Raw genomic sequence first — 115,343 nt, forward strand, 5'->3', positions numbered from 1 at the left:
GGCCGGGGGCTGGCCTGCGCGCACCTCCCTTTGTGATGGTGATTAGATCGTAGTTGCAATTAAAATTTTAGTCGACAAGAAAAATACATTGTGTATATTTGTTTTCATACAAGGCTTGCAGAAGCCGGTTGTAGATACTGGTTGATTGAAAAACGCGTTGAAGAGATTCAAGGACAGGACCATGACTTCTGATATTTTTTCCGGCTGCATCCCCGCACTCATGACGCCGTGCAAGCCAGACCGTACGCCGGATTTCGACGCGCTGGTGCGCAAGGGCAAGGAACTGATCGCTGCTGGCATGTCTGCCGTCGTCTATTGCGGCTCGATGGGTGACTGGCCGCTTCTGACCGACGAACAGCGTATGGCGGGTGTCGAAGCGCTGACCAAGGCTGGCGTGCCCGTCGTCGTCGGCACCGGCGCGGTCAATACCGCTTCGGCTGTCGCGCACGCCGCCCATGCCCAGAAAGTCGGCGCGAAGGGCCTGATGGTCATCCCGCGCGTTCTGTCGCGTGGCTCGTCGATCTCTGCCCAAAAGGCGCATTTCAAGGCCATTCTGGCAGCTGCACCCGATCTTCCGGCTGTGATCTACAACAGCCCTTATTATGGCTTTGCCACCCGCGCCGATCTCTTCTTCGCGCTGCGTGCCGAGCATCCGAACCTGATCGGCTTCAAGGAATTCGGCGGCGCGGAAGCCATGCGCTATGCCGCTGAAAACATCACCAGCGCTGATGATGATGTGACCCTGATGGTTGGCGTCGACACCGGCGTGTTCCACGGCTTCGTCAATTGCGGTGCAAAGGGTGCAATCACCGGCATCGGCAATGTGCTGCCGAAGGAAGTTCAGCATCTGGTTTCGCTGTCGAAGGCCGCTGCTGCTGGCGATGTCGAAGCTCGCGTTGCCGCGCTTGAACTGGAAGCTGCACTCGGCGTGCTGTCATCCTTCGATGAAGGCCCGGACCTCGTTCTGTTCTACAAGCATATGATGGTTGTGACCGGCAACCCGGAATACGAACTGCATTTCAATGAAACGGACAAGCTTTCCGATGCCCAGCGCGGTTATTGCGAAGCACAGCTGAAGCTGTTCCAGACTTGGTATGCAGCTTGGATCAAGCAGGGCGGCGTGGTCGCGAAATACGCAGCCTGAATGTTATAAAATTTACAAATAAAAACCCCGCCATTTGGCGGGGTTTTTATTTGGCTGAAATTCGAAATTACGCGATGGCGTCGAGGCCCTTTTGGCGCAGCATTTCGAGATGATCCATTTCCGACTGGGTGAGCGAAATGCCCTTTGACAGCGATTCACGGCGGGCCGCGAAACGGCGCTGCGAAGGCAGGCGCGCACCCTGACCGGCAATGGCTTCCAGCAGGATTTCGCCGTGCTGGATCGGATTGAGGCGTCCGCCAGCCATGCGTGTCGGGTCGAAAGCGAGGATCAGTTCGCCGTGGCGCGGCGCAATCGTCGTGGTGCCTAGATAGGCGAGAGCCTCCGGGCTGCTGAAATCGCCGATCATGGAACCCGCCAGAAGCTCGATCATGGTCGAAATGGCAGAACCCTTGTGCTGGCCGAAAGGTAGCATCGCGCCTGCAAGGGCGGCTTCCGGATCGGTGGTCGGCTTGCCGTCGGCATCGACCGCCCAGCCTTCCGGCAATTGCTTGCCAGCACGGCGATAAAGCTCCAGCTCGCCACGCGCTGCGACGCTGGTCGCAAAATCGAACACATAGGGGTTTTCGCCCGGGCGCGGCCAGCCGAAGGCAAACGGGTTGGTGCCAAGCAGCGGCTTGCTGCCACCCGCAGGCGCAACGGTCGCATAGCTTGGGCACATGGCCATGGCCGCAAGGCCTTCGTCGGCCAGCGCTTCCACTTCCGGCCAGAGGGCTGCGAAATGGGTGCAGTCATTGATGACGAGGGCGGCGAGGCCGAGCTTGCGCGCGCGTTCGATCAGCGCCGGTTTGCCGGTTTCGAAAGCGAGATTGGCAAAGCCGCCATGGGCTTCGACGCGCACCACGGCGCTGTCATCGACGCTCAACACCGGCACGGCATTGGTCACCACCTTGCCACTCTTGACGGTGCGCAGGCAGCCTTCGATACGGTAAATGCCGTGCGATTTGCAGCCATCGCGCTCCGCTGCGACAATGGTGCGGGCAATTGCGGCTGCATGGTCGTCGCTGAATTTGGCGTTGCGGAGTGTGTCCTTCACGCGTTCGAACAGTTCATCGACCGTAATCAGGATGGCGTCGCTCATCGTGATGTCCTTTCATGCAGCAAAACCAGCAAAAATCGTTCTTCTGTGCATAGGGGCTACACACAAAGAAGTCATCCGAAATTGTGGTTTGGTATCTCATGAAAGAGAACGACATTATGCAGACGCGGCATCACCCGTCGGAGACGGATGATGCCTTAAAAGATCATTTGCGACCGACTTCGAGATAGGTAATGCCGAACACGACAACTGGCATGGCGGCAATCATTCCAAGCGCAATCCAATGGAGCCACTGCATAGGGTGGTCCTCCGTTGTTGTGATAATGGGTAAAGTGAGCGGTAAAGGCTTCCGACTCACATCAACCAGAGTGTGATTGCCGCAGCGATCACGAATGCGGCGGCAAAACTGCTTTCCAGTCTGTAGTACCAGAGCATGACAGCCTCCGTTATGGTTAACGAATACTTAATAAACGCGGCTCTGGCGATTTGGTTCAATCGGTCCTGTAACAAAATTGAGAGCGGCCTCGTGATCGCGGGGGCGCTCTGTGGCGTGCTTACCAGTGAACGCGAAGGCCGACATTGCCTCTCAGCGTGTAGCTGTCGCCGAAATTGTTCAGGCTGGTATTGATCAGTCCTTCGCCGAACAGGGAATAGCGCTGATTGTCGAAATCATAGCTGCCGCCGACGCCAAGACCGCCCCACAGACGGTCCTGACGGCTTGCCAGACTGACGCCTGCGAGATCGGCACGGGTTCCGTCGCGGAACTCGTAATAAAGATTGGCGATGCCATAGAGATTGGCGCGGTCAGTGGTTCCCTTAGCGTTCTGCCAGAATGATGCGTAATCGAGATTAAGACCGAGACGGCCTTGCAGGCTCTCGCCGCGATCAAAGCGGACGGCGCTCCCGAAGCCGTCGATGAAGTTATCGGCATCCACTGACGAATAGACCAGTTGCCCTTGCGGCGTGACGGACCAGCGGTCGTTGATAGAAAGCTGCTGGCCGCTTTCCAGCGAGACCGCATAGCCAAAAGCCCGGTTACCAGTGGCGAGTGCCGATGCGCCTTCGGCTGATGTGGTCAGGTCGCTGTCGTACCAGGTGGCCTGCGTCAGTGCGTCGGCATAAAAGCCGTTCTCGCCATACCAGGTCAACGTTCCGCCGAGCCCGTAACCATCGGTCGAAATGTCGCCGGATACAAAGTCGCGCGATGATGTTCTGGTCTTGCCATGCATATACTGGCCAAAGATGCTGCCGATCAGGCTTCCTTGTTCATTTTCCAGAAATGCGCCATCGATACCGGCCTGCATCTTGAAGATGTCCTGACGGGTTTGGGTGCCGGTCGTCGTTTGGTCGGGCTCAAGGCGATTATGTGCACCTTCGATGCGGCCCCAGACACCGTTGCCCTTTGAGGCTGCCTTGTCAGGTGATGCCGTCTGTCCCACCCATAAACGATTGCCGGTGCGCTGGCGCAGCGAAGAGACTTCGTTCATGCCAAGCAGATGCTGTGAATAGGCCTCATAGACAGGTGCGCCAGCTTGCAGTTTGGCTTCCGGCGTTGGTTCAAGATCTGTACTCGGACTCGGTTTGGGAGCGGATTTGGGGTCTTCGGGCGTTTTCTTAGAGATCAGATACCAGTCATTGGTGTTCTGACCCTGGGCATTGCCTTTATAGAGGCTATACTCATAGGCGCCGATCACGATGGCTGGTTTACCGCCCGTGCGGTATTGCCCATCCAGTATGAAGTCGCCGTCAGAACTGCCGCCGACTGTGATGACCTCAATGCCGGACGTGGTCGCGTTACCTGTTCCACCGCGATTGTTGACATGAAGGAGAGTGGTGCCCGACGTGTCGCCATCAATAATGATCTTGTTGGCTTTCGATGTATCGTCTCCGAGAACCGCATTGATCGTCAGCATGCCGTTGTTGCCGGTATAATCGCCGGCGATGTGGAGAATAGTGTCAGTCGTGGTGCCGAAGTTGACATTGCCTCCATTGGAAAGCGAAGCCAGCGTTTGGTCCATGCCATTGAGGTCAAGCGTTGCGCCTGACGAGACTGCGAATGCGGATGATGTGCTGAACACATTTGCCGCACCGGCCTTCAGGGTTCCAGCATAGATATTGGTGTTTCCGGCATAGGTATTGATGCCTGACAGGGTTGTTGTGCCCGTGCCGCTCTGGAACACAGCGCCGTTTCCAGAAATGTCCGCACTGAAGTCAAACGCATCACTGCGATTGAGTGTCAGCTCACCGTCGTTGACGATCTGCTGGCTCGCCAGACTGCCCGTTGCGCCACCCGCGCCGATCTGAAGCCGGGCGCCTGCAGCAATCGTTGTAACGCCACTATAGTTGTTGGCACCTGATAGCGCGAGAGTTCCGCTACTGATGGTAATGCCGCCTGTGCCGTTGATATTGCCGGCAAACGTTGTGCTTGCGTTGGAGAAGTCGAGGGTCTTGGCGCCAAGCTCAACTTTGCCTGTGCCGGTCAAAGTTTGGATCGACGTGAAAGCCGCCGTTATAGCGCTGACGTCAAACACGCCATCCACATTAATGAGACTGGATGTCTTCAAGCTCCCTGAGGAAAAAAGTCCCATCGTTCCCGACTGGATATCCGTAATGCCGGTATAAGTGTGGGTGCCTACGCCCGTCTGTAGCGATCCGTCGCCAGTTTTTATGATGCCGCCCGTTCCAGAAAATGCTCCGCCCATAAGCACCGTATTGTTTGCATTGACCGTGTTGATGGTCAATGTTTTATCAGCCAAATTAGCTTTGCTTAGATATGCGATGCTGATAGTGCTGCCGTTCGGGTTGTCGACAATGAACGCAAGGTCATTGGCGAGCTGAAAATTTCTAGGGCCAGAGACTGCGCTTGCTGCACTGGCGGCATAATGGAACCCAATGCCATTTATACCGTAGATTACCAGTGTGCTGCTTGAAGCCGTGCCTCCAATACCGTTGGCGGTCAAAGTGGAGCCATCCTGAACGTCGATTCTGCCAACAGCGTAAGTTTGCCCAGAGCTAGTCGTTATGTTTGAAGTGCCTGGCAGAATAATTACGGTGTCAGCCGCCGTTGGCAGTACACCGCCGCTCCAGTTGGAAGCTGTCCCCCAGTTACCATTTACTGATGGGCCTATATATTGGATATCAGCTGCATTTGCGGTATGAAGACATACAAAAAGCGCCGTGCTTGCAGAAAGAAGAGCCGCCAGTCTTTGCAATGGGTATGTGCGCATCAAATTATCCTGCTGATTTTAGGGAGCAACCAATGCTGGTTGTGTTGGAGGGCGCATCTCCGACGATGGAGCGCTGTCCCATTATCTGCTTTGTGATTGGGCTGGGCTCACACGACGTGCGTCGTTTGCTGAGGCGTATTGCTCAATAGCTCCGGCGAAACAGGAGCTTTGCTTAAGATACGGTCAACAAGCATATTGAGGGTTGGTTATCCTGAGTGCGCAAGGCAAACTGGCACCTGAGAGTCTGCGGGCATAGTCGCTCTTTTCATATGAGTAGAATCACTTAATAAGATTATTCATATAGATTATATTTGTAATAATAGAAACAAATTCCAACAATAATTGATTTAATTAAGTAATACGAAATTTAATTGTTGCTAATATTATTCTATAAAAGACGCCCTGAAGCGCTCGTGCCATGAAATGTTTCATGAAACTGGCTTTTGATTCAGCTTGAAACCGGCAGGCTGTTCACAGTGAGAGTATCAGATATGATAGGCTAAAAGTGTTCTATCATTTGTTCACATAAAGCGGAACCGATAGCGTAAGAAACGCGGAAGTACCCTCGACGCGGTTTTCGGTATGGAATTCTCGCAGCAGCTTCACGCGTGCCTGTATTGGTGTCTTGTCCAGTTCAAAATTGTAGCTTGCAGTTACACCCAGCGCCGCAACACGTCCGCGATAACCGCCGAGTATTGCACCGCTGCCGCTATCATCGCTGATCTGTTGGTAATAGTAACCGATGGCGCCAAGGGAAAACTGTTTCGTGAGATATTGCGAGATAGCACCCTCAACATGGAACTCGGTCCCAGTGCGATAGTCTGTTTCCGGATTTTCTCCATTGAAGGTGAAGCCCACAACGCCCGATATGTCGAGACCGCGCTTTGGATCAAACCATGTTCCCGCAGCGGAAAGATCTGCACCCCAACGATGGAAGGCAATATTGGCGAGCGAGTTTTTCTGATAGTCTCCAATGGGCACATTGATCATTCCATTGAGGCTCCAATGGAAGTCGCCGCTGCTCCAGCCGACTGTCGTGGTGACGACGGGGTCGCCGATCTTGGTTACACTGTTGTCGATATCGCCGGAATATGGGCCATAGACTAGATCGGCGTCTACATTCTGATAGCCGAAAGGCGTGGTCAGGCCGAAGGCCAGTCGCCCGCCCATAACTTCATAGGGTGTGGACCATATGAAGGTGGGCAGATCGACCACGGCTCTGGCTTCGACGCCGAAGCCGACGACGCCGCCCAGCGGTAGCGGTGCGGAAGCACCGGCGCTCGCGCGGTAAAAGTAGGTGTCGTTCTGCAGGTAGAGACCCGGTGCCGGCAAGATAGCGGCCATTGGCCCCTTGGACCCCAGCAGGTAGAAGCCGAGACCGTTTTCGGCGGCCTGCGCGCCAAAGCAGAGCAGGGTCGCCGGGATGGACCAGAGAAAAGGCTTTAGGGTTCGGTGCGCTAGTTTCATAAGCCTGCTCTGATCCAGATGTTCAGTGACAATGGTTTTGGAACGGCGGTTAGTTGGTGTTGTAGCCATTGATGGCGACAAAGGGGTTCTGCCCGTTAATCTGTGCCCTGGAAACTTCCGCGGTGATTTCGCGCGTCTCGCGGGGATAGATGGTGACGTAGTTGTCGTCATAGGTGATGGGCAGAATTTCACCGGAACTGCTGTCTTTCTGCAATTGGGCGCGCACAAAGAATGCAACGTGATCGGTGGGATTGATAAGCGAGATTTTGAATCGGCGCATGTCTTCTTGCGGCTCGATCTCTGTGAGTGCTGTTTTGAGTTCCACCTTTGGCATGGTGCTAAGCGGTTTGAAATCCGCCCATTGTTTCTGCTTCAGGATCATGGCGTCCATCATGTTGTCGGGATCCATGTCCTCGGGAATGTCGTCCTTGGCCGACTGCCAGTAAGTGTTTTCTGCAAGCACTTCATCCTTGGCACTTTGGAGCTGCAAGCGGACGAAATAGACCGTGCCCATGTCGTCGTAACGTGGAAGAGTCAGAGCAACTGTCGAGGTCGTTGGGCTGGTGGATTTGATGGTCGCGTTCTTCTCGTGCTTGAGCTTGCCGTTTATGTCGTAGAGACGCGCTGTGACCGTCAGATCTTTGAAGCCTTCCAGTGTCTGATTGACGAGATAAATCTGGGCTTTGGAATGGTCGCCAGTTGCATAGCCGTCAAAAACCACGCTCAGCGGCTGTAGGGCTTTCTTGGCACCGAAATACCCGCCGCCCTGTTTCATATAATAGTCGAAGAGATGGCCGAAAAACGATGGCCAGTGGCTGTTGAGCATCCAGAAGATCGTCATCTTGTGGGTCTCCCAGCCAAGCGCACCATAGGCTTCGTTCTGCGCACGGACATTTTCATAGGCAATGAGCTGGGCCTTGCGCGCAAAATCCTCAACGCTGTTCGCGGGGCCATAACGTTTTTCAATAGCGGCCTTGGCACTCTCGAGCGTGCTGTTGCCCGGTGCGGAGCCGGCGCGCATATACCAGAAATCATTCATCGGCCAGAGCTTGTCCGCCGGCAGGAATTTCTTCAGACTATCCAGAGGCAGTACGGTCTCGTCATTGCCTGCTTCGGCGACGGAACCCATCGCGCCGGTGATACCGCCCTTGAACCAGAAAGCGGGCGAGCGCCAGGAATAAGGCGCTGCCATATGAATGCCACTCCAGTTGCTGTTGCGTGCCGAAACGGTATCGACAACAGCGTTCTGCCAATGGAGTTCGTTTAAGATGTTATGGTAATTACCAAGAACATCTGCAGGCGGAAGTCCGTCGCTACCATTGGCCCAGATGAACGCCGATGCATGCGAACGGAAATCCGCGATCATATCCCGGACTGTGGCAGAAGCGACGACGTGATCTTCTGCATCCCAATGGCTCCACAGTTCCCATGCCCCACAACACATGAGGCCGCGCATAACCGGAATGCCTTCTCTGTCGGCCAGATCCAATACGTCGTCATCGGCGAACTTGCCTTCCCAGCGCAGCATGTTGACCCCAAGGTCTTTTGCATAACGAATGATGTCGCGATCGCGCTGCGGATTGTTGTCGAACAAGAGATCGGGCGTGTAGGCTGCGCCACGGATCAGATAATCCCGACCGTTGACTTTAATGTAGAAACTGCCCGGATTTGTGAAATTTTGAAAAAGGGCCGTGTCGTCTGTGTGTTGGGTGATTTTACGTATGCCGAAGTCGGTTGTTGCGGTATCGGAAACCTTGTCGCCGATGCTGAATGTCAGTTTCAGATTGTATAGGTTCGGTTTGCCCCAGATATAGGGCCACCACACATCAGGCTTGTTTACCGTTAGGGCCTTCAGGTGGTCCGGGGTGAAGCTTTCCTCCCGAGTTTCGTTGCCTTTCAGCGTAACAGTCTTTTCAAGGTGAATGCTTGGCTTGCCCTCCCGGGTGATCTCGCCGCTCAGCACCCCCGTGACGGGTTCGGATGAGTGATTGACCAGATTGGCATATACATCGAGCTTCGCCGTCTTAAGGTCCGGTACGGTCAGCTCGGCTTTGACATAAGGATTGCGCAAGGCAACGTTGCCGCCATAGGTGAGATAGACCTTGCGCCAGATGCCTGCGCCCTTATCAGGAATAAAGGAGGTCTTTGTCGCGTAGTCGCCCAAATATTTCAGATTGATCCAGTCCATCCAGGTGTCGGTCAAATCGACACCCTCGCCTTGTCCCGGTTTAAGGCTGTCACCCAAAGTCAGGCTGGGGGTGCGCTGCTCTGGGGTGATTTTAACGGCCAGTAGATTATCCGTGCCGGGGTGGACCAGCTTTGTGACATCGAACTCATATTTGCGGCTCATGCCGACGACTGCATCGGGGCCTGCAATCTGTTGGCCATTCAGCCAGATTTCACCGCGATAGTTGAGCCCATTGAAGATAAGCGTGTAACGGTCATGACCTGCCGGAACATTGAGTCTGGTCTGATACCACCATTGATGCGTCCATAGATTTTTATCAACATTGGCGAGGTTATCACCATAGTAGATGTCCTTGTAGACATTTGCCTTGCTGAGCGCATTCAGAACGGTGGAGGGCATGTTCTGAATAGCGTAGCCCTTGTCGCCAAGAGGCGTATTGAACACGGTGATCTTCGCAGCTTCAGCGTCGTCATCACGGATGAGACGCCAACCATGCTGCAACTCAATTTTGCCACTGGTATCCTCGGCGCGTGCTTCGAAGGCCAAAGACGAAGCCAGAATTACTCCGGCAACCAAAAAATACCACCCGCGAGCCATTTGCCCTCCAATGTGTACAGGTCGGAACGCTAACGCTTATGCCCTCGGATCGATTCGTCGTCTCTATTTCGTCAAGCTGACAGCGTTATGCTGGATGAAAACGCAACAATATTCTTTCAAAGAATGCCGGCAATTTGATCCCGACATTCGCTGTTTAATGACATTGGTATGGGCGAGTGTCGGGATCGTTCTCAATGGTGAAAATGCTTATGCAATGGCATTGGTTTTACAGCATTTTCCGAGATACTCGAGGCTGCGCTTTGGTGTTCTTATCTGCGTTTTAGGATCAACCTTGATCAAACCGAAGTTCTTTGCGAACCCTTCGTTCCATTCCCAATTGTCCGTGGAAGACCAGTAAACCAGCCCCTTCAGGTTTACACCCTTTTGCATCGCCTTATAGGCTTCCTCAATGTAGCCTTTGATGAACTCAACCCGCGTTGTGTCCTCGACAAAACCATTGTCGACGGTGTTAGGTTCGTCAACGGGGAAGCCAAATTCGGTGACGTAAATGTCGGGAGCACCATAACCGTTGTGGACACGGAGCAGCGTTTCCGAAAACCCATCCGGTTCATAGGGCAAATATTTGGTGAGCTTGAGGTTATCTGGAGGCGTGTCCTGCACGAAACCAAGAGGCGTGTGGGGCTCGGCCTTGACGTAAAATCGTGAGTAGTAATTCACGCCGAGAAAGTCAGGTTTCGCGGCGATGATTTCCATATCACCGGGCTGGATGACGGGAGCAACTAATGCGCGCACTTCTGCTGGGTATTCCTGGCCGAACAGCGGATCGAGATAGGCCGTGTTCCAGTAGGCATCCATAGTTCGGATGATTTTTTCATCCTCCGGGAAGTTGGACTTGGAACGGACAGTCTGGAGATTAAGGGTGGTGCCCACTTTGGCGTCTTTCGGCAGGTTTGCCCGCGCCGTGGCGATGATAAGTCCTTGAGCGACATTTTGATGATGGATTGCATCGCCCATCGCTCTCAGGGATATGTATCCGGGTGCAAAACGTCCCGAGCCATAGCCGAAGGTGGAAACGGTTCCAGGCTCGTTCATGGCGATCCAGAGCTTGATGCGGTCGCCAAACTTTCGGGTAACAATCTCCGCATAGTCGGCGGCATATTGTATGATTTCACGATTGCGAAAATTTCCAGCCCATACCGGGTTCTCGAAATGCACGATGGTTGCCATGGGGTCGAGCCCAAGGCGCAACATTTCGTCGATCATGCGGTCATAGAGGTCCAATGCGGCAATGCTTGGCGCCCCCGGCCCTTCGGGCTGGATGCGTGACCAGTAGAAAGAAAAGCGAAAGCTATTCAAACCGGCTTTTGACAATAGGGCGAATTCTTCGCCGTAGCGCGTTTCGAATTGCGTGTTCGTTTCGTTGGTTGAGCCGTCGTGGATCCTGCCCGAAATATCTGCGAAAACATCCCAGTTGCTACGTCCGCGCCCGGCGCGGCTCTCTGCTTGGGCGGCGGCTGAAGCCACCCCCCACTTGAAACCAGCTGGAAAAGCCTTCTCCTCAGCAAAGGCAAACTCGGGAACAACGGCGGAAGCCGCAGAAGCCCCTGCCACCTTTAGAAACGAACGTCGTGAGAAGCTAAGCCGGCTTGCCAGTTCGTGGTCCATCGCAAGATCCTGTGTTTGAAAGGATTGATTGGCCAATTTTTAAAAGGCAATAATCGGACATTTGAAATGTATGAACTTTTCAATTGCACTGAGAACTAGCCTTGGAAAAACTTGATCGTCACTGTTGGGCTCATGTGTTTCATAATGAAACACATGTATTTATTTTCTTCAAACATGAGCTATATGCAAAAATTGAAGAGGGGCAATACGCTTTTGTCCCATATTGGATATAATATTATCCCTATCTAATAAATATCGAAAGATATTAGATTCTATTTGGAAATAAAATTCGGTCGGTTTATATATATATCGAGAAAAATAAAAGCGAGTTTCCTGCGTCAAGTAATTATTGCTTGATCAAGAGTGGCTATCTTTGTCTGCATTTCATGAATATCACAGAGGGTTTGCCGTGCAGGAAGAAATCCTGTCGATATTCTGTGATCAACGAAAATAATAAATGCTCGCAATATTTGTGCGCGGCTCGAAGAAAGGCTGGTAAATCGTGCCGGAATTTTTTCTCTCAACCGATATGGTGGATGAAAAACATCGCAATGCCTTCTGGAAGGAAGTATCGAAGCTTATATACGAAGTCTCCCCCGTGGACGAAAATGGTCAGGCTGAACTGATTGGCACCATTCGCTCACGGATTTTTGACAGTATGGTTCTGGGCGACACGACATTCAACGAGCAGATTTGTCGGCGCACGCCGGAGATTATTGCGCGTTCGAATCTGGATATCTGCCTACTACAACTTGTCCTGTCGGGTGAATATACCGGCGACTTCGACGGCAGGCAGGTTCAGGTACAGCCGGGCGACATGTTTTTTGTGGACCTGGCGAAAGTGCTGGACAGCCGCAAGGAAGCCGGTGCGCGTGTGACCTTGGCGATCCCCCGATTTGAGATGAACAAGTGGTTCCCCTCGAAGGATCTGCACGGACTGGTTTTGCCTCGGAATGTAAACATCAATCAGGTGCTGTTCGATTTCATTTTGAGTCTGGATGGTGCGCTGGATTTCATTCAGGAAAATGAAATACCGGGAATCAAGGAAGCGCTTGTTTTGCTGCTGGTCGCAGCCGTAAACGGCGTTGCGCTCTCTCCGGCGCAATCGAGTGCCATTGACCACTCAATGCGACAAAGAGTGATAGACTATATCGATCTGAATATCCGCGACCGGCGCTTGAGTCCCAAGACGATCATGGCGCATTTCAAACTCTCCCACTCGCATCTGTACCGACAATTCGAGCAGGATGATGGCATCACCAAATTGATCCGGCAAAAACGTCTGGATCTGGCGTACCGCTATCTGATTCATAGCAAAGGCAAGGCGGAAACCCTCAAAGAGATTGCATATAAATGCGGCTTCTCGGATCGCGCGCAGTTTACGCGATTGTTCAAGGATCGGTACGATGTTTCGCCACAAGATCTGCGCGAACTGAAACAAGTGCCAGGGCATGATCCGATGTCGGCGTCCAATTTGCACCAGCATATCCAGGATCACCTGACGCGTATACAGCCAGCCAAATCTTGAAGATTCAGACCGCAGCCTTTTCAAGGACGCGGTCTTGTTCAGCAATCAACGTGGCAATGATGCCAGCGACGAGAACGGCGTGCTCGCTAACTTGCGGCAGTCCCATCAGCTCGCCGAAGGTCCCGCGCGCCAGCGGTCCGGCAATCAGCAAGGTCTCGTCGGCGAAGCCCGATGTGGAGATTGCGTGAGTTTGCCGGTCGCAAAGAAGGCCAAGTCCGGTCGGGCAAAGAGCCAGATGTCCGGCTTCGGCAAGCGCTGACAGCAAGGGCTGCGATCTGAGAATGCTGCCATGACCGGGTCCGGTGGTGACGATGATCTTGTCCACGTCAAGGATAGCGAGTTCGTCTCTCCGGCGATCTTTCAGGCCGATGCGTAAAATGTCGCCGGAGCTAGCCGCGCTGCGGATGGAAGCGGCGCGGACAGACAGGCTGCCATCGGCGACAGCGCGGTCCAGCGCGTTTTCAACCTGGGGCGCTATGCGAAACCGATGCACATCCCAGAAAGGACGCACATGGCGTGCGATACGTCTGCGTTCAGAAACGGGCATAGCCTGCCAGATATCCTGCCCTTGAAGGCGGACCGCGTCGAGAACCGGATGCCAGCTCAACCCCTCGGCGACTGCGGCTTTGATGGTTTCACGGACCCGTTGCAGCAATTGTGAAGCGCTGAGTAATGGTTGGGTTGTGAAGTCGCCATAAGGGTCATGGGCGGTGCGGGGATGCCCGCGTGAGCGAAGACCACGGCGGGAAATCGAAACGATCTGCCCCCTATGGCCATGCGCTTTCAGCGTGGCGATCACATCGGCTGCCGTCAGCCCGTTGCCGACCACCAGCACGCGGTCATCCGGCTGGACATTCTCCAGCGCGCCGGGACGCGTCGCGTCGGCGATCAGCCCCGGATGCTCGCTGATCGGCGCAAGCACACCAGGCAGGGATGGAGCGGGATGGCTGACGGCCAATACAACGATATCAGCAACAACAGGTTCGCCATCTTCGGTGTTGATTGTCCAGAAGCTGTTATCCTTGGTTGCTTTCATGGCGCGGGTGCGGCGGTGTTCCACACGTCCGGCTTCAATCATCGGTGACAGTCTTGAGGACGCATAAAGCCCGAATACCGTGCGGGCAGGGAAGGGCGCACCCTCGTTGCTGAAAGCATCCGGGTCGCCTTCCAGTATCCCGGTTTCCAAAAGCCAGTTGCTGAAATCCTGTGGCTCGTCGGGCAGGATGGACATCCGGTCGGCGGGCACGTTGATGCGGTGCACGGGTTCCAGCGTATCATAGGCCAGACCGCGCCCCAGATTTTCGCGCGGTTCAATCACCACGATCCGCCAGTTGGCGTCATGCCCTTGTTGGGACAGCTGGCGCGCCAGATGCAGCGCAACAGCCGCGCCTGTAAAACCGCCGCCGATAATGGCGACGGTGCCGGTTTGGGCATTGATCGGCATTTCAAATCTCACGAGCCGGAAGCGACCTTTACATTACCCCCATGTCCGCCCCCGCCAAAGACCTGTTTTTTGCCAAAGGACGAACGGAGCTGGTTGCGCGGTCCTTCCAGTCCCAATTCGGGGAAGAGGAGTTCGGAAACGCGATAGGCTTCTTCCAGATGCGGATAGCCAGAGGCGATCACCGTATCGATGCCCAGTTCCTGATATTCACGCAGTCGGGCAGCAACGGTCTGGGGCGACCCGACTAAGGCGGTCCCGGCTCCGGATCGCACAAGACCGATGCCAGCCCAGAGATTGGGCGAGACTTCCAGCTTGTCGCGGCGACCATTGTGCAAGGCGACCATGCGGGCCTGACCGACAGAATCGGAATTCTTCAGGAAAACCTGCTGGGCGGCGGCGATGGTTTCATCATCGAGATGCGCAATCAGACGGTCGGCGGCTTCCCAGGCTTCCGCGTCGGTTTCGCGCACGATGAAATGCAGGCGGATACCGAACGAAATCTGGTCGTCGCGGCCTTTGGCCTTGGCCGCTTTGCGAACAGCGGCGATCTTTTCGCCGACTTGTGCTGGAGGTTCGCCCCAGGTCAGGTATTTGTCGACAAGACCGACAGAAAAATCGATGCCAGCCTGCGACGAACCACCGAAATAGATCGGCGGGCGTGCCTGCACGGGCGGCAGGCCGAGAGCAGCGTCGTGGGCCTTGATGTATTTGCCGTCGAGATTGCCATGACCTGTTTCGATCAGATCGTTGAACACCTGGAAAAATTCATCGGCATGGTCGTAGCGTTCGTCATGCGGGAGGAAAATGCCGTCGCCAGCCAGTTCCTGCTGGCTGCCACCGACGACGATATTGAGAAGCAGCCTGCCGTGAGACACGCGGTCGAGCGTCGAAGCGAGGCGGGCATAATAAGCGGGAGAGGCGACGCCGGGCCGGATCGCGACAAGGAATTTCAGCTTTTCTGTGTAAGCGGCAAGATTGGCGGCCAGAACGAAAGGCTCTTCGCAGGCAGCCCCTGTAGGGATGAGAACCCCCGAATAGCCGAGGCGGTCGGCGGCCTGTGCGATTTCCCGAAAATAGGTGGGATCGGAAGGGCGGCTCAGCGCATCTGTTCCCAGATAGGTGCCGTCGCCCGAAGACGGGATGAACCAGAGAAAATCGAGCGGCTTTCCATTGGCGGACATGAGAGACCTTTCTTCCAGTGTTCCATATGCCCGCGCATTGCCCGATGGATACCATCGGGGCCTGCAGCAGCGCAGTGTGTTTGGGGAATATTGTACCTGAGCAGATCGCGCACTTAAGGAATGCGATGCTAAAAACTGCGCCTTAGGTGAAGTTTATCGGTGCGCTTGACCGCTTTATTGCGAAACTTGATTGCTGTTGTCTCAGGGGCGGGGCGGGATAAGCAGCAAAGCGTCAACTCTGTGGGTCTTGCATCGATAATCGGAGAAACTTATTCCGATTTCCACTCCTGAGCGCTATTTCTATACAGTGAAAAGAGGAGCCAGAATGCGCCGCGACAAGAAGAAGGCGACGATATATGACCTTTCCGTTCTGTCGGGCAGCTCGCCTTCCACGGTCAGCGCCGTGCTCAATGGTACGTGGCGCAAGCGCAGGATCAGTCAGGCGACGGCGGAGTCCATTCTGGGTCTTGCCGAGCAGCATCAATATACTGCCAACCGTCAGGCACAGGGGTTGCGTCATTCCCGCTCGGGCCTTGTCGGGTTGCTTTTGCCTTTGCATGACAACCGCTTTTTCTCGTCCATGGCACAGACATTCGAAGCGCATGTCCGCGCACGTGGTCTTTGCCCGGTCGTGGTCAGCGCGGGGCGCGATCCGGCTGAGGAGCGCGAAACGGCGGAAACGCTGATTTCCTATTCCATTGATGAGTTATTCATCTGCGGTGCGACAGACCCGGACAGTCTGCATGAACTCTGCGAAAAGGCAGCGATCCCGCATGTGAATATCGATTTGCCGGGGGCGAAGGCTCCATCGGTAACCACCGACAACTTCGCCGGTGGCCGCATGTTGACGGAAGCGATCATCGAACATTTTGCCGATCGTAAGCCCTTACGACCGATGGAGCTTTGTCTGTTCGGCGGACGTAACGACGAATCCACGCGCCAGCGTATTCGCGGTTTCCACCACGCCAAGCAGGTGGTTCTCGGTTCCGATCCCGAAAACTGCGTATTCCACACCGGCTATTCGCCGTCGAATACATTGCGGGCGCTGGATGAATATCGCGAGCATCACGGCCGGTTGCCACGTGGTCTGTTCGTCAATTCCTCGATCAATCTTGAGGGCCTGCTGCGCTATATGGTCGAGCACCCACACGAGCAGCTCGATGATCTTGTGGTTGGCTGTTACGACTATGACCCTTTTGCCTCTTTCCTGTCGTTTCCGGTGATTTCAATCCAGCAGGATGTGGAAGGCATGATCGCCAAAGCTTTCGAACTGATGGAAAAGCACGTCACCGCCCCAGAGCTGCATCTTGTTATGCCCAGATTAATTGCGCCGCGTTCGGCCATCGCGCTGCCGGTGGATAGTCTGAAAGATATCAAATAAATACATGCTGCTGGCGCAGCTCTGGCCAGAACCGCGCTGCGTTTTTCCAAGCTCGTTTTGTTACAAGCACTCCGACATCGTCATCGCATACACCGCTGAATCGTGTTGACAGATTTGGGGGGCTGGCGCATTATCGAGTTGCACAATCGATTGTGCAAATTGTTGTGCAAAGTTACAGCATCTCCAACCGGGAAGAGGCCGGGGACGAGATGCCGCCGCCTGATGGGAGATGGCGGCGCTGGCAGGTGGAGGCAATGCGAAGCGCGTTTCTGAAAATGGCTGGTTGACGTGTGTTCCGATCTGTTTGAATCGGATCAACGCTCTAATTGGTCATGCGAGGGTATTTCATCCGAAAGGCGTTTCACGCTTTCGACATGTAACCTTAGAGGTGAGCCCTTGGCTCCAGCGCGTGTAAAGCCGTCAATTGCGGGCAAAATTCCCGGTCGAATGCCAGAAGAACAGACAATCAGGAGGAGAGTGTCATGAAGGTATCGAAGATGACAGGCGCGCTGGCTGGCGTGCTGATGATGGCCGCTACGACGGCGCATGCGGAAGTCAAGGACGCGGTGGTCGGCTTTTTGATGCCGGATCAGGCATCCACGCGCTATGAAGAGCGCGATTTCCCAGGTTTTGCAGCAGAAATGAAGAAGCTCTGCGAAAGCTGCAAGGTGCTTTATCTCAACGCCGATGGCGATGCGACCAAGCAGCAGCAGCAGTTTAATTCGGTCATTTCGCAGGGTGCCAAGGTGATCGTTCTCGATGCCGTGGATACTGCTGCGGCAGCCTCGCTGGTGAAGCTCGCCCAGTCGCAGGATATCAAGGTCATCGCCTATGACCGCCCGATCCCGGATGCGACGTCGGATTTCTATGTCTCGTTCGACAATGAAGCCATCGGCAAGTCGATTGCCGAATCGCTCGTCAAGCAGCTGAAGGCCAAGAACGTTCCAGCCGACAAGGGCGGCGTTCTCCAGATCAACGGTTCGCCGACCGATGCGGCTGCCGGTCTCATCAAGAACGGTATCCATGCCGGTCTGAAGGACAGCGGCTACAAGACGCTGGCTGAATATGACACGCCGGAATGGGCGCCAAGCAAGGCGCAGCAGTGGGCAAGCGGCCAGATCACCCGCTTCAACGATCAGATCGTCGGCATTGTGGCTGCCAATGACGGCACCGCAGGCGGTGCGATTGCGGCCATGAAGGCTGCGGGTATCGATCCGCTGCCGCCGATCACCGGCAATGACGCGACCATTGCGGCGCTTCAGCTCATCATTTCCGGCGATCAGTACAACACCATCAACAAGCCATCGGAAATCGTTGCTTCGGAAGCTGCGCGCGTTGCCGCTCAGCTGCTGAACGGCGAAACGCCGAAGGCTGAAACCACGCTCTACAACACGCCATCGAAGCTCTTCGTCCCGGCGGTCGTGACGGCAGAAAACCTCAAGGCTGAAATCATCGACAAGAATATCGTGCCCGCAGCAACGCTGTGCGTCGATCGTTATGCCGATGGCTGCAAGAAGCTCGGCATCACGCAGTAATTCAACGATGCGCCCGGCCGGTTTTCCGGTCGGGCGTCTTTTTTACGCACATCCCATCCGAAAGCCGTTTTACATTTTTCGGGATGTGCTGTGTTTCGTGCGCAAAGGCATATCGTGCGATATGTCGGGGAAAGTGAAAAATGTCCCAGGAAAACAAAGCGGTGACGTCATCGTCGCAGCCCGTGCTGCGCCTCAGCGGCATTTCCAAGAATTTCGGCGCGGTGTCCGCGCTGACCGATATCGATCTCGAAGTCTATCCGGGTGAAGTGGTGGCGCTGGTCGGCGACAATGGCGCCGGAAAATCCACGCTCATCAAGACGCTCGCCGGTGTGCACCAGCCGAGTTCAGGCACGATAGAATTCAATGGCGAGAAGGTTGTGCTGTCCTCGCCGGGCGATGCGCTCGACCTTGGTATAGCGACGGTCTTTCAGGATCTGGCGCTGTGCGAAAATCTCGATGTCGTGGCCAATATTTTCCTTGGCCGGGAGCTTAGCCCCTACCGCCTCGATGAAGTGTCGATGGAAATCAAGGCTTGGAAGCTTTTGAACGAGCTTTCCGCCCGTATCCCCAGCGTCCGCGAGCCGGTCGCCTCGCTTTCGGGTGGTCAGCGGCAGACCGTCGCGATCTCGCGCTCGCTGCTGCTTGATCCAAAGCTCATCATGCTCGATGAACCGACTGCCGCCCTTGGCGTCGCGCAGACGGCGGAAGTGCTCGACCTCATCGAGCGCGTGCGCGATCGCGGTCTGGGCGTGCTGATGATCAGCCATAATATGGAAGATGTACGCGCTGTCGCAGACCGCATCGTGGTGCTGCGTCTTGGTCGCAATAACGGTGTTTTCTATCCGGATTCATCGAACGAGGAACTGGTTGCCGCCATCACCGGCGCAACCAGCAATTCCGTTTCCCGCCGTGCCGAACGACGTCAGGCACAGCACGATGACGCCCATGACCGGGGAGAAGCATAATGAACCAGACAACCGGAAATACCCCCCTCGACCGGCAGGATGCCCGCGTGCGTCATGATGAAGGCATTTCGGGCGCGCTGCGCGGCTTCTTCGACCGGGTTCGCTCGGGCGATCTCGGCTCGCTGCCGGTTATTGTCGGCCTGGTCATCATCTGGACCGTGTTCCAGACGCTGAATCCGGTTTTCCTGTCGAGCAACAACCTCGTAAACCTGTTGTTCGATTGCTCGACCATCGGCGTCATTTCGCTTGGCATTGTCTGCATTTTGATGCTTGGGGAAATCGATCTGTCGGTCGGTTCCGTCAGCGGTCTTGCCTCGGCTATCGTCGGGGTACTGTGGGTCAACAATGGCTGGCCGGTGGCGCTGGCGATTGTCGCAGCCCTTTGCGCGGGCGCACTGATCGGCCTGCTCTATGCATTCCTTTATAACCGCTTCAGCATGCCAAGCTTCGTTTCGACGCTGGCAGGTCTGCTCGCGGCACTCGGTTTGCAGCTTTATCTCCTCGGCAATACCGGCTCGATCAACCTGCCTTACGGCTCCTGGCTTGTCAGCTTCGGCCAGCTCCTGGTGATGCCGCGTCCGCTCTCCTATGCGCTGGCGCTGATTGCCGGTCTCGCGATCTTCTTCACAGGCTTCCGCTCGGCGCAGCGTCGTCGCGAAGCCGGGCTTTCGGCTCCGTCCGTCGCAGGTATAGCGTTCAGGGCTATCGTCATCACACTCATTGTCGGTGGCGCGGTGTTCTATCTCAACCAGTCGCGTGGCGTACCGTGGATGTTCGGTCTGTTCGTGGCGCTGGTCGTTGCCATGAACTATGCGCTGACCCGCACCCGCTGGGGCCGCGCCATGCAGGCCGTCGGCGGTAACCGTGAAGCCGCACGCCGTGCCGGTATCAACGTGACCTTCATCTATATCTCTGCCTTCGTCACCTGTTCGGTATTGGCTGCAGCGGGCGGCATTCTGGCCGCCTCGCGTCTGGCATCATCCAGCCAGCAGGCCGGTACGGGCGACGTCAACCTCAACGCCATTGCGGCAGCGGTCATCGGAGGCACCAGCCTGTTCGGCGGTCGCGGCAGCGCCTGGTCGGCCCTGCTCGGCATCATCGTCATACAGTCGATTGCCAGCGGTCTGACCTTGCTCGATCTGTCGTCGTCGCTTCGCTATATGATCACCGGTGCCGTGCTGGCAATTGCTGTGATTGTCGATTCTCTTGCTCGCCGCTCGCGCCAGTCGCACGGCCGCGCCTAACACAAAAGGATTCTCCAAATGGCTCAGGATCTCAAAGGACAAGTTGCAGCGGTCACCGGCGCTGCCTCCGGCATCGGCTTCGAATGCGCAAAGCATATGATCGAAGCAGGCATGACCGTGTTTCTGGTTGATCGCGACGAGAAGGCGCTGGCCGAAAAATGCGCCGAGCTTGGCGATAAGGCAAAGCCGCTGGTTATCGATCTGCTCAACCCGGAATCGGTTGCCACTATGGTGCCGCAGATTCTCGAACAGGCCGGTCAGCTCGACGTGTTCCATGCCAATGCGGGCGCTTATATCGGCGGTCCGCTCTGGGAAGGTAACCCGGATGCCTGGGATCGCATGTTGAACCTCAACATCAATGCGGCGTTCCGCACGGTTCACGCTGTGTTGCCGCATATGATGGGGCGCAAGACCGGCGATATCATCATGACCAGCTCGGTGGCGGGGGTTGTGCCGGTGATTTGGGAGCCGATCTACACGGCCTCCAAACATGCCGTGCAGGCTTTTGTGCATACGGTTCGCCGTCAGGTTGCGCCGCATGGCATCCGCGTCGGCGGTGTTCTGCCCGGTCCGGTCGTGACCGCGCTGATCAGCGACTGGCCAAAAGCCAAGCTGGAAGAAGCGCTGGCCAATGGCAGCCTGATGGAGCCGAAGGAAGTGGCGGAATCGGTCATGTTCATGCTGACGCGCCCGCGCAACATTACCATTCGCGATCTGGTGATCGTTCCACAGAGCCTCGATCTGTAATTTTTTGTAGAGCGGTTCCGGTTGAAATGGAATCGTGGAACCGCTCTATCTGGTTGTTTTTACGCATTATCCGACGCAAAACCGCTATGCACTTTTGCTGGAAATGCTCTAGAACGGGTCGGAGACCATGGTTCATTATTATTTGGGCGTCGATGTCGGCACCGGAAGCGCACGCGCCGGTGTATTCGACACCAGAGGTTCGATGCTTTCTTCCGCCAAGCGCGACATTACAATATGGCGCGGGGCTGGCAGCATTGTTGAACAGTCGAGCGCCAATATCTGGCAGGCCGTCTGCGAAAGCGTGCGCGAGGCGGTGAAGACCGCCGGGATCAATCCGGCCAGCGTTGCCGGTATCGGCTATGACGCGACCTGCTCGCTCGTGGTGCTGGGCGAGGGCGGCAAGCCGCTCGCCGTCGGCCCGTCGAACGATCCGGCGCGCGATATTATCGTCTGGATGGATCATCGTGCGGTCGAACAGGCTGAGCGTATCAATGCGACCAAGGCCAAGGTGCTGGATTATGTCGGCGGCACCATTTCGCCGGAAATGGAAACGCCCAAGCTCCTCTGGCTGAAGGAAAACAAGCCGGAAACTTTTGCGTCCGCCTGGCAGTTTTTCGATCTTACCGATTTTCTCACCTGGAAGTCGTGCGGCAGTCTTGCGCGTTCGGCCTGCACGGTCACCTGCAAATGGACCTATCTCAGCCATGAAAATCGCTGGGACGATGCCTATTTCCGTCAGGTCGGCCTTGGCGAACTCGCCGATGAGGCCTTTGTGCGCATCGGCACAGAGGTTCGCGCGGGCGGCGAAAAGCTTGGCGTTCTCAGCGAACAGGCCGCAGCGGAACTTGGCCTCAAGCCGGGGATTGCAATTGCCGCCGGTCTGATCGACGCCCATGCGGGCGGCATCGGCACCGTGGGCGCGCGTGGCGAGGCTGGCAAGGTGTTGTCGCGCATGGCCTATGTGTTCGGCACCTCTGCCTGCACCATGACCACGACGGAACAGCCGGTTTTCGTGGATGGCGTATGGGGGCCGTATTATTCGGCCATGGTGCCGGGGTTGTGGCTCAATGAGGGCGGCCAGTCGGCGGCAGGTGCCGCCATCGATCATCTGATCCATATGCATCCCTTCGCCGGCGAAGCGGAAAAGCAGGCGGCGGCTGAAGGCAAGGGCCTCGCCGACCGCCTTGCGTTGGAAGTGGAAGCCCGCGGCGGCGCCGCAAAAACGGCTGAAATCATCGGCGACATTCATGTCGTGCCGGAGTTTCTCGGTAATCGTGCGCCATTCGCGGACCCGGATGCCCGGGCCGTCATCGCCGGGCTTGATCTTGATGCGGGCATCGACAGCCTGACAGCGCTTTATCTGGCGGGTCTTTGTGGGCTTGGCTATGGGGCGCGGCAGATCGTTGAAGCGCAGAAAGCCAAGGGCATCGCGACGGATACGATTGTCGTCAGCGGTGGTGCGGCCCGTTCGCATCTGGTGCGTCAGGTACTGGCCGATACGACGGGTCTCGTCATTGCGGCCTCGACCTCGCCGGAACCGGTTCTGCTTGGCTCGGCCATGCTCGGCGCGGTGGCCGGCGGTGCCTATCCAGATCTCGCAATGGCGATGGCTGCCATGTCGGAGCTTGGAGAGGTCAATCAGCCTGATCTCGACCGGGCAAAATGGCATGATCGCCGTTTCGAGGCCTTCACGCTGTTGCAGGACACGGCGCGCAAGCTGCGCGATTTCTGACCGCGATCAGCATGCTGAAATGAAAACAGCCCCGGCTCGTCATCGAACCGGGGCTGTTCTTATCGATTGCGATGGCCCTACATCACAGGCGCGTCAGGTTCTGGTTCGTATTCGCGGGCGCCGTCATCCTTGGCGAACAGCACGCAGGGGCCATGCGAGCCGCGTGGGTCGTAGGCAAAGCCTTTTTCGGCCAGCGCATGGGTGATGTCGCGAATGCCGGCCAGACCGTAAAGATGATCGTGCAGCTCCAGGAAAATGCGCTCCACACCCGGCAGTTCGGCCTGCTTGAGCAAATCGCGCTCCGCGCCTTCGATATCCATCACCAGCACATTGATGCCGTGGTTGGCGATGAACTGGTCGATATTGGTCGAGGTGATCAAGATAGTGCTTTCGTAAGGCCCCTGATTTTCGTCCATGGACGACATCCAAAGATCCTTGCGGACATAAAAACGGAAAGTGCCGGTTTCACCGGCGCTCAAAATGCCTTGCGACAAAACGACATTGTCATGGCCGTTGGCGTCGAGCACGCGCCGCGCCAGCGAGGCGGTTGCCGGATTGGCCTCAAAGGCCCAGACGGCCACATTGTCGATCCGAGCGATCAGCGAGGTAATAATGCCAATACCGGACCCCAGCTCCAGCACCCGGTCGCTGGCCTTCACGGCCTTCTTGATCGTGCGGGCTTCCTTGGCTTCATAGCTGCCGCTGCTCAGCGCCTGCCAGATGACGGGCGAAACCTCTCCCGGTTCAATGGGTACGACGACCCCATGCACATTCAACACTTCCACACCCAATTGATTGCTACCACGGGCGTATTCGTATCAGTTATCTCCCGCCCGAAACAATCCTTCCCCGTCCTTTTTTGGTATGCAGATAAGCGAGCTCTGTTGCAGGCATTGGCTTGCCGATCAGATAGCCTTGCACCTGATCGCAGCCCAGCCCCTTGAGGCATTCATATTGCTCTTCCGTCTCGATGCCCTCGGCGATGGTAATCATCCGCAGGCTGCGGCCAACACCGGTGACCAGCTCGACAATGGCAAGCGCATCGCTGCGCGTCGTGACATCGCGGACAAACGAGCGGTCGATCTTGATCTTGTCGAAGGGAAAGCCGCTGAGGCTGCCAAGCGACGAATAGCCCGTACCGAAATCATCCATGGCGATCTGGATGCCGAGCGCTTTCAGGCCGCGCAGGGTTTCCAGCGTCTGCTCGTTCTTGTCGAGCAGGACCGATTCGGTGATTTCAAGCTCCAGCCTGCGGGGATCAAGCCCGGTTTCTTGCAGCGCCGCCTTCACGGTCTGGACAAGATCCTTGTCGCGAAACTGCACCGGGGAAAGGTTGACGGCGATCTTCAAGGGCTTGTTCCAGCGCGTGGCTTCCCGACACGCTGTCTTCAGCACCCATTCGCCAAGCGGCATGATCGTGCCGATTTTCTCGGCCACCGGAATGAACTCCATCGGAGAGACCGAACCGCGCACGGGGTGCGTCCAGCGCAACAGCGCTTCGTAACCGCAGATTTCCCGTGTGTTCGTCGTTGCTTGCGGCTGGTAATAAACTTCCATTTCGTTGTTCTGAAGCGCGGTCTGCAGATCTGCTTCGAATGACTTCTTCTCGCGCAGCCGCGTCAGCATGTCCGATTTGAAGACGCTGACATGGCCATGTCCGACGGCCTTGGCTTCATAAAGTGCCAGATCGGCATGTTTGAACATTTCGTCCGTGTCCGGCTCACCTTCCGATATGGCGACGCCCACGCAGGTTCCGATCTTGATTTCCAGTTCACCCACCCGGTAGGGGCGGCTGATCTCATCCATCAGGCGAGCGGCAAATTCAAGCGACTCTTCCTCGGTCATTCCGGTCGACAATACGGCAAACTCGTCGCCGCCAAGGCGGCAGACAATATCCCCCTTGCGGCTTAACCGCGTCAGTCGCCGCGACACGGCTTGCAGCAAAATATCGCCGACATCGTGCCCAAGCGTGTCGTTCACATCCTTGAAACCGTCGAGGTCGAGCAAAAGGATAATGGCTGAGGGGCCGCCCGAAAGGGCTGCCGTCAGTCGCGTTTCCAGATCCTGCCTGAAGAGCACACGGTTCGGGAGACCGGTCAGCGCGTCGTGATGCGCGTCATGTTCGAGGCGGAAATTTTGCGATTGCAGTTCGGCCGTGGCCTCGCGCAGATCGGCGGTAAGGCGCTGCATGCGCCCATGGGCGCGATCCAAAAGATTGTTATGGCGAATAAGCAGGATGACGAGAATGACACCGCAAAGAATAAGGCCAGCGGCCAGCGCCGTATAGATGAAATGGAGCTGCTTGACATCGCTTTGGGCGGCATCGATCAGACCCACATCATGCTCCACCGACGTGGAGGCAAGTGTCGTTAACGGCGCATCCAGCGCGCTCATGGCAACGAGCACGGCTTTCATATCGTCCGTGCTCATCGTGTCGAATTTCACATCCAACTCGTGGATGATGTCGCTCAGCTTCACATAAAGCTGGCGGCGTCCCGGATCGTCCTGAATGAACGAGCGCAGATTGCCCTGCTGGAGCATTTCAAGACGGCCGACCATGAAATCAAGCCGAAGCCGCACTTCATCCCGATCGACATCGGGCAGGCCAAGCGCCAGCGCGCTCAGCCGGTGCTCAAGCCGCAGATATTCAGATACGGTCTGCCCAATGGACCAGGAATCATTGTACCGGGAAAATTTTTGCAAAGCCGTCTGACGCTCTGCGATGACATAGGCGATATAGCCCGTTGCCACCACAAAGCAGCAGATAATGACACCCAGTATGCGTCTCAAGCGCGCCTCTATTCAACGATCAGCTTGGCAACCTGCCAGGCGGAGCGCGTGTAATATGTTTGATTCTGGAGTTGAGGGTCGCTGTCGTACGGGTAGATAATAAACAACGGTCCTTTGTCCCGTACCGCCATGTAATTTCCGTCCCGCTTCAAAGCAAGAATTACGTTGAACTTCTTGAAATCATCGAGCGGGATGGTGGTTACATAGTCGTTCAGCGCCACCGCCGTGACGGTTTTGCCTTCGGCGCCGACCAGTTTCATCAGCTGATCGAGAGACACGCCTTCGAAGCGGACCTTTCCGTCATACCAAGGATTGGCGGTTTCCACGGTCTTGAGACCGAGGGCTTCCAGACCCGCGCGGTCGAACTGCGCGGTGTCCCCATTGTTCTTGTTTTGGATATTGCCCGATATTGTGAGAATGGGCTTGCCCTGCGGTTTGGGCAGCGAACCGGCAAATGCGCCGGAAACGGCTGTCACACAAACGACCAGACAGACAAAAAAACGACTAAGGTTCATTGCATTTCTCCCTGAGATAGCCGGTCAATAAAGCAAATTACCTAAATCGACGTGAATACTGCGAACATATACGGGTTTAATCGGATTCACGCCTGTGATCTTTCGTCTGCGTTTATAACAAATGAAAACAATAGCATAGTAGACGCTCGCCCATGGATTTCGTCAAGTGCTGACCGCCATGTCGCGTATTTTATTTTCATTTTTCTCAGTTTGCCCGCTTTCTTATACCATCTGTGCGGCGGAAAAGCGGCATTGTTAAGTAATGAACAATGTGAATTTCGCATAGTTTGGTAGATTGAACAATAAAACAACTTAAGATTGCCGAGCGACGGTATGGATGTGCAGTCGTGGCGTTTCAAGAACGTCGAATATCGTAGTATCGATGCCTACTGCCCAACGCAGGCGATAAAGGCCATTCCACCAGCAGCGACAACGCACACCTCGGCAGGTCAAGCCGGGCGTTGACCGGGCTTTGGCTGGATTTATCCGATGATTTCAGGAGATTGATCTCGCATCACGATATACGACATTTGCCGTATTGTTCCTGATCGGGCGCAAAGGATAATTATACTTATGACATTACGGTCATACTATTGATTGGCATGTTGGGGTGCCGACCAACTGGAGGATAAAATGAAGTTCATTCTCATCGCAGCGGCAGTATCGGTTGCTTTCGTAAGCGGTGCTGGGGCATCCGCGCCAGTGACGACCAAGGAACCTGTTCAGACGTCGGCCTCAAAGCCCGATACTAACGCGACTATCATCGCAGTCGGAGGCCAGCGCACTAATGGGCGTGTCCTTTTGGGCGGACGCAGCGCGTTCGGCGGATAACCACGCTTACCTTTGCGCGGGTTGCCAGTCGACGCGGGGGCGTGCGGCGAGTGAGGGAACGTGCTGTCTCTCTCACTCGCCGGCTTTATTGCAGCGCGTTGTTGGCGCGCTATTATGCGGAAGCGAGCGCTTCTGCGATTGTATCTTTAATAGCCAGACGCTGCTTGCGCAAAAGGGTCTCTTCTTCTTGGCTCAAGGGCGTAATCTTCGTTTCAGCCAGATGAATACGATCATTGACGGTGTCATATTCTTCGAGAATGCGCGCAAAGCGGGCATCCTTCGCCTTGAGGGCGTGAATAGCTTCGATCTGTCCTGGAAATTCTTCTCCAAGCGTGTGCGGCGTGTTCGACATGACGTCTCCTTCCTTTGCTTTAGCTGAGCTTCGCAGAGCCAGTCGGAACGGGCATTGATTGCGATCAAGTCCAAGCTATAGCTTAAACAATAATCGATGTTGGATGGTTCCGGGCGGTTGACTGGTCTTCCGCGCAGTTCGCGGAGGATCATTTTGTAAAGACTGTCGGCTTCCATCCGCGGGCAAAGCCCATCGACATTGCAAGGCTCGCATATTCGATTTCCTTTACCAGAAAATCACGATCCTTCAGCAAGGCTTCGATAGCTGCTCGCATATCGCCATTGTGGTAGGCGAGAACCAAGTCGATCTCGTTCTCGTAACCTTCTTTTTGCACAAGCGCGTTCATTTGCCGTGCTCCTCATAAGCAGACATCACATTTCCAATTGTGTTGGAATCCATTGGCTTTCGCCAGCATTGTTCCTATTTTGTTCTGTTGTCGTTTAGGAGTCAAGCATGTTGCAATCCATGTCGCATGGATTCGCCGGGGTTCTGTGTAACTAGTTGTAATTTAACGGAATCTATTTGTACGCAAGCGTGATACGAAAATTGCTGCGGAAACTCACAGCCCGTTGCGCAACCTACTGATTTTCTTGAAGAAAATATTGGCTGGGGAACCTGGATTCGAACCAAGACTAACGGAGTCAGAGTCCGTTGTTCTACCCTTAAACTATTCCCCAGCAAGGATTGCAAATTATGCTCTTATCGAGCGTTTGCAATTGCGACAGAAGCATGAAGCTCGTTCGCGACGGCTTCCATCTAGCGAACTCAAACCGCGAACGCAACCCCTTTCTTTGAAAAAAAGAATAGCAAATTTGGCCGTCCCCAATTTGTCGTGCGGCAATCGTCGCAAACAACCGCAAGGCTTGGCCTTTTTGCCGGACAGGCGGTTCGCAGGGCGTCAGAATAAAAAGGCCCGGCCAGCGGAGGAGCGGGCCGGGCAAAGGGCAGGCTGGCCGAGAGGGGACCCGGCTTGTGAAGGTGGCGCCTGCCAGATGTTCCATCAGCAGTTCGGTGAAGGGGGGCTCGAACTGCCTGAGATGCAGGGTGCTGAGGCCATAGCCTCAGCAGATATGGCGGGTAGCCTCGATACGGCGCTGCACGTCGGCCAGCGAGCGCAGAACACGCGTCGGATTTTCGCGACCGCGATAATGCGTCGCCGTATAGACATCACCGCGATGCAGACCAATGTCGTGCAGCAAATAATCGTCAAGCTCGTTCAGTCGCATCACATGCTGGCGATGGCGGAAAATCATCCAGCGACGCAGAGCCGACGTAAACACAGCTTTCACCGTTTGCGCGAGCGTGGAGGTCTCTGCGCGCGTTGCCGGTAAATAGGTCGTCGTTGTCTTGCTTATCGCTGTCATGTCCGCTCTCCTTTAATCAGCGGTGCTAAGGGGTTTTTATCGCCAGGGTCATGCGCTTTCGCGGCTCCTTTCCTTTACGACGACTGCTTTATCCAACAATCGAATTGATTGTTCCAACGAATGTTTCTAATGTCATTCTTCAATAATAGTGATGGATAGCGCCCATGAGCACGCCGCTGGATCTGGATCAGTTACAAACCTTCATCGCGATAGCTGATACGGGCAGTTTCACACGTGCAGCCGATGCGATCTTCAAGACGCAATCGGCGGTTTCCATGCAGATGCGGCGGCTCGAGGAACGGATCGGAAAGCCCCTGTTTGAGCGGGACGGGCGCTCCAATCGTCTGACAGAGGATGGCGACCGGCTTCTGCTTTATGCGCGGCGGATGATGCAGCTGAATGGCGAGACCATTGCCGCTTTCGATGATACGCAGCTGGAAGGGCATGTGCGTATCGGAACGCCCGACGATTATGCCGATCGCTTCCTGCCGGAAATCATGGCGCGTTTCGCCCGCTCCAATCCGCGTGTGGAGCTTTCTGTCGTCTGCGAGCCGACGGTCAATCTCGATGAAATGATCCGTCGCGGCACGCTGGATATCGCGCTGGTCACCCAGTGCGACGACAAGCGCCGCTCGGAAGTGGTGCGCACCGAGCCACTGCTCTGGGTCACGTCGGCCAATCATGCCGTGCATGAGGAAGCCGTACTGCCGCTTGCGGTGGGTCGCCCGACCTGCATCTGGCGTCATGCTGCAATCGAAGTGCTGGAAGCGGCGAAACGCGATTATCGCATCATCATCACGAGCTGGTCTGCGACGGTTTCTGCGGCCGCGGTTCTCTCCGGCCTTGCCGTTTCGGTGCTGCCGGAATGCGCGTTGCGTCCGGGGATGCGGGTGCTGGGCGAGGCAGACGGGTTTGGCACCTTGCCGGAATTCGGCATCGGCATCATGCGCGGCCATAACAAGCAGAATGCGGTGGTGGATGCGCTGGCGCAGCACATCATCGAAAGCCTCGACAATATTTCGTCGCCGCAGCCGGGAGGCCTTGTCGGCGCGATGAGTTCGCCGGAAATTTCGTCGTTTCCGGCGGTTCGCACGCGCAGGGTGCGGGCCAATGAGTTGTTGCCGGGCTGGTGAGGCCGGTTGATAAGCATGCAATGATTTTAGACGCGACTTCTTGACCAGCCGTACCGGCTGATGGCCTATGATGGGATGAGCATGGGTTCCGATTCGAGTTTTACCGGCGCATCGTCGAATGTCGCCGAGTATAGCGTTTCCGAGATTTCCGGCGCCTTGAAGCGCACGGTCGAGGATGTGTTCGGCCATGTGCGCGTGCGGGGCGAAATCTCCGGCTATCGCGGGCCGCATTCATCCGGTCATGCCTATTTCGCCTTGAAGGACGACCGCTCGCGGCTGGAAGCCGTGATCTGGCGCGGCTCCATGGGCCGTCTGCGTTTTCGTCCCGAAGAAGGCATGGAAGTTATCGCCACCGGCAAGCTGACCACCTATCCGGGTTCGTCGAAATATCAGATCGTTATCGAGCAGATGGAACCGGCGGGCGCCGGTGCGCTGATGGCGCTTCTGGAAGAGCGCAAGCGCCGCCTTGCGGCGGAAGGTCTGTTCGATCCGGCGGTCAAGCAGCTTCTGCCCTTTATGCCGCGGGTGATCGGGGTGGTGACATCGCCGACAGGCGCGGTGATCCGCGATATTATTCACCGCATTTCTGATCGCTATCCGCTGCATGTCATTGTCTGGCCTGTGCGCGTGCAGGGCGAGACGAGCGGCCTCGAAGTGGCCGCTGCGGTGAACGGCTTCAATGCCTTGCCGGAAGATGGCGCGATCGCGCGTCCCGATGTGCTGATCGTGGCGCGCGGCGGCGGCAGTCTGGAAGACCTGTGGGGCTTCAACGACGAAATCGTCGTGCGTGCCGTCGCGGCATCGCATATTCCGGTGATTTCGGCGGTCGGCCACGAAACCGACTGGACGCTGATCGATCTTGCCGCCGATGTGCGCGCACCGACACCAACCGGGGCTGCTGAAATGGCCGTGCCGGTCAGGGCCGATTTGCAGGCAACGCTTGCCGGACAATCGGCGCGGTTGGCCTCGGCCATGTCGCGCTTCATCGATCTCAAGCGGCAGGCGCATCGCGCGGCTGCGCGCGCGCTGCCTTCCGCCGACCAGTTGCTGGCCTTGCCGCGCCGACGCTTTGACGAATCCGCCTCGCGGCTGACGCGGGCGCTGTTCGTCAACACGCAGAAGAAGCGTGTGCATTTCGAAGGGCGCGCCCGGCAATTGTCGCCGCGCCTGTTGCAGCGCCGTTTCGTGGAACAGCAGCGCACCATGTCGCTGCTTGGTCAGCGGCTGCCGCGCGCGCTGGAAGCCTTTTTGCGGGAACGCCGCACGGCGCTCTCGCATCGCGGCGACCGGCTGGTTCCGGAACCGATCTTGCGGCGGACCCGCCTTGCCACATCGACCGTCGAGCAGCTGGATCGCAGGCGCGATCAGGCTGTGCGGCTTTTGATCGAACGGGCCAAACGGCGCGGGCAGGAACTGGAGCGCCTCATGCGCACCCTGTCTTATGAAAGCGTGCTGGATCGCGGCTTCGCCATCGTGTTCGACGCAGACGGTCATCCGGTCAAGCAGGCTGCAAGTGTGGCTACGGGCGATGCGCTATCGCTTCGCTTCCGCGATGGCGATGTGGCTGTGGTTGCCGATGGCGGCACTGACGACGAATCGCCAGCCAGGCCCAGCGCACCGAAAAAGCCTGCATCATCCCGTCCGGGCGGGCAGGGATCGCTATTTTAGCAACACTCGCAATGTCTTGAACACCGAATTGAGAAGCCGAGCGCAAGCTCCGCTGTTCTCTTAAGGCTGGCTTAAGCTTGGCCTTTTCTTTCTCGCACATCCGAAATGATCGGCACAATTCCGGCGCGACGACCCTCGTTCCCCGCCGCGAAGCGTGTCCAACGAAGAGTTCAAGGATGTCGCGTAAAAACTCCCAGGACGCCAACTTTTCCGGCTTGAAGACGGTGGTGTTCAGCCGCCGCAGCTTTCTGATCGGTGCAAGCGCCGTCGCGCTATCAGGCTGTGTTTCGACCGCCCAGCCGCCGCAACCGGCGAAGCCGGTCAACAAGCCGGTCGCCCCGTCGCAGCCGGTGCCGCTCATGTATCAGGCCATGCCGGAAGAGCAGTTTCCGCTCCCCGCTGTCGATATCAGCAAGGTCGATCCGAAATTCTGGCGACAGGAAGTCGATTATCCGACCTCCGAGGTGAAGGGCACCATCATCGTCGATACGCCGAACAAATATCTCTATCACGTGCTGGGCAACGGTCGTGCGATGCGCTACGGCATCGGCGTCGGTCGTGATGGCTTCGCCTGGGCGGGCCGTGCTGTGGTGGCCTATAAGCGCCAATGGCCGCGCTGGACGCCGCCGGACGAGATGGTGGCGCGTCAGCCGGCGCTGCAGCCTTACAGCATCGCCAATGGCGGTATGCCCCCCGGCCTCAAGAACCCGCTTGGCGCGCGCGCCATGTATATCCATAAGGATGGTCGCGATACGCTATATCGTATCCACGGATCGCCGGAAGCATGGAGCATCGGCAAAGCCGTATCCTCCGGCTGCATCCGCATGCTCAATCAGGATGTGATCGATCTTTATAACAATGTGCGCGATGGCAGCACGATTGTCGTGATCCCCGATCCGACCAAAGGTCAGCAGGTCACGAGCTGATAAAAACGAAAAGGGCGCGAAGTACGCGCCCTTTTTCGTTTAACGCTTAATAGGCATATTCCAGGAAGATCGGCTCGACGGAACCGCCCCAGATGCTGTTATAGGCTTTCAGCATGCGCTCGGCATCGGTGATGCCAGCGGCGACGATTTCTTCCAGGGGGCTGAGGAAGTGGGTTTCGTCGAAGCCTTCCGCGTTCAGCTTGTTGCGGTTCTTGAGCCCGAGACGCGAAATCTTCAGCGTTTCGCGAGCGATGCCTTCCAGCGGCTTGCCGCGGAATTGGGCCGTGAGGGCCTTGGTGGGCACATCGTTGCGCAGCGCCAGAACCTCTTCGTAGGTCCAGTCCTTGGTCAGCATTTCGGCTGCCGTCAGTGCTTCTTCATCATAGAGCAGGCCGACCCAATAGGCGGGCAGGGCGCAGATGCGCCGCCATGGACCGCCGTCTGCACCGCGCATTTCGAGGAAGCGCTTGAGGCGAACTTCCGGGAACAGCGTCGAGAGATGGTTGGTCCAGTCGCCCATATTCGGCACCGGATCGCTGACTTCACCCTTCAACGCGCCGTTCATGAACTGGCGGAACGTGACATGGGTGCAGTCGTGATAACGGCCATCCCGCAGGATAAAATACATCGGAATATCGAGCGCCCAGTTGACATAGTCCGCAAAGCCGAAATTTTCCGAGAAGACGAAAGGCAGTACGCCAGCGCGCTGGTTGTCGGTATCGCGCCAGATATTGGAGCGCCATGACAGAAGGCCGTTCGGCTTGCCCTCAGTGAAAGGCGAGCTGGAAAACAGCGCCGTGGCGACCGATTGCAGTTTCATCGAAACCTGCATCTTGCGGCGCATGTCGCGTTCGGAGCTGAAATCGAGATTAACCTGAATGGTCGAGGTGCGGTACATCATGTCCAGACCTTCATGGCCGACCTTCGGCATGTAGTTGGTCATGATCTTGTAGCGCGACTTCGGCATGACCGGCGTTTCGGCCAGCGTCCATTTCGGGCTGCCGCCGACACCGAGAAAACGAATGCCCAGAGGCTCGGCGATTTCCCGCACCTGGCTCAGATGCGCGTTCATCTCGCGGCAGGTCTGGTGAATGGTGGTCAGCGGTGCGCCGGAAAGCTCGAACTGGCCGCCCGGCTCCAGCGAAATCGCGCCCTGTCCGGTCGGCTCCACCAATCCGATGATGTTGCCTTCATCCATGATCGGCTCCCAGCCGAGCATGGCCTGCATGCCTTCCAGAATAGCCTTGATGCCGCGCGGGCCCGCGTAGGGCACGGGGCTGTTGTCGGCCGTATAGAAGGGAAATTTCTCGTGCTCGGTGCCGATGCGCCAGGCATCCTTGGGTTTGTTTCCCCCGGCAAGATAGATCGCCAGTTCTTCAACGCCCGTCAGTGCCGTTTCGTCAGTCGTATCGCGCGCCATACAGTCTATCCCTGGTCGTATTTCAGCTTTTCAGCGTGATTGGACAAATTTGTCAAATCGCGCAAGTCAATTTCATTGAACGATCGATTTAGAGAACATCATGCCGCATTTCTCCAGTCGCCCAGAATGGCCTGCACCAGGGCCATGGCCGCAACCGCGGCCGTATCCGCCCGCAAGATGCGAGGGCCGAGCGGAATGGCCGTCACGAAGGGCAGACGATGCAGCACCTGCCGCTCTTCTTCCGAAAACCCGCCTTCCGGGCCGATCAGAAGCCCCATCGGCCAAGGCTTCGATTGGGGCTTCAAACCTTGCAGAATGCTCAACGGATCGTCCGATTCGTGGCCTTCATCGCAAAAGATCAGGCGGCGCGACGGGTCCCACTGCTCGATAAAGCGGTCGAAGCGTAGGGCGTCGCGGCATTCCGGTATGGCAAGCACGCCGCATTGCTCGGCAGCTTCTATGGCATTGGCCTTTATCTTGTCGGTGCTGAGCTTCGGCACCTGTGTGTGCTGGGTGACGACCGGCTGCAAAACACCAGCGCCCATTTCAACGGCCTTTTGCACCATATAATCGAGGCGGCCCTGCTTCAGCGGCGCGAAACAATAGACGAGATCGCTCGGCGCGGGCTGCGGGCGCGTCTTCTCAACGGGTACGAGCAGAACACGCTTCTTGCCTTCCGGCTTCAGCCGGGCCTTCCATTCACCGTCGCGCCCGTTGAAGACGAGAACTTCATCGCCTTCTTTCAGGCGCAGCACGTGAGTGAGATAATGGGCAGCCTGCGGCGCGGCCTCGACCGGCGTTTCCGGGGCAAGAGCGTCCTCGATATAAAGTCGTTGCATTCTGTAATTTGCGCGCATGATCGCATCGATGGCAGAGGGCAAGCCCGCCGGTCAAGCGCTTTGTGTGGCTGTTCTGCCAGCCTTCGCATTGAAAACAGCTCTCACTTGAAGAAAAGCTTACACAAACAATTGATGGGAAATGTCTGGTGGTTGAATCTAATTAGATTGTATCCATATAGGTATGAAGCTATCTATTTGAATGGAATTGAAGTGATGAAACAAGCTTGGGTCGAATTCGCGCCGCTTCTTGCAAGCACTGCCAGAGGATGGCGGAAAGCCTTTGATGCGGCCATGGCGGAGCATGGTCTTTCCGATGCGAAAGCCGTTCCGCTGATGACCCTCTTGCGGCATGGCGATCTGATCCCTCAGGGTATGCTGGCTGAACGGGTCGGCATTGAGGGGGCGACGATCGTTCGTGTCGTCGATGAGCTGGAGAAGGATGGCCTGATCCTGCGCGTCGCCGACGATGCCGACCGTCGCGTCAAACTCATCCAGTTGACAGAAGACGGCCGCGCCCTCGCCACCAAGGTGGAAAAGTCTGCGGCACGTCTTCGGACGCAGTTTCTAAGCGATTTCGACGCCGAACAGGTCGATGTCGCCATGGAAGTACTGCGCAAGCTGAATGAGAAATTCCTGAACATCTAAATCAACGCTGCCTTCGAAAACCATGACCAAGCCTGCCGAAACAACACCGAAGTTCTGGGACGTCGTCTTTTCTTTAAAGACGTTCGCCGCCGGTATGCTTGCCTTGTGGATTGCGCTGATGGCCAATCTGCCAAACCCCTACTGGTCGATTGCCGCCGTTTACATCGTCGCGCATCCGCTTTCGGGGGCGACCACGTCCAAGGGCATCTATCGTCTGATCGGCACAATCATCGGCGGCGCGGTGACGATCCTTTTCGTGCCGCATCTGATCAATTCGCCAGAGATCCTGACCGTTGCCATCGGCTTGTGGATGGGCGTCTGTCTGGCGATCAGCCTGCTTGACGGCACGCCGCGTAGTTACCTCTTCATGCTCGCCGGTTATACGGTGGCGATTGCAAGTTTTGCCGTGGTTTCCGTTCCCGAAACCACCTTTGATTATGCGCTTGGCCGCGTCGAGGAAATTGCCATTGGCATTGTCTGCGCGGCGCTGGTCAATCGCCTCGTCTTTCCGCGCCACAGCGGGCCGGTTCTGGTCGGTCGTATTGACAACTGGCTGCGTGAGGGCTCGCGGCTCGCCGTCGCCACCATGCGCGGCGAGGGCGCGAGCCCACAATTTCTGCGCGACCGCCAGCGTCTGGCTGCCGACGCGCTGGAACTGCGCAACCTGACCACCCATGTGGCCTATGACACCTCGTCCATCCGCGGGGTCGGAACGATGCTGCATGTGCTGCAACAGCGCATGGTGGCCGTGCTGCCGATCATTTCCAGCCTGCATGATGTCATCGTGCTGAAGCCGGGCGAGGGGGAAAAGCCCTGGCATCCCGCCGTCCAGCAGCTTCTTGATGAAGCCTGCGACTGGCTCGAAAGCGGCGAGAGCCTTAGCGAAGAACGCCGCGCCGTTCTGTTGAAGCTGATTGACGAGATTGATCGCCACGGCAAGGACGCTTCCAGCTGGGGCGAGTTGCTGCCGTTCAACCTGGCCGCTCGCGTGCGCGATCTGGTTCAGATCTGGAGTGATTGCATCACGCTGCGTCAAGATATCGTGTCGGGTGCGAAGCGGGGTCATGCGCTGCGCTGGCGTCGTTACGACGCTCATTTGAAGGGGCGTCCGGCGCACCGCGATTATGGCATGGCGTTTCTGTCGGGTTTTTCGGCTTTTCTCGCAACCTGTGTCGCGACGGCTTTCTGGATCGCGACCGGCTGGTCTCAGGGCAGTGCGGCTGCGATGATGGCAGGCATCTTCTGCTGTATCTTCGCGACGATGGACGATCCCGTGCCGGTGATGCGCAAGTTCAACTGGCTGCTGCTGATCGTGATCGCAGCCGCTTTCATCTTTGAATTTGCGTTGCTGCCGCTGGTGGACGGTTTCTTCCCGCTGGCGCTGGTGCTGGGTCTGTTTCTGGTGCCTGCCGGTGTGCTTCTGGCAATCCCATCGCAGTTTCTGTTGGGCATGGTGCTCTGTGTGAACCTGCCGAATATGCTCATGCTGCAAAGCCACGCCACCTCGGATTTCGTCAGTTTTGCCAATGCCAATCTGGCGACAGTTATCGGTATCGTCATGGCCGCCGTGGTTACGTCTATCGTGCGCTCGGTCGGCGCCGAATGGAGCGTGCGGCGTCTGGTCAAAGCCGGCTGGCGCGATATCATTGCTGCCACGGAACGCGGTCCGAGCCGTCATCGCCGGCAGCGCATGAATCGCCTGTTGCTGCGCATGATCGACCGCATCGGCATGATGACGCCGCGTCTGGCGCTGATCCCGTCGGCGGATGTTGCCAAGGTCGATCTGCTGCGCGACCTGCGCAACGGGATGAACACCATCGACCTGCAGCAATATCGCGCCAAGCTGCCCGAACCCTGCCGCGAGGCGGTGGATGCGGTGCTGGACGGTGTCGGCGCGCATTATCGGGCCCTGTCCAAAGGCGGACCGAACAGCCCGTCGCGCCAGGGGATTGACGAACAGCTGCTCGCCTCCATCGACAAGGCGATAGCGGCGATCATCGAGAGCGGTTCGCCCGCCATTGCCCGCCGTCCGCGGCTTGCGCTGGTGGCGCTGCGTTTCAACCTGTTTCCCAAGGCGCCGCCTTTCGCTTTGCCGCCGCGCCCGCAATTGGAGCTGCCGCAAGCTGCCTGACGAAAAGCCGCCGGAAGAACAGCCCCGTGAAGACCTGAATGTGAACAATCATGAGACCTGAACTCGATATATACGGGATCTATATCCCGACTCTGGGCGTGCTGGCGCTTGGCGCCTATGTCCTCAATACGATCATGCAGCGCCTGCTGGCGCGCGTGCGTTTCTACCGTTTTGTGTGGCACCGGCCCTTGTTCGATGCCGCCATGTATTTCTGCATTCTTGGCGCTGCCGCCCTTATCTTGAACGGAATAGACTGATGAAAAAGCTCTTCGCACATACTGGCCGGGTTTTTCTCACCCTCGTCATGGTCACAATGGCGGGGCTGCTTGGCTGGCAACTCTGGGATTATTACATGAATGCGCCATGGACGCGCGACGGCAAGATCCTTGCCGATGTGGTGCGGGTTGCGCCTGACGTTTCGGGTCTGGTGAGCGAGGTTCTCGTTCGCGATAACCAGTCTATCAAAAAGGGCGATGTGATTTTCCGCATCGATCAGGCGCGTTACAAGCTGGCGCTGCAGACCGCTGAAGCCAAGGTCGACAGCAGCAAAGCCGCGCTCGACATGGCCAATCGCGATCTGGTCCGTTATCGCCAGCTCAACGACACCACCGTAACCCGCCAGAAGCTGGAACAGGTCGAAACCACGGCCATGCAGGCCGAAGCGGCTTACCGTCAGGCCGGTCTGGACCGTGATCTGGCCGCCCTCAATATGGAGCGGTCTTCGGTCAAGGCGACGGTCAATGGCGTCATCACCAACTTCTCGCTCCAGCCGGGCGACTATGTCACCGCGGGTTCTGCCGTGACGGCGCTGGTGGACACGGATTCCTATTATGTCGCGGGCTATTTCGAGGAAAACAAGCTTGAGCGCATCAAGATCGGCGATCCGGTTCTGGTCGATGTCATGGGCAGCAAGGTGCAGCTCAAGGGCAAGGTGGAAGGCATTGCCGGTGGCATCGAGGATCGCGAACGCACGGCGACCACAAGCCTGCTTGCCAATGTCACGCCGACTTTCAACTGGGTGCGTCTTGCGCAGCGTGTGCCGGTTCGGGTGAAGCTGGAGGAGGTGCCGGATGGCGTGCATCTCGTGGCAGGCCGAACGGTCAGCGTTTCGGTGGTCGAATAATCGACATCCTACTGATTAAAGGCCCGGCTGTTGTCCGGGCCTTTTTCGTGTTAGCCAATGAAAAAAGAGATCTACGGGGTCGTCTATGCGCGTATTGGTCGTCCAGAACTATGACGGGGCGGGGCTGGGGCAGATCGAGCCTGTCCTGGCGCAAGCCGGTTATTCGATTGATCTGCGCCACCCTTATAATGGCGATGCGCTACCCGCCGATGCCAGCGAACATAATGCGCTGATTGTTCTGGGCGGCGAGCAGAATGCACTGGCCGATGCCGAATTTGCCTATTTCCCGCACCTGCTCGATATCATCCGCGGCTTTGGCGACAAGGATAAGGCCGTGCTTGGCATTTGTCTGGGTAGTCAGCTGGTAGCGCGCGCCTATGGCGGCGAGAATATTCTCGACCGCCCGATGGAGTTCGGCTGGCAGGAAGTGCGCTTGACCGAGGAAGGGCAGCGCGATCCGGTGCTTTCGACGGCAGGCCATGCGTTTCCGATCTTCCACTGGCACCGCGATACATTCACCCTTCCGACTGGTGCCGTGCATATGGCGTCGAGCGACATGACGCAGAATCAGGCCTACCGGATCGGTCGGGCGGTCTATGGCACGCAGTTCCATTTCGAGGCCGATACCGGGCTGGTGAAGGAATGGAATACGCAGCTTGGAGATATGATTGAAGAATTCGCACCGGGTTGGGACAAGGCGTTTCCGCAATTGGCCGAAAGCGTTGGCCGCTCTTCCGACAGAGCGGGCGCGGCCCTCGCCAAAGCCTGGATCGACCAGATTTAAACCCAACATTAACCTTGCGGATAGACTTCGCGTTGCTGCTTTGCCACATCCTGTCAGCAATGCGTGGTTTTGTGAAAAAAGCGCGGTGAACGACGCTTCCGTTCAGTTGCGGGTAACTTTTATCGGGTGTAACTGAACGCCGTCTCCCGGGCAATGATCGGTCGGGCAGGGCTTCACGCCATGCTCGCAACGGCGGCTCGTTTTATCGAATTTCATCCGGCAACCGTCGAAAGAGTTTCCGAACATGACCGCCAAGCATGCCGCCCTTCTTACCGTCCTGATGGTCTCCGCGATCGTGTTCATGGCAGTCGGCATCTTCACAGTCGATGCCGGTAACACGATGGTTTCGAGCGACGGTTACGGAATTTCCAGCGCTCATTAATTCGCTTCGATGAAGCGCTTTTCCACGCCGTCGATTGCGATTGCCGAGAGCAGGCCGCTCTTCCAGGCATAGGTGTCGAGATTGACCCGGTTGGGCTGAATATCGACAACAGTTTGCGGCGTATGCCCATGGATGATCACCTTTGCGAGGGGATCGGTCCATTTCAAAAACAGCGTCCGTATCCAGATAAGATCGTCGGCGTCCTGCTCTTCGAGCGGCAGGGCCGGATCGACGCCTGCGTGGCAGAAAAAGAAATCCCCGAACGAGAGCCAGCGCGGCATCGCGCGTATGAAATCGATATGCGCCCGCGGTACGGCCTTCACCAGCGCTTCATGGCTGCGCCGAGCTTTATCCGGATCGGAAAAATCGAGTTCCACCCCATAGGAGCGTCCGGTCTCCACGCCGCCGTGCAGGGCGAAGATGCCTGCCGTGTCGCCGGTGGCGAGATAATTGAGAAAGCCTTCGTCGTGATTGCCGAGCAGCGACAGGATGCGCGGATCATTTGCGGACGTCTCAATGAGAAAATCCAGCACTTCCTTCGATTGCGGTCCCCGGTCGATATAATCGCCGAGATGGATGATGCGCCAGTCGTGGACGGGGCGATGGTCGAGATCGGCGCGGATCAACCCATGCATGTCCTGCAACAGATCGAAGCGGCCATGCACATCGCCAATGGCATAAAGGCGGATGTTTTGCGGGCCGCACGCCTCCTTGAAAACCACACCGGTCATTCGCCTTCATCCTTCACTTCCTTCACTGCATTGGTGCCCGCCCGCTGGCGGAAGCGCAGCCGCGAGACACGTTCGCGCTCTTCGTTCAGCTCGCGGTCATGCGTCGCCTGCTCGACGAAGCGGATATGCTTTTGCACCGCCTCCCGCGCTGCCTGCGGGTTGCCGGCCATCACCGCATCGTAAATAGCGCGATGCTGCGAAAGGAACATGTCGGAGACGCCCGGATAGCTGTAGATGAGGCTGCGGTTATAAAATACGCCATCCTTCAAAAGCTGGTAGCAGGAGCGCAAGGTGTGCAGTAGCACGATATTATGCGCCGCTTCGCCGACCGCATTATGCAGCTCCACATCAAGGCGTGCTTCGGTGTCGAAATCGCTGGCGCCATGCGCGGTTTCCATCGCATGCATGATTTCGGTCAAAAGCGCCTTGTCGGCGGGCGTGGCGCGAAGTGCCGCATATTCGGCGGCAATGCTTTCTATCTCGCGACGGTATTCGAGATAGTCCGCTGTCGCCTTGCGATGATCGGCAAAAAGCTTGACCACGGGGGCGCTGAAGACCTGCCCGATGACATCGGCCACGAATGTTCCGCCGCCGTGGCGGGATGTCAAAAGACCAGCCGTTTCAAGGCGCTTCAGGGCATCGCGCAGGATGGGCCGGGAAATGTCGAACTGACGCGCCAGCTCACGCTCGCCGGGCAGACGGTCGCCGCCGCGCAGCACGCCCTCCAGAATGAGCGTCTCGATCTGGTATACGACATCGTCCGCTGTGCGGCTCGTCTGTATGCGGGAGAAAATCGTTTCGGCCATGCCGTTCAAGCCCTTTGCGTATCGGCGGCAAGGTAGCCGCAAGGGACGGACCCGGCAACGGAATATATTGAAAATAAAGCGCGACTGGCGATCCAGCCGGGCTTTCTGATGGTTGGAAGAGGGGCGTTTTAAGCCTTTTTGCGCTTGCGCGTCGAAACCAGCACAAACAGACCGGCGACAACGCCATACATCGCCCATTTGAACGGCAGCGCGTCAGCAGTTTCGCTGCGGATCGGCAGCACGGTCACGGTGCCCGGGCGGCTTTCGACGCCGGATTTGCCTTCCGCCTTCGCCTGTTCGATCTGCTGCGGGGACACGACCCATTCCGCGCCGCGGGACTTGTCGTAGAACATGAAGCCGCAACCGACGACAACAGCAACGATGATTGCAAGGATAAAACGGATCGGAGTGTTCATTATCTTTCCTCAGGCTTTGAACGATGCGGCAGGCATTTTGGGAGGAAATACCCTGCCGCATGTATATGCACGCATTTCTAATGCGTGCGTTACATAGCCAGCGAAAGACTTGATGTCTATTTTTGAGATGCGACCTGTGGAGAACTGCCGCTCTCCCAATAGGGAACAGGCCCGTAAAGATCGGCGATATAATCTATGAACAGGCGCACCTTGGCAGGCAGGAACTGTTTCGAGGGATAGACCGCGTGAATGGCCACATTGCGCGACGCGGTGTAATCGGGCAGCACCTGCACCAGCTTGCCCGCCGCCAGTTCCGGGCCGATGTCCCAGGTGGAGCGCTGTGCAATACCGAGACCGGCCAGCACGGCCTCGCGCACCATTTCGCTGGAATTGGTCTGGAGCGGACCGACCGGGCGAATGACGATTGGCCCCTTCGGGCCTTCCAGGCGCCATGGGTCATTATTGTGCGGCGCAAGGCAGATATGCGCCTGCAAGTCTTCGATAGTCTCAGGCGTGCCGCGTTCGGCGATATAGCCGGGCGAGGCGACGAGCAGGCGACGGACCGGCGCCAGCCTGCGCGCCACTAGTGTCGAATCCGACAATTCGCCGATGCGAATGGCGAGGTCATAGCCGTCGCCGACAATATCGACCATTTCGTCGGTTAATTGCATATTGACCGTCAGGTCGGCATTGGCGCGCATGAAAGGCACCAGATAGGGCGCGATATGCATGCGCCCGAAGGTCGTCGGGGCCGAGATTTTCAGCGTGCCGCGCGCATCGGCGGAACGCCGCGCGACGAAAGCTTCCGCTTCCTCGATATTGGACAATATGGCCAAGACGCGCTCGTGATAGCCATGACCGGCCTCGGTGAGCGCGATCTGGCGCGTGGTGCGTTGCAGAAGCCGGGTGCCGAGGCGCTCTTCCAGCCGCCCGAGACGTTTGGAAACCACGGCGGGCGAAAGGCCAAGATCGCGCGCCGCCGCCGACATGCTGCCGGTTGCGACCACGCGGGCAAAGATTTCCATATCGGCCAGACTGCTGCTCATCATGATCGCGTCATCCACTCCCACCGAATTGCCCTGCGCTTCAATTGCATCTAGCCGAGAGCTACAAGGCTCGGCAAGCAATTATGCCACAGCGTGAAAACTGTTATGCGAACCGCGCAAGTGGTAAAAATGATTTACCACTTGACGAATTTGGTGTGGAGTGCACTGTGTTTGCGGAATTGGTGGAGGAGCAAATGAGCGGATTGATTATGCCGGAGCCGGATGCGTCCGTCATGCAGCGGCGCGGGCAGATCGTGGATGATCTGCGCGGCATCGTACCGGGGGAGGGCGTGGTCGATACGGTCAACGCGATGCGCGTGTTCGAGAGCGACGGCCTGACCGCGCATCGCTCGCTGCCGCTGGTGGTGGTGCTGCCGGAAACGGTCGATCAGGTCTCCAAGGTTCTGCGTTATTGCCACGAGAATGGCATTCGCGTTGTACCGCGCGGCGCGGGTACATCGTTGTCGGGCGGTTCGATGCCGCTGCGGGATGCGGTGCTGCTCGGCATGTCCCGCTTCAATCGTATTCTCGAAATCGATTATCCAAATCGCGTTGCCGTGGTGCAGCCGGGCGTGACCAATCTTGGCATTACCAAAGCCGTCGAGCATGAGGGCTTTTATTATGCGCCCGATCCATCATCGCAGATTGCCTGTTCCATCGGCGGCAATGTCGCTGAAAATGCTGGTGGCGTGCATTGTCTCAAATACGGCCTGACCGCGAATAATGTTCTGGGCATCGAAATGGTGCTCATCACCGGCGAGGTGCTCCGCCTTGGCGGCAAGCATCTCGACAGCGAGGGCTATGATCTACTAGGGCTGACGACCGGTTCGGAGGGCCTGCTTGGCGTTGTGACGGAAATCACGGTGCGCATTTTGCAAAAGCCGGAAACGGCGCGCGCCGTCATGGTCGGCTTTCCATCTAGCGAACAGGCTGGCCAGTGCGTGGCGGATATTATCGGTGCAGGCATTATTCCCGGCGGGATGGAGATGATGGACCGGCCTGCCATCAAAGCGGCGGAGGATTTTGTCCGCGTCGGCTATCCGCTTGATGTTGAAGCGTTGTTGATTGTCGAACTCGACGGCCCGCCGGTGGAAGTCGATCACTTGATCGGTCGGGTCGAAGCGCTGGCGCTGCGCAACGGTTCCACGACCTGTATTTTGTCGCAGTCGGAAGAGCAGCGCCTTGCTTTCTGGGCCGGGCGCAAGGCGGCTTTCCCGGCGGTGGGGCGCATATCGCCCGATTATCTGTGCATGGATGGCACCATTCCGCGCAAGGAGCTGCCGCGTGTGCTGTCAGGCATGCGCGACTTGTCGGAAAAATACGGATTGCGGGTGGCCAATGTGTTCCATGCGGGCGACGGCAATCTGCATCCGTTGATTCTCTATGATGCGAATATCCCCGGTGAACTGGAAGCCGCCGAAAACTTCGGCGCGGATATTTTGCGGCTTTGTGTGAAAGTTGGCGGGGTTCTCACCGGCGAACACGGCGTCGGCATCGAAAAGCGCGATCTGATGCCGGAAATGTTCAATGACATCGACCTCGACCAGCAGATGCGCGTCAAGTGTGCCTTCGATGCCAAACATCTGCTCAATCCCGGCAAGGTGTTTCCGCAATTGCGCCGCTGCGCCGAGCTTGGCCGCATGCATGTGCATCGCGGCGAGCTGGCCTTCCCGGATATTCCCCGATTCTGAGTTGTGGTTTTGATCATGAGCGATGCAAATATTCTAAAGCCGCAGGATGAGGCGGGTGTTCTGGAGGCTGTGCAGGATGCGCTGGCCAGTTCCACCCCGCTGGAAATCATCGGCCATGGCTCCCAGCGCGGCATCGGGCACCGGGTCGATGCCGGGCGCGTGCTCGACGTGTCACGGCTTGCGGGGGTGACCCTGTATGAGCCGGACGAGCTGGTGCTCTCTGCGAAGGCCGGAACGCCGATGGTCGAGATAGAAAAGCTTCTGGCTGACAACAATCAGTGCTTTCATTTCGAGCCGATGGATTACGGCCCGTTGCTGTCGGGCGAGGCTGGTCGCGGCACAGTCGGAGGGGCGCTTGCCGCCAATCTGTCTGGTCCGCGCCGTCTCAAGGCGGGCGCAGCGCGCGACCATGTGCTCGGCGTGCGCGTTGTGTCTGGACGAGGCGAATTGTTCAAATCCGGCGGTCGCGTGGTCAAGAACGTGACAGGCTATGATCTCTCCAAGGGCATGGCCAATTCCTGGGGCACGCTGGGCGTCGCCACCGAGGTGACGTTCAAGGTTCTGCCGAAGCCGGAAACGGCGGCCACGCTCGCCGTGCGCGGATTGACCGACGAACAGGCGGCGCGCGTCATGGCGATGGCGATGGGATCGCGCGAGGAGGTCGCTTCCGCAGCGCATTTGCCACCGACGGTTGCCAATCGCTTCCTTGACGGAAAGCTGGGCTGGCAAGCGGCGACCGTGTTGCGGCTTGAGGGCTTTGCGCCTTCGGTAGAGCATCGCAGCCGCCAATTGCAGGCGCTGTTGAGCCGGACCGGCACGGTGGAAGTGCTGGACAGCGTGCAATCGCAGCAGCTCTGGCGCGAAGTGCGCGATGTCCTGCCTTATGCCAATGCGGGCGACAATCGTGCTGTCTGGCGTGTGTCGATGACGCCGATGCAAGGCTGGCAGTTGGTGGACGAGTTCCGCCGTCACGCGGGCGTGGATGCCTATTACGACTGGCAGGGCGGCCTGATCTGGATGCGGATGGAGGCCGACCCCGAAGCGCAGGTCTTGCGCAAACTCATCGCCAGACATGGCGGCGGTCACGCGACGCTGGTGCGCGCGCCCGACGCGATCCGGGCTGGCATCGATGTGTTCGAACCGCAGCCCGCAGCTCTTGCCGCCCTGTCGCAGCGGTTGAAGCAGCAATTCGATCCGGAAAACATTCTCAATCCCGGACGTATGCATTCTTATCAGGTTGGAGCGTGACACGATGCAAACCCATTTCAGCCCCGACCAGCTTCGCGATCCTGGCGTTCAGGAATCGGAAAAAATCCTGCGTAAATGCGTGCATTGCGGTTTCTGCACGGCCACATGCCCGACCTATGTGACGCTGGGCAACGAACTCGACAGCCCGCGCGGGCGCATTTATCTGATCAAGGATATGCTGGAAAACGGCCGTCCGGCGGATGAGGAGGTCGTGCGCCATGTCGACCGTTGCCTGTCGTGCCTCTCCTGCATGACGACTTGTCCTTCGGGCGTCAATTACATGCATCTGGTCGATCATGCCCGCGCCCATATCGAGAAAACCTACAAGCGCCCCTTCATGAGCCGTTTTCTGCGCGGGGTTCTGGCGCAGGTTCTGCCCTATCCGGGCCGGTTCCGCGCAGCACTGAAACTGGCAAAGCTCGGCAAGCCGTTTGCACCGCTTTTGCGCAAGAGCGATGCCTTGAAACCCATGGCGGCGATGCTTGATCTCGCGCCGCAAAACTTGCCAGCGGCGGCCCCTATTGAAACCGTCAGCGCCGCCAAAGGCGAAAGGCGCGGTCGCGTGGCGATTCTCAACGGCTGTGCGCAGCCCGTGCTCAATCCGGGTATCAATGCCGCCACCTTGCGGCTCTTGAACCGCTTCGGCATCGAAGTGGTGACGCCGAAGGGCGAAGGCTGCTGCGGTTCGCTGGTTCACCATATGGGCCGTGAAGAACAGGCGCTGGAACAGGCGCGGCACAATGTCGATGTCTGGATGCGCGAGATTGAGGCAGGCGGTCTCGATGCGATCATCGTCACGGCATCCGGCTGCGGCACGACGATAAAGGATTATGGCTACATGCTGCGGCTCGATCCGGCCTACCAGGACAAGGCTGCGCGGGTTTCGGCGCTGGCAAAGGACATCACCGAATATCTGACCCTCATCGACCTGCCGGAACCCGATGCGCCGCAGGCGTTGACGGTCGCCTATCACTCGGCCTGCTCGATGCAGCATGGGCAGAAAATTGTGCGACAGCCGAAAGACCTGCTCTCCAAGGCGGGTTTTACGGTGAAGGAACCGCTGGAAGGACACCTGTGCTGCGGATCGGCTGGCACCTATAACATCATGCAGCCGGAGATTGCCGCCAAGCTGCGCGACCGCAAGGTGAAGAATATCGAGGCAACCGGTGCCGCCCTTATTGCAACCGGCAATATCGGCTGCATGACGCAGATTGCCACTGGCAGCAAATTGCCGATTGTCCACACGGTGGAGCTGATCGACTGGGCCTATGGCGGGCCAAAGCCGGTCGCTCTCTGAGGCTCCCGTCTTCACTGACGCGGCATAGTGCAACGGAAAGCCAAAAAGCCGGTCTGAATTCAGACCGGCTTTTATGGAATGTCATAATATCACAGAAGCGTCAGGCCGCGAGACCCTTGCGGATACGCTCGGCAATTTCCGCGATACGGGCATTGCCATGGCTGCGGCGCGCCGAAACAAGGCAGGCCTGCGAGCGCAGGATCACGCCATCTTCCAGCACCTTCAGGCGATTGGCGCGCAAGGTGGAACCGGTCGACGTAATATCGACAATCATGTCGGCAGAACCTGCCGCCGGAGCGCCTTCGGTCGCGCCAAGGCTTTCCACGATGCGGTAAACCTGAATGCCGTGCTTCTGCGAGAAGAACTGCTGTGTCAGACGCCAATATTTGGTGGCGATGCGTAGGCGGCGACCATGACGCTGGCGGAAATCGGCAGCCACGTCATCAAGGTCGGCCATGCTGGTCACATCGCGCCAGACTTCCGGCACGGCAACAACCACATCGGCGTGACCGAAGCCAAGTTGCGCCTCGATGGCCACGCGCTCATCGGCATGGGCCAATGTTTCGCGCACGAGGTCTTCCCCCGTGACGCCCATATCAACGCTGCCATAGCCCAGCTCGCGGGCAATCTCGGAAGCCGACAGGAACAGAATATCGAGGTCGTCTTCACCTTCGACGCGCGCGCGGTAATTGCGGTCGTCATCCGGCAGGATCACCTTGTATCCGGCCTTTTCGAGAACGGCGAGCGTCTGTTCCTTCAGCCGCCCCTTGGACGGCAATGCCAGTGTGACGCTCATTTCGTTGCTCCCGCCAATGCCTGAAGCCGGTCCAGCCAGATGGAGAAGCCGACGCCGGGAATATTTTCGGAAGCGCCGAGCATGGTCAAAAGCCGGTCGTAACGGCCGCCGCCTGCCAGAACCGCGTCCTTTTCCACGCCAGCGGCGCGAATTTCATAGACGAGGCCGGTGTAGTAATCGAGCGGACGGCCGAACGACGCGTCATAGACGATATCGCTGGTCTTGATGCCAGCCGCAGCAATCGCCTCGGCGCGAGCTTCGAATTTCTGAAGTACGGCTCCGAGATCGAGCGCATTTTCGGATGCGAAAGCGCGCAAGGTGACCGATGCGGAATCGAGCGTGACATGGGTTTCCAGAAACTGCTTGAGCAGATTGAGCGCCGATGCAGGGAAGCGTGTCGCGGCCAGATCTTCCTTTTCGATCAGGCGGCGGGCGATTTCGGCCGGCGAACGGCCAGCGCCCGGCGAAATGCCAGCTTCCAGCATTTCTGCTTCCAGCATCCGCGCAAGGCCGGTTTCGTCACCTTCGGCAACGAGAACGGCCAGCGTTTCCGGCAGGGAATCGCGCGGCTTGGCACCCGTCAGCTCGGCCAGAGCCAGCTGCATGGAATGCGCATCGCCGAAGGAACGCAGCAGCTTCTTGCGCCAGCCCTGCGGCAGACCAAGCGCCTTGAGCATACCGGCAAAAACCGACTGGTCGCCCAGCACGATCTCAAGCCCGGCCTGTGGAGCGACAGAGCGGACGCAGGACAGCGCATCGGCAATCGAGCGCGCATCCGAAGCCGCCTCATCGGCAGCACCCAGATCCTCGATCCCGGCCTGAAGAAATTCAGCCGCGCCGTCACGGCGCTGGCGGAACACTTCGCCGAGATAGGCATAACGTTTCGGCGTTGCGGCATTGAGCGCGATATGGTTGCGACAGACGGGAATGGTGAATTCCGGCCGCAGGCACAGGCTGTCGCCATTTTCATTTTCGGTGAGGAAAATACGACGGCGCAAATCCTCGCCCGCCATATCCAGAAATGGATCGGCAGGCTGGATCAGCGGTATTTCCACCAGATCGGCATCGCGCGCATCAAGCTCTGTGCGAAGCGCGTTGAAAACCGGCGATGTGCGCGTTGCGGCCATGGTTCCGATCACTTTGCGGCTTGAGCGCGGTCCTGCGCCTGACTGCTGAGAATTTCCCGAACCGCTTCGACCAGACCGTCTTCCTTGACGGTGATCTGCGCCGGACGGCTCTCGCGCCAGGTCACATTATCCTCGATCTCGGCGGAAAGGCGCTTGCCTTCGACCAGATCCTTGATCTGCACTTCACCGGCTTCGCGCTCCTGAGAGCCCTGAATGATCACGCAGGGCGCATCGCGACGGTCGGCATATTTCATCTGCGCCTTCATGCCGGAGCCGCCGACATACATTTCAGCGCGGATGCCCTGCTGGCGCAGATCGGAGACCATCTTCTGATAGCGACCCAGGCTTTCCGTGTCCTTGTCCATCACCAGTACGACAACCGGGCCGACGACATCGGATACATCCAGTTTGCCAAGATTTTTCAGCGCCGTCATCAGGCGCGAAACACCGATGGAGAAGCCCGTAGCCGGAACCGGCTCGCCACGGAAGCGCGACACGAGACCGTCATAACGACCGCCCCCGCCAACCGAACCGAACACGACCTTCTGTCCGTCTTCATTGGTCACGTCGAACAGAAGCTCGGCTTCGAAAACTGGACCAGTATAATATTCGAGACCACGAACCACGGAAGGATCGATCTTCACGCGACCATCATAGCCGCCTGCCGAGAACAGCGCCTGCATGTCGGCAAGTTCAGTGACACCTTCTTCGCCCTTGGCGTTGCCTGCAACGACGGCGCGCAGATTGGCAATCGTATCGGCGCCCGTCGCACCACCGGCAGCGGTGAAGGCCAGCACCTTTTCAATTGCGGCATCGGTCAGTTCTGCGCCCTTGGTGAAATCGCCGCTTTCGTCGAGGCGCCCCTTGCCGAGCAGAAGGCGCACGCCTTCGGGTCCAAACTTGTCGAGCTTGTCGATAGCGCGCAGTACATTCAGGCGCTTGGCGGCATTGCCCTCGCCTTCAAGGCCGATGGCATCCAGCACGCCGTCCAGAACCTTACGGTTGTTGACGCGGATCGCGTAATCGCCGCGACGAATGCCGAGACGCTCCAGCGTGTCGGCCATCATCATGCACATTTCGGCATCGGCGGAGACGTTCGGCGCGCCAACCGTGTCGGCGTCGAACTGCATGAATTGACGGAAGCGGCCTGGGCCCGGCTTTTCGTTGCGGAACACCCAGCCATTGCGATAGCTGCGATAAGGTTTTGGCAGCTGCTCGAAATTTTCGGCGACATAGCGCGCCAGCGGCGCGGTCAGATCATAGCGCAGCGACAGCCACTGCTCGTCATCATCCTGAAAGGAGAACACGCCTTCATTCGGGCGGTCCTGATCCGGAAGAAACTTTCCGAGCGCGTCCGTATATTCCACCAGAGGCGTTTCCACCGGCTCGAAACCATAAAGGTCATAGACTTCGCGGATCGTCGCCATCATCTTTTCGGCGGCGCGCAAGTCGTCCGGAACCCGATCGACAAACCCGCGCGGCAGCCGCGCCTTCATCTTGTCCGCTTTATCGGCCATTTTTCCTGCCTGATCGCTAAATATATACAATACATGCCGGAAAAAACCGGCAGCAAACCCGTTGCCGGTTTCCTAACCGATCAAGTCCGTTGCGGCAAGTGCAGGAAGCGTGTTCAACGTGCGGCAATGGCGACGGCGGCGCTCGCCATCACGCCAGCGCTGGTCCGATTGGCGATGCGCATCATGCGCGGGCTGCGCAAAACACGCCGCGCCTGCGCGGCCAGCACTACCCAGGCGGTATCGACCGCTGCCAGAACGACAAACATGACAGCGAGCAACTCTACCCAGCCCGTGAGCGATACGTGGGTGATGTCCACCACCGTCGGCAGAATGGCGATATAAAAGACCATGATCTTCGGATTGCCGAGCGTGACGGCAAGTGCGCTCAGGAAAAGCTTGCGCCCTTCGCCATGACGCGGAATGGCGTCTTCATCCGCTTCCTCTGTGACCGGTGCAAACCACATTTTCCACGACAGATAGATCAGATAGGCGACGCCCGCATATTTCAGCACCAGAAACGCGGTGTGGAAGCTGTTGGCCAGAGCGGACAGCCCCCAGACGGCGAGCGACAGCCATATGGCGTCGCCAAGCCAAAGGCCGAACATGAATGGAAAGACGCCCTTGTGCCCACGGCTGATGACGCGCGCCACCAGCGCACCGACATTCGGCCCCGGCGTGCCTGCGGCAACAACCAGAATACCCGCGAAAGCAATGAGCGACGTCAAATCCATAATCGGTTCTCCGAACAAGCGGGTTTTTCTGGCAGAAAGACTGCTGCTTAGCAATCCCCGTTAATTGGATCCCATCTTATTGGGGTCGGCGAAATGCCAGACGCAGTTTTTCGACATGGGCGCGACAATGGCAGCCTTCGATATGGTCGTTGACCAGACCCATGGCCTGCATGAAAGCGTAAACCGTCGTCGGCCCCACAAAGGACCAGCCCCGCTTTTTCAAATCCTTGGAAATACGAATGGAGGTTTCGGTTTTCGGATTAGCGATCAGGGTCGGATAATCCACGACGGCAGGGCGGTCCTCCGCACCCGGTTCGAACGACCAGAAATAGGCTGCGAGCGAGCCCTTTTCCGCGACGAGTTCTATGGCGCGTTTGGCATTGTTGATCGTGGATTCGATCTTGCCGCGATGGCGGACAATGCCCTTGTCGGCCAGCAGGCGTTCCACGTCTTTTTCGTCATAGCGCGCGACACGGTGGAAATCGAAGCCATCGAATGCCGCGCGGAAATTTTCGCGCTTGCGCAGGATGGTGAGCCAGGACAGGCCTGACTGGAAACCTTCCAGGCATATCTTCTCGAACAGCCGGAAATCATCGGAAACCGGCACGCCCCATTCATTGTCGTGATAGGCGAGATAATCCGGCAATACGCCCGGCCAGAAGCAGCGGGTCTTGCCATCTTCGCTGACGATCAAACCTGTCTTGACCTCGGCAACATCACTCATTTTCCCGCCTCCATTTGCTGCTCATGACGCTATCCGAAAACTGTTTCCCACTTTTCGGGGACATGCGCAAAGCTTCATCGATCATTAAACATGTGACGCAACCCGACGCTAACCACAACTCTACTTAGAGCTTCAGGCAGGCAGATCACGCGACCGAAATTTACCTTTCCGATTCCATTGGGGCGCACAATCCCGTCATGAAATAAAGGGCTGCTCTCCTGACAGCACATGTCAGGAGCTGCAGACAGGCAACCGCGCCAATGGACCCAGACAGGTGAAGCAAACGGGATGATGGCGCAAAGAGAGACGGATCTGGACCATGCAACCACGTCATCTTCTTTTGATCGGATCGCTTGCGGCGATTGCCGTTTCCATCGTCAGCACGGGCATGGCTTTTGCCAATGACCGTTACGCGACCTTGCCGCCGGTCGCCGTCAGTCCCGACCTTTCCGCACCGTGGGTCGCGCAGCTGCACGGCCAGCCTGCACGCGTACAGATGCCGGACGGCACCGTCCAGCAGCCGGTGCGCCGCACGACGGTGAAGCAAAAGCAGAAGTCGAAGGCGAATTATCGTGCGGTTTCCTACCAGCGCCCGGCAAGCAATCCAGCCGCCGCGCCCGCCAAGCACCAGATCGATCCAATCTATCTGCCGCAGGTCGTGTCCTATTCCGGCAGTGAAAAGTCCGGCACCATCGTGATCGATACCAGCAAGCGCTTTCTCTATCTCGTCCAGTCCGACGGCAAGGCCATGCGTTACGGCGTCGGCGTGGGCAAGCAGGGTTTCAGCTGGAAAGGTTCGCAGCGCATCAGCCGCAAGGCCGAATGGCCCACCTGGACGCCGCCCAAGGAAATGATCGCCCGCGAGCGTCGTAAGGGCCGCATCCTGCCCGCGCGCATGGATGGAGGCGTCAACAATCCGCTCGGCGCACGCGCGCTTTATCTCGGCTCCACGCTTTACCGTATTCACGGCACCAACCAGCCATGGACCATCGGCAAGGCCATGTCTTCCGGCTGCATCCGCATGCGCAACGAGGATGTGACCGATCTCTATGAACGGGTCCCCATCGGCGCCCGCGTGGTGGTTCGCTGACCCGTTCCGGAACAATTTTGCAGTCCAACAAAGCCGCCCTCTTCGCCGGGCGGCTTTTTTAAATTCATAATCATGAAACATTGGATTTTTTGATGAAATCAACCTGCCACAGGCCCAAAAACAACCTGAAAAGGCTTTTGCTTTTCCCGCGAACACCCATATGCTGCCAGTGATGATTTGAAAAAACATGGACGGCGTCGCCAGAGGGCGGCCCCTGATGCGGCCGTACTGGCAATAGGTGCCGGCGCCACATTTGGATGGAGGGAAAGGATAGATCATGACCGTACCGACCGTAAAACTAAACGACGGCAACCATATTCCGCAGCTCGGTTACGGTGTCTGGCAGGTGGGCAATGATGAAGCGGTTACAGCGGTCAGCGAAGCGCTGAAAGCGGGCTACCGGCACATCGACACCGCCGCCATTTATGGCAATGAGGAAGGCGTGGGCAAAGCCATCAACACGTCAGGCATTGCACGCGGCGACATCTTCCTGACGACGAAACTCTGGAACAGCGAGCAAGGCTATGAGTCGACGCTGAAGGCGTTCGCGACCAGCCTGAAAAAGCTCGGCACGGATTATGTGGATCTTTATCTGATCCATTGGCCTATGCCTTCCAAAGACCTGTTTATGGAAACCTGGCGCGCCTTCATCAAGCTGAAGGAAGAGGGCCTCGTGAAGTCCATCGGCGTGTCGAACTTCCGCACTGCTGATCTTGAACGCGTGATCAAGGAAAGCGGCGTCACGCCGGTTCTCAACCAGATTGAACTGCACCCGCATTTCCAGCAGGACGAGCTGCGCCTGTTCCATGGCAAGCACAACATCGCCACGGAAGCCTGGAGCCCGCTTGGGCAGGGCAAGATTCTGGAGGATGAAAAGCTGAAGGCGATTGCCGCCAGACACGGCAAGTCCGTCGCCCAGGTCATCCTGCGCTGGCACATCGAGACCGGCAATATCGTCATTCCGAAGTCGGTCACGCCTGCCCGCATCAAGGAAAATTTCGAGATCTTCGATTTCAGCCTCAACGGCACCGATCACGATGCCATCACCAAGCTGGACAAGCCCGATGGCCGCATCGGCCCGAACCCGGCCACATTCTCGGCGGGCTGATACAGAGTGCATCCCAAAATGTGTGAAAAGCCGGTCTGGTTTCAGACCGGCTTTTGTCGTTTTCAGGGTTAGCGTTTCGGTCTGCTGCCGACGAGGCCATAGAAGGCGATGTAGACATAGCAGATGATCGGCATCAGGAAGGCATGATGAATGCCGACCGTATCGGCCAGCGCGCCCTGTACGAGCGGAATGATCGCGCCGCCGACAATGGCGAGATTGAGGATCGCGGAGCCCTGGCTCGTGTGCTTGCCAAGGCCGTGCAGCGCCAGGCTGAAGATGGTCGGGAACATGATCGAGTTGAACAGGCCGATGGCCAGAACCGCCCACATGGAGACATTACCCGTTGTCGCGACCGTGAGCAGCAGCAACAGAATCGCCACGACGGCATTGAAGGCCAGCGCCTTGCCGTCATCGATGTAGCGCATCGCTGCCGACCCGATGAAGCGGCCAACCATGGCGCCGCCCCAGAAATAGGCGACATGATGCGCCGCATCGGTTTCCGACAATCCGACCACGCTCGGGTCGCTGAGGAAATTGACGAGGAAGCTGCCGACGCTGACTTCCGCGCCCACATAGACAAAAATGCCGATAGCGCCCAGCACCAGATGCCGGTACTGCCAGGCAGAGCCTTCATCCGCGACTGTGCTTTCTTCGGCTTCGACATCCGGCAGCTTCAGGAGAGCGAAGACGATGGCCAGAACGACAAAGGCCAATGCCAGCAGAAGATAGGGAAACTTGACCGCATCTGCTTCCGCTGTGCTGCTGACGGCCCCGGTTGCGGCGGACAGGATGAGCATTGCGCCGAAGAGCGGTGCAATCGTGGTGCCGAGCGAGTTGAACGCCTGTGTCAGCGTCAGGCGGCTGGCGGCTGTTTCGGGCTTGCCTAGGATCGTGACATAGGGGTTCGCCGAGACTTGGAGAATCGTGACCCCGGACGCCAGCACGAACAGCGCACCGAGAAACAGCCCATAGATCCGGTAAGACGCTGCCGGAATGAACAGCGCGCAGCCAATCGCGGCGACCACAAGGCCTACCACGATGGCGCGTTTGTAGGAAATCCTTTTGACTAACGCCCCGGCGGGCAGCGAAACGATGAAGTAAGCACCGAAGAAGCAGAACTGGATCAGCATCGACTGGGTATAGTTGAGCTGGAAGACATTCTTCAGATGCGGGATCAAAATGTCGTTGAGGCTGGTGATGAAGCCCCACATGAAGAACAGAACGGTCAGGCTGGTCAGCGCGAAACCGAAATTTCCGATAGGGGTAGAGCCAGTAGGAGACTGGCTGCTGGTCGCGGGGGAAACAGTCATTTTTCTCTACAATCTATGCTTTGGGAGGAAATTCTAAATGCAGTGGATCGTTTTGCGAAGCGGTTCTCAGTAAATGCTAAAATAGGAGTTTCAATTATCGGATGCTTTGCCAAAATTCAACTATATCAGAAGAAGATTTTGACAAGCCTCTCGGATGAAAATTGTATTTCGTGTTGGTCGTCAAAGGCGGCAGAAAGCAGAACGAGAAAACCGCGCCCGATGTTTCATGCGGACGCGGCTTTAATTTATTAAGACGCACCGCCCGATACTATCGAAGGCGGTCGTTATCTTTCAGGCTTTGATCAGCCGCGCTTGGCGTCGATCGACAGCGAACCTGCGCCATGCAAGGCGAGCAGGAAGAGACCGCCAGCGATGGCAAGGTTCTTCTGCGCCATCATGGCGTTCATGCCTTGAGAAAAGTCCATATGCGCAACGAGTGTTGCACCAAGCGTGAACAGGCCGACGATGGCGGCTGCGATACGGGTCTGGAAACCGACGAGGATTGCGATGCCGCCTACAAATTCAACGAGGCCGACTACCACAGCCGTAACCGTCGGAAGCGGAAGGCCGAGGCCTGCAAAATAACCAGCCGTGCCGGAAATAGCCGTCAGCTTGCCGAAACCGGCAATGATGAAGAGGATCGAGAGGAACACGCGGGCGATGAGTGTTACAGCGCCGTTGGATTGTGGGGTAATCGAGGACATGGGGGAACTCTCTCCTGTTGAACTTTGTCATCAATTATCGACTAACAACTGTCAAGAAAAGTCGTATAATTCTCGACAGTTCGTTCACTGCATGTAGACGATTATCCGCGCCTGATCATTCGGGCGCGATCATGCGCTCCGCCCGGACGAGCCGGTCATAGTCTTCGGCGCTCACAAGCCCACTCGCCAGCGCTTCTTCGCGCAGTGTCGTGCCGTTCTTATGCGCGGTCTTGGCGATCTTTGCCGCACCGTCATAGCCGATGGCCGGCGCCAGCGCGGTCACCAGCATCAGCGAGCGATCCAGAAGTTCCTTGATGCGGGTTTCGTTGGCTTCAATGCCGTCCACGCAGTGATCGGCGAAGGAAACCATGGCATCGCTGAGCAAGCGGATCGATTGCAGGACATTGTAAGCGATGACCGGCTTGAACACGTTCAGCTCGAAATGGCCCTGACTGGCGGCAACGGTCACGGTGGTCTGGTTGCCGAAGACTTGCGTTGCCACCATGGTCATGGCTTCTGCCTGGGTAGGGTTCACCTTGCCGGGCATGATGGACGAGCCGGGCTCGTTTTCCGGCAGGGACAATTCCCCGAGGCCGGAGCGCGGGCCGGAACCGAGGAAGCGGATATCGTTGGCGATCTTGAACAGATCAGCCGCCAGCGCGTTCAGGCTGCCATGGAAGTTGAGAATTGCGCCATGGCTGGCCAGCGCTTCGAACTTGTTCGGCGCGGTCTTGAACGACAGGCCGGTGATTTCGCTGACCGCATCAGCAAAGCCGCTGTCGAAACCGATCGGGGCATTGAGGCCAGTGCCCACCGCCGTGCCGCCCTGCGCGAGCAGGAAAACATCGGCCAGCGATTGCTCGATACGATGACGCGCATATTCAAGCGCTGCACGATAACCGGAAAATTCCTGACCCAGTGTGACCGGTGTTGCATCCTGCGTGTGGGTGCGGCCGATCTTGATGATGTCCTTGAAAGCTTCTTCTTTGACCTTGAGCGCCTTGGTCAGATGCTCCAGTGCCGGGTAAAGGCGATTGGCCGCTTCAACCGCCGTGGCGATATGGATCGCCGTCGGGAAGCTGTCATTGGACGACTGGCTCATATTGACGTGGTCGTTCGGATGAACCGGCTTCTTGGAACCCTTCTCGCCGCCAAGCAGTTCGATGGCGCGATTGGAGATCACTTCATTGGCGTTCATGTTCGACTGCGTGCCGGAACCCGTCTGCCAGACGACGAGCGGAAAATGATCGTCAAGCTTGCCTTCGATGACTTCGGAAGCCGCAACCGCGATTACTTGACCAAGCACCGGATCGAGCTTGCCGAGCGCAATATTGGTTTCCGCTGCGGCCCGCTTGACGACGCCCAGCGCGTGGACGAGCGGCAGAGGCATGCGCTCGCCGCCAATCTTGAAATTCTGCAACGAGCGCTGTGTCTGTGCGCCCCAATAGCGGTCGGCGGGAACATCAATCGGTCCGAAAGTATCTGTTTCGGTACGCGTGGCGGTCATTTCATGTCTCCGGCTAGCTTTCAGCCCGCGACCGGGCGTCTATAGCAATGAATATAGCACTACCTGCGAATTGATAGCTCCTTATTCAGCTATTTGACAAAATATGATTATAAAATTCAACTTTATTTGAGCGCAAACTGCCGCGCCAGTCAGTTCTCCTCGTTCTCGTCGTCACCGCCCTCGGTTTCGGAGATCCACGCGGTCGGTTCGATCTTGCGCTGGGTTTTGCTGTCGGTGAAGGTCCACCAGCCCGTATCGGTCTCGTCCCACTGACCGCCGCCAGCGTTCAATTGCGCCAGCGAACGATATTGCGCGATGGATTCATTGCGCTGATCGTCTTCGTCGGTCCACACGACAGTAATCTTGCGACCATCTTTGGGGGCAGTATCGATTGGCAATTCCTTGCGCATGAGTTTTTCGTCCTCTTTCCGTTGCGATAACGATAGGGCAAAATCGGCGGGAGGCAAGTTGAAGCGCGTCGGGCAAAGCAGGAGCGGCCCACATTAGAAAATGCGCACTTCAACGAGGGCCGGAAATTTGTGAAAGAAGCATCTGAAAGTGGAAAGGCAGGCCGAAGCCTGCCTTTCCTGTCGCCTGAGACAGGACTTCCGGGGTGCGGGGGCAAACTGGAAGTCCATCTCATTTCAACCGGATTGACCACGAATGGTTGCCTCAAGTCAATGAGAACTTTCTAAAATAGAATTTTATCTTGGGCAAAGGGGCTGAACGGTAAATTTTTTATAAATCACAGTTGGTTACGCTGCGTAATAGAAAAGCAGCCACCGATTGCTATCCCGCATAGGATCGGGCGCTTTATTGGGCGGTGGGTCGTTCTTGTGAGCATAAAAAAACCTCCGGCTTCAGCCGGAGGTTCTCTTTAAAGTAGTGCTTTATGGACTTCTTAGAAGTCCATGCCGCCACCCGCGCCGCTTTGCGGCGCAGGCTTATCTGATCATGGGCGTGCTTTATGGATTTCTTAGAAATCCATGCCGCCCATGCCGCCCATGCCGCCAGGCATGCCAGCCGGAGCTGCATCCTTCTTCGGCAGTTCAGCAATCATGGCTTCCGTGGTGATCAGCAGGCCAGCAACCGAAGCTGCGTTCTGCAGAGCCGTGCGGACAACCTTGACCGGGTCAACAATGCCGAGAGCGATCAGATCGCCATATTCGCCATTGGCCGTGTTGTAGCCAAAGTTGTCGGAGCTGTTTTCGAGGATCTTGCCAACGATAACCGAAGCTTCTTCACCAGCGTTGGTCGTGATCTGACGGGCCGGAGCCTGGATCGCACGACGAACGATGTTGATGCCAGCTTCCTGGTCAGCATTGATGCCCTTGGCCTTGATCTGAACCGAAGCGCGGAGCAGAGCGGTGCCGCCGCCAGCAACGATGCCTTCTTCAACCGCAGCGCGGGTTGCGTTCAGGGCGTCGTCAACGCGGTCCTTCTTTTCCTTCACTTCAACTTCCGTTGCACCGCCAACGCGGATCACGGCAACGCCGCCAGCGAGCTTGGCAAGGCGTTCCTGAAGCTTTTCACGGTCGTAGTCCGAAGAGGTTTCGTCGATCTGCTGCTTGATCTGGCCAACGCGAGCGTCGATTTCGGCCTTCTGGCCTGCACCGTCGACGATCGTGGTGTTTTCCTTGGAGATCGACACCTTCTTGGCGCGGCCCAGCATGTCAAGCGTAACGCTTTCGAGCTTGATGCCGAGATCTTCGGAGATAACCTGACCACCGGTGAGGATCGCGATGTCTTCGAGCATGGCCTTGCGGCGGTCGCCGAAGCCAGGAGCCTTGACGGCAGCAATCTTCAGGCCGCCACGCAGCTTGTTGACGACGAGGGTAGCAAGAGCTTCGCCTTCAACATCTTCAGCGATGATGAGGAGCGGCTTGGAGGTCTGAACGACAGCTTCGAGAACCGGCAGAAGAGCCTGGAGGTTCGAGAGCTTCTTTTCGTGCAGAAGGATGTAAGCGTCTTCGAGGTCAGCAACCATCTTTTCAGGGTTGGTGACGAAGTATGGCGACAGGTAGCCGCGGTCGAACTGCATGCCTTCAACGACTTCGAGTTCGGTTTCGGCGGTCTTGGCTTCTTCAACCGTGATGACGCCTTCGTTGCCGACTTTCTGCATCGCTTCAGCGATCATCTTGCCGATTTCGGCTTCGCCGTTAGCGGAGATCGTGCCGACCTGGGCAACTTCTTCCGAGGTGTTGATCTTCTTGGCCTTGCCGAGAAGGTTAGCAACAACTTCCGAAACCGCGAGGTCGATACCGCGCTTCAGGTCCATCGGGTTCATGCCAGCGGCAACAGCCTTGGCGCCTTCCTGAACGATAGCCTGACCGAGAACGGTCGCGGTGGTGGTGCCGTCACCGGCAGTGTCGTTGGTCTTGGAAGCCACTTCGCGCAGCATCTGTGCGCCCATGTTTTCGAACTTGTCTTCCAGTTCGACTTCCTTGGCGACCGAAACGCCGTCCTTGGTGATGCGCGGAGCGCCGAAGGACTTGTCGATCACGACATTGCGGCCTTTCGGGCCGAGCGTGACCTTAACAGCGTCAGCGAGGATATCGACGCCGCGCAGCATCTTTTCGCGCGCAGAGCGACCGAATTTTACGTCTTTTGCAGCCATTTTACTCTCCTGGGAATATCCCGGTCAGGTATGGTGAATTGGTTTTCTGGTAAGAGCGAAACCGCTCTGTCTCTTTGTTTTTCGCATTATCCTACGCAAAACCGCTTCGCACTTTTGCTGGAAATGCTCCGGGCTAAATGAATTAGCCGACAATACCCAGAATGTCGGATTCCTTCATGATCAGCAGGTCTTCGTTGCCGATCTTGACTTCGGTGCCGGACCACTTGCCGAACAGAACGCGGTCGCCAGCCTTGACAGCCAGCGGAACGAGCTTGCCAGCTTCGTCACGAGCGCCGTCGCCAGCAGCGATAACTTCGCCTTCCTGCGGCTTTTCCTTAGCGGAATCAGGGATAATGATCCCGCCAGCGGTCTTTGCTTCCGATTCAACGCGACGAACGACGACGCGGTCATGAAGCGGGCGGAACTTGATATCAGCCATGGTATAACCCTTGGTGTTATAGACGTTGAACCCTGTTATACGGATCGAACCGATCCGCGCTGTTAGCACTCACTCTTCCAGAGTGCTAACGTGCCCTTGAGATAGACGCCGCATCGTTTCTTGTCAAGATTATCTGGAAAATTTGACAGGCGAATGATGGTTAATTTGCACCGTTCGCGAAAGGATCATGCGGTCCGATATGCGGAGGTCCGGGCGGCCCGCTCCGCATATGGTGATTGGGTTCGCAGGATCAACCTGAGATGCGCAGATTTGACAGCTCGTCGCCGATCTGGCGGAAGGTGTCCGCCAATTCCCCGCCCGTCGTGTTCCAGAACAGCTTGGCGGGCTTGCCTCCATCCAAGCGAACACGGGAATCGGACGAGCAGCTTGTCAGCAGATCGATCTGGGCTTTTTCGTCTGTCTTGCTTTTGTTCAGGTCCAGCGCGACGGTCATAATGATGATGTTGGCATTTTTCGCGTTGTTGCAAAGCTTGGCAAAGCGGGCATTCATCGCTTTGGTGTAGACGCTGTTGTCCTGCGAGACAGGCACACCGCTTTCCTGAAACAGGCGAGTCTGGCCGTAGCCTTTCGTAATACGGTTCGTATAGCCATGCGCCGAATAGTAGGACAGATTGCTGGCCTTATCCCTGTTCGATCCTGCAAGCGAATTATACGTGTAATACGTATTGGCGCCGTCGGTGAGCACGATGACGACCTTGTCGTTGCCGCGGTCCGTCGCCGGACGACCTTCCGTAAAGGGCGCACCTTGAACGAGCGTGCGCCATCCCCAAGCCATGCCTTCCGGCACATTCGTCCCGCCACTCGGCTGCATGGCCTTGATGGCCGTCTTGATCGACGTCTTGCCGGTTTCTGTGGTGATATCGGTCAGGCGGGTGAGCGCTGTGGTCGTGCAACTGTAATTGGGCCCGCCACCGTCGGACTGCTTGGGGAGCACATTGTTCAGATAATATTTCTTAAGATCGTTCTGGCGGGCTTGTCCGGTCAAACTCAGGTCGTCTGTCCACCAACTGTTCAGTGTGAGATTTGTGGGACTGTTCTTCGAATCGACGTCGTAATACTCCGCCGGGCCGAACATCGGCACAAATAGCGTTTCCGGTTTGCCGTCGGATGGCGGCGTCACATCCAGCGCTAGGGCACCGGGGCGCGCCTCGACACATCCCGCCCAGGGTATCCATGAGGCGGTCGAACGCTTGGCAAGGTCGGCATAGAGCGCGGCACGGGAAAAGGGCTTGCCGTTATCAGCGCCCCAGCCGCTGCCCGACTTGATGTAAAGGCCGCTGCCGACAGGGTTTTCGACGATGCTGCGCGTGTTGTCGATTTTAATCGGCAGTGTGAAGTTTTCGAGATTCACCGGGGAAATGCCGCTCGGGTCCATCCACGTTGCGTTGAGATAGTTTGGTCCGACATTGACCGAGCCAGCGAACGGCACCAGCGAAAACTGGATCGGCTTTTCAACGCGCGTAATCAGCGCTGATTGTGCAGCCATGGTGTCGACAAGCTGCGTGGCTGCATCTTTAAGCAACTGCATGCGTTGCTTGTTCGACCCGGAGCCAACCGTGGTCATCGAGCCGGAATTATCCAGCACGAGCGCTACTTCGACAGTGTTCTTCAGCCGCACGGAGGAACTCATCGCATATTGCTTGTTGTCCCAGTCATCGGCCGAATTGGCAAGACGCGCTGCGATGGAGCCGAACAGAGAGGGATAACGGAAGCTCGCGGTTGCTTCGATCTGCTGGTTGTCGTTGGATGTTTGCGGGAAGGTGACGGCAAAGGCGACGCGATCTGTTGCAAGGGCGGTCAGGTTCACATTGAAGACTTTGCTGCCATAGGCCTGCATGTCGGCTTCACTCGCCCCGGTTGAAAAGCGCTTGCCGACCGCCAGCGCCGCCGCGTCAAGCGCGGCCTGCACATTGTTGCGGGTGCGCATGAGATTGGTCGCATCGATCGCCACCATACCCGCAAGCAACAGCGGCACGAGCAATATCGCGGTGATCATGGCGAAATTGCCGCGCTCATCCCAGCGAAACCGGTTTGCGCTTTTGGCAAGGCTTCCGAGGTTGGCCTTGTGTGCAAAGCCTGTCACGCAGGCCGCAATGAGCCGCCTTGCTGGTCCGCTCCAGTTGTTCAAATCCACGCCCGCCCGAAAGGTTGTGTTGTTTTTGGTTAAACCGAAAGGTTGTGCGCTGTTCCTAGCAGCATCTTTCTAACAGTCGGTCACGAAGTGCGGTAAATGATCGGTGAATCCGCTCTAAAACCTGTTGAGGTGTTCCTTATGGGGTGTTTGGACGCGGCGCTTTCTCGGCTTATTGGCGGTAAAGCTCGTGACAGTTTTGATCGCCTGCGCTAGATGGAGCCCATGCAGCGCAGATAAAGCGGGCAATGCTCGCCTCCGAAATGGAATATCAAGAGGAAGACTATGAAGCAGCTTGAAAGCCTCGACGACCTGGCCGGCCAGTATGACGTGTTCTTCTGCGACGTCTGGGGCGTGGTGCATAATGGCGTTGCTGCTCACCCGGCTGCTGTCGATGCGCTGAAGCGCGCCCGCGCCAGAGGCGTCACGGTCATTCTCGTTACCAATTCTCCGCGCCCGCATCCGGGCGTCGAGGCGCAGCTCAAAATGCTGGGCGTGCCTGCAGACACCTATGACCGTGTTGTCACCTCCGGAGACGTGACCCGCGATCTGATCGCCGAAGGCCCGCGCAAGGTTCTGCATATTGGCCGCGACAACGAATTGTCAATTTATGACGGGCTGGATGTGGAACTGGTGGAAGAATTCGAGGCAGATGGTGTTGTTTGCACCGGTCTTGCCGATGACGATGTGGAAACGCCCGCCGATTACGCCGATCTGCTGCAGCGTCTGCGTTCGCGCAATCTGCCTTTCATCTGCGCCAATCCCGACATCATGGTCGAGCGCGGTCCGCGTCTTGTCTGGTGTGCGGGCGCTCTTGCCCGTGATTATGGCCAGTTGGGCGGCCGCACGCTGATCGCCGGAAAGCCGCATCGCCCGATCTATGAGGCGGCGCTCCATGCGGCGGAAGAAATTCGCGGCGGGGCCGTCGACAAAAGCCGTATTCTTGGCATTGGCGACGGTGTGCTGACCGATGTGAAGGGCGCTGCCGGTTTCGGTCTCGATGTGCTCTATATTTCGGGCGGCGTGCACGCTGCCGATTATGCGGATAACGGGACCGTCGATCTTGCGAAGATGGAAGCGTTTCTGGAGAAACACGGCCATCGCCCGGTAGCGGAGCTTTACGCACTCGTCTGATCAACAAGCCCTCATATAAAGCCAGTGAAGACTCAGGCACACCATGACGAACTCTGATTTCCAACGCCTTTCGGGAACCGACACCTTGCCGGAACGCCTGCGCAATTGCGTAGTGGCCATCGGCAATTTCGATGGCGTCCACCGTGGGCATCAGGCTGTGCTTGAACGGGCGCTGGAAATTGCGGCCAAGGAAAACCTGCCTGCGGTGGTGCTGACATTCGAGCCGCATCCGCGGAGCTTCTTCAAGCCGGACGAGCCGATCGATCGCCTCACCGATGCGCGGGAAAAGGCGTCGATCCTCCGGCACATGGGCTTTCATGCCGTGGTGGAGCAGCCTTTTACCGCCGAATTCTCCAGCCAGTCGGCGGAAGATTTCGTGCAGCATATTCTGGTCGAAAAGCTTCATGCCAGCCGCGTCGTGACCGGCTATGATTTCCATTTCGGCAAGGGTCGGCGCGGCACGCCGGAGTTTCTGCTGCAGGCAGGCGATGGCGCTGGTTTCCACGTCACGCTGGTCGATGCCTTTACCGATGAAGGCGACAATCTTGTTTCGTCCACACGGGTGCGCAATCTGCTTTGCGACGGTGATGTAGCCGGCGCGGCAGGACTGCTGGGCTATCGCTATACCGTCTGCGGCGAGGTCATCCATGGCAAGAAACTTGGGCGCACGCTGGGCTTCCCCACGGCCAATATGGAGGTCAGTGCCCAGACCAGCTTGAAGCATGGCATCTATGCCGTCCGCTTTCGCAGGCAGGATGGTAGCCTGCATGACGGGGTCGCCAGTTTTGGCCGCCGCCCGACGGTGGATAGCGACGGCAAACCGCTTCTCGAAACATTCCTGTTCGACTTCTCCGGCGACCTCTACGGCGAGGACGCCTGCGTTTCGTTCTTCGGCTTTTTGCGCGGCGAAGTGAAGTTCGACGGGCTGGATGCGCTGATCGTGCAGATGAAACGCGACGAAGAAGAAGCCCGCGCCTTGCTGGCCGGTGCTCGCCCGCTTTCAGAGCTGGATCGTGTGCTTTCCTTTGAGTGAAGTGTAGCGGATTATTTTTCTACCTAAGATTTAAGTCAAATTTTACGTATTTCCGACAGAGAGTGTTAAACACCTTGCGCATTTTCGAGGTGCTGTTTGTCGGAGATCTTGTTTTGCGTATTCTCTCACTGGCCCTCGTTGCAGGCACTTTTATTCCCATCACCGGTTCCATCGCTTATGCCGCCGATGTGCAGCAGACCGATATCTATGCGGCGGAGACGGTTCAGCCGGTCCGCAAGCATTTCTGGTCAGGCGACTGGTATCTGAAGGTCGGCGCTGCTGGGCTGGTTGCGCCGAAATTCGAAGGCTCGAACAAATATCGCTTTTCCGCGCAGCCGCTGATTTCGCTTGGCCGTCAGGGCGAAGCGACGCGGTTTTCCTCGCGCAACGACAATGTTTCCTTCGCGCTGATCGACAACAACCGCATCCGCGCCGGTCTGGCGGGCAAGCTGCTTTTTGAACGCGATTATGATATTCACGGCCTGAAGGACACCAAGTTCGGCGGTGAAGTGGGCGGCTTTGCCGAGGTCTATCCGACCGACTGGCTGCGTGTGCGCGGCGAGGTGCGTCAGGGCATTCGCGCGCATAAGGGTGTGGTCGCCGATATCTCCGCCGACGCCTTTTATGATGTCACGCCGGTCATCCGCGTTTCGGCGGGGCCGCGCGCGACCTTCGCGTCGAAGGACTACTTCAAGACCTATTACGGCGTCGATGCGCAGGAATCGGCGGCGTCCGGCCTGTCGGAATATAACCCCGGCGGCGGCTTTAAATCGGCCGGTTTTGGCGGCGCCATCAACTGGAAGGCGACCGACAAGATCGATACCAGCCTGTTTGGCGAATATACCCGCCTGCAAGGCCCGGCCAAGGATTCGAGCATCGTCAAGGAGCGCGGCTCGCCCAACCAGTTTATGGTGGGCATCTCCGCGACCTATCGTTTCGACTTCTCTTTGGATTGAGGCCTTTCGGCAGCCAATGCCGATGCTACTGTGAAGATATTCAGGGGCAGGGATGCAGTTTTATTGCGTCTTTGTTCCCCTGGCCTCTTTATTCCTGCAAAGCTCATTGCTAAAAGCGTGCCCATGATGACGGATTTTCGGCTTATCATGACGGCCATACGAATTATTGGCCCGGCCTCCCGCTTTGCCTGAATGGCTGTTTTGCCAGGCAATATCTGGCGCGGAGGTCCGGGAACGACCGGCTGTGCTCTTACAGTCCCCCTGTTATCGTTGATCCACATGCCCGCCATTTCTGGCCGAGGCTTCACAGGCGAATACCGATCATGACTGAGACGACCAAGATCGATTACTCTAAAACCCTCAATCTGCCGCAGACGGAATTTCCGATGCGCGCGGGCTTGCCCCAGCGCGAACCGCTGTTCGTCGAGCGCTGGGAGGCGATGAACCTTTACAAGAAGCTGCGCGAGCAGGCGAAGGACCGCCCGCTCTATGTGCTGCATGATGGCCCGCCTTATGCCAACGGCAATATCCATATCGGCCATGCGCTGAACAAGATTCTCAAGGATGTCATCACCCGCTCGTTCCAGATGCGCGGCTATAACTCGAACTACGTTCCGGGCTGGGATTGCCACGGCCTGCCGATCGAATGGAAAATCGAGGAAAAATATCGCGCCGAAGGCAAGAACAAGGACGAAGTGCCGATCAACGAATTTCGCCGGGAATGCCGTGAATTCGCCGCCAACTGGATCAAGGTCCAGACGGATGAGTTCAAGCGCCTAGCGATCCTCGGCGATTTCGAAAACCCGTATACCACTATGAACTTCCACGCTGAATCGCGTATCGCCGGCGAGCTTCTCAAGTTCGCGGCTTCCGGTCAGCTTTATCGCGGCTCCAAGCCGGTGATGTGGTCGGTTGTCGAGCGCACCGCTCTCGCCGAGGCGGAAGTCGAATATCACGATGTCGAGTCGGATATGATCTGGGTCAAGTTCCCGGTCGCCGGTCAGAACGATCTCGCTGGCAGCGCCGTGGTGATCTGGACGACCACTCCCTGGACGATCCCCGGCAACCGCGCCGTGTCCTATTCGTCGCGCATCGAATACGGGCTTTATGAAGTCACGGAAGCTGAAAACGATTTTGGCCCCCGTCCGGGCGAAAAGCTTATCTTCGCTGATAAACTGGCTGAAGAAAGCTTCGCCAAGGCAAAGCTTCAGTTCAAGCGCCTGCACGGTGTTTCGGCAGAGGAACTCGGCAAGATCGTGCTCGATCACCCGCTGAAAGGTTTCGGCGGCGGCTATGAATTTGCCGTTCCTATGCTCGACGGCGATCATGTGACCGATGATGCGGGTACGGGCTTCGTCCACACTGCGCCTAGCCACGGTCGCGAAGACTTTGAAGCCTGGATGAATAATGTTCGCGAACTGGAAGCGCGCGGCATCGATCCGAGCATCCCGTTCCCGGTCGATGATGGCGGCTACTATACCAAGGACGCGCCGGGCTTCGGACCGGATCGCGAAGGCGGCCCCGCACGCGTCATCGACGACAACGGCAAGAAGGGCGATGCCAACAAGTCGGTGATGGATCAGCTCATCGCCCGTGACAAGCTCTTCGCCCGTGGTCGCCTGAAGCACTCCTATCCGCATTCCTGGCGTTCCAAGAAGCAGGTCATCTTCCGCAACACGCCACAATGGTTCGTCTATATGGACAAGAACCTCGGCGACGGCACCACGCTGCGCTCGCGCGCGCTGAAAGCCATCGATGACACGCGTTTTGTCCCGTCCGCCGGTCAGACGCGCCTGCGCTCGATGATCGAAGGCCGCCCGGACTGGGTGCTTTCGCGTCAGCGCGCCTGGGGCGTGCCGATCTGCGTTTTCGTGGACGAGGAAGGCAACATCCTTCAGGACGATGCGGTCAACAAGCGTATTCTCGATGCTTTCGAGGCCGAAGGCGCAGATGCATGGTTTGCCGAAGGCGCGCGCGCGCGTTTCCTCGGCGACCGCGCCAATGAGCCATGGGTGCAGGTGCGCGACATTCTAGACGTGTGGTTCGATTCCGGTTCGACCCACACTTTCACGCTGGAAGACCGCCCGGACATGAAATGGCCGGCAGACGTCTATCTCGAAGGCTCGGACCAGCATCGTGGCTGGTTCCATTCGTCGCTTCTGGAAAGCTGCGGCACGCGCGGTCGTGCGCCATATAATGCCGTCGTGACCCATGGTTTCACCATGGACGAGCACGGCAAGAAAATGTCGAAGTCGCTCGGCAATACGGTAACGCCGCAGGACGTCATCAAGGAATCCGGCGCGGATATTCTGCGTCTGTGGGTCATGACGACCGATTATTGGGAAGATCAGCGCCTCGGCAAGAGCATCATCCAGACCAATATCGACGCTTATCGCAAGCTGCGCAACACCATCCGCTGGATGCTGGGCACGCTGGCCCATGACGAAGGCGAAAACGTCGCTCATGCCGATCTGCCGGAACTGGAACGCCTGATGCTGCACCGTCTGACGGAGCTGGATGAGGTTGTGCGCTCCGGCTATGACGCATTCGACTTCAAGCGCATCGCCCGTTCGCTGATCGATTTCATGAATGTCGAGCTTTCGGCCTTCTATTTCGACATCCGCAAGGACGCGCTCTACTGCGATGCGCCGTCGAGCGTTCGCCGCAAGGCCGCGTTGCAGACCGTGCGCGAAATCTTCGACCGCCTGACAACCTGGCTTGCACCGATGCTGCCTTTCACCATGGAAGAAGCGTGGCTCGACCGCTATCCGCAGTCGGTTTCGGTCCATGCCGAACAGTTCCGCCCGACGCCAGCCGAGTGGCGCGATGATGTGCTGGCTGAAAAGTGGCGCAAGGTGCGCGCGGTTCGCCGCGTCGTGACCGGCGCGCTGGAGCTGGAACGCGCTGACAAGCGCATCGGTTCGTCACTGGAAGCAGCGCCGGTGGTCCATATCTCCGACAAGAGCCTGAGCGATTCGCTCGATGGACTCGATTTTGCGGAAATCTGCATCACCAGCGGCATTTCGTTCAGCGATGCGGCAGCACCGGAAGGCGCTTTCACGCTTGGCGATGTGAAGGGCGTGGCCGTCGTGCCAGCCCGCGCCGAAGGCGAAAAATGCGCGCGTTCGTGGCGCTATACCACGGATGTGGGTTCCGACCCGGAATTCCCGGACGTGTCGGCGCGCGATGCGGCGGCGCTGCGCGAATTGAAGGCGCTCGGCAAGCTCGACGCCTGATTGCACAGATCGCAATCCGCTCCGGTTTCGTCCGGGGCGGATTGTTTGTTTGCGCGACAGGGTTGCGATCAGGCGCGTGAACATGGTGAAATAGCGGTTAATGCCGGATTGCCGCATGGGTTCCTCTCATGTACAAGGCAGTCCTCGAATAAATTTACGATCTGCCTTGGAGTTGCCGGTTTTTTGAGGCAAGGCACGCTGGAGCAAGCCTCGCGAACAGAGAATCGACAGGCGTAAAAGAAGTGGCGCTAATGAAGATTGACGGACGAGTTCTGATACTTATGACGGCTGTAGCGGGTCTTTCGCTGTCGGGCTGCGTGTCTTCGCCAACCTATGGAACGGACAAGTCATCGGGCGCGCAGCTCTTCGACGACGTTTCCAATATGGCGAGCTTCGGTCAGGGCAAGAACAAGAAAGAGCGTATCGATTACAAGCCGCGTCCTGATCTTGTGCGTCCTTCCCCTGGCGAGAAGGGGCAGTTGCCAGCGCCGCAGGACAGCGTTGCCAGCGCGGGCAGTGCAAATTGGCCGGAATCGCCGGAGCAGCGCCGAAAGCGCCTGCGTGATGAGATCACCGCCAACCGCGACAATCCGAACTTCGTCTCGCCGGTTGAGGCTGACGGTCCGGTTGCAAGCAACCTGCAGACCGCGTTGCCGGGCGGTAACAGCCGCCGTGAAGAATATGATTCCCGTCTGCCAACCGTCGATCCGAAGAAGATGGCAGCTATCAAGGCAGAGCGCGCTCAGCAGGCGCAGGGTTCGGCCACGAACCGCAAATATCTGAGCGAGCCGCCGCTGGCCTATCGCCAACCGGCATCCACTGCCGCTACCGGCGAGTTGGGTCAGGACGAGGCGCAGAAAGAACGCGAACGCAAGAAGGCCGCTGGCAAGTCCAAGGGCTGGCGCGATTATCTCCCCTGGAACTAATTCGGGAATAATCTGTACGAGTTTAAGCAGCCATGGCGGTATAAACGCTGTGGCTGTTTTATTTTGAGTATAGTGTGAAGGTTTTCGGGGCAGATATTACAAATTTGTAATCTTAAGCATCATGACTTCTATTTGATTTCGATCAAAGACTTTCTGTCTGTATGGATCATGATAAGGCATCGGATTTAAAGGTATAGTTTAATGAGCAGCGCAAACACGATATGGGACAGCCGCAACGGTTACGGCGTGGTCTCCCGAAGCTTTCACTGGCTGATGGCGTTGCTGTTTCTATGGCAGTTCCTGTCGGCTGTTCTGCGCGTCGTCGCGCGGGATAGTGCGGTTTTCACGTTTTTCTGGTCCGCGCACCAGCAGCTTGGCTTTGCATTGCTGGTGCTGGTTTTGCTGCGGGGTGTGTGGGGCCTTCTCAATATGCGCCGCCGCCCGCATACGGATGGCCTGATGGGGAAAGCCGCATCGCTCGGTCATCTGGCCATTTATGCACTGATGTTTGCCGTTCCGCTGCTCGCGCTCATCCGCTCCTATGGTCGGGGACGAAGCTTTTCCTTCCTCGGCATGCCCATCTTCGACGCGGCTGGCGTGCAGAATGAAACGCTGAACGGCATTGGCAGCGCTCTCCATGGTCCACTTGGCTGGGTTTTGCTGGCGGTCGTGGTCTGCCATGTGTTCATGGCGCTTTTCCATCATTTCGCGCTGCGCGATGATACTTTGCGCCATATGACAGGACATAAGGCGAGAGGCTAGCGCTTCTCGCGGAAAAAATCCTTGAGGATTTTTTGTGCTTCGCCTTCCGAGAAGCCAGCATAGATCTCTGGCACATGATGGCAGGTCGGCTGGGTGTAGAAGCGTGGGCCATGTTCGACGCCGCCGCCTTTGGGGTCGGATGCGCCGTAATAAAGACGGCGGATGCGCGCAAAGGAAATCGCAGCCGCACACATGGCGCAGGGTTCCAGCGTTACGTAAAGATCACAGTCGATAAGCCGTTCCGATTGCAGGGCTTCACCGGCTTGCCGAATGACAAGCACTTCGGCATGGGCGGTCACGTCATTGAGTTCCCGCGTGCGGTTTCCGGCGCGGGCGATGATCTGCCCTTCATGGACGACAACGGCACCAATCGGCACTTCGCCCCGCGCGCCTGCTGCGCGCGCTTCATCCAGCGCGGCATCCATTGGTGTTGCCGTGTCGGTCATGGTTGCGGGTGCCCGCTTTTTCATGCGCACTCCATTTCGTGCATCTATCGGGAAATTTCGCTCGCAAGCACTGGAGCGATTTGTTACTGCATAATTCTCGAAATCGAAACCGATTTGCGAACAGATTTATACGGCGTTTTCGTTCCAGACATTCCTTTGCCTGCTTTCGACGGTGCAAGGTGACGCGGAACCGCTGCTGAGAGGCCAATACCAAATGACCAAAGACGACGATAACAAGGGCGGCAAGCCCCCTCATGGCCGTAACGGACGCCCCGAAGGACGTTCGGGCGGACGCCCGGCTGGACGCGGCGGCGACCGCCCCGGTCGTGACAGCCGCCCGCGCCGCGATGAAGGCGACCGGGACGATGCGCGCCGCGCCGGTCCGCGCCGGGGTGCCCCGCGCGATGTGGAAACAGAAGAAGATACGAGCGAGCGTATCGCCAAGCGTCTGGCGCGCGTCGGCATCGCTTCGCGCCGCGAAGCGGAAACGATGATCGCCGCCGGGCGTATCGCGGTCAACGGCAAGGTGCTGGACAGCCCTGCGGTCAATGTGAAGCGCACCGACGTTATCACGGTTGACGGCAAGCCGCTGAAGCAGGCCGAGCGCACGCGCCTCTGGCTCTACCATAAGCCTGCGGGCCTCGTGACCACCAATCGTGATCCGGAAGGTCGCCCGACCGTGTTCGACGCGCTACCGGCTGAAATGCCGCGCGTGCTATCGGTTGGCCGTCTCGACATCAACACCGAAGGGCTTCTGCTGCTCACCAATGATGGCGGGCTGTCGCGGGTTCTGGAACTGCCCTCCACTGGCTGGCTGCGCCGCTATCGCGTGCGCGCCCATGGCAAGGTCACGCAGCCGCAGCTCGACGAACTAAAGAACGGTATCGCTGTCGATGGCGTGTTCTATGGCAGCATCGAAGCCGAGCTTGAGCGTGTTCAGGGCGCGAATGTCTGGATTAATATCGGTCTGCGCGAAGGCAAGAATCGTGAAGTGAAGAACATTCTGGGCGCGCTCGGTCTGACCGTTGGTCGTCTGATCCGCGTGTCCTTTGGCCCGTTCCAGCTTGGCGATCTAGAAGAAGGCGCTGTGCGCGAAATCAAGGGCCGCACGCTGCGCGACCAGCTTGGCGATAAGCTGGTTGAGGATTCCGGTGCCGATTTCGACGCGCCGATCTTCAACGAGTTCTCCAATGCCGCCGTGCAGGGCCGCACCCGTCGCGAGATGGAAGAAGCTCAGCCGGATCAGGAAGGCGAATACCGCCGCGCCCCGCGTGAGCGCGAATGGATTTCCAGCCGTCCGGAACGCCGTCGCGGACGCGAAGACAAGACGGAGAAGGTGGAGCCGCGCCGCCGCGGCAATGCGAATGTATGGATGGCGCCCGGTGCGCGTCCTAAGGGCGAGAAGGCCGCTGCCAAGCCCGCCCGCGTGGAGCATCAGGCGCCGCATCGCGCCGCAAAGTTCAGCGGCGACATGCAGATGCGTCCGCGCCGTTCGGATGATGCTGACCAGAGCCGCGAAGAGGGCGGTGAGCGCCGTTACAACAAGCGTTCCGAGGGCCCGCGTTCAAGCGGTCCGCGTGCTGGCGGAAAGCCGGGGGCGGAAGGTCGCTCTTACGGCGCGCGAGCCGAAGCTTCGCGCTATGAAGGCGGGCGGTCGGAAAAGCGGGAGGACGGCCATAAGGAACGTCGCCCCGGCAAGCGTGAACGTGCAGAATTGCGCGATGCCGCTTCCGGCGAGCGCTCGCAGGGCGGTTTTGAGGGGCGCAAGACGTTCAAATCCGACAAGCCATATAAGTCCGACAAGCCGGGCGGTGCACGCGGCGAGGGTCGCTTCGGCGGTTCCGATCGCGATACGCGTTCGGGCGCACGCAGCGGTGCCGGTCCACGCGGTTTCAGCGATAGCCCGCGTCGTGGGCCTGACGGCGGTAAGCCAGCACGTAAATCGGGTGGCAAGCCAGGCGGACGTCCAGGTGGCAAGCCCACTGGCGGAAAGCCCGGCGGTGGCAGATCGGGAGGCGGCGGTGCGGATCGTCGGCGGTAAGTTTCGCGGTCGCCCGCTTGTAACGCCGTCCACCAACGCCATTCGCCCCACCACGGACCGCACGCGCGAGAGCCTGTTCAATGTTCTCGCGCACAGCTTTCCCGATAAGGTGGAAGGCGCGCGCGTGCTCGACCTTTTTGCAGGCACCGGTGCGCTTGGTCTTGAAGCCCTGTCGCGCGGCGCGCGTTATGCGACCTTCGTGGAGGAATCCGCGGAGGGCCGTGGGCTGTTGCGCCAGAATGTCGAGGCGCTTGGCCTGCAAGGTCATACAAAGATTCTCCGGCGTGACGCCTGCCACCTTGGCATTGTCGGCACGATGGAGCCATTCGATCTGATCTTTGCCGATCCGCCTTATGGGCGGCGCATGGGAGAAAAAGCATTTTTATCGGCACTTCAGGGCGGCTGGCTTAATCCTGACGCACTTTTGGTGCTTGAAGAGGCAGCTGAAGCTTCGCTTGAGCTCGATGAACAATATGTTGTGCTTGACGAGCGCAACTACGGCGGCACAATCATTCGGCTCATCCAACTCAAAGCCGATTGAGATGATTTGCAGCGGTGTTTGCCGCCGCGTTCTTTCTGGTCGGCGATAGCATCGCCGATATTGATTTGAGGCATGCCGCCCGGAGAGGCCGGGCGGAAATGAAACCGATTGGAGATGTCGCTTGGTGAATAACACCTCCCTCCGACGCCTGTTTTTATCGACCGCTCTTGGTTTCGCGTTGGCTTTGCCGCTCGCAACCGGCTCCGTTGAAGCTCAAAATCAACCAGCCCCCCAAACGGATGCCGCCAAGCCCGCGCCACAGGCGCAAGGCAATCAGGCCGCACTGCCCGAGATCACCCAGTCCGACGGTGTCAGCAGTTTCACCTTGCCCAATGGCCTGAAAGTTGTAGTCATTCCCGATCATCGCGCGCCGGTGGTGACGCAGATGATCTGGTATCATGTCGGCTCGGCAGATGAAGTGCCGGGTGTTTCCGGCATCGCGCATTTCCTTGAACATCTGATGTTCAAGGGCACCAAGAACCATCCGGCAGGCGAGTTCTCGTCCAAGGTCGCCTCGATCGGCGGCGAGGAGAACGCTTTCACCTCTTATGACTATACCGCCTATTTCCAGCGCGTTTCGCCGGAAGCGCTGGAAATGATCATGGATTTCGAATCGGACCGGATGGAAAATCTGGTGCTGAACGACGAAGCGGTGACAACCGAGCGCGAGGTCATTCTGGAAGAACGCCGCATGCGCGTCGATTCCACCCCGGCAGCCATGCTTAATGAAAATACCGATGCGGTGTTGTTCTACAACCATCCTTATCGCAAGCCGGTTATCGGCTGGCGGCAAGAAATGGAAAAGCTGAGCCTGAAGAACGCCATCGATTTCTATCAGCAATATTACACGCCGAACAACGCCACGCTGGTTATCGCCGGTGACGTGACGCCGGAACGCGTGCGTGAATTGACGCTGAAGACTTGGGCCCGTGTGCCGAAGCGCGCTGAAGTTCTGCCGCGCGACCGCCCGCAGGAGCCTGAAAAACATGCCGCCCGCGTGGTGACGCTGCATGACGCACGCATCAGCACGCCTTCCTTCCGCATGTCATGGCTGGTTCCGTCCTATGCCAATGAAAAGCGTTTCCCCGGCATGAAACAGGGTGATGCGCCAGCACTCGATTTGCTGAGTGAAATTCTCGGCGGCTCGACCCGGTCGCGCCTTTATCAGACGCTGATCGTCAAAAATGGCATCGCCGCCAATACGGGCGCAACCTATAGCGGCGATGCGCTCGATGACGGTACTTTCTCGGTCTATGGTTCGCCGCGCGACGGCGCGACGCTGGGCGATGTCGAGAAGGCAGTGGAAGCCGAGCTTGCGCGCATCGTCAAGGACGGGGTGACCCAGACCGAGCTGGACCAGGCACGCAACCGCTTCCTGAAGGCGGTGATTTTCGCCCGTGACAGTCAGGCTGGCATGGCGCGCATTTACGGTTCGACGCTTTCCGTCGGCCAGTCCGTGGAAGATATCCAGAAATGGCCAGATCTCATCAAGTCCGTAACGGTCGATCAGATTCGTGATGTGGCCGAGCGGTATCTCGTCAAGGACCAGTCGGTGACGAGCTATCTTCTGCCACCCGACGCCGATCCGGAAAATGCCCGTGAGAACCCCAATGCGCCTGCAAGCGGTGCCAGCGGCAATGGTGCAGAGGGAGCGATCCAGTGAAGGCCTTGATCATGCTGAACTTCAAACGCGTTTTTGCCTCTCGCGGTCCGCGTTCGCTCGCAAGCGTTCTGGTCGCATCCATGGCGCTTCTTGTGATTTGCGCGCTGCCTGCGCGCGCCATCGAGATACAGGAAGTCGTTTCACCAAAGGGCATCCATGCCTGGCTGGTGGAGGACAATTCGGTTCCGCTGGTATCCATGCGCTTCTCGTTCAAGGGCGGCACGTCGCAGGATCCGGCTGGCAAGGAAGGCCTCGCTAATCTGATGACCGGCCTGTTCGATGAAGGTGCCGGTGATCTCGATTCCGATGCATTTCAGGAACGGTTCGATAATCTGGGCGCCGAAATGAGCTTCACCGCCACGCAGGATGCCGTTTCCGGCGGCGTTCGCATGCTGGCGGAAAATCGCGACGCGGTGACGGATCTCGTGGCGCTGGCGGTCAACAAGCCACGTTTCGACCAACCCGCCATTGATCGCATTCGCAGTCAGGTCGTGGCGAGTATCGAAGCTTCGCAGCGTAATCCGGGCACGATTGCGGCCCGTCGTTTCGCGGAAGTGCTTTATGGCAACCATCCCTATGCGCGTCCCGACGAAGGCACGGCGAAATCGCTTCAGACGATCACCCGCGACGATCTCGCGACATTCCATCGCAAGAATTTCGCCCGCGACCGGCTGACCATCGGCGTGGTCGGTGCCATCAATGCCAAGGACCTTGGCGTGATGCTGGACAAGGTGTTCGGCGATCTGCCCGCAGCGGCTGAGCTCGTTCCGGTGCCCGATGTGAAGCTCGCGCTCGGCACCACCACCAGCCTCTCCTTCGACATGCCGCAGACCGCGATCCGGTTTGTCTATCCGGCGATCCCGCGCAAGGACCCGGATTTCTTCGCAGCCTATCTGATGAACCACATTCTGGGCGGCGGCTTCACCTCGCGGCTCTATGCCGAAGTGCGTGAAAAGCGCGGTCTGGCTTATTCGGTTTCGTCACAGCTGGTGTTGCACGACCAAGTGTCCGCCTTGGCAATCTCCACCGCGACGCGCCCGGAAAAAGCGCAGGACTCGCTCAAGATCATTCGCGAGCAGGTGGCCGCCATGGCCAGCGACGGCCCGACGGAAGCCGAACTTGCCGCCGCAAAGAGCTTCCTCAAGGGATCCTATGCCGTAAACAATCTCGATTCTTCGGGCGCTATTGCCGAAACGCTGGTCAGCCTGCAGGATGCAGGGCTACCGCGCGATTACATCGACAAGCGCTCCGAGCTTATCGATGCCGTGACGCTCGATCAAATCAAGGCTATTGCCAAAAAGCTGCTCGAAGCCGAACCGGCAATATTGATTTATGGGCCTGCTAAAAGCTGAGGCTCTGCGATATTCGGGCAATGGCGGCCTGCAAATGGCGTGGTTTTGTGCTTCCGGTGCTCATGTACTTTGAGTACACTCCGCTCCGGTTCTCAAACCCCACCATTTTCGGTTCCCCATAGCCCGAATCTCATCAGAGCCTTGGGCGCCTAAAAACCGAAGATTCCTCTCAAGGGGATAGAGTGTTGGATAACGCCATGCCGTCATCGCCCCGCATTGCCGTCGCTTTCGGCGGTGGCGGCGCGCGCGGCATTGCGCATCTGCATATCATCGAAACCCTTGACGAGCTGGGCATCAAGCCCGTCGCTATTGCCGGATCGTCCATCGGGGCGATTGTCGGTTCCGGCATGGCGAACGGCATGAGCGGCAAGGAAATCCACGACTATATGGCGGCGATTTTCAATCGCCGTTCAGAAGTTGCGCGCCGCATGTGGCAGACGCGTCCTTCCCGCTGGGTCGAACTGCTGAAAGGCGGCTTTCGCGTCAGCCAGTTCAACATCGAGAAAATCATCGATGTGTTTCTGCCCGCATCGCTGCCGGACAAGGTCGAAGACCTAAAGATTCCGATGAGCATCACCGCCGCAGATTTCCACGCCGCGAAGGAAGTTCAGATTATCGATGGGGATTTGCGTTCTGCAATCGCCGCCTCCTGCGCCATCCCGCCGGTCTTTGCGCCTGTGCGTCGCAATGGTCGCATTCTGGTTGATGGCGGCCTGTTCAATCCGGTGCCGTTCGATCTCCTTTTTGACAAGGCCGATATCGTCATCGGCATCGATGTCGTTGGAACGCCGCCCGGTGACGACGATTACATGCCGACGACATTCGAAGCGGTTATCGGCGGCAATCAGTTGACCATGTGTTCGATCATCGAGAACAAGTTCCGCATTCGCCCGCCGCATATTTTCCTGAGACCCGATGTCGGGCGGATCGGGCTGCTCGACTTCCTGAAATTCGAACAGATACTCACCCAGAGCGCAGCTGTTCGTGAAGAGCTGAAACAGGCCCTCGATCGCGTCATCGAGGGCGATAATCTTCCGACACCAATGTAACCTCCGCTTTATTCGGCGGGAATTGCATCTTCCATCGTATCGTCATTGGCGGCAGGGGAAGGCGCATCGACTGTTTTGTCGATACGCTGGCCTTCACGGGTCGGCTTGACCAGAGGTTCAGGCGTAACCGGCTTGTTGAACAGCAAATGCCGTCCCGCCATGATGCCTTCAGAGGCCTGCACATGGAGGCGATCCTCATCGCGCTGGCGCACATCCTCGCGAATGGCATAGGCGTTGTTTTCCGCCATGCCGAGACCTTCGAGCGTACGCTGCCCGAAAAGCAGACCGGATTCGAAGGTTTCGCGCAGTTCGTATTCAACGCCTTGCGCGCGCAGCTGCAAAGTATGCTCGCGATCATAGGAGCGTACGAACAGGCGCACATCCGGATAATCCGACTGGATCAAGTTGACGATATGGTTCGTCGTTTCCTTGTTATGGGTGCAGACCGCGACGATCTTCGCCTTGCGGATACCGGAGGCTTCCAGCACGTCCTTGCGGGTGCCGTCGCCGAAATAGATGCGGAAGCCGAACTTGCCAGCCGCGCGCACGCGGTTGGGCGATTTGTCGATCACCGTCACGTCGATACCGCCAGCCAGCAGGATCTGCGATGCGATCTGACCATAACGCGAGAAGCCGATCATCAGCACGTCGGAACCGGCGCCTTCGAAATCCTCTTCGATTTCATCGACGGGCTTGTCCTTGATGAGAAGTTTCGAGCCGATGGCCACCGAAAGAGGGGTCAGCGCCATGGACACGGTGACAGCCGCCACGAGTTCGGAGCCGAGAGCGCTTGAGATGATCGCTGCGGCGGAAGCGGCCGAAAACAGGACGAAGGCGAACTCGCCGCCCTGCGGTAGCAGGAAGGCGATGCGCACGGCGTCATTATGGCTGGAACGGAAGATGCGGCAGAGCACATAGATGACGGCGATCTTCGCCGCCATGAAGACCGGCACGGCCAGAAGGATCGTCTTCCAATATTCCAGAATCACGCTGAGATTGAGCGACAGGCCCACAGCGACGAAGAACAGGCCGAGGAAAATACCGCGGAATGGTTCGATGTCGGCTTCCAGCTCATGGCGATAGGAGGACTCGGCCAATAGCACGCCAGCGATGAAAGCGCCCATGGCCATGGACAGACCGGCTGCCTGCAACAATCCTGCCGATCCCAGCACGACGAACAGGGCGGCAGCGATCATGACCTCGCGCGCACCGGTATTGGCGATGATCCGGAACATCGGATTGATCAGATAACGCCCCGCGACGACGAGTGCGGCGATTGCCGCAACGGCTGTTGCCAGATGAAAGCCTGCGCTGGCCTGCGATGGCTCGTTCGGCGACAGAGCCGGGATGATCGCCAGAATTGGAACGATAGCGAGGTCCTGAAACAACAGGATCGCAAAGGCGCGCTGCCCATGCTTCTGGTTGGTCTCGGCGCGATCCTCCAGCACCTGCATCGCGAAGGCCGTCGAGGAAAGCGCCAGACCGAAACCAATGATGATTGCCGCCTCCGGGTTGAGGCCAGCCAGATAAATTCCAAGCCCGGTGAGAACCGCGCCGCACAAAAGAACCTGTGCCGCACCCAGTCCGAAGATCGCATGACGCAGCGCCCAGAGCCGCGATGGCTTCAGTTCGAGGCCGATAATGAAGAGCAGGAACACCACGCCAAGCTCGGAAAAGTGCAGGAATTCCTCACCATCGGCGATGAGACGTGCCACCGGCCCAATCGTGATGCCAGCAGCCAGATAGCCCAGCACTGTGCCAAGCCCCAGACGCTTGAACAGCGGCGCGGCGATGATGGCGCCGCCGAGAATCATTAGGGCCTGTAGGTAGAGATTTCCACCGGTCGGGATCATGCTGCGCGCTCTTGTGGTTCGGAGACGGACGGGTCTCGCGACTTGAGGATTTGGAGAAATGTGGACGGGCGTGCCTTGATGCCCCCCGATTTCGGCAATATAGAAACAAGATATGGCTGCAATCAGCCCGATGTCGACCAAATTGACGATATTTTTTTAGCAAGTCCCGGTCACGACCCGTTGCACATTGCAATGTCCGGTCAGGCGGAGGCGAGCTTGCCAAAGCGGGATTGTGCAATGATTTCAGATAATTCGGCGGAAAAACTGGTCGAGCGCGCGGCCCAGTTGGTGAAAGCTGCCGAACGTGCGGGTGCCGATCATGCTGACGCTGTCGTGATGCGTGCCCGCTCTGTCAGCGTCTCGGTGAGACTTGGCAAGGTTGAGGGAACCGAATCGTCGGAGAGCGACGATTTTGCGCTGCGCGTTTTTGTCGGACGGCGGATCGCCAGCGTTTCGGCCAATGCGGGCGCCGATCCAGACCGTCTGGCCGAGCGCGCCGTCGCCATGGCGCGTGTTGCGCCGGAAGATCCCTATGAGCAGCTTGCCGACCCGGCGCTGCTGGTGAAGTCGCCGCGCGATCTCGAGCTTTACGACGCGACCGAAATCGATACCGACCGTCTGACGCAGGATGCGCTGGTGGCAGAAGCCGCGGCGCTCGCCGTCAAGGGGGTGACCAATTCCGGCGGCGCGGGCGCATCGCGCAGCCTTGGCGGGCTGGTGCTCGTCACCTCCACCGGTTTTGCCGGTCATTATGCCGCCACCCGTTTCGGGCGCTCGGTTTCGGCCATTGCGGGCGAAGGCACCAAGATGGAGCGCGACTATGATTTCAGCTCGCGGCTGCATTTTGCCGATCTCGATGAGCCAGACGCCATCGGGCGTCGCGCCGGGGAGCGCGCAGTGCGCAGGCTTGGCGCGCGGCAGGCGAAGACCGGCCCGGTCACGGTGGTCTATGATCCGCGGCTGGCGCGGGGCATTGCCGGGCATCTGGCCAGCGCTATCAATGGCGCTTCGGTCGCGCGCAAGACAAGCTTTCTGCGCGACAGTCTGGGCAAACAGATATTGAAGCGGGGAGTAACGGTGACAGACAACCCGCTGCGCATGCGCGGATCATCGTCCCGTCCCTTCGACGGGGAAGGCATTGAGGGGCAGCCGCTGACCATGGTTGAAGACGGCGTGCTGCAACACTGGCTGTTGTCCGGTTCCAGCGCCCGCGAACTGGGCCTGACGGGCAACGGACGCGGCGTGCGCTCGGGTTCCGGTGTTTCGCCTGCCTCGACCAATTTTGCCATTGAGCCGGGCACGCAGTCGCCGGAAGACCTCATCCGCGCTGTCGGCACGGGCTTCTATGTGACGGAAGTGTTCGGCCAGGGCGTCGATATGATCACCGGGCAATATAGCCGCGGCGCTTCCGGTTTCTGGATCGAAAATGGCGAACTTGCCTATCCGGTCAGTGAAGTCACCATCGCGTCGAACCTGAAGGACATGTTCCTCAATATGACGCCCGCATCGGATATCGACCGCAATTTCGGAATGACCGCGCCGACCCTCGTAATCGAAGGCATGACCCTTGCCGGAAACTGACAAACACAGCGAAACCCGTGCAGAACTCGCGCTGTTGCGCGATGCCGCCCGCGAGGCGGGACGCATCGCCATGCGTTATTTCGGGCGCTCGCCTGAAGTCTGGTTGAAGGATGGCCATTCGCCAGTCAGCGAGGCCGATCTTGCGGTGGACCGCTATCTGAAAGACATACTGCTGTCGGCGCGTCCTGATTATGGCTGGATTTCCGAAGAAACCGTAGATGATCGCGCCAAGGCAAAACGTCGGCGGGCTTTCGTCGTCGATCCCATCGATGGCACCCGCGCTTATATTGCCGGACAGGATCAGCGGTGCGTAAGCATCGGCATTGTCGAGGACGGCAGACCAATTGCCGGGGTTCTGGAATGCCCTGTTCGTCAAGAACTGATAGAGGCCGGGCTTGGTCTTGGCGCGGCGCAAAACGATGCGCCGATCCAGGTGAAATTGCCGCCGGAAGGCGAAAAGGTCACCATCGCTTCAGCGCGTAACATGACCGCGGCTTTGCCGGAACAATGGCGTGACAGGGTCAAGCTGCACGCCTATGTGCCGTCGCTCGCCTATCGTATTGCGATGGTGGCGCGGGGCGAGATCGCGGGCACCTTCATTCGGCCAAATTCGCATGATTGGGATTTAGCGGCAGCCGATCTCATCTTGAGTGAGTCGGGTGGGGCTATTCTGACAAACGATGCTCTTCCGCTCATTTATGGCGGTCCGACGCGGAGCCATGGGGCTCTTGTCGCGGCCAGTGGGAATTTGCTGCGTGAAATGTTGAGTGTTGTCGCGGAGTGACCGTTGGGTTAATCATGCCGCGAACCAAAATTGTTCAGGGATTACTGTCATGACTGTCGAAGGCGACAAAAAGCAGCTTCTTCATCTGGTGTTCGGCGGCGAGCTGTCGAAGCTTGGAACCGTACAGTTCCGCGATCTCGAAAATCTTGATATTGTCGGCATCTATCCCAACTACGAATCCGCAAAGACCGCCTGGAAGGCCAAGGCCCAACAGACCGTCGACAACGCCCATATGCGTTATTTCATCGTGCACCTGCATCGGCTGCTCGATCCCGAAGGTGTGACGCTGCAGGCGGACTGAGCAGTTTGCCCGGTCCAGACCAACACATAACCGAAGGCGAAGAGCGTCCGGTCCAGTCGGCGGTTCAACCCGTCAGGCGCAAGAAAAAAGACGGCTTTGCCAAGCGTCTTTGGAAGCGCGTGCGCGGGCCGCTGGCGCAGTCGGCTGTCGTCAAATCGATATTGGTCTGGCTGATCACCAGCTATTTCAAGCTCGTCTATTATACCAATACGCGGCTGAAAGGCTCGGCTGACCCGCAAGCGCTGGTCGGCAAGGACGATCCTTTCATCGTGACCTTCTGGCACGGCCAGCATCTCATGGGGCCATTCATCTGTCCCAAAGGGATCGAACTGGTTGCCATGTTCTCGCGTAGCGCCGATGCCGAGCTGAATGCCCGCGTGGCGGAAAAGCTTGGTCTCATGACCGTGCGCGGGTCCGGCGGTCGCGGTTCGCGTGCGAAGCCGGAAAAGGGCGGTGCGCGCGCGCTTCTCACCTTGAAGAACGCGCTGAAGAAGGGACAGTCGGCGTCGATCATCGCCGACATTCCCCATGGCACGCCGCGTGAGGCGGGTGAGGGGATCATTTTGTTGGCGAAATTGTCCGGGCGACCGATCATTCCGGTTGCTTATGCTTTCTCGAGAAATCATGTTTTGGAGAAGTCGTGGGACAAGACGACGATTCCACTGCCTTTTGGACGGTCCGTTGTTGTGCGCGCCGACAATGTCTGGGTAGATGCCGACGCCGATGAAACGCAACTGGAAGAAAAACGCATGGAACTGACGCGCCTGCTGAATGACGCCACGGTGCGGGCCTATGCGGCATTGGAGAAAGCGAAATGAGCGAACGCTGGGCGCGCAATCTGTTGTCAGCCTATCGCATGTTCGGCTCCGCCGCCTATCCCTTCATGGGGCCTTATATCGCCTATCGCGCATCGCGCGGCAAGGAAGAGCGGCAGCGCCGTGGCGAGCGCTATGGCAAGTCATCCATCGCCCGCCCGCAGGGACCGGTCATCTGGGCCCATGCTGCCAGCGTTGGCGAAAGCGTCGCCATCACGCCGCTGATCGAAAGCATTGCCGCAACCGGCATTCATATCGTGATGACCACCGGCACGGTGACATCCGCAAAGCTTGTGGCCGATCAGCTCGGCTCCAAGGTTATTCATCAATATGCGCCGCTCGACCTGCAGCCGGCGGTCAATAATTTTCTCAATCACTGGAAGCCGGACCTCGCCATCGGCTGCGAATCTGAAATCTGGCCCGCAACGGTGCTGTCGCTCGGCGGTCGTCATATTCCGCAAGTGCTGGTCAATGGCCGCATGTCGGATCGCTCCTTTGCCGCATGGCAGAAGCGGCCTCAGCTGGCCGAAGCCTTGTTTGAAAATTTCGCCCATGTCGTGGCCCAGTCGGAACTTGACGGCGATCGTTTCCGTGCGCTCGGTGCGCGCCCGGTCAGTGTATCGGGCAATCTGAAAGTCGATACCGCGCCTCCGCCCGCCGATCCGCAGGCACTGTCCATGTTGCAGCGGCAGATCGCCGGACGACGCAGCTGGGCGGCGATCTCCACCCATGACGGCGAAGAGGCAATCGCCGCCGAAGTGCACCAGATGCTGAAGGTGCGCTATCCGCATCTTGTGACGATCATCGTGCCGCGTCATCCGGACCGCACGCCTGCCATCGAAGCGATGCTGGCGGAAAAGGGGCTGAAGGTCACCAAACGCAGCAGCGGCTTGGCCGTTGAAGCCGATACCGATATCCTACTGGGCGATACGATTGGCGAAATGGGGCTTTATCTCCAGCTGACCGAGATCGCCTTCATCGGCAATTCGCTGACCAAGGAAGGCGGCCACAATCCGCTGGAGCCGGCGATGATGGGTACAGCCGTTTTGACCGGCAAGAACGTGCAGAACTTCCGCGAGTCCTTTCAGCGCCTGATCAAGAATGGCGGCGCGCGCATCGTGAAGGACCGGAACATGCTCGCCGGGGCGATCAATTTCCTGTTCAACAATCCGCAGCATCTGCGCGGCATGATCAATGCAGGGGTCAACACCGTCAAGGATATGCGCGGCGCGCTTGATCGCACGCTTGTCGCGCTGGAGCCTTTCATCCAGCCGCTTGTGTTGCAAGCGCAGTTCCCTGGCAATCGCAACGAGGTTGCCTATATTCACGGCGGCATCTGATGGCGAGTGAAGCGCCGCCTTTCTGGTGGGAAAAGCCTGACTGGCGCGCCCGTTCGCTTGCTCCCGCCGCGTGGATTTACGGCGCAATAGCCGGGCGACGTCTGATCCGGTCGGAACCACCACGGATTGCTCTGCCTGTTCTCTGCATTGGTAATTTTACTGTTGGCGGCGCGGGCAAGACGCCGACCGCTATCGCCTTTGCCAAGGGCGCAAAGGCGCGTGGGCTGAAGCCCGGCATCGTGTCGCGCGGCTATGGCGGCAGTTATAAAGGGTTGCATGTCGTTGACCCCGGCCATGACAGCGCCCGCTATGTGGGTGACGAGCCGCTGTTGCTTGCGCGCCATGCGCCGGTGGCGCTGTCACCCGACCGGGTGAAAGCGGCGCAGCATCTGCAATCGCTTGGCTGCGATTTCATCATCATGGATGATGGCTTCCAGAGCGCCCGGCTCTATGCCGATTTCGCGCTGCTGGTTGTGGATGCGGGGCGTGGCATCGGCAATGGTTGTGTTATTCCGGCAGGTCCGTTGCGTGCGCCGCTGACCGACCAGATGCGCAAGACCGATGCGCTGCTGCGGATCGGCAAGGGCGACGCGGCGGATTTCGTGATCAGGCAGGCGGCCCGTGCCGGGCGACCGATCTATGAGGCCGAGCTTATGCCGTCGTCATCGGCAATGGTCGCGGGGCAGCGCTGGCTGGCCTTTGCGGGTATCGGCAATCCCGACAAGTTTTATGCAAGTCTCGCGCAGGCTGGCGGCATCATCGCGGAAACGCATTCATTTCCCGACCATCACAGCTTTGAGCCTGATGAAATCCGCGACCTGATCGATACGGCCCGCAGGCAGGGGCTAGGGCTGATCACCACGGCAAAGGACCAGGTGCGTCTCGCCACAATGGTCGGTGTGCCGGCTGAATTTTTGTCGAAACTGGCGGTTCTCGATATCGATCTGAAATTCGAGCGCACAGACGCGCTCAATCATATCCTCGATACGGTAATCGAGCGCTTTAAAAGCCGGTCGTTATAAGCGAATTAGGCCTTCTTGCGGCTGCGCATTTCCGGATTGAACTCAAGCTCGCGCTCGAAGGAAATGTGGCCGGTTGCATAGGCTTCCTGCCGCGCAACGCTCCAGTATTTCAGCTCGTCCAGCGGAATTTGCGCGCCGGTAACAGCACAGAGCACATAGGAACCGTGCTTGACGATTTCATAGTCGCCGTCGAGATAACGCAGGACAGCTTCGGAGGATGAGCGGGGCGATTCAAATCTGTTCATATGTGTAAAACCTTTGCGCTGGACTCTAGCAAGTGCGGACCCCGGCGTCCAGCGGGGCCGACAGGCGAATGTATGTTCTGTCAGCGTCTGCCAAAAAGCCGCTCGATATCGCTCAGCTTCAGCTCGATATAGGTCGGGCGTCCGTGATTGCACGTGCCGGAACCAGGCGTTGCTTCCATTTCGCGCAGCAAGGCGTTCATTTCTTCCGGCTTGAGACGGCGCCCGGAACGCACCGATCCATGGCAGGCCATGGTGGCCGCGACGTGGTTGAGCATGGCTTTCAACCCGTCGGAGGTTTCATGCTCGGCAATCTCGTCGGCCAGATCGCGGATCAGTTGTTGCACGTTCATTTCGCCCAGCATGGCCGGCGTCTCGCGCACGGCGATGGCGCCCGGCCCGAACTGCTCCACCCCCAGCCCGAACCTTGCCAGCGTTTCGGCATGGCTTGCCAGCCGCTCGGCGTCTTCCTCGGGCAGATCGACCACTTCCGGGATCAGCAGCATCTGTCCGGGGATCGGACGGGAATGCAGCGCGTTTTTGAGTGCCTCATAGACGAGCCGTTCATGCGCTGCGTGCTGGTCTACGATGATGAGGCTGTCCTCGGTTTGCGAGACGATATAATTGGCGTGGATCTGCGCGCGGGCCGCACCCAGCGGCTTTTGCTGCAACTCGACCGGGGCTTCGCTCATGGTCGCGCGCGCATCGGCTGTCGGTATATTTACGACGTCGATGGTTGCCTGCTCGCTTTCGTGAAACGCGGACGCGCCGCCGAAATCGAGCGGCCTATGCGCTGGATGCGCGGTCTGCGGCGACCATTCGCTTCGAGGTGTTGGCCTATCAATCCGCCAGCTGGTGGAGGCATAGCTGCTGGAGGCAGTGCGCGCGGCCGGTGAAGGCTGCGACTGGAAACCTTCTGCGCGAAAAGCCTGTAACATGGCTTCCGCGCCGCTGGTTGCCGGACGGATGCCGGATTGCGCCAGCGCCTGCTTGATCGCGCCGACGATGAGACCCCGCACCAGACCGGGATCGCGGAAACGCACATCGGCCTTGGCCGGGTGCACATTCACATCGACAAGTGCGGGATCCAGCGTCAGAAACAGCACGGCGACCGGATGGCGGTCACGGGCAATGACATCGGCATAGGCCCCGCGCAGCGCGCCGAAAATCTGTTTGTCGCGCACCGGGCGACCGTTCACATAAGCGAACTGGTGTTGCGCATTGCCGCGATTATAGGAGGGGATGCCGACAAATCCTGCAAGCCGCACGCCGTCACGCTCGGCATCGATGGAAAGCGCGTTTTCGCCGAAATCCTGACCCAGAACCTGCCCGATCCGCTCCAGCGTTGCGTCTGCGCCGGTGCCGGTCGCGGGCATTTCCAAGGGCGAACGGTCGGTGCCCGCCAGTGAAAAGCGCACATGCGGGAAGGCGATGGCGATGCGCTTCAGCACATCTGTAATGGCGGAAGCTTCGGCCCCGTCCGTCTTCATGAATTTGAGGCGGGCAGGCGTTGCGTAAAAGAGATCGCGCACTTCGGCAATCGTGCCGCGATTGAGTGCGGCGGGGCGCGGGCCTTCGAGATGCCCGCCGGAAACAGAAACCTCAAAACCAGCATCCGCGTCCTGCGGACGCGATTTCAGAGTCAGCTTCGCGACCGAGCCGATGGAGGGCAGGGCCTCGCCGCGAAAGCCGAGTGCGCGAATATCGTGCACATCATCGGAAAGTTTGGACGTGCAATGGCGGGAAACCGCAAGCGGCAGCTCGTCGACGGGAATGCCGGAGCCGTTGTCGGTCACGCGCAGCAGCGTCTTGCCGCCGCCGCCGGTCACAACCTCGATGCGGGTTGCGCCAGCGTCGATGGCATTCTCGAGCAGTTCCTTGATCACGCTGGCGGGGCGCTCAATAACCTCGCCTGCCGCGATCTGGTTGATGATGGTTTCGCTTAAGTGTCGAATGGGCATGGGGCGATTATAGGCAGATTCGCACGCCGCGGTAATAGCGCCCCGCGCCTTCACTGTTGCCGCTTTCCAGATGTTCGGTCATGCGGACTGAACTCTCGCAGAATAGCTTGTCACCGCCGGCGTCATGGTCAGCGCGGCCATACTCGTGACATGTATGCTGACGACGGCAGTGGCAAACGCCAGAACCGCCAGACGGTATGAGATCGGATGGCGCAGACGCATCAAAACCTGGCCGGAGAGCGACCCAAACAGGATGGCAAGCGCGATGGAGGCATAGAAGTAATGCAGGTTCCATTCGATCAGCCCGTCGACCCGATAAGCCAGCATGCCGATATAGTGCATGGCGGCAATCGAAGCGCCAACCATGGCGCCGCCGATGACGGGGGCGAAGCGCGGAAAGCCGCCAGTCATGACCACAAAGCCGATCCCGGTGCCAACAACGGCGATCACCAGCGACAGGATGGTCAGGTCGGGCAGCAGGACCAGCGGCGCGCTCGGCTCGTAGGCCAGCATGGCGACGAAATTCGCGCACCAGACCGTCGAGCCGGATGCGATTGCCACCAGAAAATGCCAACCATAGCGCGCCATGCCATGACATAGGGCGGCCTTGCAGACGAGATTGAGCGTGATCGCGGAACCCACGAGGCAGATCAGCGCTGCCAACGTTGTCAACCACGCGTCGTGCTGCGTGGCAATGGAATTGAGGACTGTCATCATGGAATGAAATGGCCCCGATAGCCTGTTGGTCAGGGCACTGGACTGCCCAAAGTGATTGGCTTGGCCTCCAGTCGGTCAATTACGATCCCTCAGAGAAACCTGGCTGTGCAAGGTCGGTCATTACAAATGCAGAAACTGAACGGGGATAGAGCAGCCGATATGCTCTCGCCTTATCAACGTATGGCGGCAAATCATGATCGCGTAACACATCTTGACCCCAGCCGGACCCAGCCCCAATCTCAGTAGCCCTTGGTTGCATAGTATTTCCTGATTAGCGGTTAACGCGAATATCAAGATTGTGATCGCAAGACAATTTTCACAAGAATGTTATACGAAACTGACAAATGTGACAGCCTCTTGGTTCTGCGCTCAAATTCCGATATTGCAGGCATCATTGATATAGTGGGGATATCGGGCATGGGCGACGGCATGGAAACGATACCATCTTCCAAGCCTTTGGAGGGTATGGCGGCGGCCAGCCCGATTGTCTTTTCCGACACTCTGGGGCTGTTTCAGCGCGCTGCCGCCCCCTGTCTCGATTTGGTTGTCGTGTTTGCAAGCCCCTGGGGGCTGGAAGAACTCTGCACCACGCGGAAGTTCTGGCGGATCATTGCCGACAGGCTGTCGAGCCGCGGTATCGCATCTCTACGCTTTGACTGGCCGGGGACCGGCGACGGGCGCGACGGCATCGACTTTTCTTCCGGCCTGGAACTCTGGCGAAAGACGCTGATCGAAGCAGCCGACAAGGCGCGGCTTTTGTCGGGCGCAAGCCGCGTGGTGGTCATCGGGCAGAGCCTTGGTGCGGCGGTTGCCGCTGAAACCGGACCGCGTATCGAAGGTCTGGAAGCGATGGCGCTGCTGGCATCGGTGATTTCCGGTCGGTTTTACACCCGCGAACTCGCGGTGTGGTCGAGCATGGTGGATGCCGATCTTGGCCTTCCCGACGCGCAGCGGATCAAGGGGGCCGTTTCCATCGCATCCCTGACGATGACGCCGGAAATTGCGACTGAAGTGAAGAAGATCAATCTCCTGTCGTTGGCTGAAAAGCCTGCGGACACGTGCCTTCTGCTTGCAAGGGCTGACCGCCCGAACGACGCGGAACTGGCCGGGCATCTTGAAAAGCTCGGCGTGGCAGTCACGGTTGAAGCCTTCACCGATTACGACAAGCTGATTTCCAACCCGGTTATTTCGCACCTGCCGTTGAATGTCGCGGATCGACTGGTCGATTGGGCAGTGGCGCTTGCGGGTTCCAGGCCCGCCCGAAACAGTGCCGATGAAACCAGCCTCGGCGGGCAGATTGCGGACGACGGCTTTGTCGAAACGCCACTGGCCTTCGGCCCCAACAATCGTCTGTCGGGTGTGCTGTGCAAACCCTTAGGCGAAAGAAAGGGACAGACGGTGCTGTTTCTGTCGTCCTCTTATGATCGGCGCGTAGGATGGGGGCGAACCACCGTCGATATGGCGCGCAGATTGGCGCGGGACGGTGTGCCGTCGCTGCGCTTCGATATCGCCAATGCTGGCGACAGCCCGCCCAATCCGGGCATGCCGGAGCAGGTGCTCTATTCCCATGGGCCGGAGGCCGATGTCGCTGACGCGCTCGATTATCTGGACGGAATCGGGCTGGGGCGTCCGGTGTTGGCCGGGCGTTGCAGCGGCGCTTTCCTCGGGCTGCATTGCGCAGTGCTGGATGAGCGGGTATCAGGTGCCGTGCTGGTCAATCCGGTGACATTCTATTGGTCGCCGGAGCTTTTGGTTGAAGATGTCGTGCGGGAGGGCAACCGGACGCTGGAAGATTACGGCAGCCGCGCCATGCGTCTCGATACGTTCAAGCGTCTGTTCCGTGGAGAACTCGATATTCGCGCTATCCTGCGCAACCTTGCGCGGGGTGTCGGCGGACGGGTGCTTGGGCTGGCGCGCAAGCTTTTGCGCAGTCGCACGGTTGAAGGCAGGGCGATCTATTCCGCTTTCGACGAATTGAAGCTGCGGCAGGTGCCGCTGACGCTGGTCTATGCCGAGAAGGACAGCGGTCGCGAGCATTTCAATTACTATTTTGATCAGGCAGGCGACAAGGTACAGGGCTTTGACAATGTGAAAGTCGCGGTCATTCCGGACGCCGATCACAATCTGACGCCGGAACATGCGCGCAGGATCTATATCGACGCTATCCGCTCGCTGGCTTTGAAAACGCCTTAGAACCAGACGGTGCGCGCCGATCCGGCAATGCGAATTTCGCCGGATGGTCTGCCTTCGAAACCTTGGCGGGGGAGAAGCGCGACACGCTTCGTCTCGCCGGGAGCGAGATGGAACCAGTTTTCCGTCGCCCGCCAGCCTTCCGCGTCGATGCTGACCGATTGCGCCAGCACGGATGTGCTCAGATCAACGAACCAGTTGCCGTTCTCTTCCACGACACTGCATTCAATTGTGGCGTCGTGAAAGGCCTTGGTGCGTCCCTGCGGAAAATGAAAGGCCTCGGCAATCGTGGCTTCGCCGCGTTTTAATCGGGCAACCGTCGCGTCATGGGCCGGAGGGCCGAAGCGGTAGGTGTATGTGGTGTCGAAAAATGCACCGAACAATTCGGTCGCTGGTATGGTGACGCCGGAACGCGGCGACAGGGAAAGATCGCGCCGACCGCTCACGACGGCTTGCGCCCCGGCGCGCAGGCAGGTGAGTTCCAGTGTCAGCTCGGCGGCACGGGCTTGTTCATTGAGCACGTGAATGGCAAGCCCGTTGACGCCTTCGTCGGTCAGGCCAACCTGTACCGGGCGAAAAGCGCGTTTCAGCCCATGCCATGCGGGTTTCGGTTCGCAAGTCGCATCGACCAAGCCCCAGCCTGCACCCGGCAACACATCCTGAAACATCCAGACCAGAGCGCCGAAACAAGTGCTTGCCGGTCGCCGCCATTCGGCAAAGGTCGCCTCCATCACTTCCGCCGTAACAGCGCGGGAAAGATGGAGATATTGCTCCATGTCCTCCCGCCGCAAGCGGGCAGGGTCGTAGCCATAGAGCATTTCCAGATAGGCATCGCGCACGTCTTCGAAATCCCACGAGACGCCGCGATCACGCGGAACACGCGCTTTCCAGCGCGAATCATGGACGGCGGGCACGTCGAGATGCGCCTTGAGCGTGCGCGCTTCTGGAACATTGGAGAAAGCCAGACTTTCGGTCGCAAAGCGCACTTCGGCGCGGCGCGCATCGTCCAGCGGTCTGCAATAGGCGCTGACGCCATAATAATGGCTGACGCCTTCATTGCTGATGAAGGGCAGCGCCCCATCGCAAGGCGAGTTTGGCACATAGGGAATCTCGGGGCAGAACTCGCGCACGACGCCAGGCAGAATTTCTTCGGTCAGCGCGCCTTTCCAGATTGTCGCGGGCAGGCCCATCATGGCGCCCTGCTGGTAAATTTCGCTGCCGCCGCATAACACAGTCAGCGAAGGTGCATGGCGAACGGCGGCAAGGAGTTGTTTGGCTTCCGTGCGCACTTTCGCGACAAAGCCTTCGTCTTTCACCGGATAGTCGAAATTGGCGAACATGAAGTCCTGCCAGACCATGATGCCGAGTTCATCGCAAAGGGCATAAAAGTCCGGCGTCTCATAAGCCGTAATGCCGCTGATGCGCAGCATGTTCATGCCCGCATCCTGCGCGAGCTGTAACCACGGTTGATAGTCCGCGCGTGCGCCTGGCAGGCGAACGATGTCGGCGGAACTCCAGACAGCGCCGCGACAAAAGACTTTCTCGCCATTGATCACCAGCGCGAAGTATTTTCCGTCCGCGCCGCGATCAACGCCGATGCGTCGAAAGCCGGTGCGGCCAAGCCGCTGCATTTCGCCATCGCGCGACAATTCCACATCGTGGAGTGTTGGCGTGCCATGAGTATGCGGCCACCATGGCTCCACGGCGGGGATGGTCAGTTTTGCCTGCCAGTGACCATCGGCGTCTCTTTCGCAGGCGACCTGCGCACCCGCGCAATGCAGGGTCAGATGTTGGGCCCTACCGTCATAGGTAAAACTGACAGTAAGTTCTCCGTCGCCGCTTTCACGAAGCGTGGATTGGATGGAAATATGGCTGACGGCTTCTGCATCAGGTCGGCTGATCGTCACCGGACGCCATGGGCCGACGGCATGAACTTCCGGGCACCAGCCCGGCATGTGGCCGAACGCAGTCGTGCGGATCAGGCGCAAGCCTTGCGTGTTCATCAATTGCGTGCGCCAGCGCGCGCGCGGTCCCTTTTGTTCCAGCCGGGGGGCAAGAGCGCGGAAACAAAGCGCCAGTTCGTCCGAACCCGTCAGCGTGACTGGCAGGTCGTGGGCGAGGAACATGCTGTCGCTAGTGTGAACCAAAACGCCGTTCAGATAGATTTCGCAGATCGAAGCAAGACCCGCAAAATGCAGCACCGCCTCACCGGGCGGCTCAGACAAGTCGAGGAAATACCACGCATCCTGATCGTGCAGCGGTGTCGGCGAAGCGCGATTGAATTGCCCGGCCTTTTCAAGTGCTTCCGCCACCGTGCCCGGAACGGGCGCATCGAGATGGCCCCCGTTGCGCGGTACGTCAGCGGGCGTTGCGGCCTCGTTGGCTGCGGTCAGGAAAAGCCGCCAGCCCTCAGCAAGCATGCGGCTTGATGCGGCTTGTTCAGGCAGCATCGCGACCAAGTTCTGTTGCAAGCGCTCCGGTCATGCGATCCCATGCATCGGCAGCAGGTAGCAGTGCATTTGCCAGCGTATCGAACTTCTTGCGCATCACGGCACGGGCAAGCTGGAACTGCACGGCCTTGGCGGTTTCGGCGATCTGGATCGCATCGGCGCTCGCCGAAGCAAAGTGCCTGCCTTCACCCAGCCATTGCAGATGGCTTGCGGCCAGTTCGAAATTCGCGCCAAGCTGGCGCAGCGTATTGAACGCATATTTGTGGAAGAAGCCGAAGGGACGCTCCGCAATGGCTTCCACCTGTGCCGGAAACACAGCGGCGAAGGCGCGGATCGGATTGTCCTTGGGTCTGCGCGCAAAGTGGCGCGGCAGCAGAATTTCCGCCACGCGCCGCTGATGCGCTTCACCGGGCACATCCTTCGGGAATTTGGCAAATTCCGTATAGGGCAGGAAGGGCAGGTCGGATTCCGTCAGATGACGCTGGAAGACACCGTCGAAATCATCCCCCTCCAGATGGTAGAAACCGCCATTATGGAAATAATCGAGCGAGCGGTTCGCAACATCCATGCGGTTGATCGCGATGGTGGTCTTGCCATGCTCGGTGCGATAGCTGACGCCATGCGTATCAGGCATGAAATAGCTGTCCATCTCCACCATGCAGAGCCGCCCGCGCGCAATCTGCTCCGCGATATGGCCTTCCACACTGTCGAAGATCGCAAGTTCCGTCGCCCGCACGCCATAGAGCGCTTCGAGGTCTTCCAGCGGCACCTTGAAGAAGGTGAACTGGTCGCCCTCGAAATCCTGCGTCAGCGTAAAGCCCAGCATGGCTTCGGGGGCGACCCGAAGCGACGCCAGCACTTCGATCCAGAGATCGACATAGCAATTGGTTTCAGGCCAGATGCGTGTCTGCGCATGCAGCGCATGCGGCGCGTAGGTTTCTGGCGAGATATGCGGAAAAACTGCCTGCATAACCTTAATCGATCCTCGTTTCACTCCGGTCGGATTATGCTTTAACCCCACAATTCGTTGCGCACGCTCTCCGGCCAAGCTTTGACGTCGAGACCGTGATGATGGAACAGCGCCAGGGCGATGCGCTCCAGTCCGAAGCCGACGCAAGCCGTATGCGCAACTTCACCGTCGTGCTGCGACAGGCCCCATTTCACGCCGAACTGGTCCTGATGATAGTTGAAGCTCATGCAGGCGGTCGGCTTTTCGGTGCTGGTGATCGGGATCAGCAGTTCGAATTTCAGGTTCTGGTCGCGCTGGTTGTTGACCAGCAAACGGCCCGCGCGTCCGAAGAAAGGATCATTCGCCACGTCGATTTCAACCGGCAGGCCGACTTTCTTCATCATGTCCGTACCGCGCTCGATCCAGAGCTGACGGAATTCCATCACATCGGCTTCGGTGCCCATACGCACATATTCGCGCATGCGGAACAGCTGCTGACGGGCAGGGTCCACCGATGGTTCATGGCGGAAGCAATAGGATTGCAGGTCATAGAGGCCGCCGCCCTGCGGCAGCGGACCGCGCTTGGCAATCGTCGGATAGAGCGGATAGCAGGCGGCGGGCGTCAGGACGATATCGGTTGCCTTCTGCTCCAGCGTCCAGTCTTGCCCTTCATCCATGCATTTGATGAGGTTGATATGGTCGAGCTCGCAGCCGCAAAAACTGTGCACCGTGCCGGCCAGCTGTGGGAAGCTCTTCATATAGCCGCTTTTTTCAAAGTAAGCGCGATTGAGGCCGGGTGGAAAGCGGATTGCTTCCGCGCCATCACCGCCGCCAGTGCGGTCAATGAGGCGCTCAAAAGCCACGATGACATCTTCAAACTGGCCGGAGCGCCCGTAAAGGCCGTCCACGCCGGTTTCGATCAGCAGTCCGGCATCGAAAAGCCGGTTGAGAAAAGATCTTTGCGCGTCCATGGCGTTATCCCAAGAGGCTTGTGTTCTGTTTGTGAATGAGCAGCATGGTCGCCGTGTTGCCGAGGATGCGCTCGTTGGAAATCATCAACTGGGCCGAATGCGCATCGCGCAAATGGCGGCCAAGGCTGTAGGGCGTGCCGTTCTTGTAGCCCATAATGCCGCACACTAGCATGGCGTGGTTGATGACCTGCAGAATGGTCTGCGATGCGGCAATCTTCAGATTGTTCATCGCGATGGCAAAGCCCATGGAGGCAAGCTTGTCGGCGTCGTGCTTCGCGTCCTTATAGGTCTTGAGGCAGGCGACGATTTCCGATTTCAACATTTGCAGCATGTTGGAGGCCTCCGCGACGCGCAAAGCGCCCGGCTGCGGTGCGCCCGGATTGCGACGCGCCGCGGCACGCACGAAAGCTTGTGCGCGGTTCACCGCATCGACGGCGATGCCGTACCAGAGCGAACTCCACAATGTGTGCGACTGGGCCAGCATGGATTGCGCGGCAATCTCGGCAAATGGATGCGGCAGGATCTGCACCTTGTCCGCTTCGCCCCGGAACACAAAGCCTTCCGAACAGGTGCCACGCATGCCAAGCGTGTCCCATTCATTGGTCTTTTCCAGCGTGTACTGGTCTTTCCGGAAAACGGTCATGACCTGATCGGACGAGGCCGCATCCTTGTGGGAGCGCGAGGTGATCAGGATGGCATCGGCATAAACGCCATAGGAAATAACCGTGGCATTCTTTTCCAGACGGCAGGTGTCGCCGTCGATTTCGATCGCGCATATGGAATTGCGCAGATCGCCGCCAATGCCGCCTTCCGTGGTCGCCGAGGCGAGCAGCAACTGCTCGTCCGAGACGTTACGCATGAAATTGCGATGCCAATCGACAGATTGCCCATGCTCCACAAGGCTGGACAGCTTGATGTGATGCATGGCGAAGATCATCGCGCTTGCAGCGCAGGATTGCCCCAGAATGCAGCAGAGTTCCGCAATCTGGTCGATCTCCGCGCTTTCGCCGCCCAGATCGCGTGACACCTGAATGCCCAGCAATCGCTCGGCTTTCATCGCATCGATGGCTTCTTGCGGAAAGCGCCCTTCCTTGTCGACGCTATCGGCAAATTTTCCGGCGATGGCTGCTACGCGACCCGCACGCTCGGAAAGACTATTCCCCCCGCCTGCATTCATTACGCGGCCTCATTATCCTTGAGGATAGTGGTGATCGTCTGTTCAATCGCGCTGATGCTCGCAAAAGATTTGCGATTGAGAAACTGGTCCGGAAATTCGATGTCAAACTTGTCTTCAAGGCCCAGCATCAGCTGCACCGAGGCAAAGGACGACAGGCCCGCCGTGTAGAGATCGGCATCGTCTGCGATTTCCGTCACAGCTATGGGCAATCCGCCCACCTTTGCCAGAATTTCCCGAATGGATTCATTCATGATTCATTTCCCCGCTCTTGGTGCGCGCGCCGACGCAAGCGTCTTCACCCGCCCACCTTTGCCTCTGATAGCTCTTGAGGTCTGCAACCCCTGCTTGAGGCGATATTAGTACCGGCAAGCCTTTATATTATGTTGACAGGACGGGGCGGCTCCCGGTCAAATATGCAAAGCGTCGCATATAGTTAAATATTAATGATCTTCGCGGGTGGAGTCTGGCCATAAAGGCAGGTTCGAAGCAAAAATTTAGTTTATATGGATGCTTGTTTTAAATTTATCGATATTCAGAACGTGGATATTCGCATTCTCTTATTGATCTAATAATATTCTTTGATAATAAAAAGAGAATTGCGAAAGTTTAATGTCCATGAAGTCTTGAAATGATCGATATCATTTACGTTATAACGCCGATATTCGCGCTCATGGCATTTGGTTTTATTGCTGTGAAAATGGGGTTCTTTCCCGCTTCTGGTGTCGGCAGTCTCATTTCCTTCGTGAATAATTTTGCCACACCCTGTCTGCTGTTCTACTCGATCACCACCAGCGACTTTCGTTCGGCCTTCGATTTCAAGATCATCGGGCCGTTTTATGCGGCGGCGCTGATCTGTTTTGTGCTGGGCATTACCATTGCCCGCAAAGTTTATGCAAATCGTCCGGGCGAGAGCGTGTCGGTCGGTTTCTCCGGCACATTCACCAACACAGTGCTGATCGGCCTGCCGATCATGACACGCGCCTATGGCGATCAGGCGCTGCCAGTCACCTTGTCCATTATCGGCCTGCACGGGGCGACCCTGCTGACGGTCGGCATGATGACGATGGAGTTGGTGCGCCGCGACGGTGAGGTTTTGAGCAAGACAATCATTGTCGCTCTGCGCCGTATTGGCTCCAACCCGCTCATCTGGGGTATTGCCACCGGCATTATCGGTTCAAGCGTTGGCCTCCGGCTGATAGAGCCTGCGGATGCGTTTTTCTCGATGATGGCGCAGTCGGTTGTGCCGGTTTCGCTGTTCGGCATCGGCGGCGCGCTGACCCAGTTCAAGCTGTCGGAAAACTGGAAACAGGCCCTCATTGCATCGATCATCAAACTGATGGTGCATCCAGCGCTAGCCTATATCCTGATGATTTGGGTGCTAAAGGTGCCAGTGGAAACCGCGCGCTATGGCGTGCTGCTGGCCGCCATGCCTGCCGGTGTGAATATCTATATATTCGCGACCTATTATAACCGCGCCTCCGGTGTGGCGGCCAATGCTATCCTCATCGGTACGGTGCTTTCAGCGGTCACCATGTCCTTCTGGCTGTATATTCTCGCAGTCTAGCGAAAGCGCATGTTTGCGCTTCACGGCTATCTCATAGCGTTCCCATCCAACCAGGACAAAGCTGGAAGCCACGATCAGCAGGGCGCCCACGAAGACGTTTGCAGCCGGGATTTCCGCCCAGATGGCATAGCCATAGATAAAGGCCCAAATGAGGCCGGTATATTCCACAGGCGCAAGTGCGGATGCGGGTGCGTGGCGGAAACCTTCATAAAGAAGATATTGGCCAAGCGTTGCGATCAGGCCGAGGCCAAACATGAGCGCCCAGCCCATCGCGTCCGGCCATTGCCATATCCACGGAAAGGAAACTGCACAGGCGATGCCGAAGATCAGGCTGGTCGCGAACATCTGTGTCAGCGTTGTCTCGCTGCGGCTGACGAGCCGGATCAGGATTGTGCTCCATGCCCAGCAAAAGCCGGCTACCACGCACATGATGGCAGGTATCAGGTTGGGCGAATGGCCCGGATTGGCCGCAATAAGCACTCCGACAAAACCGCCAAAACAGGCGATCCAGCGCCCAGTTCCAATGCGTTCCTTTAAAACGAGAATGGACAGGAACATGACCATGATCGGCGCAGAAAAATAGAGCGTGGTCAGTTCAGCAAGGCCAAGGAACTTGGCTGCATTGTAGAACAGCAGCCATGCCAACAGCATCAGTCCGGCGCGCAGCACAAGCGTGCCGCGATAGGGGCTGTGCATGATTGACGGGTGACGATAATAGCGCACCAGAGCGCCGGTAATCACCACAATGACCAGACTGCGCATGAAGAGGATTTGCGGGACTGCGTAGCTGGCAACAAGCCACTTGACCAGCGCATCCTGCAAGGCAAAGCAGGCATAGCCAGCCGATGCCAGCGCTATCCCGACCAGCGGCTTTGTTTCCTGCATGCCCGTTGACATAATGACCCGCCGAACCCGTGTTTATCAAGCGAGCAGTTACTCCCGGAGCGGGGCAATGTCATGTCAAAAATAATGATCGATTGATCAGGGTTCGTGACAGGACTCGGTTACAACGGCCTTCCACTCATGCGCGCAGTAATATTCGAATTTTCATGCAAGGGTAGAATTTGTCTTATGAAGATAGTGTAAAATACGACATATGCCGTATTTTTTAAAAGTTCTTGTATGTCTATTCAATGTTCTCTTGTCGCCAATACATTTTAGTGACAAATAAACTAAGTGGTTCGGGGCAAGGGGGACGTTGTGCGGTTGGGGACATTCGCAGGGGCGCTTAGCGCGTCGGGATGGCGCTATCTTTGTGCGATGCTGCTGGGGCTTTTTGCCTTGTTATCCAGTTCGGTGGCTGCTCAGTCCGCACCGACGGTCGACCCGGTAAGACACATCATATATATGAATATGTCTATCGTTGGCATGTTTACGGCGACTGGAAGCGGAGCCGTAAGTTATTCGATTGAATCGGCCCCGCTGCACGGCACCATTACTTTGGATTCTGGCAGTGGAAATTATCAATATACACCAGCAATAAATTTCACGGGTGTTGATATATTCACGTACCGAGTAACGGACGATACTGGAAGTGCTTCAAATACAGTAACAATTACCGTATTGGGGCAAACTCCGACAGTAACCTCGGTAACCGTTCCGAGACCCGGTTACTACAAAGCCGGCGACAAGTTGAACTTCGTCGTGAATTTTGATGATTTCTTTTCCGTAACAGGAACTCCGTATATACCAATCGTTATAGGCACAACCGTGAGAAATGCGGTTTCTGCATCAGGAAATGTAAGCAGCAATACCCTAACTTTCTCGTATACTGTCCAGCCTGGCGACATTGACACAGACGGGATTAGCATTGGGCCCGCGATAGTTTTGAACGGCGGGACAATCGAGACCAACGCGGGGCAGCCAGCCGATCTTACACTCAACAATGTTGGCGCCACATCTGGGGTGTTGGTCAGCACCGCAGGACCCACAGTGGTAATTTCGACTTCGTCGATACCGTCCGATCCTGTTCAACGTTTTACTGTGACATTTTCTGAGGCGGTCACCGGGCTGACGCTAAACGATTTTGTTCTTAGCCCAACGGGAACTGTTGCGGCAATCGCTAGCAATTTGGTAACAAGCGACAATGTAGTCTATGCTTTTGACGTTCATGTAACGGGTAGCGGTTCTCTGAGCGTGCACTTGCCAGTCGGAGTTGTCGAAAGTAAGTATGGAAATCCCAACAATCCGTCTCTAACATTGATGGTATCTATACTGCGATCGTCAAACGCAGATTTGCAGAGTCTCATCCCCAGCACAGGTACTTTAACGCCCGCCTTTGCTCCCAACACAAACGCATACACGTTGAATGTCGCAAACGATGTCGAGAACATTTCGTTCAGGCCATCCCTTGCAGATGTCAACGCAACGGCTGTCGTAAATGGGGTTTCAACGCCCAATGGGACCGCCAGCGCGGCAATTCCATTGGTGGTCGGGAGTAACATGGTTACGACGACTGTAACCGCGCAGGATGGAACCACCACGAAGAGCTATACGGTCAATGTCATCCGCGCGCAGTCCGGCAATGCCGATCTGGTGGGGCTTGTTCCAAGTGCCGGAAGCCTTGACCCTGCATTTTCGCCGAACGCGACGACTTACGCGCTGGCGGTTCCAACCGAAACAGCGTCATTACGACTGACCCCCACTTCGGCTGACCCGACAGCAACCATCACGGTCAATGGAGCAGCCGTGTCCTCTGGTAGCGCAAGCAGCGCACTGCAATTGGGTATCGGCAATACGACCCTGGTGGTTGTCGTCACGGCGCAGAATGGAACAACACGCAGCTATACGGTGAATGTCACGCGCGCTGTGTCGGCGGATGCAACGCTCGCTAGCCTTGTTCCGAGCGTCGGATCACTCGACCCGGCATTTGACAAGGAGACGCTCAGCTATTCTGTGAACGTCGAGAATAGTGTCGAGAGCATTTCCTTCGCGCCAACCGTTTCCGAGCCTTCCGCCCGGGTAAGCGTTGCAGGAAGCAGCGTTGCGTCTGGAAGTTCAAGCAGTCCCATAGGGCTGGCTATCGGGTCGAACACAGTTTCGATTGATGTAACTGCGCCGAGCGGCGCCAGTCGCAGCTATACGGTCGTGGTCAACCGTGCGGCCATGGTTTTCCCCGACCCGACACTCGATCCGAACGTAATCGGCTTGTTGAACGCACAGACAAGTGCCGCGAGACGTTTTGCGCAAGTTCAAACCCGGAATTTCCAAAACAGGCTTGAGCAATTGCACGACGAAGGCGACCGGAGAAAATCAAGCCTCGGCGTGCGACTGGGCGGTCCCTCGTCCACACCGCAACCGGAAGACCCAACCAATCCCTCTTCGTCAGCATCGTCGACAGGGATTTCGCCTCTCGGTTATGCCCCCGAAAAGCGCAATAGTTTTCCGGGCAAGGCTATCGGCTTGAAAGAGCCGGAGCAGCCTTCGCCGACTATAGACCCAGACCTGGGACCATTCGCCTTGTGGAGCAGTGGTTTTGTGAATTTCGGTCAGCGTGATAGCGGCAAGCTCGATCTGGACTATACGCTTGTTGGTGTAAGCGGCGGCATCGACTACCGGTTCTCGGAACGCTTTGTGGCGGGTTTTGGTGTCGGATACGGGCGGGATCGCACAGATATTGGTGACGAGGGCACCGAAAGCCGCGCCAATGCCTATAGCGCCGCTGTCTATGGCAGTTTCAAACCGATCGACAATTTCTTTATCGATGCGCTCGTCGGCGGCAGCATTCTGGATTTTGACGCAACCCGTTTCATCACGACAGACGGAAGTTTGACCGACGGCAAACGTGACGGCAATCAGTTGTTCGGGTCCTTGACGGCTGCTTACGAATTTCGTCGGGAGACATGGCTTGTCTCACCCTATGGCCGGATGGAAATGTCGCGATCCTGGCTTGATGGCTACGCCGAAAGAGGAGACAGCATCTACCGGCTGACCTATGGCGATCAGACCGTGGACACTGTCACGGGTGTGATTGGTCTGCGTGCCAATTATGCCATCGACTACAACTGGGGCCGTTTGACACCCGGTGTGCGGGCAGAATACGCGCATGATTTTCAGGGTTCCAGCCGGGCCGCCATCGGATACAGCGCGCTTGGCGGGCTTCCTTATGCGCTCGACATCGAAGGCGAGAGCAGCGACAGCGGAAACGTCGGTCTGTCGCTTGATTTCAGTTTCGAGAATGCCTGGACCACCGGCCTCGAATATCGAACCGGCTTCGGCGGTTCTGGCGCGCGCGATCACGCCTTTGCCCTGCGGGTTGGTGCGAAGTTCTGATAAAAGCAGCCGGATGGCCGCTTTTATTGTATGCCGCTTATCGCTTTCATTTCAGGGAACAAAAGTTGGATAGCTCCATTTATAAGGTGAGCAATTATTAGCCGGATGCACTATGGACCGTTATGGTGGGGTTCCTAATCGAAATCTGCCGTTGAACGCAGCGAATTCCAGGTTGCAGACTTTGGCCGTGATGGCCGGAGTTATTGCTGTATTCTATTTCGCAAAAGATGTTTTCCTGCCGCTGGCCATAGCGATTTTGCTGACCTTCATGCTTGCGCCGATTGTCGCCTTTCTTCGGCGGCTGCGGCTGCCGAGGTTGGTGGCAATTATCACCAGCGTTGCCGGGGGCTTCCTGATCATCGCAATTTTCAGCGCGATCCTGGCCTTTCAGGTCACGGAGGTCGGGCAGAACATTGCGACCTACCAATACAATATCATTGAAAAGATCCGAAACCTGAAGAAGGCAGGCACGGAAGGCGGGATTATCGACCGTTTGAACCGTTTCGCCGAAAGGGTGGGAGCCGAGATCAATAGTCCGCAAGAAAAGCCGGAGGTTCCGGGTATCGATCCAGAGCCGCAGAGAAAGCCTGTTCTGGTCGAGATATTCTCGCGTCGCAGCCCAATCGAAACGCTGGAAAACATTATAGGGCCGCTGATCAGCCCATTGGCTACAACTGGTCTCGTGATCGTGGTCGTTGTGTTTATGCTGCTTGAAAGGGAGGAGCTGCGCGACAGGTTCATCCGGCTTGTTGGCTATGGCGATTTGCATCGAACTACCGAAGCCCTTCAGGAAGCTGGTAGTCGCGTTGGCCAATATCTGCTCACGCAGCTCATGGTCAACATCGCTTATGGTGTTCCATTGGGCATCGGCTTGTGGTTGCTTGGTATACCCAATGCCCTCTTGTGGGGCATGCTCGCCATTGTCTTGAGATTTGTCCCCTATATCGGACCTGTCATTGCAGCCGTCATGCCGATATTCCTGGCCTTTGCGGTTTCGCCCGGCTGGACATTGCTCATCTGCACCATCGCGCTTTTCATCGTTGTGGAGCTCATCAGCAACAACGTCATCGAACCGTGGCTTTATGGGTCCAGAACAGGGCTGTCGCCTCTTGCAATCATCGTATCTGCAATTTTCTGGGCGTGGCTATGGGGCCCTGTGGGGCTGGTACTATCAACGCCATTGACGGTTTGTCTGGTTGTCTTAGGCCGGCACGTGCCGCAGTTTGAATTCTTCGAGATACTGTTCGGCGACGAACCTGTCCTTGACCCCGAGGAGAGGCTCTATCAACGCCTGCTTGCTGGAGACCCTATCGAGGCTACAGATAACGCGGAAGAAATCCTGGAAGAGAAGTTTCTGGTCGAATATTATGGTGCCGTCGCCATTCCCGCGCTTCTTCTTGCCGAGCAGGACAGGGCGCGCGGGGCGCTGAATGAAAAGCAGTTGAAAGACGTTACCAGCAGCGCGAACATGCTCGTTGCCAATCTTCGCATGATTGCACACGAAGAACTGGACAATGACGAAGATGTGACAGTCGATGCGACCACTAAGGAAAAAGCCAAGGTCGAACTTCCATCTGGAAATGGAAGAACCATCGTTTGTATCGGCGGCCATGATGCTCTTGACGACATAACCGCCGAAATGGTGGCGCAGGTCCTGTCTGTTCAGGGTGCGCGCGCCACTGTCATCGACCATGCGGGATTGTTGCCAAGCCAGTTAAAAAGGGAAGCGGTCGCCGAGGCCTCGGCTATCGTGATTTGTTATCTGAATGTTGAATCTGCAACACGCGGAAGGTTCTCTATCCGCAGGTTGAGGCGCCTCAACCCAGATGCCTTGATCGGCGTTGCCATATGGTCGCCTGAAGAGATGGGAGAGAACAAAGAAAACGCTGAACTTCAAAATAGAATACAGGCGGACTTTGTTGCCTCCAAGATCATTGACGTTGTGATCAACTGTCTTGGGGATGGAGAACCACCGAAGCTGCGATTGTCCGAACCCTCAAATGATAGGCAACGCGTGTGAAAGGTATAGGCTCGCCTTTGAGTGAAGGGCAATAACACCCAGGTTCATTGGAACGTGGTGGTCAGAGAAGTTGAATGCCCTGCTCCTCCTGTTACGCACACGCGTAATCACGAACCTGACGCGACCCCACAACTACATATTATGCTGTTCCACATATGTCTGATGGCAGTGAAACTGGGCCATGACGCTCACGGCTATGGAGCGGATTTTAGTATCCACCGATTTCGTTATTGTATCTTCCGTGGATCCTCACCAACACATTAATTCATTTCATTAAGGATTATACAAATGGATACGAGTTTTATTGGTTCTGTCATTCAAGCCCTACCGGTCGAAGATATGATCGGCGGCCCGCTGCAGGCCATGATTAAGGCTCAGCTGCAGGCGAGCCACAGTTATGCAGACTTTCTACTACAGGTATGTATTAAAGACGGCGTCGCGCACGCCGTTCAGTTCGATTACGAAGAAACTGTGGTCGACGAGAAAGATGGTACTCCATCTCTGCTTAAAAAGACCATGCGTATTCCTCTGCTTGCAGTTATTGCTCACCCCAATATTTGCATTGAAGAGGGTACTATTGATTTTGAGCTGGAAGTCAGTCAGGCCGAAAAATCCCTAAGCTCGACAGATGCTTCTGCACAGGCCGAAGGCAGCATTGGTTGGGGGCCCTTCAGCGTTAAAATGTCGGGTCGCGTATCGCACAAATCGGAGCAAACGCGATCCACGGATACGCGAGCGAAGTATAGCATTCATACCCAGGTGAAGCGTCAGCCTGCACCGGAAGCGCTGCAGCGAGTCATCGATTTCCTCACAGACGCTGCCATCAAGCCTGTGAAGCTAAAAGACGCCAAACCGGGCGATTTCCCGCCCACTGATAAGAGCGGCGGCGGCAAAAGCAAAGATCAAGGTGGCGGCAAAACCGATGAACAAGGTGGCGACAAAAAATAGAAATAACTATATGTATATATAAATTATATCAAGAATTTTAAAATATAATCGAGTTGAGAAGGTCGCTAAGCGACCTTCTTATCTGGAAGGTATTCTTATGTCTATAAAAGATTGGTTCTATAAAAAGCCCGGAAATGAAAATTCTGATACAGATTCAAAAGATCGTGGATGTAATTTTTCGCAAAATAATAGACCAGTATTATCAGTAGATGAAATCGCACTCGGCATGCAGCACGCAGCGATGGCGGCAAACCGATTGATCGCACGTCAATACTTGCAGGCTATGGAGCCTTTCTTTGAAGACATCGGCGACGGTCGCCTCAAGCCTAAAGTTGTTGATATCGAGCTGGATAACGACCATCAAATCAAAATCCCCTTGGTGGCGATGTCTACACCACGCGGGCTTCTTCTGGAAAAGATGAAGGTATTCTTGACCGTCTGTACAGAAGCCATCGAACCCATGGATGTCTCTACAAACTCTACGGAAGAAACCACGAACCGGTTTATCGTCAGCCTTTCGCCGACTGCGCATGACAAAAATGGGCGCAGCCCCAGCCACGTGGATATCGAGATGGAGTTTAGATCATTTGAGCCTCCCGAAAGCGTGATGCGTCTCATCGAAGAATACACACGCCACATACAACCTATTCGTCAGTTGTGAGGGCATCATTATGGAGCAACATCGAAGAATAGGTCGACCTGGTCTGAATTTGATTAAAGAATTTGAAGGTTTAAGACTCGAGAAATACAAAGACGCCGTTGGAAAATGGACTATCGGCTATGGGCATTTAATTCTGCCTTCAGAGCGATTTGAAAGGCCTTTAACGGAATCGGAGGCAGAGGATTTGCTTCAAAGTGATTTGAGGAAATTTGAAGGAGGTATCATCCAGTATGTTACCGCCCGTATAAGCCAAAATCAGTTCGATGCTCTCGTGTCATTCGCATTCAATCTAGGGCTCGCCAATCTGAAAGGCTCGACACAGCTTCGGCTCCTCAACCAAGGTAAATATTCAGAAGCAGCGGAACAATTCTTGCGATGGAACAAGGCGGGTGGAATGGCCATGCCCGGTTTAACGCGCAGACGGGCCGCCGAGCGCGATCTATTTTTGAATATCCCTTAGAATAGGGAAGTAATTAATCGAGATATTTTTATATAATTTAAACTATATGGAATAAACAATGTTTAATCTATAACGCGTACATTTTAGAAATAATTGCTACATAATGATATTTATCTTTTATATATACTTTATAAATTAACTGGTCTATTTTAAGTGGATAATAAAATGAATTTGCTGATTATAGACAGCCATGATATATATTTACGAGGGACAATGCATGGCTTGAAGAGTATCGACAAGAATTATTGCATCTACGGTTGCAATTCAATTTCAGAGTGGTCGGAAGACATAGAAAATTTAATATTATCGGCGGTGATAATCGCCAGTGATGGCTCTCCGTCAGTTCTGTCGAGTTCACTCGATAAGATTAAAAATACACTTCCACGCGTGCCAATAATATTGATGGTTGGGGATGACGGTTGCTTTCGAGGCAGTGGATTTGATGATTATAATATAAAATCGGTTATCAAGAGAAGCACGTCGATAGACGGTTTGCACGATGTAATATCCGTTATTAATTCTGGATTTACATGCTACTCGAATGAAATAAATTCGTTAGGGGGTAGGCGCAAGAATTCCAGATTGTTAAGTGATCGAAAAGAAGAGATACTTAGACTGGTATTGGATGGTTGCACAAATAAGCAAATTGCAAAAATTTTGAATATTAGTCCCGGAACAGTGAAGTCACATATAGAATCTATCCTTATAAAGATGAACGTTAATAGCAGAATTAAGGCTGCTACAACTTATTTCATGAACAACCAGGGCGCAGATAAATCATCTTTAGGTTGCGATCGAAATTTTGGATTTGAATGACCATTCGGTTGGAAGGAAGGCAAATTCATCCATAGGCGGCTTCGGGGTGACGAAAACACTCTCCTATTGAGGGGTGGAGCGTGCAGTCGCGGCTGGCCCATTGAAGAGGGGGTGATGGCTGAAACGGGAGGTGAGCGCAAGTTGCGCCACGCCCGTGACGGTCGCGAACAAACAGAGGTTTCTGCGCTTATCCTGTTTCTTCGTGGCAGACGGAGAGGGACTATTTCATGCACGGCCCTGAAAGGCCTTGGCGTTCTTTCCTTGTGGTTGGGACTGTTGGAGCTATGATTGGGCTTCAATCCAAACCAGCGGGAGACGATTATGGCAGATTCACCATCATATATTGCGAAGCGGAGCGTCGTCGTCGACGGTTTCACCAATAGCGTCCTGGACCCGTCCGAACCGATGATGGGGCCGCTGCAGAATGGCGGTACGATCATTGCCAATACCGCACCGGGGTGCTGGGGCCCGATGATCACGCCGCGTCTTCGCGGTGGGCACGAAGTGACCAAACCCGTCTATATTGAAGGCGCAGAGGTTGGCGATGGCGTTGTGATCCGCATTCGTGATATTTCCGTAACCTCATTGGCAACGGCCTCCGGTCACGACGCTGTGTCAAACAAATATTGTCTGGGCGATCCTTTTGTCGCGGCGCGCTGCCCTGTCTGTGAAGAAGTTTGGCCAGAAACACATATCGAAGGTGTTGGGCAGGATTCCGTACGCTGCAATAAATGCGGAACGGCGATCAAGCCATTCGAGATTGTGCACGGTTACACGGTGGTGTTCGACGAAGCCCAGGATGTTGGCTTGACCGTCAACAAGGACGCGGCCGAACGCATCGCCAAGAATGCCAATCACTATGCGTCGCTGCCCGATCAATCCGTGCAACATTCCGTTTTGAACTACGCCCCGACCGATCTCGTCGGGGCCATTGTGCGCATGCGGCCATTCCTGGGGCAATTGGGTACAACACCTTCGAAGGCTATGCCGGATTCTCACAATGCTGGTGATTTTGGCGCTTTCCTTGTCGGCGCTCCACATCCTTATGCCTTGACCGAGGAGGAATTGCAGAAACACAAGACCGACGGGCACATGGACATTGATGCCGTGCGTGCGGGTGCCGTTCTGGTTTGCCCAGTCAAGGTTCCGGGCGCTGGCGTCTATATGGGCGACATGCATGCAGCGCAGGGGGATGGCGAAATCGCGGGTCACACGATGGATGTGGCAGGAAGTGTTACCCTTCAGGTCGAAGTGCTGAAGAGCTATAATAATGACGGGCCGGTGCTGTTTCCGTTGCTAGAAGACCTGCCGCCATTGGCAAAGCCCTTCACGGAGGAAGAAAAGAAGCGCGGCGCGAAGTTGGCTCAACAATGGGGTGTCAAAGCCGTGGAAGAGGTAGCACCGATCTCCGTTATCGGCACTGCTGCCAACATGAACGCGGCGATTCTCAATGGCTTGGAAAGAGCGGCGAAACTGCTTGATATGACCGTTTCGGAAGTGCGCAACCGCGCTACGATCAACGGAGCTATCGAAATCGGGCGCGATCCGGGCGTGATTCAAGTGACCTTTTTGGCGCCTTTGACAAACCTTGATAAGGCAGGTCTCGGGGCTATCGCTCGCCAACAATATAATCTTTGACTGCGAGTCGTGCTCGTGCCTCACGGTTGCTGAAAATCTAGAACGCGTATCGTTTCCGTCTAGCCACTTCGAAATACGGCAAGTGCCGTATTTCTTTGAGGTGAAATTTAGCGTTTTCTAAACGTTGGATTGTGCGTCTACGCCCGCATGATCGCATCATATTTTCGGCGTCAGCTGGCGAGACCAGTGAAGGAGGAACGATGAAGACCATAGCTTTGTTAGCCGTTGGTGCGTTCATGATGGCAGGAACTGCATTCGCATCCGTGCCAGCGAATGGAAACACAGACACGCATACCGTGAAATCCGGTAAATCGACCGCGACCATTGTCGCGAGCGGCAATAAAAAACCTGGCTTAAGCTCTGGATCGACTCGCGGATTGAAATCATCATTTTTCGGTGGTTGAGTGATTTGCCTCGCGTAAGCGAGGCAAACGCTCATTTGCGCCGACCAGCCAAGGCATCTTCGCCTTCCTGCTTGTGCTCCCGGCAAAACCAGGCTTGGGCCGTGCCGGTCTTATAATCGAACGATCCCCACACCTTGCAATCATTCATATCGTAAGAGTGCTCAAAGAGCTTTCCGCCTTTGAAGGGTGATTCTATCGTTCTTTTAATCACTCATGGAAGCACCAACAGCTAGCTCGATGACAGATTCAGCGAACCTCAAGAGCACCACTTTTGTGTAATGCCTTTAGTCTGTAAGCTATTGATTTGCTTGGAGATCGAATGGTGGGCGTAACAGGGATTGAACCTGTGACCCCTACAATGTCAATGTAGTGCTCTCCCGCTGAGCTATACGCCCATTCGATGTGGCGCATACACCATATCGCGTTGCGCCCGTCAATGCCCTTTTATGAAGTTTTTTCGTCTTTTTGTTGAAGACTTTTCAAAAGCCCGGAAAACCGCGCCTTGGCCGATGATCGCCTCAGGCGGCGATCAACATTTTTTCGATTTCGTTCACCAGGTCGCGCAGGTGGAATGGCTTGGAAAGCACTTTCGCATCGCGAGGAGCGTCAGAATCAGGGTTCAAAGCAACGGCAGCGAATCCCGTGATGAACATGATTTTCAGGTCTGGATCGATTTCCGTCGCGCGGCGCGCGAGTTCGATGCCGTCCATTTCCGGCATCACGATATCGGTCAAGAGCAGCGAGAACGGCTCTTCCTGCAGTCGTTCATAGGCGCTGGCGCCATTATCGAAGTGTGTTACGTGATATCCAGCCTTTTCCAGTGCCTTCACGAGGAAGCGGCGCATATCGTTATCGTCTTCAGCAAGAAGAATTCTTTTCATTGGTCCGTCCGAATTTCCCATCGTTCGCTCCAGTGCTCGGGCAGCGTGAACGATTCAATTTTCCACTCTAGAAAACGCTTCTTTGGTAAATATGAAATGAATGCTCGCGCGAATGTTAATTGTTATGGCATGCATTTGGCAACAACCTGTCATCTGTGACGGGATTGCCGCAGTTTTCAGTTCGTGATCGAATTCGACGTTCCTTGTTGGTATTTGCACCAGCGCATCGGTTGACGTAATTTGTCGAGCCCGGCGGCGTGCTGTGTCCAGTCACCGCAAAGATGACATGCATAGACGGATCAAAACATGAGTTTGGAACGTGATTTCAGCCTGATACCGCCTTTCGAGGTGAATGCTCCGGCAGAGCAACGAATTCCGTTCGTATTCAACTCGCCGCATAGCGGTCGCTATTATCCGCAATCCTTTCTGGAGTTATCCCGTCTCGACAATCTCAGCATCCGCCATTCAGAGGACTGTTATGTCGATGAGTTGTTCGCTTCCGCCGTCCGACTCGGTGCGCCATTGCTCAAAGCGCATTTCCCGCGCGCATTTCTCGATGTGAATCGGGAAGCCTATGAGCTCGATCCGCGCATGTTCATCGAGGCGTTACCGCCTTTCACCAACAGTCAGTCGGCGCGGGTCGCTGGTGGGCTTGGGACTGTGCCGCGCCTGGTGGGGGAAGGGCAGATGATCTATGCGGGGCGAATCCCGCTTGCTGAAGCCTTCTATCGTATTGAAGACCTCTACAAGCCCTATCACCGCACACTCGAAGGCTTGCTGCAATCGACCCGCCAGCAGTTTGGCTATGCGGTTCTGATCGATTGCCATTCCATGCCGGGCGGCGTGCGTCCGGGGGAAGTGGCTTCGCGCCCTGATTTCATTATCGGCGACCGGTTCGGACGCTCATGCAGCGAGCGTCTCACGCAGGCGGCTATAGAGCTATTACGGGATCTCGGCTATTCGGTTGCGCATAATAAGCCCTATGCGGGCGGCTTCATCACGGAGCATTACGGGCGGCCAGCCGTTGCGTGCCACGCCTTGCAAATAGAGATTAATCGTAGCCTCTATGTAAACGAGCAATCGCTGCACAAGCTTGGGAGCTTCGAGACATTATGCGGCGATCTGCATCAGTTTCTGAGCGATCTCACATCCTTGCCGGACGATCTGTTCATCGCGCCGCCACTTGCCGCTGAATGAGCGACAAGTCTATGGTAAGGCTGATAAATCTCAAACCACCATGCAGATAAAAAGAGCCGCGCTCGAACAATACGAACGCGGCCAAAGACTAGGGAGGAAATGCCCCGAAAGGCATCGACAGGAAGACCTGTCTGATCTTTAAGCTACGCGCTAAAGGTGGTTGCGTCAAGAAAATGCGCATCTTTTTTGGGCGAATTTTTTCTTGCTCAATAATTGAGCAAAATTAGCATGGATGCACAAGTTGCAGCCATGTCTTGGAAACAGGAGAATGGGGTTGCTCATCGACAAGGCATTTTTTTCCGAAGTGGCTGTGGCAGCAGCGGCTGAAACATTGCCGCGTTTTCGTCAGTTGAACGCGGTGGACAACAAATACAGTGTCGGATTCGACCCTGTTACCGAAGCGGACCGCGCTGCGGAGAGGGCGATTCGTGCCGTCATCGGGCATCGTTATCCGGAGCACGGTATTCTGGGTGAGGAATATGGCCCGGAAAATACCGACCGCAGCCATGTCTGGGTCATCGACCCCATAGACGGTACACGCGCCTTCATATCGGGTCTGCCGGTCTGGGGCACGCTGGTCGGCCTAACGGTCGATGGCGATGCCCGCGCCGGTATGATGTCGCAGCCGTTTACAGGCGAGTTGTTCTATAGCGACGGCGAGGGTGCCTATTTGCTGCGCGAAGGCGATGCTGATGAGCCGCGCCGTCTTTCGGTGCGCAAGAGCGCGACGCTGGCGGATGCAACGCTGTTCACCACCACGCCCGCCCTGTTCAAGGAAGAGAGCCGCAGGGGTTTCGACCGGCTTGAAGGCGCCGTGCGCCTGTCGCGCTATGGTGTCGATTGCTACGCCTTTGCCATGCTTGCAGGCGGCTATGTCGATATCGTCGTCGAGTCCGGCTTGCAGCCTTACGATATTGTGGCGCTCATTCCCATCATCGAACAGGCGGGCGGGGGCGTCACCCGCCGCGATGGCGGGCCTGCCGAAGAGGCTGGCGATATTGTTGCAGCCGCAACGCCTGAACTGCACAAAGCCGCGCTTGATTTGCTGAATGGCTAAAAAACTGCGGGGAACTGGCCTAGTAGGCCGATTCCCCGTTTCTGCCTGTCAGACGCCCGAAAACGCCGGCTCGATGGTTTCCGGCATGGTTTCGACATCTGACGAACCGGGAATGAAGGCGTCGAATGCGGCCCAGAGCTGCTCGCGAAAAAAATCGGCTTCCTGCAACAATTCGTGGCGTCCGCCGTCGATGGTAATCAGTAAAACATTGCGCGGGCGCGCCGCAAAGCGCTCAAGCACCGGTGTTGAAACGACACGTTCGTCGCCCGCCGCTATAACCAGCACGGGCACGCTGGGGCTTTCCTCATAAAAACCCGGCTGATTGATGCGGCGCGCCGTTTCGAGCGCACCCCACACCCAGCGCACTGTCGGTCCGCCCAGCGCCAGATCGGGAAAGAGGCGCGTGATTTCCGTATTGCGCATAAAACGCGCAGGGTCGCTGGTGAGCGGGTTTCCGGCAAAGGGTCGTGCGGTCAGTCTTTTCCCACCGGAGGCATAGAGCGTTCCAAGCCCGATACGCCCCAGCGTGGCAGCCAAACGGCGCACGACATCATCGCTCAGTTTTTGGGCGGGAAGCCCCATGAAGGGCGCGCACAGCACCATGCGCGTGATGCGGGAGGACAGATTGCCCATCGAGGCTAAGGCCACCATGGCGCCGGAAGAATGGCCGAGAATATAGAAGGGCGGGGGGCAATCAGGCAGAACGATATCGGTCAGAAAATGATCGAGATCTTCCTGATAATCCTCGAAACTGCGGACATAGCCGCGAAGTCTGTCCCGCAGCAGCCGGTGTGAGCCGCCCTGTCCACGCCAGTCGAAAGTGGCGGCGACAAAACCACGTGCCGTCAGATCGGTCATTGTCTCGAAATATTTTTCGATGAACTCATTTCGGCCTTGCAGCACGATCACCGTGCCGCGCACCGGGCCAGTTTCCGGCTTCAGGATGCTGTAGCGCAGGGTTCTATCGGGATAATCGGAATGGCTCGTGAAAAAGCCCGACCTTATGCCGTGCGGAATCGGATTCGCATCGGTTTCGAACAGCAGTTCCGACATCCGTTGCGCACCCTTTCCCGAACGATAAGCCGTGATCATCTCGAGTATTATGGGCGAAGTAATGACAAAAAGTAACCGGAAGTTCGCTTACGAACTTCCGGCCAAAGGATCGTCAGGCGCAAGGGACGTTGCGGCCAGACGTTCCGCTTCTCAAAATTTTAGTAACCGCCGGGGCGGCGTTCGCCGACGATACGACCGGAGAAGGCGTCGACCATAACGATGACGCGACGACCGTTCGGACGCGTGGCGCGGACGAAATAGGTGTCGCGGTCCCGACGCATGTCGCCAACCGCATAGCCGCGGCGTTCCAGCATACGGGTTACTTCGCGCGGGCGCAGCGTATCGCGATCACCCCAGTCAGGGCGGCGGTCCGGGCGTCCATAGCCTGGCGGCGGAGGCGGTGCATCCGGGCGCGGCGGGCGTGGGCGATAGCCATCATTGTTGTCGTAATACTGAACCTGGACGCGCAAGCCCGTGCTGTCCGCAAGGGAGGGGGTCGCAAAGCCGGTAGCGACGGTGGCAAGTGCGGCAAAAGCGAGAACAGCTTTTTTCATAACCGTGATCCTTAATAGAACCTGTCGAGTGACAGGCATGACGGGACATTAGCCCCAAGCAAATGAACGCTCTTGGAAGATGATGTTCATTTTGGGTTCACATCGGGCGTTGCCCCCAAAAATGTAGCCCCCTATAGATCAGGAGTTGTTACGTGAAGTGATATGCCGTGTAGGCAAAGACGCGGGGATCGTTGGGGGATCGATGTTTGAAAAACGGTCTTGAAAAGCAAAACAGCCATTCCCAAATGAGTTTTGCGGTCGCCAGAAAGGGGCCGTCGGCACCAGGGAATTCGCCATTAAGGGAGTTTCGCCGCCATGTATGACCCCGCAGGCCGCAACACGGTTATTCGGTAAAGGTCATACCGAACCATGCATCATGTCGCTCTAAAGGAGGGCTAACACATGCGTCACGTAGATTTTTCCCCGCTTTATCGTTCCACGGTTGGTTTCGACCGGCTTTTCACCATGCTTGATTCGCTCGCTTCGCCGGAAGGCACCCAGTCCTATCCGCCGTATAATATCGAGCGCACGGGTGAAAACACCTATCGCATCACCATGGCCGTTGCGGGCTTTTCCGAAAGCGAACTCGAAATCGAAGCCCATCGCAATCAGTTGACCGTGAAGGGTCAGAAGGCTGACGAAAAGGCGTCCGATATCGGTGAAGTGCTTTATCGCGGTATTGCTTCGCGTGCTTTCGAGCGCCGCTTCCAGCTTGCCGATTTTGTCGAAGTCGCTGGTGCAAGCCTCAAGAACGGCCTTCTGCACATCGACCTCAAGCGCGAGATTCCTGAACAGATGAAGCCGCGCAAGATCGAAGTCGCCAAGGCCGGTTCCGACAGCGCTCAGCAGATCGAAGCCAAAACCGCGCACTAATCGCGGATAAGCCTATAGATATGAGAAAGGCGGCGCTGCAAAGCGCCGCCCTTTTTGTTTAAACGATCATATCCCCGAAGCGGTCTATATCTTCTTCCGTATTGGCGAAGCTAGTCACGAAGCGGGCGAAAATCTCGCCCTCGCTGATGCGGTTTTCTTCCGAATGCGGCGGGTTCCAGTCGTAGAAGATTGCACCGGCATTGCGCAGGCGATCATAGACCGACTGTTTCATGATGGCGGAGACTTCATTGGCTTCCGGCTTCCAGGCAAGCCGCATCTGGCTCGATGCATTGATATGGTCCGCAAGGCGGCTCGCCAGCGCGTTGGAATGACGTGCGAGGTCCAGCCAAAGATCGTCTTGCAGATAAGCATCGAACTGGGCTGCCACAAAGCGGGTCTTGGAAAAAAGCTGCGCTGCGCGCTTGCGAAT

99 protein-coding genes and 2 tRNA genes (1 of these 101 running past the window's edge) are annotated in these 115,343 nt (G+C 57.3%); 53 read left to right on the plus strand and 48 right to left on the minus strand.

Annotation, left to right across the window (positions count from 1 at the left end; genetic code table 11):
• Nucleotides 1-181: 181 nt before the first annotated feature.
• Nucleotides 182-1,144, plus strand: coding sequence for a dihydrodipicolinate synthase family protein (locus JAU75_RS08160; protein WP_199056038.1), 963 nt, complete (start codon nt 182-184; stop codon nt 1,142-1,144).
• Between the two features lie 67 nt (nt 1,145-1,211).
• On the opposite strand, the gene JAU75_RS08165 is transcribed toward JAU75_RS08160, so the two are convergent.
• The 5 genes from JAU75_RS08165 to JAU75_RS08185 all read right to left on the minus strand — a co-directional run bounded on the left by JAU75_RS08165 (nt 1,212) and on the right by JAU75_RS08185 (nt 11,306).
• The gene (locus tag JAU75_RS08165; RefSeq protein WP_199056039.1) at nt 1,212-2,243 is read right to left on the minus strand and encodes an Ldh family oxidoreductase; all 1,032 of its coding nucleotides are present in this window, start codon (nt 2,241-2,243) and stop codon (nt 1,212-1,214) included.
• A gap of 512 nt (nt 2,244-2,755) precedes the next feature.
• Nucleotides 2,756-4,957 (minus strand): autotransporter outer membrane beta-barrel domain-containing protein, encoded by a 2,202-nt coding sequence (locus JAU75_RS08170; RefSeq protein ID WP_199056040.1) that lies wholly within the window; start codon nt 4,955-4,957, stop codon nt 2,756-2,758.
• 984 nt (nt 4,958-5,941) lie between these two features.
• Nucleotides 5,942-6,895 carry a transporter gene (locus JAU75_RS08175; protein WP_199056041.1) on the minus strand — a complete coding sequence of 318 codons (954 nt, stop codon included), beginning with the start codon at nt 6,893-6,895 and terminating at the stop codon, nt 5,942-5,944.
• Between the two features lie 49 nt (nt 6,896-6,944).
• Complete coding sequence (locus JAU75_RS08180; RefSeq protein ID WP_199056042.1) at nt 6,945-9,680, minus strand: sugar-binding domain-containing protein; 2,736 nt, start codon at nt 9,678-9,680, stop codon at nt 6,945-6,947.
• A gap of 207 nt (nt 9,681-9,887) precedes the next feature.
• Nucleotides 9,888-11,306 carry a family 1 glycosylhydrolase gene (locus JAU75_RS08185; protein ID WP_199056299.1) on the minus strand — a complete coding sequence of 473 codons (1,419 nt, stop codon included), beginning with the start codon at nt 11,304-11,306 and terminating at the stop codon, nt 9,888-9,890.
• Between the two features lie 502 nt (nt 11,307-11,808).
• Here JAU75_RS08185 and JAU75_RS08190 point away from each other — a divergent pair.
• Nucleotides 11,809-12,834, plus strand: a complete 1,026-nt coding sequence (locus JAU75_RS08190; RefSeq protein ID WP_199056043.1) for a helix-turn-helix domain-containing protein — start codon at nt 11,809-11,811, stop codon at nt 12,832-12,834.
• Nucleotides 12,835-12,838: 4 nt separating this feature from the next.
• Here JAU75_RS08190 and JAU75_RS08195 read toward each other — a convergent pair whose 3' ends face one another.
• Nucleotides 12,839-14,278 (minus strand): FAD-dependent oxidoreductase, encoded by a 1,440-nt coding sequence (locus JAU75_RS08195; RefSeq protein WP_199056044.1) that lies wholly within the window; start codon nt 14,276-14,278, stop codon nt 12,839-12,841.
• A gap of 8 nt (nt 14,279-14,286) precedes the next feature.
• Nucleotides 14,287-15,459 (minus strand): FMNH2-dependent alkanesulfonate monooxygenase, encoded by a 1,173-nt coding sequence (ssuD, locus tag JAU75_RS08200; RefSeq protein WP_199056045.1) that lies wholly within the window; start codon nt 15,457-15,459, stop codon nt 14,287-14,289.
• 325 nt (nt 15,460-15,784) lie between these two features.
• Between ssuD and JAU75_RS08205 the strand changes: the two genes are divergently transcribed.
• The 6 genes from JAU75_RS08205 to JAU75_RS08230 all read left to right on the plus strand — a co-directional run bounded on the left by JAU75_RS08205 (nt 15,785) and on the right by JAU75_RS08230 (nt 23,063).
• Complete coding sequence (locus JAU75_RS08205) at nt 15,785-16,840, plus strand: LacI family DNA-binding transcriptional regulator (protein WP_199056046.1); 1,056 nt, start codon at nt 15,785-15,787, stop codon at nt 16,838-16,840.
• A 482-nt stretch (nt 16,841-17,322) separates the two neighbouring features.
• A complete protein-coding gene (locus tag JAU75_RS08210; protein ID WP_109367838.1) occupies nt 17,323-18,375 on the plus strand; it encodes a sugar ABC transporter substrate-binding protein in 1,053 nt (350 codons plus the stop codon).
• 140 nt (nt 18,376-18,515) lie between these two features.
• Complete coding sequence (locus tag JAU75_RS08215) at nt 18,516-19,340, plus strand: ATP-binding cassette domain-containing protein (protein ID WP_199056047.1); 825 nt, start codon at nt 18,516-18,518, stop codon at nt 19,338-19,340.
• Nucleotides 19,340-20,584 carry a sugar ABC transporter permease gene (locus tag JAU75_RS08220; RefSeq protein WP_199056048.1) on the plus strand — a complete coding sequence of 415 codons (1,245 nt, stop codon included), beginning with the start codon at nt 19,340-19,342 and terminating at the stop codon, nt 20,582-20,584. The genes JAU75_RS08215 and JAU75_RS08220 overlap by 1 nt, the downstream gene beginning before the upstream one ends.
• An 18-nt stretch (nt 20,585-20,602) precedes the next feature.
• Nucleotides 20,603-21,331, plus strand: coding sequence for an SDR family oxidoreductase (locus JAU75_RS08225; RefSeq protein ID WP_199056049.1), 729 nt, complete (start codon nt 20,603-20,605; stop codon nt 21,329-21,331).
• A gap of 127 nt (nt 21,332-21,458) precedes the next feature.
• Complete coding sequence (locus tag JAU75_RS08230; protein ID WP_199056050.1) at nt 21,459-23,063, plus strand: FGGY-family carbohydrate kinase; 1,605 nt, start codon at nt 21,459-21,461, stop codon at nt 23,061-23,063.
• A gap of 77 nt (nt 23,064-23,140) precedes the next feature.
• Here JAU75_RS08230 and JAU75_RS08235 read toward each other — a convergent pair whose 3' ends face one another.
• Genes JAU75_RS08235 through JAU75_RS08245 form a run of 3 tightly spaced genes read right to left on the minus strand, consistent with a single transcriptional unit; the run spans nt 23,141 to nt 26,368 of the window.
• Nucleotides 23,141-23,848, minus strand: coding sequence for an FkbM family methyltransferase (locus JAU75_RS08235; protein WP_199056300.1), 708 nt, complete (start codon nt 23,846-23,848; stop codon nt 23,141-23,143).
• Nucleotides 23,849-23,885: 37 nt separating this feature from the next.
• A complete protein-coding gene (locus tag JAU75_RS08240; RefSeq protein ID WP_199056051.1) occupies nt 23,886-25,853 on the minus strand; it encodes an EAL domain-containing protein in 1,968 nt (655 codons plus the stop codon).
• Nucleotides 25,854-25,861: 8 nt separating this feature from the next.
• Nucleotides 25,862-26,368: a molybdopterin-dependent oxidoreductase gene (locus tag JAU75_RS08245; RefSeq protein WP_199056052.1), complete on the minus strand. Its 507-nt coding sequence runs from the start codon at nt 26,366-26,368 to the stop codon at nt 25,862-25,864.
• A 633-nt stretch (nt 26,369-27,001) separates the two neighbouring features.
• Here JAU75_RS08245 and JAU75_RS08250 point away from each other — a divergent pair.
• Nucleotides 27,002-27,199 (plus strand): hypothetical protein, encoded by a 198-nt coding sequence (locus JAU75_RS08250; protein WP_199056053.1) that lies wholly within the window; start codon nt 27,002-27,004, stop codon nt 27,197-27,199.
• 112 nt (nt 27,200-27,311) lie between these two features.
• Here JAU75_RS08250 and JAU75_RS08255 read toward each other — a convergent pair whose 3' ends face one another.
• From JAU75_RS08255 to JAU75_RS08270, 4 genes are all read right to left on the minus strand, one after another.
• Nucleotides 27,312-27,551 carry a YdcH family protein gene (locus JAU75_RS08255; RefSeq protein WP_199056054.1) on the minus strand — a complete coding sequence of 80 codons (240 nt, stop codon included), beginning with the start codon at nt 27,549-27,551 and terminating at the stop codon, nt 27,312-27,314.
• 148 nt (nt 27,552-27,699) lie between these two features.
• Nucleotides 27,700-27,897 carry a hypothetical protein gene (locus JAU75_RS08260; protein WP_199056055.1) on the minus strand — a complete coding sequence of 66 codons (198 nt, stop codon included), beginning with the start codon at nt 27,895-27,897 and terminating at the stop codon, nt 27,700-27,702.
• Nucleotides 27,898-28,154: 257 nt separating this feature from the next.
• Nucleotides 28,155-28,228, minus strand: a tRNA-Gln gene (locus JAU75_RS08265).
• A 384-nt stretch (nt 28,229-28,612) separates the two neighbouring features.
• Nucleotides 28,613-28,915: a DUF1127 domain-containing protein gene (locus JAU75_RS08270; RefSeq protein ID WP_199056056.1), complete on the minus strand. Its 303-nt coding sequence runs from the start codon at nt 28,913-28,915 to the stop codon at nt 28,613-28,615.
• A 164-nt stretch (nt 28,916-29,079) separates the two neighbouring features.
• Between JAU75_RS08270 and JAU75_RS08275 the strand changes: the two genes are divergently transcribed.
• From JAU75_RS08275 to JAU75_RS08285, 3 genes are all read left to right on the plus strand, one after another.
• On the plus strand, nt 29,080-30,048 hold the full coding sequence (locus tag JAU75_RS08275) for a LysR substrate-binding domain-containing protein (protein WP_199056057.1): 969 nt from the start codon (nt 29,080-29,082) through the stop codon (nt 30,046-30,048).
• An 81-nt stretch (nt 30,049-30,129) separates the two neighbouring features.
• Nucleotides 30,130-31,716 (plus strand): exodeoxyribonuclease VII large subunit, encoded by a 1,587-nt coding sequence (gene xseA / locus JAU75_RS08280; RefSeq protein ID WP_199056058.1) that lies wholly within the window; start codon nt 30,130-30,132, stop codon nt 31,714-31,716.
• Between the two features lie 176 nt (nt 31,717-31,892).
• Nucleotides 31,893-32,642, plus strand: a complete 750-nt coding sequence (locus JAU75_RS08285) for a L,D-transpeptidase (RefSeq protein WP_199056059.1) — start codon at nt 31,893-31,895, stop codon at nt 32,640-32,642.
• Nucleotides 32,643-32,688: 46 nt separating this feature from the next.
• Here the strand turns inward: JAU75_RS08285 and JAU75_RS08290 are convergent, their stop codons facing one another.
• Both JAU75_RS08290 and JAU75_RS08295 read right to left on the minus strand, forming a co-directional pair.
• Complete coding sequence (locus tag JAU75_RS08290) at nt 32,689-34,062, minus strand: glutamate--cysteine ligase (protein ID WP_199056060.1); 1,374 nt, start codon at nt 34,060-34,062, stop codon at nt 32,689-32,691.
• Between the two features lie 98 nt (nt 34,063-34,160).
• Entirely contained in the window at nt 34,161-34,919 is a 759-nt protein-coding gene (locus JAU75_RS08295) for a 16S rRNA (uracil(1498)-N(3))-methyltransferase (RefSeq protein WP_371836130.1), read from the minus strand.
• A gap of 195 nt (nt 34,920-35,114) precedes the next feature.
• Between JAU75_RS08295 and JAU75_RS08300 the strand changes: the two genes are divergently transcribed.
• From JAU75_RS08300 to JAU75_RS08325, 6 genes are all read left to right on the plus strand, one after another.
• Nucleotides 35,115-35,546, plus strand: a complete 432-nt coding sequence (locus JAU75_RS08300; RefSeq protein WP_199056062.1) for a MarR family transcriptional regulator — start codon at nt 35,115-35,117, stop codon at nt 35,544-35,546.
• 22 nt (nt 35,547-35,568) lie between these two features.
• Complete coding sequence (locus JAU75_RS08305; protein WP_199056063.1) at nt 35,569-37,677, plus strand: FUSC family protein; 2,109 nt, start codon at nt 35,569-35,571, stop codon at nt 37,675-37,677.
• Between the two features lie 50 nt (nt 37,678-37,727).
• Nucleotides 37,728-37,934 carry a DUF1656 domain-containing protein gene (locus JAU75_RS08310; RefSeq protein ID WP_199056064.1) on the plus strand — a complete coding sequence of 69 codons (207 nt, stop codon included), beginning with the start codon at nt 37,728-37,730 and terminating at the stop codon, nt 37,932-37,934.
• Nucleotides 37,934-38,800 (plus strand): HlyD family secretion protein, encoded by an 867-nt coding sequence (locus tag JAU75_RS08315; RefSeq protein ID WP_199056065.1) that lies wholly within the window; start codon nt 37,934-37,936, stop codon nt 38,798-38,800. The genes JAU75_RS08310 and JAU75_RS08315 overlap by 1 nt, the downstream gene beginning before the upstream one ends.
• Nucleotides 38,801-38,885: 85 nt before the next feature.
• On the plus strand, nt 38,886-39,584 hold the full coding sequence (locus tag JAU75_RS08320; RefSeq protein WP_199056066.1) for a type 1 glutamine amidotransferase: 699 nt from the start codon (nt 38,886-38,888) through the stop codon (nt 39,582-39,584).
• A 244-nt stretch (nt 39,585-39,828) separates the two neighbouring features.
• Nucleotides 39,829-39,966, plus strand: a complete 138-nt coding sequence (locus JAU75_RS08325; RefSeq protein WP_167836115.1) for a hypothetical protein — start codon at nt 39,829-39,831, stop codon at nt 39,964-39,966.
• Here JAU75_RS08325 and JAU75_RS08330 read toward each other — a convergent pair.
• The 4 genes from JAU75_RS08330 to JAU75_RS08345 all read right to left on the minus strand — a co-directional run bounded on the left by JAU75_RS08330 (nt 39,963) and on the right by JAU75_RS08345 (nt 42,965).
• Nucleotides 39,963-40,697: a metallophosphoesterase gene (locus JAU75_RS08330; protein WP_199056067.1), complete on the minus strand. Its 735-nt coding sequence runs from the start codon at nt 40,695-40,697 to the stop codon at nt 39,963-39,965. The two genes, JAU75_RS08325 and JAU75_RS08330, sit on opposite strands and share 4 nt — an antisense overlap.
• Nucleotides 40,694-41,503, minus strand: a complete 810-nt coding sequence (locus JAU75_RS08335) for an FCD domain-containing protein (protein ID WP_199056068.1) — start codon at nt 41,501-41,503, stop codon at nt 40,694-40,696. Before JAU75_RS08335 ends, JAU75_RS08330 begins: the two co-directional genes overlap by 4 nt.
• A 128-nt stretch (nt 41,504-41,631) precedes the next feature.
• Entirely contained in the window at nt 41,632-41,919 is a 288-nt protein-coding gene (locus JAU75_RS08340) for a hypothetical protein (RefSeq protein ID WP_199056069.1), read from the minus strand.
• Nucleotides 41,920-42,035: 116 nt separating this feature from the next.
• Entirely contained in the window at nt 42,036-42,965 is a 930-nt protein-coding gene (locus JAU75_RS08345) for a LysR family transcriptional regulator (protein WP_199056301.1), read from the minus strand.
• 194 nt (nt 42,966-43,159) lie between these two features.
• Here JAU75_RS08345 and JAU75_RS08350 point away from each other — a divergent pair, with 194 nt between their 5' ends.
• Genes JAU75_RS08350 through glcF form a run of 3 tightly spaced genes read left to right on the plus strand, consistent with a single transcriptional unit; the run spans nt 43,160 to nt 47,201 of the window.
• Entirely contained in the window at nt 43,160-44,656 is a 1,497-nt protein-coding gene (locus tag JAU75_RS08350; protein WP_199056070.1) for an FAD-linked oxidase C-terminal domain-containing protein, read from the plus strand.
• A gap of 15 nt (nt 44,657-44,671) precedes the next feature.
• Nucleotides 44,672-45,904, plus strand: a complete 1,233-nt coding sequence (gene glcE, locus JAU75_RS08355; protein ID WP_199056071.1) for a glycolate oxidase subunit GlcE — start codon at nt 44,672-44,674, stop codon at nt 45,902-45,904.
• Nucleotides 45,905-45,908: 4 nt separating this feature from the next.
• Nucleotides 45,909-47,201: a glycolate oxidase subunit GlcF gene (gene glcF, locus JAU75_RS08360; protein ID WP_199056072.1), complete on the plus strand. Its 1,293-nt coding sequence runs from the start codon at nt 45,909-45,911 to the stop codon at nt 47,199-47,201.
• Between the two features lie 100 nt (nt 47,202-47,301).
• Here glcF and hisG read toward each other — a convergent pair whose 3' ends face one another.
• From hisG to JAU75_RS08385, 5 genes are all read right to left on the minus strand, one after another.
• Nucleotides 47,302-47,997, minus strand: coding sequence for an ATP phosphoribosyltransferase (hisG, locus tag JAU75_RS08365; protein ID WP_199056073.1), 696 nt, complete (start codon nt 47,995-47,997; stop codon nt 47,302-47,304).
• Nucleotides 47,994-49,124 (minus strand): ATP phosphoribosyltransferase regulatory subunit, encoded by a 1,131-nt coding sequence (locus JAU75_RS08370; protein WP_199056074.1) that lies wholly within the window; start codon nt 49,122-49,124, stop codon nt 47,994-47,996. The genes hisG and JAU75_RS08370 overlap by 4 nt, the downstream gene beginning before the upstream one ends.
• 8 nt (nt 49,125-49,132) lie before the next feature.
• Nucleotides 49,133-50,641 (minus strand): histidine--tRNA ligase, encoded by a 1,509-nt coding sequence (hisS, locus tag JAU75_RS08375; RefSeq protein ID WP_199056075.1) that lies wholly within the window; start codon nt 50,639-50,641, stop codon nt 49,133-49,135.
• A 113-nt stretch (nt 50,642-50,754) separates the two neighbouring features.
• Nucleotides 50,755-51,372 carry a LysE family translocator gene (locus tag JAU75_RS08380; RefSeq protein WP_199056076.1) on the minus strand — a complete coding sequence of 206 codons (618 nt, stop codon included), beginning with the start codon at nt 51,370-51,372 and terminating at the stop codon, nt 50,755-50,757.
• A gap of 76 nt (nt 51,373-51,448) precedes the next feature.
• Nucleotides 51,449-52,096: a DNA-3-methyladenine glycosylase I gene (locus tag JAU75_RS08385; protein WP_199056077.1), complete on the minus strand. Its 648-nt coding sequence runs from the start codon at nt 52,094-52,096 to the stop codon at nt 51,449-51,451.
• Between the two features lie 319 nt (nt 52,097-52,415).
• On the opposite strand from JAU75_RS08385, the gene JAU75_RS08390 reads away from it, so the two are divergent.
• Complete coding sequence (locus tag JAU75_RS08390) at nt 52,416-53,186, plus strand: L,D-transpeptidase (protein WP_199056078.1); 771 nt, start codon at nt 52,416-52,418, stop codon at nt 53,184-53,186.
• A gap of 277 nt (nt 53,187-53,463) precedes the next feature.
• A complete protein-coding gene (locus tag JAU75_RS08395) occupies nt 53,464-54,294 on the plus strand; it encodes an aldo/keto reductase (RefSeq protein ID WP_199056079.1) in 831 nt (276 codons plus the stop codon).
• A gap of 68 nt (nt 54,295-54,362) precedes the next feature.
• Here JAU75_RS08395 and JAU75_RS08400 read toward each other — a convergent pair whose 3' ends face one another.
• The 7 genes from JAU75_RS08400 to JAU75_RS08430 form a co-directional block, all read right to left on the minus strand.
• Complete coding sequence (locus JAU75_RS08400; RefSeq protein WP_199056080.1) at nt 54,363-55,604, minus strand: sugar MFS transporter; 1,242 nt, start codon at nt 55,602-55,604, stop codon at nt 54,363-54,365.
• 302 nt (nt 55,605-55,906) lie between these two features.
• Nucleotides 55,907-56,308 (minus strand): DoxX family protein, encoded by a 402-nt coding sequence (locus JAU75_RS08405; RefSeq protein ID WP_199056081.1) that lies wholly within the window; start codon nt 56,306-56,308, stop codon nt 55,907-55,909.
• 115 nt (nt 56,309-56,423) lie between these two features.
• The gene (fumC, locus tag JAU75_RS08410; RefSeq protein ID WP_199056082.1) at nt 56,424-57,815 is read right to left on the minus strand and encodes a class II fumarate hydratase; all 1,392 of its coding nucleotides are present in this window, start codon (nt 57,813-57,815) and stop codon (nt 56,424-56,426) included.
• Between the two features lie 149 nt (nt 57,816-57,964).
• Nucleotides 57,965-58,225, minus strand: coding sequence for a hypothetical protein (locus JAU75_RS08415; RefSeq protein ID WP_199056083.1), 261 nt, complete (start codon nt 58,223-58,225; stop codon nt 57,965-57,967).
• Nucleotides 58,226-58,791: 566 nt separating this feature from the next.
• On the minus strand, nt 58,792-60,432 hold the full coding sequence (gene groL / locus JAU75_RS08420) for a chaperonin GroEL (protein WP_199056084.1): 1,641 nt from the start codon (nt 60,430-60,432) through the stop codon (nt 58,792-58,794).
• 142 nt (nt 60,433-60,574) lie between these two features.
• A complete protein-coding gene (gene groES, locus JAU75_RS08425) occupies nt 60,575-60,871 on the minus strand; it encodes a co-chaperone GroES (protein WP_199056302.1) in 297 nt (98 codons plus the stop codon).
• Nucleotides 60,872-61,121: 250 nt separating this feature from the next.
• Nucleotides 61,122-63,026 carry a pilus assembly protein TadG-related protein gene (locus JAU75_RS08430; protein ID WP_371836131.1) on the minus strand — a complete coding sequence of 635 codons (1,905 nt, stop codon included), beginning with the start codon at nt 63,024-63,026 and terminating at the stop codon, nt 61,122-61,124.
• A 282-nt stretch (nt 63,027-63,308) separates the two neighbouring features.
• Here JAU75_RS08430 and JAU75_RS08435 point away from each other — a divergent pair, with 282 nt between their 5' ends.
• The 6 genes from JAU75_RS08435 to JAU75_RS08460 all read left to right on the plus strand — a co-directional run bounded on the left by JAU75_RS08435 (nt 63,309) and on the right by JAU75_RS08460 (nt 71,070).
• Nucleotides 63,309-64,157 carry a TIGR01459 family HAD-type hydrolase gene (locus JAU75_RS08435; RefSeq protein WP_199056085.1) on the plus strand — a complete coding sequence of 283 codons (849 nt, stop codon included), beginning with the start codon at nt 63,309-63,311 and terminating at the stop codon, nt 64,155-64,157.
• Between the two features lie 43 nt (nt 64,158-64,200).
• The gene (locus tag JAU75_RS08440; RefSeq protein WP_199056086.1) at nt 64,201-65,190 is read left to right on the plus strand and encodes a bifunctional riboflavin kinase/FAD synthetase; all 990 of its coding nucleotides are present in this window, start codon (nt 64,201-64,203) and stop codon (nt 65,188-65,190) included.
• A 113-nt stretch (nt 65,191-65,303) separates the two neighbouring features.
• Complete coding sequence (locus JAU75_RS08445) at nt 65,304-66,146, plus strand: MipA/OmpV family protein (protein WP_247880424.1); 843 nt, start codon at nt 65,304-65,306, stop codon at nt 66,144-66,146.
• A gap of 323 nt (nt 66,147-66,469) precedes the next feature.
• Entirely contained in the window at nt 66,470-69,382 is a 2,913-nt protein-coding gene (gene ileS, locus JAU75_RS08450) for an isoleucine--tRNA ligase (protein ID WP_199056087.1), read from the plus strand.
• Between the two features lie 251 nt (nt 69,383-69,633).
• Entirely contained in the window at nt 69,634-70,308 is a 675-nt protein-coding gene (locus JAU75_RS08455; RefSeq protein ID WP_199056088.1) for a hypothetical protein, read from the plus strand.
• A gap of 201 nt (nt 70,309-70,509) precedes the next feature.
• Nucleotides 70,510-71,070: a cytochrome b gene (locus JAU75_RS08460; RefSeq protein WP_199056089.1), complete on the plus strand. Its 561-nt coding sequence runs from the start codon at nt 70,510-70,512 to the stop codon at nt 71,068-71,070.
• On the opposite strand, the gene JAU75_RS08465 is transcribed toward JAU75_RS08460, so the two are convergent.
• Nucleotides 71,067-71,540 carry a nucleoside deaminase gene (locus JAU75_RS08465; RefSeq protein ID WP_199056090.1) on the minus strand — a complete coding sequence of 158 codons (474 nt, stop codon included), beginning with the start codon at nt 71,538-71,540 and terminating at the stop codon, nt 71,067-71,069. The two genes, JAU75_RS08460 and JAU75_RS08465, sit on opposite strands and share 4 nt — an antisense overlap.
• Before the next feature lie 190 nt (nt 71,541-71,730).
• Between JAU75_RS08465 and JAU75_RS08470 the strand changes: the two genes are divergently transcribed.
• The 5 genes from JAU75_RS08470 to JAU75_RS08490 all read left to right on the plus strand — a co-directional run bounded on the left by JAU75_RS08470 (nt 71,731) and on the right by JAU75_RS08490 (nt 78,162).
• On the plus strand, nt 71,731-73,557 hold the full coding sequence (locus JAU75_RS08470; protein ID WP_199056091.1) for a pseudouridine synthase: 1,827 nt from the start codon (nt 71,731-71,733) through the stop codon (nt 73,555-73,557).
• Nucleotides 73,538-74,098 (plus strand): 16S rRNA (guanine(966)-N(2))-methyltransferase RsmD, encoded by a 561-nt coding sequence (gene rsmD, locus JAU75_RS08475; protein WP_199056305.1) that lies wholly within the window; start codon nt 73,538-73,540, stop codon nt 74,096-74,098. Before JAU75_RS08470 ends, rsmD begins: the two co-directional genes overlap by 20 nt.
• A gap of 124 nt (nt 74,099-74,222) precedes the next feature.
• Nucleotides 74,223-75,761, plus strand: coding sequence for a pitrilysin family protein (locus tag JAU75_RS08480; RefSeq protein WP_199056092.1), 1,539 nt, complete (start codon nt 74,223-74,225; stop codon nt 75,759-75,761).
• An 11-nt stretch (nt 75,762-75,772) separates the two neighbouring features.
• A complete protein-coding gene (locus JAU75_RS08485) occupies nt 75,773-77,113 on the plus strand; it encodes a pitrilysin family protein (RefSeq protein ID WP_199056306.1) in 1,341 nt (446 codons plus the stop codon).
• A gap of 185 nt (nt 77,114-77,298) precedes the next feature.
• On the plus strand, nt 77,299-78,162 hold the full coding sequence (locus JAU75_RS08490) for a patatin-like phospholipase family protein (protein ID WP_199056307.1): 864 nt from the start codon (nt 77,299-77,301) through the stop codon (nt 78,160-78,162).
• Between the two features lie 8 nt (nt 78,163-78,170).
• Here the strand turns inward: JAU75_RS08490 and JAU75_RS08495 are convergent, their stop codons facing one another.
• On the minus strand, nt 78,171-80,015 hold the full coding sequence (locus JAU75_RS08495) for a monovalent cation:proton antiporter-2 (CPA2) family protein (RefSeq protein ID WP_199056093.1): 1,845 nt from the start codon (nt 80,013-80,015) through the stop codon (nt 78,171-78,173).
• A gap of 237 nt (nt 80,016-80,252) precedes the next feature.
• On the opposite strand from JAU75_RS08495, the gene JAU75_RS08500 reads away from it, so the two are divergent.
• Genes JAU75_RS08500 through lpxK form a run of 6 tightly spaced genes read left to right on the plus strand, consistent with a single transcriptional unit; the run spans nt 80,253 to nt 85,858 of the window.
• Nucleotides 80,253-81,596: a TldD/PmbA family protein gene (locus tag JAU75_RS08500; protein WP_199056094.1), complete on the plus strand. Its 1,344-nt coding sequence runs from the start codon at nt 80,253-80,255 to the stop codon at nt 81,594-81,596.
• Nucleotides 81,583-82,380: a 3'(2'),5'-bisphosphate nucleotidase CysQ gene (locus JAU75_RS08505; RefSeq protein ID WP_199056095.1), complete on the plus strand. Its 798-nt coding sequence runs from the start codon at nt 81,583-81,585 to the stop codon at nt 82,378-82,380. The genes JAU75_RS08500 and JAU75_RS08505 overlap by 14 nt, the downstream gene beginning before the upstream one ends.
• Before the next feature lie 49 nt (nt 82,381-82,429).
• Complete coding sequence (locus JAU75_RS08510; protein ID WP_199056096.1) at nt 82,430-82,681, plus strand: DUF4170 domain-containing protein; 252 nt, start codon at nt 82,430-82,432, stop codon at nt 82,679-82,681.
• Between the two features lie 26 nt (nt 82,682-82,707).
• Nucleotides 82,708-83,499, plus strand: coding sequence for a lysophospholipid acyltransferase family protein (locus tag JAU75_RS08515; RefSeq protein ID WP_199056308.1), 792 nt, complete (start codon nt 82,708-82,710; stop codon nt 83,497-83,499).
• A complete protein-coding gene (gene waaA, locus JAU75_RS08520; protein WP_199056097.1) occupies nt 83,496-84,836 on the plus strand; it encodes a lipid IV(A) 3-deoxy-D-manno-octulosonic acid transferase in 1,341 nt (446 codons plus the stop codon). The genes JAU75_RS08515 and waaA overlap by 4 nt, the downstream gene beginning before the upstream one ends.
• A complete protein-coding gene (gene lpxK / locus JAU75_RS08525) occupies nt 84,836-85,858 on the plus strand; it encodes a tetraacyldisaccharide 4'-kinase (RefSeq protein WP_199056098.1) in 1,023 nt (340 codons plus the stop codon). Before waaA ends, lpxK begins: the two co-directional genes overlap by 1 nt.
• A gap of 5 nt (nt 85,859-85,863) precedes the next feature.
• Here the strand turns inward: lpxK and JAU75_RS08530 are convergent, their stop codons facing one another.
• The 3 genes from JAU75_RS08530 to JAU75_RS08540 form a co-directional block, all read right to left on the minus strand.
• Nucleotides 85,864-86,103: a DUF2093 domain-containing protein gene (locus JAU75_RS08530; protein WP_078338939.1), complete on the minus strand. Its 240-nt coding sequence runs from the start codon at nt 86,101-86,103 to the stop codon at nt 85,864-85,866.
• Nucleotides 86,104-86,183: 80 nt separating this feature from the next.
• Nucleotides 86,184-88,061 (minus strand): DNA mismatch repair endonuclease MutL, encoded by a 1,878-nt coding sequence (mutL, locus tag JAU75_RS08535; RefSeq protein WP_199056099.1) that lies wholly within the window; start codon nt 88,059-88,061, stop codon nt 86,184-86,186.
• A 78-nt stretch (nt 88,062-88,139) separates the two neighbouring features.
• The gene (locus tag JAU75_RS08540) at nt 88,140-88,778 is read right to left on the minus strand and encodes an MHYT domain-containing protein (protein ID WP_199056100.1); all 639 of its coding nucleotides are present in this window, start codon (nt 88,776-88,778) and stop codon (nt 88,140-88,142) included.
• Between the two features lie 417 nt (nt 88,779-89,195).
• Between JAU75_RS08540 and JAU75_RS08545 the strand changes: the two genes are divergently transcribed.
• On the plus strand, nt 89,196-90,971 hold the full coding sequence (locus JAU75_RS08545; RefSeq protein WP_199056101.1) for an alpha/beta fold hydrolase: 1,776 nt from the start codon (nt 89,196-89,198) through the stop codon (nt 90,969-90,971).
• Here JAU75_RS08545 and JAU75_RS08550 read toward each other — a convergent pair.
• From JAU75_RS08550 to JAU75_RS08570, 5 genes are read right to left on the minus strand one after another with little or no spacing between them, the layout of a single operon-like run.
• Nucleotides 90,968-93,418 (minus strand): glycoside hydrolase family 2 protein, encoded by a 2,451-nt coding sequence (locus JAU75_RS08550; protein ID WP_199056309.1) that lies wholly within the window; start codon nt 93,416-93,418, stop codon nt 90,968-90,970. The genes JAU75_RS08545 and JAU75_RS08550 overlap by 4 nt on opposite strands.
• A complete protein-coding gene (locus tag JAU75_RS08555) occupies nt 93,408-94,388 on the minus strand; it encodes a DUF1839 family protein (protein WP_199056102.1) in 981 nt (326 codons plus the stop codon). The genes JAU75_RS08550 and JAU75_RS08555 overlap by 11 nt, the downstream gene beginning before the upstream one ends.
• 41 nt (nt 94,389-94,429) lie before the next feature.
• On the minus strand, nt 94,430-95,338 hold the full coding sequence (locus JAU75_RS08560) for an amino acid--[acyl-carrier-protein] ligase (protein WP_199056103.1): 909 nt from the start codon (nt 95,336-95,338) through the stop codon (nt 94,430-94,432).
• 4 nt (nt 95,339-95,342) lie between these two features.
• Entirely contained in the window at nt 95,343-96,515 is a 1,173-nt protein-coding gene (locus JAU75_RS08565; RefSeq protein WP_199056104.1) for an acyl-CoA dehydrogenase family protein, read from the minus strand.
• Nucleotides 96,515-96,766: an acyl carrier protein gene (locus JAU75_RS08570; RefSeq protein WP_199056105.1), complete on the minus strand. Its 252-nt coding sequence runs from the start codon at nt 96,764-96,766 to the stop codon at nt 96,515-96,517. The genes JAU75_RS08565 and JAU75_RS08570 overlap by 1 nt, the downstream gene beginning before the upstream one ends.
• Nucleotides 96,767-97,143: 377 nt before the next feature.
• Between JAU75_RS08570 and JAU75_RS08575 the strand changes: the two genes are divergently transcribed.
• A complete protein-coding gene (locus JAU75_RS08575) occupies nt 97,144-98,079 on the plus strand; it encodes an AEC family transporter (protein ID WP_199056106.1) in 936 nt (311 codons plus the stop codon).
• Here the strand turns inward: JAU75_RS08575 and JAU75_RS08580 are convergent.
• On the minus strand, nt 98,035-98,976 hold the full coding sequence (locus JAU75_RS08580) for a DMT family transporter (RefSeq protein ID WP_199056107.1): 942 nt from the start codon (nt 98,974-98,976) through the stop codon (nt 98,035-98,037). The two genes, JAU75_RS08575 and JAU75_RS08580, sit on opposite strands and share 45 nt — an antisense overlap.
• A gap of 471 nt (nt 98,977-99,447) precedes the next feature.
• On the opposite strand from JAU75_RS08580, the gene JAU75_RS08585 reads away from it, so the two are divergent.
• From JAU75_RS08585 to JAU75_RS08620, 8 genes are all read left to right on the plus strand, one after another.
• Nucleotides 99,448-102,351, plus strand: a complete 2,904-nt coding sequence (locus tag JAU75_RS08585; RefSeq protein ID WP_371836140.1) for a cadherin-like beta sandwich domain-containing protein — start codon at nt 99,448-99,450, stop codon at nt 102,349-102,351.
• Between the two features lie 112 nt (nt 102,352-102,463).
• On the plus strand, nt 102,464-104,371 hold the full coding sequence (locus tag JAU75_RS08590; RefSeq protein WP_199056109.1) for an AI-2E family transporter: 1,908 nt from the start codon (nt 102,464-102,466) through the stop codon (nt 104,369-104,371).
• 288 nt (nt 104,372-104,659) lie between these two features.
• Nucleotides 104,660-105,319 (plus strand): DUF2589 domain-containing protein, encoded by a 660-nt coding sequence (locus JAU75_RS08595; protein ID WP_199056110.1) that lies wholly within the window; start codon nt 104,660-104,662, stop codon nt 105,317-105,319.
• Between the two features lie 97 nt (nt 105,320-105,416).
• Nucleotides 105,417-105,980: a DUF2589 domain-containing protein gene (locus tag JAU75_RS08600; RefSeq protein WP_199056111.1), complete on the plus strand. Its 564-nt coding sequence runs from the start codon at nt 105,417-105,419 to the stop codon at nt 105,978-105,980.
• A gap of 10 nt (nt 105,981-105,990) precedes the next feature.
• Nucleotides 105,991-106,440 (plus strand): lysozyme, encoded by a 450-nt coding sequence (locus tag JAU75_RS08605; protein WP_199056112.1) that lies wholly within the window; start codon nt 105,991-105,993, stop codon nt 106,438-106,440.
• 165 nt (nt 106,441-106,605) lie between these two features.
• Complete coding sequence (locus tag JAU75_RS08610; protein ID WP_199056113.1) at nt 106,606-107,256, plus strand: response regulator transcription factor; 651 nt, start codon at nt 106,606-106,608, stop codon at nt 107,254-107,256.
• A 321-nt stretch (nt 107,257-107,577) separates the two neighbouring features.
• Entirely contained in the window at nt 107,578-108,894 is a 1,317-nt protein-coding gene (locus JAU75_RS08615; protein WP_199056114.1) for an acetamidase/formamidase family protein, read from the plus strand.
• A 200-nt stretch (nt 108,895-109,094) separates the two neighbouring features.
• Nucleotides 109,095-109,298, plus strand: a complete 204-nt coding sequence (locus tag JAU75_RS08620; protein WP_199056115.1) for a hypothetical protein — start codon at nt 109,095-109,097, stop codon at nt 109,296-109,298.
• Between the two features lie 320 nt (nt 109,299-109,618).
• Here the strand turns inward: JAU75_RS08620 and JAU75_RS08625 are convergent.
• Together JAU75_RS08625 and cpdR are read right to left on the minus strand one after the other, a co-directional pair.
• Nucleotides 109,619-109,693, minus strand: a tRNA-Val gene (locus JAU75_RS08625).
• 123 nt (nt 109,694-109,816) lie between these two features.
• A complete protein-coding gene (gene cpdR, locus JAU75_RS08630; protein WP_002966536.1) occupies nt 109,817-110,179 on the minus strand; it encodes a cell cycle two-component system response regulator CpdR in 363 nt (120 codons plus the stop codon).
• A 306-nt stretch (nt 110,180-110,485) separates the two neighbouring features.
• On the opposite strand from cpdR, the gene JAU75_RS08635 reads away from it, so the two are divergent.
• A complete protein-coding gene (locus JAU75_RS08635) occupies nt 110,486-111,376 on the plus strand; it encodes an N-formylglutamate amidohydrolase (RefSeq protein ID WP_199056116.1) in 891 nt (296 codons plus the stop codon).
• Nucleotides 111,377-111,650: 274 nt separating this feature from the next.
• Nucleotides 111,651-112,433 carry a histidinol-phosphatase gene (gene hisN / locus JAU75_RS08640; protein ID WP_199056310.1) on the plus strand — a complete coding sequence of 261 codons (783 nt, stop codon included), beginning with the start codon at nt 111,651-111,653 and terminating at the stop codon, nt 112,431-112,433.
• A 48-nt stretch (nt 112,434-112,481) separates the two neighbouring features.
• Here the strand turns inward: hisN and JAU75_RS08645 are convergent, their stop codons facing one another.
• Nucleotides 112,482-113,486, minus strand: coding sequence for an alpha/beta hydrolase (locus JAU75_RS08645; RefSeq protein WP_199056117.1), 1,005 nt, complete (start codon nt 113,484-113,486; stop codon nt 112,482-112,484).
• Between the two features lie 158 nt (nt 113,487-113,644).
• A complete protein-coding gene (locus JAU75_RS08650) occupies nt 113,645-114,040 on the minus strand; it encodes an antifreeze protein (RefSeq protein WP_199056118.1) in 396 nt (131 codons plus the stop codon).
• Between the two features lie 402 nt (nt 114,041-114,442).
• On the opposite strand from JAU75_RS08650, the gene JAU75_RS08655 reads away from it, so the two are divergent.
• Nucleotides 114,443-114,913, plus strand: coding sequence for an Hsp20 family protein (locus JAU75_RS08655; RefSeq protein ID WP_182519621.1), 471 nt, complete (start codon nt 114,443-114,445; stop codon nt 114,911-114,913).
• A 58-nt stretch (nt 114,914-114,971) separates the two neighbouring features.
• Here the strand turns inward: JAU75_RS08655 and JAU75_RS08660 are convergent, their stop codons facing one another.
• Nucleotides 114,972-115,343, minus strand: the 3' portion of a protein-coding gene (locus JAU75_RS08660; RefSeq protein ID WP_199056119.1) for a low specificity L-threonine aldolase. The gene runs 678 nt beyond the window's last position; the window shows 372 of its 1,050 coding nt (coding positions 679-1,050); its start codon lies off the right edge, out of view — the gene reads right to left on this strand; the stop codon is at nt 114,972-114,974.

Source organism: Ochrobactrum sp. Q0168 (genome assembly GCF_016427605.1).
Classification (GTDB): domain Bacteria; phylum Pseudomonadota; class Alphaproteobacteria; order Rhizobiales; family Rhizobiaceae; genus Brucella.

What these genes read in the sequence shown, in the direction of transcription:
- JAU75_RS08160 (WP_199056038.1), top strand. Translation starts at nt 182, where the DNA reads ATGACTTCTGATATTTTTTCCGGCTGCATCCCCGCACTCATGACGCCG.
- JAU75_RS08165 (WP_199056039.1), bottom strand. Translation starts at nt 2,243, where the DNA reads ATGAGCGACGCCATCCTGATTACGGTCGATGAACTGTTCGAACGCGTG.
- JAU75_RS08175 (WP_199056041.1), bottom strand. Translation starts at nt 6,895, where the DNA reads ATGAAACTAGCGCACCGAACCCTAAAGCCTTTTCTCTGGTCCATCCCG.
- JAU75_RS08180 (WP_199056042.1), bottom strand. Translation starts at nt 9,680, where the DNA reads ATGGCTCGCGGGTGGTATTTTTTGGTTGCCGGAGTAATTCTGGCTTCG.
- JAU75_RS08185 (WP_199056299.1), bottom strand. Translation starts at nt 11,306, where the DNA reads ATGGACCACGAACTGGCAAGCCGGCTTAGCTTCTCACGACGTTCGTTT.
- JAU75_RS08195 (WP_199056044.1), bottom strand. Translation starts at nt 14,278, where the DNA reads ATGCCGATCAATGCCCAAACCGGCACCGTCGCCATTATCGGCGGCGGT.
- ssuD (WP_199056045.1), bottom strand. Translation starts at nt 15,459, where the DNA reads ATGTCCGCCAATGGAAAGCCGCTCGATTTTCTCTGGTTCATCCCGTCT.
- JAU75_RS08205 (WP_199056046.1), top strand. Translation starts at nt 15,785, where the DNA reads ATGCGCCGCGACAAGAAGAAGGCGACGATATATGACCTTTCCGTTCTG.
- JAU75_RS08210 (WP_109367838.1), top strand. Translation starts at nt 17,323, where the DNA reads ATGAAGGTATCGAAGATGACAGGCGCGCTGGCTGGCGTGCTGATGATG.
- JAU75_RS08215 (WP_199056047.1), top strand. Translation starts at nt 18,516, where the DNA reads ATGTCCCAGGAAAACAAAGCGGTGACGTCATCGTCGCAGCCCGTGCTG.
- JAU75_RS08220 (WP_199056048.1), top strand. Translation starts at nt 19,340, where the DNA reads ATGAACCAGACAACCGGAAATACCCCCCTCGACCGGCAGGATGCCCGC.
- JAU75_RS08225 (WP_199056049.1), top strand. Translation starts at nt 20,603, where the DNA reads ATGGCTCAGGATCTCAAAGGACAAGTTGCAGCGGTCACCGGCGCTGCC.
- JAU75_RS08230 (WP_199056050.1), top strand. Translation starts at nt 21,459, where the DNA reads ATGGTTCATTATTATTTGGGCGTCGATGTCGGCACCGGAAGCGCACGC.
- JAU75_RS08245 (WP_199056052.1), bottom strand. Translation starts at nt 26,368, where the DNA reads ATGAACCTTAGTCGTTTTTTTGTCTGTCTGGTCGTTTGTGTGACAGCC.
- JAU75_RS08250 (WP_199056053.1), top strand. Translation starts at nt 27,002, where the DNA reads ATGAAGTTCATTCTCATCGCAGCGGCAGTATCGGTTGCTTTCGTAAGC.
- JAU75_RS08255 (WP_199056054.1), bottom strand. Translation starts at nt 27,551, where the DNA reads ATGTCGAACACGCCGCACACGCTTGGAGAAGAATTTCCAGGACAGATC.
- JAU75_RS08260 (WP_199056055.1), bottom strand. Translation starts at nt 27,897, where the DNA reads ATGAACGCGCTTGTGCAAAAAGAAGGTTACGAGAACGAGATCGACTTG.
- JAU75_RS08270 (WP_199056056.1), bottom strand. Translation starts at nt 28,915, where the DNA reads ATGACAGCGATAAGCAAGACAACGACGACCTATTTACCGGCAACGCGC.
- JAU75_RS08275 (WP_199056057.1), top strand. Translation starts at nt 29,080, where the DNA reads ATGAGCACGCCGCTGGATCTGGATCAGTTACAAACCTTCATCGCGATA.
- xseA (WP_199056058.1), top strand. Translation starts at nt 30,130, where the DNA reads ATGGGTTCCGATTCGAGTTTTACCGGCGCATCGTCGAATGTCGCCGAG.
- JAU75_RS08285 (WP_199056059.1), top strand. Translation starts at nt 31,893, where the DNA reads ATGTCGCGTAAAAACTCCCAGGACGCCAACTTTTCCGGCTTGAAGACG.
- JAU75_RS08290 (WP_199056060.1), bottom strand. Translation starts at nt 34,062, where the DNA reads ATGGCGCGCGATACGACTGACGAAACGGCACTGACGGGCGTTGAAGAA.
- JAU75_RS08295 (WP_371836130.1), bottom strand. Translation starts at nt 34,919, where the DNA reads ATGCGCGCAAATTACAGAATGCAACGACTTTATATCGAGGACGCTCTT.
- JAU75_RS08300 (WP_199056062.1), top strand. Translation starts at nt 35,115, where the DNA reads ATGAAACAAGCTTGGGTCGAATTCGCGCCGCTTCTTGCAAGCACTGCC.
- JAU75_RS08305 (WP_199056063.1), top strand. Translation starts at nt 35,569, where the DNA reads ATGACCAAGCCTGCCGAAACAACACCGAAGTTCTGGGACGTCGTCTTT.
- JAU75_RS08310 (WP_199056064.1), top strand. Translation starts at nt 37,728, where the DNA reads ATGAGACCTGAACTCGATATATACGGGATCTATATCCCGACTCTGGGC.
- JAU75_RS08315 (WP_199056065.1), top strand. Translation starts at nt 37,934, where the DNA reads ATGAAAAAGCTCTTCGCACATACTGGCCGGGTTTTTCTCACCCTCGTC.
- JAU75_RS08320 (WP_199056066.1), top strand. Translation starts at nt 38,886, where the DNA reads ATGCGCGTATTGGTCGTCCAGAACTATGACGGGGCGGGGCTGGGGCAG.
- JAU75_RS08325 (WP_167836115.1), top strand. Translation starts at nt 39,829, where the DNA reads ATGACCGCCAAGCATGCCGCCCTTCTTACCGTCCTGATGGTCTCCGCG.
- JAU75_RS08330 (WP_199056067.1), bottom strand. Translation starts at nt 40,697, where the DNA reads ATGACCGGTGTGGTTTTCAAGGAGGCGTGCGGCCCGCAAAACATCCGC.
- JAU75_RS08335 (WP_199056068.1), bottom strand. Translation starts at nt 41,503, where the DNA reads ATGGCCGAAACGATTTTCTCCCGCATACAGACGAGCCGCACAGCGGAC.
- JAU75_RS08340 (WP_199056069.1), bottom strand. Translation starts at nt 41,919, where the DNA reads ATGAACACTCCGATCCGTTTTATCCTTGCAATCATCGTTGCTGTTGTC.
- JAU75_RS08345 (WP_199056301.1), bottom strand. Translation starts at nt 42,965, where the DNA reads ATGAGCAGCAGTCTGGCCGATATGGAAATCTTTGCCCGCGTGGTCGCA.
- JAU75_RS08350 (WP_199056070.1), top strand. Translation starts at nt 43,160, where the DNA reads ATGAGCGGATTGATTATGCCGGAGCCGGATGCGTCCGTCATGCAGCGG.
- glcE (WP_199056071.1), top strand. Translation starts at nt 44,672, where the DNA reads ATGAGCGATGCAAATATTCTAAAGCCGCAGGATGAGGCGGGTGTTCTG.
- glcF (WP_199056072.1), top strand. Translation starts at nt 45,909, where the DNA reads ATGCAAACCCATTTCAGCCCCGACCAGCTTCGCGATCCTGGCGTTCAG.
- hisG (WP_199056073.1), bottom strand. Translation starts at nt 47,997, where the DNA reads ATGAGCGTCACACTGGCATTGCCGTCCAAGGGGCGGCTGAAGGAACAG.
- JAU75_RS08370 (WP_199056074.1), bottom strand. Translation starts at nt 49,124, where the DNA reads ATGGCCGCAACGCGCACATCGCCGGTTTTCAACGCGCTTCGCACAGAG.
- hisS (WP_199056075.1), bottom strand. Translation starts at nt 50,641, where the DNA reads ATGGCCGATAAAGCGGACAAGATGAAGGCGCGGCTGCCGCGCGGGTTT.
- JAU75_RS08380 (WP_199056076.1), bottom strand. Translation starts at nt 51,372, where the DNA reads ATGGATTTGACGTCGCTCATTGCTTTCGCGGGTATTCTGGTTGTTGCC.
- JAU75_RS08385 (WP_199056077.1), bottom strand. Translation starts at nt 52,096, where the DNA reads ATGAGTGATGTTGCCGAGGTCAAGACAGGTTTGATCGTCAGCGAAGAT.
- JAU75_RS08390 (WP_199056078.1), top strand. Translation starts at nt 52,416, where the DNA reads ATGCAACCACGTCATCTTCTTTTGATCGGATCGCTTGCGGCGATTGCC.
- JAU75_RS08395 (WP_199056079.1), top strand. Translation starts at nt 53,464, where the DNA reads ATGACCGTACCGACCGTAAAACTAAACGACGGCAACCATATTCCGCAG.
- JAU75_RS08400 (WP_199056080.1), bottom strand. Translation starts at nt 55,604, where the DNA reads ATGACTGTTTCCCCCGCGACCAGCAGCCAGTCTCCTACTGGCTCTACC.
- JAU75_RS08405 (WP_199056081.1), bottom strand. Translation starts at nt 56,308, where the DNA reads ATGTCCTCGATTACCCCACAATCCAACGGCGCTGTAACACTCATCGCC.
- fumC (WP_199056082.1), bottom strand. Translation starts at nt 57,815, where the DNA reads ATGACCGCCACGCGTACCGAAACAGATACTTTCGGACCGATTGATGTT.
- JAU75_RS08415 (WP_199056083.1), bottom strand. Translation starts at nt 58,225, where the DNA reads ATGCGCAAGGAATTGCCAATCGATACTGCCCCCAAAGATGGTCGCAAG.
- groL (WP_199056084.1), bottom strand. Translation starts at nt 60,432, where the DNA reads ATGGCTGCAAAAGACGTAAAATTCGGTCGCTCTGCGCGCGAAAAGATG.
- groES (WP_199056302.1), bottom strand. Translation starts at nt 60,871, where the DNA reads ATGGCTGATATCAAGTTCCGCCCGCTTCATGACCGCGTCGTCGTTCGT.
- JAU75_RS08435 (WP_199056085.1), top strand. Translation starts at nt 63,309, where the DNA reads ATGAAGCAGCTTGAAAGCCTCGACGACCTGGCCGGCCAGTATGACGTG.
- JAU75_RS08440 (WP_199056086.1), top strand. Translation starts at nt 64,201, where the DNA reads ATGACGAACTCTGATTTCCAACGCCTTTCGGGAACCGACACCTTGCCG.
- ileS (WP_199056087.1), top strand. Translation starts at nt 66,470, where the DNA reads ATGACTGAGACGACCAAGATCGATTACTCTAAAACCCTCAATCTGCCG.
- JAU75_RS08455 (WP_199056088.1), top strand. Translation starts at nt 69,634, where the DNA reads ATGAAGATTGACGGACGAGTTCTGATACTTATGACGGCTGTAGCGGGT.
- JAU75_RS08460 (WP_199056089.1), top strand. Translation starts at nt 70,510, where the DNA reads ATGAGCAGCGCAAACACGATATGGGACAGCCGCAACGGTTACGGCGTG.
- JAU75_RS08465 (WP_199056090.1), bottom strand. Translation starts at nt 71,540, where the DNA reads ATGAAAAAGCGGGCACCCGCAACCATGACCGACACGGCAACACCAATG.
- JAU75_RS08470 (WP_199056091.1), top strand. Translation starts at nt 71,731, where the DNA reads ATGACCAAAGACGACGATAACAAGGGCGGCAAGCCCCCTCATGGCCGT.
- JAU75_RS08485 (WP_199056306.1), top strand. Translation starts at nt 75,773, where the DNA reads ATGCTGAACTTCAAACGCGTTTTTGCCTCTCGCGGTCCGCGTTCGCTC.
- JAU75_RS08495 (WP_199056093.1), bottom strand. Translation starts at nt 80,015, where the DNA reads ATGATCCCGACCGGTGGAAATCTCTACCTACAGGCCCTAATGATTCTC.
- JAU75_RS08500 (WP_199056094.1), top strand. Translation starts at nt 80,253, where the DNA reads ATGATTTCAGATAATTCGGCGGAAAAACTGGTCGAGCGCGCGGCCCAG.
- JAU75_RS08510 (WP_199056096.1), top strand. Translation starts at nt 82,430, where the DNA reads ATGACTGTCGAAGGCGACAAAAAGCAGCTTCTTCATCTGGTGTTCGGC.
- waaA (WP_199056097.1), top strand. Translation starts at nt 83,496, where the DNA reads ATGAGCGAACGCTGGGCGCGCAATCTGTTGTCAGCCTATCGCATGTTC.
- lpxK (WP_199056098.1), top strand. Translation starts at nt 84,836, where the DNA reads ATGGCGAGTGAAGCGCCGCCTTTCTGGTGGGAAAAGCCTGACTGGCGC.
- JAU75_RS08530 (WP_078338939.1), bottom strand. Translation starts at nt 86,103, where the DNA reads ATGAACAGATTTGAATCGCCCCGCTCATCCTCCGAAGCTGTCCTGCGT.
- mutL (WP_199056099.1), bottom strand. Translation starts at nt 88,061, where the DNA reads ATGCCCATTCGACACTTAAGCGAAACCATCATCAACCAGATCGCGGCA.
- JAU75_RS08540 (WP_199056100.1), bottom strand. Translation starts at nt 88,778, where the DNA reads ATGATGACAGTCCTCAATTCCATTGCCACGCAGCACGACGCGTGGTTG.
- JAU75_RS08545 (WP_199056101.1), top strand. Translation starts at nt 89,196, where the DNA reads ATGGGCGACGGCATGGAAACGATACCATCTTCCAAGCCTTTGGAGGGT.
- JAU75_RS08550 (WP_199056309.1), bottom strand. Translation starts at nt 93,418, where the DNA reads ATGCTGCCTGAACAAGCCGCATCAAGCCGCATGCTTGCTGAGGGCTGG.
- JAU75_RS08555 (WP_199056102.1), bottom strand. Translation starts at nt 94,388, where the DNA reads ATGCAGGCAGTTTTTCCGCATATCTCGCCAGAAACCTACGCGCCGCAT.
- JAU75_RS08560 (WP_199056103.1), bottom strand. Translation starts at nt 95,338, where the DNA reads ATGGACGCGCAAAGATCTTTTCTCAACCGGCTTTTCGATGCCGGACTG.
- JAU75_RS08565 (WP_199056104.1), bottom strand. Translation starts at nt 96,515, where the DNA reads ATGAATGCAGGCGGGGGGAATAGTCTTTCCGAGCGTGCGGGTCGCGTA.
- JAU75_RS08570 (WP_199056105.1), bottom strand. Translation starts at nt 96,766, where the DNA reads ATGAATGAATCCATTCGGGAAATTCTGGCAAAGGTGGGCGGATTGCCC.
- JAU75_RS08575 (WP_199056106.1), top strand. Translation starts at nt 97,144, where the DNA reads ATGATCGATATCATTTACGTTATAACGCCGATATTCGCGCTCATGGCA.
- JAU75_RS08580 (WP_199056107.1), bottom strand. Translation starts at nt 98,976, where the DNA reads ATGTCAACGGGCATGCAGGAAACAAAGCCGCTGGTCGGGATAGCGCTG.
- JAU75_RS08585 (WP_371836140.1), top strand. Translation starts at nt 99,448, where the DNA reads ATGTTTACGGCGACTGGAAGCGGAGCCGTAAGTTATTCGATTGAATCG.
- JAU75_RS08590 (WP_199056109.1), top strand. Translation starts at nt 102,464, where the DNA reads ATGGACCGTTATGGTGGGGTTCCTAATCGAAATCTGCCGTTGAACGCA.
- JAU75_RS08595 (WP_199056110.1), top strand. Translation starts at nt 104,660, where the DNA reads ATGGATACGAGTTTTATTGGTTCTGTCATTCAAGCCCTACCGGTCGAA.
- JAU75_RS08600 (WP_199056111.1), top strand. Translation starts at nt 105,417, where the DNA reads ATGTCTATAAAAGATTGGTTCTATAAAAAGCCCGGAAATGAAAATTCT.
- JAU75_RS08605 (WP_199056112.1), top strand. Translation starts at nt 105,991, where the DNA reads ATGGAGCAACATCGAAGAATAGGTCGACCTGGTCTGAATTTGATTAAA.
- JAU75_RS08610 (WP_199056113.1), top strand. Translation starts at nt 106,606, where the DNA reads ATGAATTTGCTGATTATAGACAGCCATGATATATATTTACGAGGGACA.
- JAU75_RS08615 (WP_199056114.1), top strand. Translation starts at nt 107,578, where the DNA reads ATGGCAGATTCACCATCATATATTGCGAAGCGGAGCGTCGTCGTCGAC.
- JAU75_RS08620 (WP_199056115.1), top strand. Translation starts at nt 109,095, where the DNA reads ATGAAGACCATAGCTTTGTTAGCCGTTGGTGCGTTCATGATGGCAGGA.
- cpdR (WP_002966536.1), bottom strand. Translation starts at nt 110,179, where the DNA reads ATGAAAAGAATTCTTCTTGCTGAAGACGATAACGATATGCGCCGCTTC.
- JAU75_RS08635 (WP_199056116.1), top strand. Translation starts at nt 110,486, where the DNA reads ATGAGTTTGGAACGTGATTTCAGCCTGATACCGCCTTTCGAGGTGAAT.
- JAU75_RS08645 (WP_199056117.1), bottom strand. Translation starts at nt 113,486, where the DNA reads ATGTCGGAACTGCTGTTCGAAACCGATGCGAATCCGATTCCGCACGGC.
- JAU75_RS08650 (WP_199056118.1), bottom strand. Translation starts at nt 114,040, where the DNA reads ATGAAAAAAGCTGTTCTCGCTTTTGCCGCACTTGCCACCGTCGCTACC.
- JAU75_RS08655 (WP_182519621.1), top strand. Translation starts at nt 114,443, where the DNA reads ATGCGTCACGTAGATTTTTCCCCGCTTTATCGTTCCACGGTTGGTTTC.